Source organism: Paenibacillus sp. sgz302191 (genome assembly GCF_057749925.1).
Genome location: NZ_JBYLHY010000011.1, coordinates 173,014 through 265,646 on the forward strand (window position 1 = coordinate 173,014; position 92,633 = coordinate 265,646).

The 92,633-nt window shown below is 51.7% G+C and carries 60 protein-coding genes and 2 riboswitches (1 of these 62 running past the window's edge); of the genes, 50 read left to right on the forward strand and 10 right to left on the reverse strand.

Annotation, left to right across the window (positions count from 1 at the left end):
• The 12 genes from AC3G2T_RS17690 to AC3G2T_RS17745 form a co-directional block, all read left to right on the forward strand.
• On the forward strand, window positions 1-586 hold the 3' end of the coding sequence (locus tag AC3G2T_RS17690) for an oligogalacturonate lyase family protein (protein WP_488436372.1). 617 nt of this gene lie to the left of the window's left edge; 586 of the gene's 1,203 nt are visible here — the last part of the coding sequence; the start codon falls outside the window, past its left edge; its stop codon occupies window positions 584-586.
• Window positions 583-2,202, forward strand: coding sequence for a sulfatase family protein (locus tag AC3G2T_RS17695; RefSeq protein WP_488436373.1), 1,620 nt, complete (start codon window positions 583-585; stop codon window positions 2,200-2,202). The genes AC3G2T_RS17690 and AC3G2T_RS17695 overlap by 4 nt, the downstream gene beginning before the upstream one ends.
• 41 nt (window positions 2,203-2,243) lie before the next feature.
• Window positions 2,244-2,939, forward strand: coding sequence for a YesU family protein (locus AC3G2T_RS17700; protein ID WP_488436374.1), 696 nt, complete (start codon window positions 2,244-2,246; stop codon window positions 2,937-2,939).
• A gap of 276 nt (window positions 2,940-3,215) precedes the next feature.
• A riboswitch (cyclic di-GMP riboswitch) is annotated at window positions 3,216-3,326 on the forward strand.
• Window positions 3,327-3,680: 354 nt separating this feature from the next.
• Window positions 3,681-9,356 (forward strand): RHS repeat-associated core domain-containing protein, encoded by a 5,676-nt coding sequence (locus AC3G2T_RS17705; RefSeq protein ID WP_488436375.1) that lies wholly within the window; start codon window positions 3,681-3,683, stop codon window positions 9,354-9,356.
• A gap of 14 nt (window positions 9,357-9,370) precedes the next feature.
• Window positions 9,371-9,739 (forward strand): hypothetical protein, encoded by a 369-nt coding sequence (locus tag AC3G2T_RS17710; RefSeq protein ID WP_474681191.1) that lies wholly within the window; start codon window positions 9,371-9,373, stop codon window positions 9,737-9,739.
• A gap of 743 nt (window positions 9,740-10,482) precedes the next feature.
• A complete protein-coding gene (locus AC3G2T_RS17715; protein ID WP_488436376.1) occupies window positions 10,483-11,307 on the forward strand; it encodes a deaminase domain-containing protein in 825 nt (274 codons plus the stop codon).
• A gap of 14 nt (window positions 11,308-11,321) precedes the next feature.
• Window positions 11,322-11,681: an Imm3 family immunity protein gene (locus tag AC3G2T_RS17720; RefSeq protein ID WP_488436377.1), complete on the forward strand. Its 360-nt coding sequence runs from the start codon at window positions 11,322-11,324 to the stop codon at window positions 11,679-11,681.
• A 722-nt stretch (window positions 11,682-12,403) separates the two neighbouring features.
• Window positions 12,404-12,513: riboswitch (cyclic di-GMP riboswitch) on the forward strand.
• Window positions 12,514-12,570: 57 nt separating this feature from the next.
• Window positions 12,571-13,872 carry an S-layer homology domain-containing protein gene (locus AC3G2T_RS17725; RefSeq protein ID WP_488436378.1) on the forward strand — a complete coding sequence of 434 codons (1,302 nt, stop codon included), beginning with the start codon at window positions 12,571-12,573 and terminating at the stop codon, window positions 13,870-13,872.
• 957 nt (window positions 13,873-14,829) lie between these two features.
• Window positions 14,830-17,448: a DUF5704 domain-containing protein gene (locus AC3G2T_RS17730; RefSeq protein ID WP_488436379.1), complete on the forward strand. Its 2,619-nt coding sequence runs from the start codon at window positions 14,830-14,832 to the stop codon at window positions 17,446-17,448.
• A gap of 35 nt (window positions 17,449-17,483) precedes the next feature.
• Window positions 17,484-19,010 (forward strand): hypothetical protein, encoded by a 1,527-nt coding sequence (locus AC3G2T_RS17735; protein ID WP_488436380.1) that lies wholly within the window; start codon window positions 17,484-17,486, stop codon window positions 19,008-19,010.
• A gap of 16 nt (window positions 19,011-19,026) precedes the next feature.
• Window positions 19,027-19,377 (forward strand): hypothetical protein, encoded by a 351-nt coding sequence (locus AC3G2T_RS17740; protein ID WP_474681182.1) that lies wholly within the window; start codon window positions 19,027-19,029, stop codon window positions 19,375-19,377.
• Window positions 19,378-19,859: 482 nt separating this feature from the next.
• The gene (locus AC3G2T_RS17745; RefSeq protein WP_474681180.1) at window positions 19,860-20,375 is read left to right on the forward strand and encodes a hypothetical protein; all 516 of its coding nucleotides are present in this window, start codon (window positions 19,860-19,862) and stop codon (window positions 20,373-20,375) included.
• A gap of 355 nt (window positions 20,376-20,730) precedes the next feature.
• On the opposite strand, the gene AC3G2T_RS17750 is transcribed toward AC3G2T_RS17745, so the two are convergent.
• Together AC3G2T_RS17750 and AC3G2T_RS17755 are read right to left on the reverse strand one after the other, a co-directional pair.
• Window positions 20,731-21,213 (reverse strand): hypothetical protein, encoded by a 483-nt coding sequence (locus tag AC3G2T_RS17750; protein ID WP_488436381.1) that lies wholly within the window; start codon window positions 21,211-21,213, stop codon window positions 20,731-20,733.
• Between the two features lie 107 nt (window positions 21,214-21,320).
• On the reverse strand, window positions 21,321-22,883 hold the full coding sequence (locus AC3G2T_RS17755; protein WP_474681177.1) for a cysteine peptidase family C39 domain-containing protein: 1,563 nt from the start codon (window positions 22,881-22,883) through the stop codon (window positions 21,321-21,323).
• 310 nt (window positions 22,884-23,193) lie between these two features.
• Between AC3G2T_RS17755 and AC3G2T_RS17760 the strand changes: the two genes are divergently transcribed.
• The 13 genes from AC3G2T_RS17760 (at window position 23,194) to AC3G2T_RS17820 (ending at window position 51,256) form a co-directional block, all read left to right on the forward strand.
• Window positions 23,194-27,702 (forward strand): amino acid adenylation domain-containing protein, encoded by a 4,509-nt coding sequence (locus AC3G2T_RS17760; protein WP_488436382.1) that lies wholly within the window; start codon window positions 23,194-23,196, stop codon window positions 27,700-27,702.
• Between the two features lie 83 nt (window positions 27,703-27,785).
• Entirely contained in the window at window positions 27,786-29,252 is a 1,467-nt protein-coding gene (locus AC3G2T_RS17765; protein WP_488436383.1) for a SagB family peptide dehydrogenase, read from the forward strand.
• Between the two features lie 42 nt (window positions 29,253-29,294).
• Entirely contained in the window at window positions 29,295-30,548 is a 1,254-nt protein-coding gene (locus tag AC3G2T_RS17770) for a macrolide family glycosyltransferase (RefSeq protein ID WP_488436384.1), read from the forward strand.
• Window positions 30,545-33,661 (forward strand): cyclic peptide export ABC transporter, encoded by a 3,117-nt coding sequence (locus AC3G2T_RS17775; RefSeq protein ID WP_488436385.1) that lies wholly within the window; start codon window positions 30,545-30,547, stop codon window positions 33,659-33,661. The genes AC3G2T_RS17770 and AC3G2T_RS17775 overlap by 4 nt, the downstream gene beginning before the upstream one ends.
• Before the next feature lie 17 nt (window positions 33,662-33,678).
• Window positions 33,679-37,443 carry a non-ribosomal peptide synthetase gene (locus AC3G2T_RS17780; RefSeq protein ID WP_488436386.1) on the forward strand — a complete coding sequence of 1,255 codons (3,765 nt, stop codon included), beginning with the start codon at window positions 33,679-33,681 and terminating at the stop codon, window positions 37,441-37,443.
• Window positions 37,440-38,486: a MupA/Atu3671 family FMN-dependent luciferase-like monooxygenase gene (locus AC3G2T_RS17785; RefSeq protein ID WP_488436387.1), complete on the forward strand. Its 1,047-nt coding sequence runs from the start codon at window positions 37,440-37,442 to the stop codon at window positions 38,484-38,486. Before AC3G2T_RS17780 ends, AC3G2T_RS17785 begins: the two co-directional genes overlap by 4 nt.
• A gap of 114 nt (window positions 38,487-38,600) precedes the next feature.
• Window positions 38,601-39,866 (forward strand): ACP S-malonyltransferase, encoded by a 1,266-nt coding sequence (gene fabD, locus AC3G2T_RS17790; RefSeq protein WP_488436388.1) that lies wholly within the window; start codon window positions 38,601-38,603, stop codon window positions 39,864-39,866.
• 26 nt (window positions 39,867-39,892) lie between these two features.
• Entirely contained in the window at window positions 39,893-46,957 is a 7,065-nt protein-coding gene (locus tag AC3G2T_RS17795; protein WP_488436389.1) for an SDR family NAD(P)-dependent oxidoreductase, read from the forward strand.
• 13 nt (window positions 46,958-46,970) lie between these two features.
• On the forward strand, window positions 46,971-47,231 hold the full coding sequence (locus tag AC3G2T_RS17800) for an acyl carrier protein (RefSeq protein ID WP_474681168.1): 261 nt from the start codon (window positions 46,971-46,973) through the stop codon (window positions 47,229-47,231).
• Between the two features lie 53 nt (window positions 47,232-47,284).
• Window positions 47,285-48,427 (forward strand): radical SAM protein, encoded by a 1,143-nt coding sequence (locus AC3G2T_RS17805; RefSeq protein ID WP_488436390.1) that lies wholly within the window; start codon window positions 47,285-47,287, stop codon window positions 48,425-48,427.
• Between the two features lie 56 nt (window positions 48,428-48,483).
• Window positions 48,484-49,728 carry an LL-diaminopimelate aminotransferase gene (locus tag AC3G2T_RS17810; RefSeq protein ID WP_488436391.1) on the forward strand — a complete coding sequence of 415 codons (1,245 nt, stop codon included), beginning with the start codon at window positions 48,484-48,486 and terminating at the stop codon, window positions 49,726-49,728.
• A 208-nt stretch (window positions 49,729-49,936) separates the two neighbouring features.
• A complete protein-coding gene (locus AC3G2T_RS17815; RefSeq protein ID WP_488436392.1) occupies window positions 49,937-50,788 on the forward strand; it encodes a sugar phosphate isomerase/epimerase family protein in 852 nt (283 codons plus the stop codon).
• Window positions 50,789-50,866: 78 nt separating this feature from the next.
• Window positions 50,867-51,256 (forward strand): hypothetical protein, encoded by a 390-nt coding sequence (locus tag AC3G2T_RS17820; RefSeq protein WP_488436393.1) that lies wholly within the window; start codon window positions 50,867-50,869, stop codon window positions 51,254-51,256.
• A gap of 159 nt (window positions 51,257-51,415) precedes the next feature.
• Here the strand turns inward: AC3G2T_RS17820 and AC3G2T_RS17825 are convergent, their stop codons facing one another.
• The 4 genes from AC3G2T_RS17825 to AC3G2T_RS17840 all read right to left on the reverse strand — a co-directional run bounded on the left by AC3G2T_RS17825 (window position 51,416) and on the right by AC3G2T_RS17840 (window position 54,040).
• Window positions 51,416-52,009, reverse strand: coding sequence for an NAD(P)H-dependent oxidoreductase (locus AC3G2T_RS17825; RefSeq protein WP_488436394.1), 594 nt, complete (start codon window positions 52,007-52,009; stop codon window positions 51,416-51,418).
• Window positions 52,006-52,425 carry an SRPBCC family protein gene (locus AC3G2T_RS17830; protein ID WP_488436395.1) on the reverse strand — a complete coding sequence of 140 codons (420 nt, stop codon included), beginning with the start codon at window positions 52,423-52,425 and terminating at the stop codon, window positions 52,006-52,008. Before AC3G2T_RS17830 ends, AC3G2T_RS17825 begins: the two co-directional genes overlap by 4 nt.
• A gap of 67 nt (window positions 52,426-52,492) precedes the next feature.
• Window positions 52,493-53,146 (reverse strand): TetR/AcrR family transcriptional regulator, encoded by a 654-nt coding sequence (locus AC3G2T_RS17835; RefSeq protein ID WP_488436396.1) that lies wholly within the window; start codon window positions 53,144-53,146, stop codon window positions 52,493-52,495.
• Between the two features lie 144 nt (window positions 53,147-53,290).
• Entirely contained in the window at window positions 53,291-54,040 is a 750-nt protein-coding gene (locus tag AC3G2T_RS17840; RefSeq protein ID WP_474681160.1) for a DeoR/GlpR family DNA-binding transcription regulator, read from the reverse strand.
• Between the two features lie 353 nt (window positions 54,041-54,393).
• On the opposite strand from AC3G2T_RS17840, the gene AC3G2T_RS17845 reads away from it, so the two are divergent.
• The 6 genes from AC3G2T_RS17845 to AC3G2T_RS17870 all read left to right on the forward strand — a co-directional run bounded on the left by AC3G2T_RS17845 (window position 54,394) and on the right by AC3G2T_RS17870 (window position 60,235).
• The gene (locus AC3G2T_RS17845; protein WP_488436397.1) at window positions 54,394-55,257 is read left to right on the forward strand and encodes a ketose-bisphosphate aldolase; all 864 of its coding nucleotides are present in this window, start codon (window positions 54,394-54,396) and stop codon (window positions 55,255-55,257) included.
• Window positions 55,258-55,275: 18 nt separating this feature from the next.
• Window positions 55,276-55,812 carry a D-lyxose/D-mannose family sugar isomerase gene (locus AC3G2T_RS17850; protein ID WP_488436398.1) on the forward strand — a complete coding sequence of 179 codons (537 nt, stop codon included), beginning with the start codon at window positions 55,276-55,278 and terminating at the stop codon, window positions 55,810-55,812.
• Between the two features lie 94 nt (window positions 55,813-55,906).
• On the forward strand, window positions 55,907-57,256 hold the full coding sequence (locus tag AC3G2T_RS17855) for an ABC transporter substrate-binding protein (protein WP_488436399.1): 1,350 nt from the start codon (window positions 55,907-55,909) through the stop codon (window positions 57,254-57,256).
• A gap of 54 nt (window positions 57,257-57,310) precedes the next feature.
• Window positions 57,311-58,219 carry a carbohydrate ABC transporter permease gene (locus tag AC3G2T_RS17860; RefSeq protein WP_474681156.1) on the forward strand — a complete coding sequence of 303 codons (909 nt, stop codon included), beginning with the start codon at window positions 57,311-57,313 and terminating at the stop codon, window positions 58,217-58,219.
• 1 nt (window position 58,220) lies between these two features.
• Window positions 58,221-59,045, forward strand: a complete 825-nt coding sequence (locus tag AC3G2T_RS17865; protein ID WP_474681155.1) for a carbohydrate ABC transporter permease — start codon at window positions 58,221-58,223, stop codon at window positions 59,043-59,045.
• Window positions 59,042-60,235 carry an ADP-dependent glucokinase/phosphofructokinase gene (locus AC3G2T_RS17870; protein WP_488436400.1) on the forward strand — a complete coding sequence of 398 codons (1,194 nt, stop codon included), beginning with the start codon at window positions 59,042-59,044 and terminating at the stop codon, window positions 60,233-60,235. Before AC3G2T_RS17865 ends, AC3G2T_RS17870 begins: the two co-directional genes overlap by 4 nt.
• Window positions 60,236-60,299: 64 nt before the next feature.
• Here the strand turns inward: AC3G2T_RS17870 and AC3G2T_RS17875 are convergent, their stop codons facing one another.
• Window positions 60,300-61,199, reverse strand: a complete 900-nt coding sequence (locus AC3G2T_RS17875; protein ID WP_488436401.1) for a helix-turn-helix transcriptional regulator — start codon at window positions 61,197-61,199, stop codon at window positions 60,300-60,302.
• Window positions 61,200-61,363: 164 nt separating this feature from the next.
• On the opposite strand from AC3G2T_RS17875, the gene AC3G2T_RS17880 reads away from it, so the two are divergent.
• From AC3G2T_RS17880 to AC3G2T_RS17960, 17 genes are all read left to right on the forward strand, one after another.
• A complete protein-coding gene (locus AC3G2T_RS17880) occupies window positions 61,364-63,313 on the forward strand; it encodes a glycoside hydrolase family 127 protein (protein WP_488436402.1) in 1,950 nt (649 codons plus the stop codon).
• Window positions 63,314-63,406: 93 nt separating this feature from the next.
• Window positions 63,407-65,260 (forward strand): sensor histidine kinase, encoded by a 1,854-nt coding sequence (locus AC3G2T_RS17885; protein ID WP_474681151.1) that lies wholly within the window; start codon window positions 63,407-63,409, stop codon window positions 65,258-65,260.
• Window positions 65,257-66,846 (forward strand): response regulator, encoded by a 1,590-nt coding sequence (locus AC3G2T_RS17890; protein WP_474681150.1) that lies wholly within the window; start codon window positions 65,257-65,259, stop codon window positions 66,844-66,846. The genes AC3G2T_RS17885 and AC3G2T_RS17890 overlap by 4 nt, the downstream gene beginning before the upstream one ends.
• A 135-nt stretch (window positions 66,847-66,981) precedes the next feature.
• Entirely contained in the window at window positions 66,982-68,361 is a 1,380-nt protein-coding gene (locus AC3G2T_RS17895; RefSeq protein WP_474681149.1) for an ABC transporter substrate-binding protein, read from the forward strand.
• A gap of 52 nt (window positions 68,362-68,413) precedes the next feature.
• Complete coding sequence (locus AC3G2T_RS17900; protein WP_488436414.1) at window positions 68,414-69,289, forward strand: carbohydrate ABC transporter permease; 876 nt, start codon at window positions 68,414-68,416, stop codon at window positions 69,287-69,289.
• Window positions 69,286-70,164: a carbohydrate ABC transporter permease gene (locus tag AC3G2T_RS17905; RefSeq protein ID WP_488436403.1), complete on the forward strand. Its 879-nt coding sequence runs from the start codon at window positions 69,286-69,288 to the stop codon at window positions 70,162-70,164. The genes AC3G2T_RS17900 and AC3G2T_RS17905 overlap by 4 nt, the downstream gene beginning before the upstream one ends.
• 47 nt (window positions 70,165-70,211) lie before the next feature.
• Window positions 70,212-71,282: a M24 family metallopeptidase gene (locus AC3G2T_RS17910; RefSeq protein WP_488436404.1), complete on the forward strand. Its 1,071-nt coding sequence runs from the start codon at window positions 70,212-70,214 to the stop codon at window positions 71,280-71,282.
• A 44-nt stretch (window positions 71,283-71,326) separates the two neighbouring features.
• A complete protein-coding gene (locus AC3G2T_RS17915; RefSeq protein ID WP_474681146.1) occupies window positions 71,327-72,520 on the forward strand; it encodes an NAD(P)/FAD-dependent oxidoreductase in 1,194 nt (397 codons plus the stop codon).
• Window positions 72,517-73,518, forward strand: coding sequence for a proline racemase family protein (locus AC3G2T_RS17920; RefSeq protein ID WP_474681145.1), 1,002 nt, complete (start codon window positions 72,517-72,519; stop codon window positions 73,516-73,518). The genes AC3G2T_RS17915 and AC3G2T_RS17920 overlap by 4 nt, the downstream gene beginning before the upstream one ends.
• Window positions 73,519-73,548: 30 nt before the next feature.
• On the forward strand, window positions 73,549-74,598 hold the full coding sequence (locus tag AC3G2T_RS17925) for a proline racemase family protein (RefSeq protein WP_474681144.1): 1,050 nt from the start codon (window positions 73,549-73,551) through the stop codon (window positions 74,596-74,598).
• Between the two features lie 50 nt (window positions 74,599-74,648).
• Window positions 74,649-75,524, forward strand: a complete 876-nt coding sequence (locus AC3G2T_RS17930) for a dihydrodipicolinate synthase family protein (RefSeq protein WP_474681143.1) — start codon at window positions 74,649-74,651, stop codon at window positions 75,522-75,524.
• 25 nt (window positions 75,525-75,549) lie between these two features.
• Complete coding sequence (locus AC3G2T_RS17935; protein WP_488436405.1) at window positions 75,550-76,986, forward strand: aldehyde dehydrogenase family protein; 1,437 nt, start codon at window positions 75,550-75,552, stop codon at window positions 76,984-76,986.
• A 27-nt stretch (window positions 76,987-77,013) separates the two neighbouring features.
• On the forward strand, window positions 77,014-77,283 hold the full coding sequence (locus AC3G2T_RS17940) for a (2Fe-2S)-binding protein (protein ID WP_474681141.1): 270 nt from the start codon (window positions 77,014-77,016) through the stop codon (window positions 77,281-77,283).
• Window position 77,284: 1 nt separating this feature from the next.
• A complete protein-coding gene (locus AC3G2T_RS17945) occupies window positions 77,285-77,620 on the forward strand; it encodes a (2Fe-2S)-binding protein (RefSeq protein ID WP_474681140.1) in 336 nt (111 codons plus the stop codon).
• A complete protein-coding gene (locus AC3G2T_RS17950; protein ID WP_474681139.1) occupies window positions 77,617-78,861 on the forward strand; it encodes an NAD(P)/FAD-dependent oxidoreductase in 1,245 nt (414 codons plus the stop codon). The genes AC3G2T_RS17945 and AC3G2T_RS17950 overlap by 4 nt, the downstream gene beginning before the upstream one ends.
• Before the next feature lie 30 nt (window positions 78,862-78,891).
• The gene (locus AC3G2T_RS17955) at window positions 78,892-80,868 is read left to right on the forward strand and encodes a glycoside hydrolase family 127 protein (protein WP_488436415.1); all 1,977 of its coding nucleotides are present in this window, start codon (window positions 78,892-78,894) and stop codon (window positions 80,866-80,868) included.
• A 38-nt stretch (window positions 80,869-80,906) separates the two neighbouring features.
• Window positions 80,907-81,998 carry a M24 family metallopeptidase gene (locus AC3G2T_RS17960; RefSeq protein ID WP_488436406.1) on the forward strand — a complete coding sequence of 364 codons (1,092 nt, stop codon included), beginning with the start codon at window positions 80,907-80,909 and terminating at the stop codon, window positions 81,996-81,998.
• Between the two features lie 1,573 nt (window positions 81,999-83,571).
• On the opposite strand, the gene AC3G2T_RS17965 is transcribed toward AC3G2T_RS17960, so the two are convergent.
• Window positions 83,572-86,190 (reverse strand): LamG-like jellyroll fold domain-containing protein, encoded by a 2,619-nt coding sequence (locus AC3G2T_RS17965; RefSeq protein WP_488436407.1) that lies wholly within the window; start codon window positions 86,188-86,190, stop codon window positions 83,572-83,574.
• 25 nt (window positions 86,191-86,215) lie between these two features.
• Window positions 86,216-86,560 (reverse strand): hypothetical protein, encoded by a 345-nt coding sequence (locus AC3G2T_RS17970; protein ID WP_488436408.1) that lies wholly within the window; start codon window positions 86,558-86,560, stop codon window positions 86,216-86,218.
• Window positions 86,561-86,836: 276 nt separating this feature from the next.
• Between AC3G2T_RS17970 and AC3G2T_RS17975 the strand changes: the two genes are divergently transcribed.
• Window positions 86,837-88,177 carry an LLM class flavin-dependent oxidoreductase gene (locus AC3G2T_RS17975; protein ID WP_488436409.1) on the forward strand — a complete coding sequence of 447 codons (1,341 nt, stop codon included), beginning with the start codon at window positions 86,837-86,839 and terminating at the stop codon, window positions 88,175-88,177.
• Window positions 88,178-88,275: 98 nt separating this feature from the next.
• Here AC3G2T_RS17975 and AC3G2T_RS17980 read toward each other — a convergent pair whose 3' ends face one another.
• Window positions 88,276-89,196 carry a PadR family transcriptional regulator gene (locus AC3G2T_RS17980; RefSeq protein WP_488436410.1) on the reverse strand — a complete coding sequence of 307 codons (921 nt, stop codon included), beginning with the start codon at window positions 89,194-89,196 and terminating at the stop codon, window positions 88,276-88,278.
• A gap of 480 nt (window positions 89,197-89,676) precedes the next feature.
• Between AC3G2T_RS17980 and AC3G2T_RS17985 the strand changes: the two genes are divergently transcribed.
• Entirely contained in the window at window positions 89,677-91,455 is a 1,779-nt protein-coding gene (locus AC3G2T_RS17985) for a methyl-accepting chemotaxis protein (RefSeq protein ID WP_488436411.1), read from the forward strand.
• Window positions 91,456-92,633: the final 1,178 nt, after the last annotated feature.

Consider the following 92,633-nt stretch of genomic DNA (forward strand, 5'->3'; position numbering starts at 1 on the left):
GTCGCCGACGCAAGCGAATTTGCTGACTTTTTGCCACGAAGGGCCCTGGGAGCAGATCGATCATCGGATTTGGGTACTGGATATCGCGACCGGGCGGTATTGGAAGGTGAAGGAAACGCTGCCGAATGAATATGTCGGGCATGAATATTGGCTGGCGGACGGTGTTCATATCGGTTACCACGGTTTTACCAATTCGCTTGACGATCATACCGGGAAAATTATCGGGGCCGTCAAGTACGACAACAGCGGCGCCGAGCAGTACAAGTTTCCTTTTCAAAATATGCATGTGCACTCCAACGATTTGTCCCTTGTCATCGGCGACGGCCAGCAGACGAACGCTTATCACGGCGACCAGTTCCAGGATACGCTGCAGGTGTGGCGAAACGACGGTTCCGGGTTCAAAGGCCCGCGCATTCTGTGCAAGCACAGGGGAAGCTTCCACACACAAAATCTTCACGTTCATCCGAGGCTAAGCCCGGACGGCAGGCAGGTGCTGTTTACAAGCGATATGTCGGGGTACGGCAATTTGTACATAGCCGATATTCCGGAGTTCGAATCCCTCCCCGAAATGCCGGTAAAGCCATGATGAGCGCGAAAACGAAAAGCGTGAAACAGAAAAGCGACAAACCGAACTTGCTGCTCATCTTCACCGACCAGCAGCGCTGGGATACGTTAGGGGCATACGGCAATACCGCGATACGAACGCCGAATTTGGACCGGCTGGCGAGCGAGGGGGCCGTATTCGAGCATGCGGTCACCCCTTGCCCCCTTTGCGCCCCGGCGCGGGCAAGCGTAATGACCGGATTCGCTGCGGGAAAGACGAACGTCTTCGATAACGAATCTGCTCCGGCTGTTGCCGACGATGAGTCGATCGCGGCTTATTTGGCCAAAGCCGGCTATTTCAGCCAGGCGATCGGGAAGATGCATTTTACGCCGGAAGGGCAGACGTACGGCATGGAACATCTCATTTTGTCGGAGGAGATGAGGGGGGTGCGCACCGTGGAGCGCGTGGAAGACGTTCGTTTCGACGACTACGACCGGTACTTGATCGAGCACGGCGCCTGGGGCTGGGAGAAGCCGCCGGAAATCGGCTATAACGAATTGAAGCCGCTTGTGAACGGGCTGCCCAAGGAGCTCCATATCACGCAGTGGTGCGGGGATCGGACGGTACATTGGCTGAAAAACGAAAGACCTGCGGACAAGCCGTTTTTTTTATGGACATCGTTCGTCAAGCCTCACGCTCCTTTCGATTGCCCGCAGCATTTGACCGGTCTGTACGACCCGGAGAATTTGCCGAAACCTTGGGTGTCGGACAATGACGGTACCTCCAAAAATCCGTACATCGAATCGCACCGCCAAGCGATGGAAGCCGATCTGTATTCGGAGCGGGCGCTGCTTAGAAACAGGGCGTATTATTACGCGAATATTACGTTCATCGACGAGCAGATCGGCAGAATCATGAGAACGCTGGATGAAGAGGGGCTGGCTGACAATACGCTCGTTCTGTTTACTTCGGACCATGGGGAACTGCTTGGCGACCATCGATTATGGTTCAAAAACTTCGGGTATGAGGGCAGCCTCCACATCCCGATGATCGCCCGGTGGCCCGGCGTGATCGCACCCGGCACCCGCTGCGCCGAGCTGACGACTCTGCTGGACATTTTTCCTACTTTCGTGAACCGGGCAAGCGGGCACCGCGAAGACGACGGCCGCCCCGGAGTGGATCTGTTGAAGCTGCTGGCGGAACCGGCTTCCGTTCGCCGGGATTTCGTCTGCTCCGAGTTTTACGTGCCGCCCAACTATATGCTTCATATCCGCAGTAAGGAATGGAAATATTTGTATTATCAAAACGGCGGTTACGAAGAGCTGTATCATCTCGCGAATGATCCGCACGAGCTTGTCGATTTGGCGGAGGATCCGCTTTTTGAGCATGTGAAAAGAGAGCATCGGGCAGCGACGGTTCAGTGGATCCGCAGCTACGGCAATCCTGAAATCGCGCTCGATGAAACAGGCCGGGAGTTGAAGGCGATTCCTTATCAAGCGCAGGCCCCTTCATCGAATCCGCGGCCGTTCTCGCGTATGCCGTGGGATTCCAGAATCCCGCCCTCGCTGCTGCCGGAAGGGCAGAGGTCCTGGTTCTGGAAGGCACTGGGCGGCGATTGGAGCGGCGTTATAAGGTCTTTAGGCCCGAAGGATTCGTGAGAGGCCGGTGTTTTGAATTTCGAGTGCAGGAGGTAGATGCTTTGTTCGAACAATATGAAATCGTGGAGACGCTGTATGAGAACCCGCTTGCTTCACCGGCGGATATCGCGGATTTTCGCCTGGAAGGAAGCGCGAATATCTCTTTTCCCCAGGGCAGAATGCGGATGGAGAACGCCCTGGATGCCGGGGAAGGGCAGAGAGCCAATTTTGTGCTTTGGTGCCCGGAGACGTTTCCGGACGGCTTGTCGATCAGTTGGGATTTTTGGCCGGTTAAAGAACCGGGGCTTTGCATTCTTTTTTTCAGCGCGGCGGGCCGCAGCGGCAAAGATATGTTCGACCCCGGGCTCGAGCGGCGGGTAGGCGTCTATGACCAGTACCACCACGGGGACATCAATGCTTATCACATCTCCTATTACCGCAGATTATGGGAGGAGGAGCGCTCTTTTCATACCTGTAACTTAAGAAAAAGTTACGGTTTTCATCTGGCCGCGCAGGGGGCCGATCCGCTGCCGCCCGTGCTCGACGCGAGAGGGCCGTATCGCATGCGCGTGCTCGTTCATGGCGGGGAGGTGCTGTTCGCCATCAACGATCTATTGGTACTTGAATGGAAGGATGACGGTACGACTTACGGCCCTATCCTCGGCCAAGGGCGGATCGGGTTTCGCCAAATGGCCCCGCTCATCGCCGAATACCGCAACCTGCAGGTACATCGGGTGAGAGAAAAAGGTTCCAATTAGCGCGTTCGAACGGGTCGCAGGCTGCCGACGGATCGTATCGGGAGCCTGCCTTTTTGTTGCCAAGCGACCTTGTGCCCCGCTTCAGTTCAGCAACCCTTGAGGAAAGGAACGGGGTGGGGAGAAATCGTTTCAGTGGCGATTTTTCGCGAAATTTCGCATACTTTGGATAAAAATTGAAATTTATATTGATAGTCAACAAGAGTATGGGTTATTATGGATAGAGTTATGGATCGAATGTACTATTTTTTATAGATTCGTCTACCTATGAACCAAGTGAAAATGAAAAGGCAAACTTGCTCGAAAGACAAGGACGCAAAGCCACGGACCTACTTTTCCGGGATGCATGTCGCAAGACATCTCTGGAGAAACGGCCGCCGGGTTACCACAAGCGGTTGGTTTTTTGTTGTTGAAAGCAGCTCAGAAAGCGAGATGACATGCGAGATGCCGACCTTCTTTTACCAGAGATCACCAAGAATTATTTCCGAAAGGAGGCTTTGAAACGAAATTTTTAAGTTGATAATCGATATAGTTACGGTTCTGATCAGTTCCAATCGGACTTCAAAATCGGCATAAAGATAAGAGAGGAAGGGGGCTAATCCGTAGGTATTAGGTTAAAATTCAACAATGTAAGGCGCTATTATTTTGAATGCTGACTGTTTGCAATTTTTTGGTGATAATATCACTTGATTAGCTTAACCGTTTATTGAATTCTTATTTTATATTACTTGAGGTGAGTTATTTTTGAAAAAGATTACTTCATTATTACTAATATTAACAATATTATTCTCCATATTGTTCAAAGATGTTGATAATACCATTTATGCGGCGGATACTTCCAACACAATAAAAGTAACTTCAATAACTGCAAATTATGGTGATATGTATTTCAACCCTACATTTACCGTTACCGGAACTAATTTGCCTTCCTTGGAATACAAGACAAGCATGAGTTACGGTGGATATGGATATAGAAATTTCATGTTGGTAGAGAGTAATGATGCACGTAATCCGAGTGGAATACAGATTGGTTACAAGGATAATAATGTAGGAATAAACGTTATCTCTAGTTCCAGCACACAAATGGTATTTCAAATCAGTGCAACAACCCCATCACACTATACCAGTAATATAGATTTGTATTTAGCACCATCGGGAAGTACTGTTCAACAACATCCAAGTTTTTATGTAGGAAGCTTTAATTTGAGTACATTAGCTCCCAATACAATAAAAGTAACCTCAATAACTGCAAACTATGGTGACATGTATTTTAACCCCACGTTTACCATTACCGGAACTAACTTGCCTCCCTTGGAGTATATGACATATATGAGATTCGGTGGTGAAGGGTATAGAAATTTCATGTTGGTAGAGAGTAATGATCCACGTGATCCGAGTGGAAAACAGATTGGTTACAAAGATAGTAACGTAGGAATAACTGTAATCTCTAGTTCCAGCACACAATTAGTATTTCAAATCAGTTCAACTGACCCATCACATTATACCAGCAGTATAGATTTGTATTTAGCACCATCGGGAAGTACTGTTCAAAAACATCCGAGCTTTTATGTAGGAAGCTTTAATTTGAGCACATTATCTCCCAACACAATAAAAGTAACCTCAATAACTGCAAACTATGGTGACATGTATTTTAACCCCACGTTTACTATTACCGGAACTAACTTGCCCCCCTTGGAGTATATGACATATATGAGATTCGGTGGTGAAGGGTATAGAAATTTCATGTTGGTAGAGAGTAATGATCCACGTGATCCGAGTGGAAAACAGATTGGTTACAAAGATAGTAACGTAGGAATAACTGTAATCTCTAGTTCCAGCACACAATTGGTATTTCAAATCAGTTCAACTGATCCGTCACATTATACCAGCAGTATAGATTTGTATTTAGCACCGTCGGGAAGTACTGTTCAAAAACATCCGAGCTTTTATGTAGGAAGTTTTAATTTGGGTACATTAGCTCCCAACACAATAAAAGTGACTTCAATAACTGCAAATTATGGTGACATGTATTTTAATCCCACGTTTACAGTTACTGGAAATAATTTGCCTCCCTTAGAATATTGGGTAAGCATGAGATACGGTGGGTATGGATATAGAAATTTCATGTTGGTAGAGAGTAATGATCCACGTAATCCGAGTGGAAAACAGATTGGCTACAAGGATAATAATGTGGGAATCACTGTTATCTCTAGTTCCAGCACACAATTGGTATTTCAAATCAGTTCAACTGACCCGTCACATTATACCAGCAGTATAGACTTGTATTTGGCACCATCGGGAAGCACTGTTCAACAACACCCAAATTGTTATGTAGGAAGTTTTAATTTGGGTACTGGCAATTTCTCTAGAGTTCCAGAAATAAATCTCTCTGGAGGTAATGCAATTTCCAAGATACAAACTTTAGATTCCAGAATAATGGACGAACAAACATTTGAAGCTGACCCAGTAAACACGGCAACTGGAGCGCACGAGATTACAAGATCGTTGCTTACGGTAAATGGAGAACTTCCACTCAGCTTCAATACTCACTACAATTCCCTTTTACTTAATGTTGGCCCATTAGGAAAAGGTTGGAGCCATGACTTTGAAACATATTTGGAAAAGCAATCAAGCGGAAATATCATTGTTCATTGGAATGCAAACCGTCAGAATACTTTTGCGAGAAATAGTAGCGGACAATACACCAGCTCAGACTTGAGCGTCAATTATGATAATCTAGTTCAAAATAGCGATGGAAGCTATACTTTAACCCTCAGGGATCAAACCACATATCTGTTTAACCCTACCGGTCAAGTCACAAAATTATTGAATGGTCATGGACAAACTTATCAATTTAGTTATGATAATGCAGGCCGATTAATTACTGTGAATGAACCTGTTTCAGGACAAGCCCTTCAATTTTTTTATAATACAAATGGGTTAATGAATCGAATTAAAGATGTAGTGAATCGTGAAATATCTATTACCTACGATGCTAATCAAAACTTAACGTCCATCGTAGATGCAAATGGAAATCCTACAAATTATACGTATGATAGTAATGGGCGAGTATTGACTGCAACGGATTCAGATGGGATTGTTTCCTTCATAAATACTTATGATGATAGAGGCAGAGTAATCTCACAAAAAGATGCTTTGGCGAATCATCCAGCTACTCTATTCAACTATGATGAAACAAGTTTGCCTGGAAATATAATTACTACGATAACGGATCGTAATGGTCAGAAACATGCAGTAACCCATAATGGTTTTTATGAGCTAATACAGTTAACAGATGAAATGGGAAATATCAAAACATACTCATATGATCAAAATGGGAATCGTACGGGCGAAAGAGATTTTAATGGGGATTTTTCGAGGTATGTGTATGATTCCAAAGGTAATTTGATAAATTCGGTTGATGCAAATGGCAATCTAACTATCATGACGTATGACTCCAAAAACAATTTACTTTCTGTACAAAATGCTCAAGGGAACACAACCACATACACCTACGATAGTAACAATAACATTTTAAATGTGAAGGACTCGTTGGGCAATAGTACCACAAATGAGTATAATAGCGACGGTTTGTTGAAATCAGTAACAACACCTTTGAAAGCCAAGACATTGTACGAGTATGCACAAGGCAATCTTGTAAAAAAAACCGATCCTACTGGTGTAGTAACCAATTATCAATATGACAACATCGGCAGAATTGTTAAGAAAAAGAAAGGGGACATTTCTGATTCGTATACATATGATGCGGCTGGTCATATATTAACTCAGACAGACAGTTTAGGTAATACTTTTAAATATACCTACAATAGTCACGGTGATAAAGTTACTAAAACTGATCCCAAAGGGAGTTTAACCAAATACAACTACGATGCAAACGGTAATCTCCTGTCAGAGACTAATGCGTTAAATCAAAGTATTACCTATAAATATGACGGAGAAGATCGACTAGCTTCAGTGATAGATGCCAATGGTAATACAACTTATTTCCACCGAGATTCTAAAGGACGTTTAACCAGTGTAACTGATCCGAAGGGAAATTCTTTTGGTACGCAATATGATACAGTGGGTAATGTAATCGGAAAAACGGATGGAAATGGGGATACAATTGAAACTTATTCTTTTGATGCAGTAAATAATCCGATTTCTATTACTGATGCATTGGGCAACGTTACAACCCAAAAATATGATAGTTTGAATAGAGTGACTCAAGTTATTGATGCATTTGGTCGTTCGACAACGATGAAATATGATGTTGTTAATCGACTAATTTCAACTCGCGATACACTTGGTGGGAATAACCAGCAAAGTTATGATACCGATGGAAACCGTACAACTATTGGAGATGCAAACAATAATAATACCAGTTTTACTTATGATTCTGCAGGAAGAATAGTTTCAATCACGACATCATCTGGCTCGACGATAAAGTATAAATATGACACTCAAGGACAACTTGTAAGTATAGTTAATGGTCGCGGCCAAGAAACCACATATCAATATGATGCTGCTGGAAGACAGATCAGTTTTACAAATCCGGAAGGTACTGTTACACAAACATATGATGCAAATGGTAACCCACTAATTACTACAGATGGTAATGGAACTATTAGCAGACAGTATGACTCATTGAATCATTTGACAAGCTACAAAGATGTATTTGGCAATACAATTCAATATAGTTATGATGCTAATGGAAATTTAAAAACGTTAACTTATCCTGATGGTAAAGTGGTCACCTATGAGTACGATTCGACAAATCGACTTGTCCAGGTAACAGATTGGAGAAGCCGTCATACCCAATACGTTTACGATGTAAATGGCCGACTAAGTAAGACAATTCGTCCCGATGGTTCTACAGAAATGAACTTATACGATAAAGCAGGACAACTGATTGAGACGAATGACACTGATCGATTTGGTAGTGCTATCAATCATTACAGCTATACCTATGATAACAACCATTTAGTTTTATCAGAAAGAAACAGCGTCACGAATGAGGTTTATAACTATGCATACGATGTATTGGGTAGGTTAACTAATGTAGGTATTGCTGATGCAGTATATGGCCAATCCTATTCATACGATCCGGCCGGGAATTTAACTGTTTTCCAGAATGTATACCAGCCTGGAAGCGCGCAGACCGTTATTCAAAATGTAAATATGTCTTATACCGCTGATAATAGATTAGCTCAGTTTAACGGGAATCCTGTAAATTATGATGCAGATGGAAACATGACCAACGGGCCTTTAAACGGTCAAATGCTGACATTCCAATATGATTCGCAGAATCGACTTATCCGTGCGGGGAACGCAAGCTATGGGTATGATGCGGAAAACCACCGTGTATCCAAGATTGAAAATGGGGTAACTACTCGTTGTGTCATTAATCCTAATACTTCCTTAAGCCAAGTGTTGATGGAAACGGATGCGGCAGGTGTACCTAAAGCGTATTATGTCTATGGTCTTGGCTTAATAAGTAAGGAAGATGTGGAAGGGAATCTATCGATACACCATTATGATCGAAGAGGGAGTACGACCGTTCTTACTGACGAGAGTGGGCACATTACAGATCGTATTGGATATGATTTTTATGGGAATTTGACTTATCACATTGGGACATCCATGACTCCTTTTATGTATAATGGACGAGACGGTGTGATGACTGACAGTAATGGGTTGTATTATATGCGAGCTAGGTACTACAATCCTGAAATTAAACGGTTCTTGAATCGTGATGTTCTGATTGGTAGTATTGAAAATGGGCAGACGCTAAACCGCTATGCTTATGTGAATGGAAATCCTGTTTCTTATGTAGATCCTTTTGGATTGAGCAGGGATGGGGATGATTGGAGCAGTTGGGTGCATACAGCCCTTGATATAGCTGGGAATATACCGGGAGTAGATATATTCTCGGAAGGCGCAAATTTCCTTCTTTATAGTTATGAGGGGGATACAGTTAATGCCGGTTTATCTTTATTGGCAGCTATTCCCTTGGGTGGCGAAGCTGTTGCAGATGCCCGTCTTGCCTATCGGGCTCAGCAGTCTATTGCCAGAAAAATTGAGGGGATGGGTAAAGATGTTAAGGCAACTGAAATGCCCGTTATAACTAGAGGAAGTAAAGAGTGGGGCAATGCAGTTAAAAAATTAAATGAGGGTGGATCTTCAAACTTTAGGGTTGAATCTGCGTCTGAAGCAAAAGTATTATTGCAAGAAGGCAGAGGTAACATGAATAGATATAAACAATATTCTACTAAAAAATATGATAAGGGTTATGAAAGACATCCAAACGAAAAGCACACCCAAAATGCCCCCCATAATGACCTCCCACACATAAAGTGGAAGGATTGGCATTCTAGTAACTCTGGTAAAGGTCATATTTTTTATAGCGAACCTAATTAGGAGGGATAATAAAAATGGAAGTTTTCCCTGGAAGTCGAGTGAATCAAAATGAAGCAAAACAAATAATGAAAGAGTTATTGCAACAAATCAACCCCGAAAATATAGAACCAGGGGAAAATATTAAAAACTGGGTGCGGGTAGATAATCAAGTTTATGATACTGATGCACTTTCTACTGGAGAAGAGTACTATCTATTTTACAAGCACCCAATTCATGACTATCAGGATAAGTTGTTTTTAACGAGTAAGACAAACGTAATTGCATTTCTTAAAGATAGAATCAATCCTGATAGGGAGGAAGGGCTGGACGTGATAACTGCATCTAAGGATTATTCAAAAATTATTGTTTGCAACCATGATGGCCAGATTTTCTTGGTGAAATAAATACCGAAACGGATAGTGTATTATAACTTACCTTGACTGGCTTCGTGCCTTTCAAGGTTTCTTTTTTGGGCTGGGGTTATCCAGTCGGTATGGCCCCGTATAAACTCAGCTCAAACAATGTAATTAAAATACACGGGTTTATATCGTGATTGCAAGGTCGCATAATACAGCCAACAAAGCAAACTCTTAGAAAGTTTGACAAACATGATTGATAAACTTTCAAAGGTTTATTCCAACTTGAATCATAGGTTAGGAATAAGCATATTATTTAAAAGAAGGATATATCAGGGAAATATTTGATTAAAGGGAGTGTTATTGAAATGACAAGAGAAGAATTGCAAGAGTTGTTATTGGAAGATGAAACTATGCCATATGAATGATATGTTTTTTGGAAAAAATTGAAAAAAATCGAAAAACTGCGTAGCTAAAAGAAGAGATAAATGGATTGTTTATTATAGCGAGAGAGGAAGAGAATGAATATTAAGGAATTTGAAAATAAGGATGATGCGTTAAGGAACTGTATAACAGAATGTTAGCAAATAAAGCACTATACGAAAACTTAAGACAAGAAGGAAAAATGCGATAGACATACGGATAGCTTCCAGGAAATCGGGAAGGACATTATAAAAGGATTCGAAGAACGCGCCGCCCATTCTCTGGATTCCCCTGCTGATTTTTTGAATTATGTAACCATGGGCATTCCAAAAGGCATCAACGATGGTCTACAAAGCAGGGCAAACAAAATGATGGACTCTCCCTACGATTTTGCCAATTGGCTGAGCATGGGGGGCGTTGAAACGGTCAAGGAGGCGCTGGATCCGAAAGAAGCGCTCTCCAAAGAGCACTGGATGGCGAGCTTCGGGCTGGCTTCCATGATCGCAGGAGGGACATCAGCGCTTATTTCGAAGGGGAAGCCCGCTTTAGGGAATACGGCCAGGGGAGTCGGTGAAGTGGATCAGGGAACTCCTCCGCAAACGATCAAACCACCTGAGAAGCCCAATGAGAGACCGAACGAGAAGCTGCCGGAGGGTGAGAGGACGGGTAAATCTTCTTTGAAAAGTGAAGTTATTACTGCTGAGAAGGTAACAATCGATTCGCAAAGTATCGGTGGAGAACTAGCTAGGAGAAGTAAAGAGCTCAGAAAAGAACTGCCGAAGGAAATTAGGAAACAAGGTAATTTTGGTTTGGCAAAAGTAGAGATAAAAGGATTAAGATCTGAGTATAAATCTTCTAGTCGTGTAAACGCTGTAAGTGATGCAGGTGATGCACAAGGTTTCTCGACTCTTAAAGATGAGAAGGACTGGAATTTTACACCACGAGATGTTAACGATTTAGATGTCATTGATGGAGAAGGTGCTTATACAAGAAAATGGGATACAGAATTTAAAATTTTGGAGGATATTACTGACGAGCTGAAAAAGCTTGAACCAAGGGAGAGAAAAGGGAGAATTGACCTTTATACTGATAGAGAGCCGTGTGCTAGCTGTAGTCCAATTATTTTAAAATTCAAAGAGATGTTCCCAGATATAGAGATTTATGTGTATTATATAAGAGAATTAAAGAGATAGGTGGAAGGTAGAATATGGTAGAAGAATTAACATATGATGAATTGATGGAGTATGTCCCGAAAGATTACACGAGTTTTATTTCTGATGGATTATCCCCAGGTCAAGCAATTTCAAGATTGGTCGTAGAGTATGAAAACCAAACAGACGACTATGAGGAAACAAATTGGTTGTTCACTGTAATATTGGCAGAAATTTGCGTGCGTAATAATTGCATTAGAGAACATATTGTTAAAAATGCATTAGAAATTATTAAGGATAAGAGATTGATAAGCATCTGGAAAAAAGAAAACATTGATTCTTCTGAACTTAATATCAGGGAACAGTACTTGGAAAATGTTAGGTTGGTCATAGAGGATGAAAATCTAGATTTGTAATGATCTATCAGTAATTTTGTGTAAATTACCAAGCAACGAACAGTGCCACAATGCGAGCTAGCCACCTGTATTGTGGTCTTCTTTTTTTCATGAGTTGATTCATAGAAAGCAACAAAAATAACCATTTTTAGAACCGAGAATTAAAATATGTAGCGGACCAAGTAAAGGTATAACTTGAATATTGAGGAGGAGGTACGAGTGCATAACAAACCCAAGTATGCTGAAACTATAATAGTTCTAGTAAAATACAAAACATCGTATGGTTTGTTGCAGACAAGGAGATATGGTTTTTAGACTTGCGAAAACTAATTGCTTCTTATCTTGAGAAAGGATTTGAAATTTATAATCCTGATGACTTTTCAGACAGATTTAATATTGCAGTCGTAAACGAGGATACCGCGGAGAACTTTCTTAATAAAATTAGTGATTTTGAGGTTGAACAGAAGAATTGAGGAAGTTTATAGAGGTATTTGGGCGTTATATCAAGGCCAAGAGTACGAAGTTATTGAACATAATCCAGTATGTGAGCAGTGCCACAATCGAGCAGCCGATGTTGATAGTCTTTTCTTCCTTTTGCTTGCTCAAGGTGGTAATTGAATAGGTAACCTTTGGTGTGAACTATAAATAATATTGTGGAATTATGTTGGATTATGGGTTAATATGGAATTTGGATTAAATCTAATGTACTATTTTTATAGTTTTAAATACCTAATAACCAAGTGAAATTGAAAAGGCAAACCTGTTCGAAAGACAGGGACGCAAAGCTGCGGGCCTACTTCTATGGGGAGTGTCGTAAGACATTGCTCAAAGAAACGGTAGCCGGGCCACCAAAAGCAGTTGGTTTTTTTTGTTTTGAAGAAAGTAATTTTTTTACTATGGAGGTATAAAAATGAGAGTTCACTTGATTACATCGCTAGCGGTTATTGCACTACTTGGGACTTCAATTCCTGATGTCCAAGCTGATTCAACCGCCGTTTCACCAACGACGAAAACAACGAATGCCGCCGGCACAGCTTTCACAGGCAGCTTTAGCGATACGAAAGGGCATTGGGCGGAGACGACCATCGCCGGCGCGGTGCAAAAAGGATATGTCGACGGATACCAGGATCACACTTTCAAACCGAATGCAAAAGTGACGCGCGCTGAATTTATCAAAATGGTAAATACCGCGCTTCAGATTCCAACCTCAGGTGTAACCACCGGTAATAGTTGGTATTTGCCCTACGTTAACGCTGCGACGAACGCGGGGATATATCGACCGAGCGATTTTATGAGTGGGGACTGGAACACGCCGATGACGCGTCAAGAAATGGCGCGCACAGCCGTTCGGGCTACGACCGCCGACAAGAACATTGATGATACGAAGTGGATGTATCTGGCGGCCAAAGCCGGTCTGATTACTGGCATGGATGATAGCGGCACGCTCGGGGAAGATCAACCGACAACGCGGGCTGAGGCGATAACGACAATTGAGCGTATTCTTACTGTTAAAGGAGGCCATTCGCTGGCTGTCGACGAAAAAGCGGTTGCCAGTGCGGAGCAAGCGATGAACGCTCCCAAAGATCCCTGGGGGCGCGCGATTCGCACGACAAATCTGCCGTCGAATAGCGGTGATTTTCCTTACATCCTACAGGGTATTCCTAATGAAATGTACGAGTATAAACATCCGTTCCAGACAGATTCAATTCGTTTTACAGCGAAAGAAATCATCCATGATTCCAGATACTACTCGAAAGATGCGGTTGACGTTTGGGTTAAACTCGTATCACAGTTTGGTAATCAAATACTGAATGTGGATTACAATACGATAGATCAAAACTGGGTGGATGCTTTCTTACAAACCGTTAATAAACCACAGAACGTAAATCGTGATGCACAAAGGTATGTTGATTGGGTGAAGCAGAATCATATCCGAATTGAAGGCACAGTAACGCCAGAACCATCTATAGTTTTCTTCGGTGATGTTTCACACTATGTACGCTGCCAATTCAGGTTTAAAGTAACCAGTTTTGATGAGAACAAAAATCTGTTTGTCGATATATGGGGACCGAAAAACATTGAAAAAGACGTTTGGTATGTCGGCTATGCAGATGTGGCGATTTCGGCAGAAAATTTTGGCGTTAAAATAATCGAAGAGAAAATAAAATCAGACGCTGCGCTTTTTAAATACAAAACCTATCGAATTGAGTAAATCTCTTCATGGTTATTCGTGAATAGATTGATATGGAAGGAGGTAGGGATACTTATGAGGAAGAGACTCCCCCAATGTATATCTTTTGTACTTTTGATTGTATTCATATTTGCGTTAATCCTACCACTTCCAGCACTCGCATATCCAGTGCAAATTACTATGGATGAACGTTTACATGGCATTCAAATCGACATTACTTCAACTGCCGCTACTACCGGCATTCGGTATCGAACTGTCGGGTGGATGATACATAGTGCTCCGGCATGTAGAGATGGAGATTGCAAGCCAATGAACCTAGATAAAACTGTTGTCTATAACAATGCAGCGAATGTAACTCAATATCCGGACCCGCCAATCCCTGGCGATCCAGTAACAACTACTTTCAAATTTGACGGGGCTACGGTTGATCGGGATTTTTTTGACAGCTTTGACTCTGTCCTGCAGCCGGGGCAACCCATCTATTTCAGCGCAATCATGGAATCGTTCAATGCGTCCGACGGGAGCACAAGGCGCGGACCTTTTTATACACTTCAAGAAATAAAACATGCAGAACCATGGGCCCACCCGGATGATCTTGATGATTATTATGATATACCGGCATCGTATACGCCTTATGAACCCTTAACCGTAGAAAGATATCTGGTTTCAGCAGACGGAACTACGAGAACACTCATTGATACAGTGAAAACAGAAAATGTATACCGTTATTTGGAAAGCGTAACTTATAACCTTCCTCCTGCTTATGATCACAATGGACAAACGGTCCCGATTTCAAAGTCATATATTTACCCCACGATGGATCCTAGCAACATCAAGTTTCCACAAGTGATCGGGGATGCTCACTTAACAAACCGAAATATAACGATGAATATCGGGGGTACGACCATTGTTGCCGAATATCGGCCAGCGGCAGCCGGTTTATCGGTAAACGTTCCTGCAGGCTGCTTGAGTCCCGGTATGAACACAACCAAACAATTGACGGCCACTTTAACGAAGCCGGATGGGACGACTCAAAATGTTTCAAGCAGCCCGAACACGACATGGTCGATCTCCAATCAGGCAGTGGCTTCCGTGAACTCAAGCGGATTGGTAACGGCAAGTTCGGCAGGCAGCGCTACGATCACAGCGCGCTATGTCGACACAGCGGCAGGCATCGATCAAACGGGTACCGCATCGGTGACGGTATCCAGCAGCTGCGGGTCTCAGCCCGGGTGCACCCCTCAGATCAAGCCCCCGGTCAAAGGCACCGTCAACCAGGATGCCGTCATGGACCCTGCGGCCAGCGGTGTGCTTCTCGCGGATATGCGGGATGCGGAAAGATTCGATGTGTTAAAAGGCATCCCGACTTCGGAAAGCCTCTATGCGAACGTATTGGGGCTGGAGTATTTATTTCAAAATCAATTTGCGAGTATGACCGGCGAGGTGTCGTATGCGGTTGAAGTTACCAAAAAATACGTTTGGACGGAAGGCGGCGGGGAAGGGGCGCCACCGGTCCCTATGGAGGAAACCGTAACCGAGACCATGACTGTCAAACGGCCATATAGCTACTGGCAAATCGACAATTTGGAGGTCTACGGATTAGAAAAATCCACGATCACGAATTATGCGCTCGGCGGCTATCCCGATGAAACGGTTCAGTTGGATCCCCATGGCTATACGGCGCCAACGCTGCAATCCGGCAATAGCGACGATGTAAACGCTCACGTTCACCCTGCTACTTGCAGCGGTGTCAATCTGGGAACAGGCGGAGGGCCTCCGCCGGGAGGCACGCCGCCGGAGTTTCAATCGGCGGCGGAGAACGCCGTGGGCCGCAACCAGGTGAACAACGACCTGGTCGTTTTTAACGGCGTAACCGTTATGGAAAATTCCCGGCACCCCGATCAGGGACAGACGCCGGGAACGATCCCGCAGCCAACGATGATCGGCCGCGATGTGCTGTACGGCAATGGCTACGTCGTCAGCAATTCGCTCGTCAACCGGGCGGACCAGCCGACGACCGGCACGATCTATTACCCGCTGATCCCGGGGAATGTCAAAGGCGGATCGGATAAAGACTATCCGATCGACGGCATCAATCCGGTGACGGTGCATACACCGGTGGTCATGTACCCGTCTGTGACCGACGATCAGGCGCACAACGAAAAAGTCGTGCCCACCGCAGGCCGGGCGGCGGTCATTTTGGACCGGCCGTTCACGGTGTTCGTGCCGACGACCGGCCAGCATGACGCGTACCCCGGCTTTGGCGGGTACGGGGTCACAAACGGGTACGGCGATTACGCCAAGTACACCGCCAACAAGCAAGTCCGCTTCGAGTTCGACGTCTGGAATGCGGACAAGTCGGCGTACATCGTGGCGGGGACATGGGTCGACATTCCGGTGAATCAACCGGACATGACGTTCATCATGCCGACGTGGATCGACGAAGGGTTTTATACGGTTCATTTTCGGTCGATTGCGATCAATGCGCCTACGGACTTTACGACACAAACGAGCGCCAATTTCGATTGGCCGAATCATGTGGCCACGAACACAATTCCGGTGGAAGTGATCGGCAGGTTGTACGATTTTCATATCACGGATATCGGCGACTATGATTGGCAGTACGTGTTCCGCACGAGCGACGGCATCTCGCCGACAGGCGTTTCGTACTGGACCGGCACGAACGATATCGACGGAAACCCGCGGGGCAACAGCTATCCGTACGTGCTGCCGATTCACCCGGGAAGCCACCCGTTTCCGGGCTATGACCATACCGTGTCGATCAAGACCGGGTATCATTTTAAATTCGACTTGAAGACGAAGGGGAATATGTTCGGGCGACGGGATGGAATTCGGATCACGCCGACCTTTTATTTTGTGAACAAGGATGGAACGGGGCGTATCCCGGTGGATCTGTACTACCATGCGTATTCGGAGAACCCGGTGAGGTATTTTGTGAAAATCGGCTCCGCGGACGACAAGCAGCAGCGGCATGTGCTGCTGAACGACACGATGCGCAATGTGCCGGGCGAGGAACTCACCGATACGGCCGCGTATGTGGCGGACAACTATGGGGTCAGCGACTTTTTGTACCGGGCTAAGCGCAAGTCTTGGGTTGGAAATGCGTACGCATGGTTCACGTCGCCATGGCTGACCCGGACGATGATCGGACCGAAAGCCGGCGTGCCCGGTTCGGTAGATCCGCAGCGGGCGCTGGCTTCGATCCAGCATTGGTATGGCGAGTACAGCTTGCCGGCGGCGCCTTATGTGGTAGCGGCGGGTACGAACATCGCGGAGTACGGGAGAACGCATGGCGGGCTGGACGATCATTCGCCGATCTTTTTGAAGGATGGGTACATCATCGTGAATTTCAACCTGGAGAGCATCAAGAACGCCGATTATGCGAATCCCTTTTTGCGCTATTACCGGCTGCCCGGGGAGAACGTGCCGCTGGACAACCAATGGCAGATGGAAGGATTCAGCAATACGACGACGGATAAATACGGCAACACGTTCACGCTGATGGACGGCGATGTGGCGTTCTATCATGGGGATTTATCCAGTTATGACGATTTTGGCGCAAGGGTAACGCATTAAAAGAGCTGCGGTCCACTAACGAAAGGGGAACTTAGGTGCAAATACGTGTAGACACATCGACTCTGCGAGCCACGGCGAGCGAGCTTTATGCGACGATCGGGACGCTGGAGCGCATCCAAAGCCAGCTTCACAGCGCGATGAACGGGCTCACGATGTCCAGCCGTCAGCGGTCCGATGTGGACAGCGGCTACCAATCGATTGACCGGATGCTGCAGGACCTGCGCTACGAACTGCAGCAAATCCAGGACTTCGCCACGAAAAAAGCGAATCAGTTTGATGAGGCGGATGGGAAAGGCGCGGGTATTTTCAGCGGAAGTTGGAAATCATGGGTGAAGGATGTCCTGACCGGGCGGAGTTTCCTACCTCAAGTCAAAAACGCAGCGGCAGTAAAAACCATGAGTACAACGTGTACGGGACGAAGCGGAGCGAGGTTACTCGATTTTCTCGAAAGTGGGCTGGATGCGGTAGAGACAGGAATCACTTGGCTGGACAACAAAGTCAAGCAAGGGGAAGAGTGGGTCTATTCAGCACTGGATGCAAGCACCTATAATGGACAAGGAAGAGATATCATCCAGAAGCTGCTCGAAGGAAGCAAACTGGATAACCGCTACATAACAAGCGTACTGGACGCCGTAGACCAACGCATTCAACTGGAAGAGCATTTTAAAACCGGAGTGGCCAAAGGAGTTATAGGGACACTATCTGGTGTGGTATCATTAGCTCTGAAGGGCAATGCGTTTAGCTCGGCAGTGCGAAGTACACAATACGCCTTGAAGACGATCCGCAGCGAAAAACCGCTGTATACATTGCAAGAAGATGCAAAGAATGGGATCGCGAACGTGAAGCAGCTGCCGGGACAAGTAACGAAAGCAGTCGTGAACACGATAAAGGAATTTGAAAAAGCGAGTCCGAACCGGAAAGCGGAAATGCTGGGCTACGGCATCGAGAAAATGGCAGAAGTCTTTGTACCGTTAGGGGCCGTTGTACGAAGTGTGAAGGGTGCGGAGGAATTGAGTGTCCTCACATCGAATGCAAGCAAGGCAACTGCCACAGTGGAGGCGGAGAGCCCGCTTGTTCCGCTGGTGAAGCAAGCTGAGGGGACGGGGAAAGATAGATTACCTGATAGCATGTTAGGGAAGAATGATTCTGATCCGTTTAGGGATATTTATGGTCCTGGACGTCTCTCCCACCCTGAGGAATGGGATGATATTATTAAGCAAGCACAGGAAGCAGGAGTAGAAGTAAGAATCCTAGATCGTGATATTATGGCATATGCACCAAAAGGAAATATTCCAGGGCAATTAAATATATATGAAGATGCTTCAATAAGTGCTCTAAGACATGAGTATCAACATTTTCTAGACGATATGGCAAAAGGCTACCCCAAATTGGATGTTACTTATGAGTTCAAAAATAGAATTATTATGGAACTCAGAGCATACATGGTTGAAATAAAAGAGGCTGACCGAATAGGTAACAAGGCTCTTGCTGAGCAACTGTGGAACAACTATAGAACTGAAAGGCAATATCTAATAGACAACTTTGGTCCTGTAAATGAATAAAGAGAGGCGATGAAGAGTGAAACCTTTAAGTTTATCGAAGGAAATAAGAGAAGGCAAATTAAACGATCTTGAAATTATCAAGTGTTTAGATATTCATCATAATCAGGTTTTAGTAAGTGCTATAAGTCAGATTGTCAGCAGAAAATTGTGTAACGAAGAGATTATTTCTAAACTTTCTTACATCAGCAAATTTCGAGACCCGAATGTAAATAAACTCTTTGGAATCGACACCATAGGGCATTACAGCATAGCGGCACTTTTGGCTATTGATACTCCTGAATCGAAATGCAAATATGAGGAATTAATGGCTGATCTTGATGATTGGGATAAAGAAATTGTGGAAAGAATTGCAGAAAGCATGAATTAATTAATAACAGTGGTGGGCGGGCTACCCAGTGCCGAATGAACCCAACATTCAACCAATAACAAACTTAACCTATGTAATGCCCGCATGAAGATTTCGTCATTTCGTTAGTACGCATATAAATGCTTGAATTTTATCACCTATATAACGGTTTTCCGTTACGTTGAACAGGTCGATTATGGTCAGATACGACCATGATTGACCTGTTGATCTCTCCCTGAATGGCCGATGCTACGAAACGCTGCTTCCCTTCTTCCGTTCTTCGGCCATCTGTTTGGTGCCATCGTATTCCGGAGCATTTGCAGGGGATGGGAGTTTGGAAAATTAGTCGTCAGATTAGTGTATGCGCAGGCCGCAGATCCCCTATGGATACGGGCGTACAATCATTTGCCTCATAGTTAGCTTGACAAATGGGCGACTTTCCAGTGAAATAAGGATAAGCTCTGCAGGTCCTTACAAAGAGCAGCATACTGGGAGGTACGTTCATGTCGCGCAAGTGGGAAAGAATGGTAAGTAAAAATGCGAAGAAGGCCAATGTGCTGAGGTCGAAGCAAGGGATATCCCCTATTTCCGATCCTGACAAGCCTCAAGTATTTAAAGGCCGCAGCCTTTTGCTTCCTTTATTGTTCGTAATTATTTTCGTGTTTCTGCTGGCTACGTACACGAAGGCCGACCAGAACGGCATGTATATAGTTACGATATGCGGATACTTATTCGTAGCTTTGTTGATGTATTTCGTTCGCCGCCCCTATTTGAAAATAGGCAAGACCAATCTGGCGAAGAGAGGATATTCGAGAGAACTCATCCTCGAAGCATCGAATATTAAACAAATTGTTTACAAGCCGGGGTCTGTGTCCATTGAACTGGAGAATAAAACGCGGTGGGTTTACTCGAAGCGTATGAACCTTTTCGATGTCGCTGTCATTGCAAAGAAGCTGCAGCGCTTTGCCGAGGTCAATCGGGTTGCTTTCGAGGATCGGACTCAGCAAGAACAGAAATAAAAACAAGAAAAAGGACAGTCGAGCCGCTGATGAAGCGGTCAGGCTGTCCTTTTTCTTGAACGTTGAGAGGAGTACGACTCGCAATTTCAAAGTAATGGATCTTAAGCCGCGGCAGGCAATAGAGCGGCAGTCCCCTCTTTTTTTATTTTGTCCTGACAAAAAAGCACATTTTGTGAGATTTTTGTGAGAATCGGATGTTATAATGTAGTCAAAAAGGACTATAAAATAATAGGCCGATCGGATTAATTCAATGGCCGAATTGGAGAGGTGCTTAAAATGGACGATAAATTTTTTAGCCAGCTGCAGACGATGAGTCATGACGATGAGATGAGGTATAGGGTGCTGATCCGCGGCGTTAAGCAGATTCTGGATGAGAAGCAGAAGAAGGGTTTGCTGAAAAAGATGTTTCCGAAGAAAAAACATATAGAAGCCAAAGCTTGGAAATGAGCGGTTCGGGCGGCATGGGAGCGTGCAGCGCGATAAAATAAAACGGAGCGGGTTCTAAACCCTGGCTCCGTTTCCATTTTGCCCGAGCGGGACTACTCGCGTTTGATGAACAGTTGAAAACGCTGTTTTTCAAATAGTCCAGAGAATAGAAAACCGGCCTGTCGGTGTCGTCAAAGTGGAGCTGCTTCAGTAAAACGATCTCTTCGCCGAGCACGTCAATGGCATTCCGATCCATTTCTTTGGACCTATTCAGCGCGCAGATTTCGGTTATGGCGTAGGCGATGCTGATGCCCATTTTGCTTTTTAAAAAATCGAAAATCGCCCCGGAAAACTGCCCGTCAAAGTGGCCGGCGAAGCTTTGCTGGCCACCGGGTTTCAGGCAGGAACTCATTCACAATGCCCTGCTGTCATTGTTATAAACAGCTTGGAAGAAGCCGCCCGAACGCGCCGTAAAAGCGGAGTTCGGGGGCTTCTTTTTGCTAGGGCTGAACAGCTGCTTTATTTCCACATGGAAATACCGAAAATGTGAAGATTGGGCATGATCGGGAGAATTAGGCCCGTGGCGGTTTTGGTACTGTTCAGCCTGGTTTTGGCCGCATACAGATACACCTTGCTGGGCAGCAAGCCCGACTTGTTGTTCATGGTACTCGCCTCCAGGGCGATGACTTCCCCGTTTACGTGAATCGGGTTCCACCAATCGGAAAATCCGAGCGGCACTTGGTCGGTTGTGCCGTCCTCGTATATGACGGTGAGCGTATCCAGACAGCTGCCGAATTGGCTGCTTCCGAGCACCATGATTCCGCGATACCGGTCTGCTTGAAGCGGAACCGACTGGCCCATGCAAGACAAATTATCGAAGGAGTCATCGAGCAGGGCGCGGAAAGCAAAGGACATGTCCGCAACGTGCAGCTCATGGCTTACGGGAATGCCGGCTCTCGCGTAGCTAAACCCGTTGGTATCGTAATCGGCGGTTCCGCTTTCATTGTCGAACCCGCGGGTGTCGAACAACTGCTGCAGCTGCACATGCTCGATCTTCTGAACGGTGTCATCCGCAGACAGCGGGGCGGGAAAGGCGGAAACGAAAGCCTGATTTTGAATTTTGGAAGGCTCCAATTCAGCAATCAGCCGTTCGACGAGTCCTACTTCGGTTTCGGCGTTCGTCCGTATTCGGCCAATCACATTGTCTTTCATTTTGTCATCCAAAAGATGTAAAGGCATATAGTTCAGCTTGGCGATCAGGCCGCGAATCGTGCTCCACTTGTTGGCAAGCAGTTTCATTTCCCGGGAAAAGTCGCTTAGCTGCGGCAGTCCATACAGGGTTGAAATGTAATCAAGCGTTTTGACATAGTTGAACCGGCCGGTGACCAGCGTGTTCAATTTCGAATTAAGCGGGCCCGCCATAAAGTCGTTATTTTGCGACTCTTTCGCAAAATCGATGGAGCGGAACGTTTCCGCCCACGCCTCAAAGCTGGCCGGCGCGATGTCCAAATACTCCAGCAGTTTGGTCCGCAGGCTTGCCAGCACCTGGTTTTTACCCGGCATACCGGAGCCGGAAGGCTCCATCGTCATGCAGGAAATAAACCCGTCCATGTAATGATCGCGCGGCAGCCGCATATTCTTTTTAACGAAAAAAGGGTCGACGCATAACAGATCGCCGGTTTCGGCGTCAATGCCGGCTACGAGCATCACATGCGTAAAGTAATGGATTTTTTGGTAATTATTATCCCAGGGACTGTAGAAAGTATCGATAATAAGACCGATCGGATTATTTTGGGATAGCTGTTCTTTGAAGAGGGCTAAGCCGTCGGTCGGGGAAATATTGTGGTATACCTCGATGTTATATCCGTGAAAATGTTGGAGCAAATCCAAAGCATTGCTGAAATTCGTCTGCATCCGGGTTCCGATGGTCTGGTCCGGTCGATCCGGGTCGAAATAAAATTTCAACGCGTCCGCGTACATCAGCTGATATCCGCGCCGATACCAGCCGTTCATGGTTACGATGACATCATCAAAACAATCCCCTCCATCGCTTTTTAGCGGTTCGAGTTCAAGCAATTTCATGCACGCATCTCCAACCTTTCCCGTATTTTGGTTTCGAGGGACTTCCATATACTTACATTCATATTAGACTAAATTTTATTTGTTGTATAGTTATCTTGACAAGCTTGAAATCCGCAAGTTAAGATAAAGAAAAAATAACCCTTTAATTGGAAATTAACGCGCGTTAATTTTTACCTCTGCAGTACGATCTGCAAGTTACCGCAACAATTGCCTCCATGTGCATGCAAACGACTCCTTTTACAGCTTTTTCATCCAAGAGCAGCAGCCCCGATGTTCGCCATATCAAGTCGAGGAATAGGAGGACTGTTTGATGTTCGACGTATTTCGACCCGATCATCCGAAATGTTATTCTTTGACTCACCCTCAGAAGCGAATATGGTATACCGAAAAGATATACCCGGACACGTCGCTGTACAACATCGCCGGTTCGGTAAGAATCAATGGGCCCGTCGATTTCAGCCTCCTGGAAAAGGCGATACGCCTGCAAATCGCGAGGCATGAAGCGCTTCGCATCAGAGTCGTGGAAATCGACGGAGAACCGCGTCAATATGTGGACGAAAGCGATGCCGAAGCACCGGATTTCATCGATTTTTCCGTCTATGACGATCCTGAGCGGGAATTCCGGCAGTGGCTGGAAAGGGAAGCGCAAACGCCGTTCGTTTTGGAGCGGGAAAGGCTTTGCCGGTTTCCGATGTTCAAAATTTCCGACCAGGACAACGGATTTCTTGTAAAATTCCACCATATCGTTTCCGACGGATGGTCTAGCAATTTGGTCATCGATCAGATTTACGATTGTTATATGACGCTTCTGAACGGACAACCGGCCGAGCTTGAACCGGCGCCCGCCTATCTGGAATATGCCCGGCAGGAGGAACGGTATATCCAATCCGAAAGATTTCAGAAAAACAGGCGGTTTTGGCTGGACAAGTTCAGCGTTCTTCCCGACATTTTGACGAATCATGGTTACGGTTCCACGGCGGGAAAAAGGAAAACATACGAATTGGATCCCGTTCGTTCTTTGCAAATCAAAGAGCTTGCGGCCAGCGCGAAATGCTCGGTCAACACAATATTCATTTTCCTGTACATGCTGTATATGAACAAGACTGCGGGGCAAACCGATCTTGTCATCGGAGTGCCCGTATTCAACCGTTCGGGGCAAAAGGAGAAGCGAACCGCAGGGATGTTTACAAGCACGATGCCTTTCCGGTATACGTTTGACGATTCGAGCCCGGTTCTGGAGGCGCTTGTCCGTATCCACCAGCAATTGACGGAATGCTACTATAACCAAAAATATCCGTACGACCTTCTCGTTCAGGATCTCGAATTAAATAAAAGAGGGGGCGACGGCTTATTCGGCACTTGTGTGAACTATTACAACACCAAAGTCGCAACCTCGTGGGACGGCTCTCCAGCGAAAGTGGAAGAGCTGTATAACGGAAACCAGCTGTATGCGCTGCAGTTGGTCGTCAAGGATTGGGCCGAATCGGGAGCTTTGCTGCTCGAGATCGATTACAAGCTTCAAGCGTATACGGAACGGCAGATTGAGGATTTGTACGATCGGCTGAACATACTCGTCGAGCAAATCATTTGCAATCCCGGCGAGCGGATCGCCAGGCTCTCCTTGTTGTCCGAGGCTGAGAAAAGCAAGCAGATTGCGGAGTTCAACGATACCGGGGCCGAGTATCCGCGCGGCAAGACGATTCACCGGCTTTTCGAAGAGCAGGCGGCGCGAACGCCGGAGCGGATCGCCATCCGCCACGAGCGGGAAGAGCTCACCTACCGGGAGCTGAACGTAAAGGCGAATCAATTGGCGAGGCGCCTGTCCGCCCGGGGCGTGGGCCGGGAAACGGTTGTCGGGTTATTGACCCGCCATTCCATCGAGACGGTGATCGGCATCTTGGGGATTTTGAAGGCGGGCGGAGCTTACTTGCCGATTGATGCCGCTTACCCGGACGGCAGAATTGCCTATATGCTCGAAAACTCGGGCTGCAGCCTGCTGCTCGCGAACATGGATATAAGGGAACGCGCCCTGATGAAGGGAGAGGTCATAGACCTGAACGACCCCGGCCTGTATCGGGGCGATTCATCCGATCCGGAAGCGGAGAGCGGTCCCGGCGATTTGGTCTACGTCATCTATACGTCGGGTTCGACCGGAACGCCCAAAGGGGTCATGATCGAGCACCGGGGCTTGGTCAATTACATTTGGTGGGCCAAGAACATGTATGTAAAGCAGGAGATCGAAATATTCCCTTTGTATTCGTCCCTTGCCTTCGATCTTACGGTAACTTCGATTTTCACGCCTTTGATTTCCGGAGGCTGCATCATGGTTTACGGCGACGACGGAGACGAATACGTGCTTTTTCGGATTATGAAGGAAAACAAAGCTACGGTCGTCAAGCTGACGCCGGCGCATTTATCTTTGCTAAGGGAGCTGAACCACCAGGATTCATCCGTCAAACGTTTTATTATCGGGGGGGAAGATTTAAGAACAAGCTTGGCCAGGCAAATTGAGGAAAGCTTCGGAGGACGAATTGAGCTTTACAACGAATACGGCCCCACGGAGACGGTTGTCGGATGCATGATTCATGCTTTCGACGCAGAACACGACCAGAACGTCTCGGTTCCGATCGGAGTTCCGGCCGACAATGTGCAAATTTATATTCTTGATCCCAATTTGAATCCCGTGCCTGTGCACGTGATCGGAGAACTGTACATTTCAGGGGACGGAATGGCAAGGGGGTACATGAACCGGGAAGATTTGACGAGGGACAAATTTATTCCGAACCCTTTCGCAAAAGGCAGGAAGATGTACCGGACAGGGGATCTTGCCCGGTTTTTGGAGGGCGGGAAGATCGAGTATGCGGGCCGGGTCGACCATCAGGTGAAAATTCGCGGCTACCGCATCGAATTGGGCGAGATTGAGCGGCATTTGTGCGAGCACGACGCGATCCGGGAAGCCGTTGTCATCGACCGGCGGCATGAAGACGGAAGCCCGTATCTTTGCGCGTATGTGGTCGGCCAAAGCGGCGCTTCGTCAGCAGAATGGCGAACGTATTTGGCGGACAGGCTGCCGGCGTATATGGTGCCTGCCCATTTCATCGTGATGAATGAAATTCCGCTAAACAAGAACGGGAAGGTCAACCGGGACATGCTGCCCGAGCCGGAGAAACGGCAGCAGACCGGGCTTGCGGCCGATATTTTCCGGGATGAGGCGGAAGCGGGACTGGTCGGCATTTTGCGCGATGTGCTGCAAGCCGGCGATATCGGTTTTGCCGACAATTTTTATCATCTTGGCGGCGATTCGATCAAAGCGATCCAGGTCGCTTCGAGGATGAAAAGCGGCGGGTACGGCATCAAAGTCGCGGACATCTTGTCCAACCCTGTGATCGGGGACATGGTAAGGCGCGTAAGCAAATCCGCTGCGGCCGATATGGCCGATCAGCGGCGGTGCGAAGGCGGCATTCGGTCGACGCCTATCGGCTCGTGGTTTTTCGCCCAACAATTTGCCGACCGGCATTATTATAACCAATCGTTATTGCTGAATTTGAAGCAGCCTATCGATGCAAGCGATCTTGAGCGGTTGATGGATGACCTGATCGAGCATCATGATGCTCTGAGAATACATGTAAGCGCCGATACCGAGGCGTTGTTTTACAACAGCCGGGCGGAGAAGTGCCGGGTCGAAGTGTTTCATTTGGCCGATTACAGCTATGAAGAGCAAAAATTGCAAATGCGCCTGCTGGGACAGTCGTTGAAAGCATCGATGGACATGCATCGGGGAGCACTGCTGAAAGCCTGTCTGTTCGATCTTGGGACGAACGGCACAAGGCTGCTGCTGACGGCTCACCATCTGATCGTCGATGCGGTGTCGTGGACCATTTTGCTGGAAGATCTGGTCAGCCTTCACCGGCAATTCGTCATGAAACAAACGGAACCGCTGCCCTTGAAGACAGCCTCCGTACAAAGTTGGGCCGAATACTTATGGAACCATGCGGAAATCATCGAGAACGAGCGAGCGTATTGGGAGTCCGTCCTCGAGGTCGATGCGGCGGTTCGCGTTGATTTTGCGCTCGGGGAAGATACGGTGGCAAGTTCAGAGACGGTTATCGAGCATTTGGCGGAGGAGGAGACCGGCCGATTGCTCGGCCAGGCCAATGCCGCCTACGGCACCGACGCGAAGGACCTGCTTATCAGCGCTCTCGGCGCCGCTATTTTCGACGTTTTCCAAATGGACGAAGTCGTGATCGAGCTGGAAGGCCACGGCCGGGAACCGTTCGCGGCACCGCTGGATTTGTCAAGAACGGTCGGATGGTTTACAAGCCTGTATCCGGTTAAACTCTTCCAGGTATCTGCTGAGCTTATGCCCGATCGGATCAAGCGCACCAAGGAACATCTGAGGAAAATTCCCCGGAAAGGCGTCGGATTCGGCGTGCTCGCCTGCTTGACAGAAAGCATTAAGGACAACGGCGGGCAAAAGCGGATCAGGTTTAATTACTTAGGCGATTTTGACGCGACTTTCGACAACGATTTATTTTCAATTGCGGATGAACCTTCCGGCGCTGAATGCAGCATGGATAACCGCCTCACTTCGCTTCTGGATATGAACGTCATGGTGGTGAAGCGGAAGCTGCATGTGTCGGTAACTTACAGCCGCAATCTGTTTAAAGCGGAGACAATTAACGGGTTTGTGCAAACATACGCGAGTCATGTAAAAGCGCTCATCCGCCATTGCTGCGAAAAAAACGAGGTGGAGTTTACGCCGTCCGATTTTGAAACGATCGCTTTATCCCAGGAGTCGCTTGAAGGATTGTATTTCTGAGATTATCTTGCCCGTTGGGAAAGTTGCTGGAAACGAAGACAAATTTACGGTAAAGCGTGGGGATAAACAGGATGATAAATCCAATGAGTAATCCGGTGAATCATTTGTCCATCTTTCAAATTTGCAGAGGCAGGGAATATGCCGGGAGCCGATTTGAAACGAGCAGCCGACCCGAACGATTCAAAAAGGTTAGCGGTCCATATGTCAGATTAAAGACATCGATTTATACGGAAGAGTCTTTTAGGTCGGCGCCGTTGTCCGGCACGAGGATGCTGGAGCGCATCTTGCTCCCTTCGTTCGGAACGACCGCCGTCAAGTTTTACGGCCATCAGCCGGAGCTTTTATGGTCGTATCCGTCTGCCGGAGGGTGCTACCCGGTTGAAGTGTATGTAGTCATCCGCAGCATGGACGGGTTTGAACCCGGCATTTATTATTACAGCGCGCTGCAGACGCTGCTCTACAAAATGCCCGGAGCGGATGCTGCGGACCTGCTTTGCTCCACATTGTTGGAGCAGGACCATAATGCGGACTTTTATTTTGTCCTTTCCATTGTTCCATGGCGAACTTGCTGGAAATATTCGCATAAAGGCTACCATTTCAGCCTGATCGATTCCGGGCATGCGGTCGCTAATTTTCAGCTGATTCTGCATGCATTGGGTCTGGATCATTCCGTATATACGATAACAAAGTCCAAAGATATCAAGTCTCTGCTTCAATTGGACGACCATGAAGAACCGGTTGCCGTTATTGCGGTTCGCCACCCGTTAAGCGAAGAAAGCGGCAGTGTTTCGGCTTTGGCGATTCTGAACGAGCATGCTGCATTTGCCGATCACACCATCCCTTCTTCGGAAGATAAAGAAGAGAATTTGTTCGACTGGAAGCCCATCGCCGATTTTCAAGCCAAGGTAAGCCGTTCCGTACGCGAACCTTCGGAAGGATGGCTGGCCCGCCATGCGCTGCCGGCCGAATGGGACGATTATAATCAAGTTCTGCGGCTTTTGATCGAGCGGAGATCCAGTCCGGCCTACGCGCTTGCGGACATTTCGCGGGACCATTTTTGGCGGATGCTTGATTTTATTCATCAGTTGAACATTTATTCATCCTTTTATATGGTTGTCCATGCCGTTGAGGACATGCTGCCAGGTATTTACCATTTTGACGGTCAACTGAGAATGATCGAAGCGGGGGATTTCAGGCAGGTGTTTGCCAATCTTTGCTTGGGGCAAGCGTTGGTGCATAATTGCTCGATTCTGTTTTTTTTCGTCATGGATGTTTCCCAGGCGGATGAGAGCGACTTGGCGTTATTTCAGCAAAGAGCCATTGCCGACGGCATTTTGGGGCAGCTGATGTATTTGAAATCCCAGGAGCTTCATTTGGCCTACTCCGCGATCGGGGGCTATTACGACGAAGAGGTGAGAGAGCTTTTGCAATTGCCGCATCAATCGCAAATCATGTATGCCGGCGCATGGGGCAAGGGCGACCCGAACTCGGCCTCGATCCGGAAACTTGACCGGTACGTTCTTAATAAACCCGGAAACGGGCTGCAGTAGCCGACCAATCCAAATACGCCGAAAGAAGTCTGGAGGATGATTATGTCGAGGGTCGTTTTCTTCAGTGTGGATATGCACGGTCATGTCAATCCAACGCTCGGATTCATCAGCAAGCTGGTTGAGCGGGGGGAAGAGGTCATTTATTACACGGATGAAAAGTTTCGCGATACGATCGAGCATACCGGAGCCGTTTTCAAAAGCTACAAGGGCGGCATTGGTTTCGGAACCTATGACGGCGGAGGCATCGAGGCTTTTCTGGTGACGGCCGATTTCATTTTGAGCAGAAGCCGGGCGGTGATCGATGCTTTCGGGGAAGAGGTTCGGCAATTAAAGCCCGATTATATTATTCATGACGCTTTTTGCTACTGGGGGAGAGAAATTGCGCAGATGCTCGGCGTTCCCGGCATTTCGCTGTTCGCCAATTTTGCTTTTATCGACGAGATGGCCGCTATCGATCCCGCCTTTTTCATGGAAAACGTACTAAGAGCCGGAGACGATCCTCTCTACAAAAAGCATAAAGGAGAAGTCGACGTATACCGGAAAATAACGGAAAAGCTGTCGAAAATCGTAGCTTTGAAGTACGGTTTGAAACATATCAATGTCGTTAACGATATTTTTTGCAGCAAGGAGCAGCTAAACATCTTGTTTACGTCGAAACAGTTTCAAATTTATCCCGAAGCGTTCGACGACAGCTACTTGTTTGCCGGGTATTCCATATATCCGAGAAAGGAAACAGCCGATTTCCCTTACGAGGCGCTTGACGGTAGAACGCTGGTTTATATCGCTTTCGGCACTATTTTCAATGCGGTGGCGGATTTTTACGAAACCTGCATCAAGGCTTTTGGGGGAACGGATTATCAGGTCGTGATGTCGGTCGGGCATGAGGTCGGATTGGAGCGGTTGGGGCCGATTCCGGACAATTTTCTCGTATACCCTTACGTTCCTCAGTTGGAAATTTTAAAGCGCGCGGACGTTTTCGTCACGCATGGCGGCGCCAACAGCATCCATGAAAGCTTATGCTTTGAAGTTCCCACAGTCGTCATTCCGCAAAGCTTCGACCAATTTATGGGCGCTATCGCGGTGGAAAGGGCGGGAACAGGCATTTTCATGAAGGACAAGGAGATCGGAGCCGCCGGGCTGGCGGAAGCGGTCGACCGCGTTTTGACAAACCCGGCTTATCGCGACAACTGTCTGAACATAAAGCGGTCACTTGCGTCTACAGGCGGATTGGAACAGTTGGCGGATGATATATTCGCTTTCGTCAAACGCGAAAAGGAAAAGGTTGCGAATCGATGAAAAGAGCGCTGATGCCTCTGCTGACGCTGACGTTCCTCATCTTGCAGTGGTTTGCCTCTGCCGCTTCCGCTTCAGCCTCACCGCTGCTCACAGCGGATCGAACAAGCGAAATCGAAGCTTATATTCAAAGCAATATGAAGCGGTCGCAAATACCCGGTCTTTCCGTAGTGATCGTGAACGGCTCCGAAACGGTTTATAACAAAGGCTTCGGTTATGCCGACAAAGCCACCGGGAAATCCGTCACGCCGGATACCTTGTTCGAGCTTGGCTCCACAAGCAAAGCGTTTACGGCGCTCGCAGTTTTTCAGCTTGAAGCTCAAGGGCTATTGCATCTCGAAGACCCTGTAAGCCGGTATTTGCCGTGGTTTCACATGAAAGAAAAAGGGACTCCGGCGGACATTTCCTTAAGCCAGCTCCTGCACCACACGAGCGGCATTCCGTTCAAAACGATCGGAGACATTCCGAAGTCGGACGCCGAAGACGGGCTGGAACAAACAGTGAAAACGCTGGTCGGGCAGGAACTGGATTTCCCTCCCGGCGACAAATACGTCTATGCCACCATCAACTATGACGTGCTGGGGCTAATCGTTCAGGAAGTGTCGGGCCAGTCCTACGAATCTTATATGGCCGAACATATTTTAAAGCCGCTTGGCATGAATCATACGGTGATGTTCAAAGCGGGTGCCAATTCCGGCGATTTGGCGCAGGGATACAAATTCGCGCTGTTTCGGGCGGCGGCCTATGACGCTCCCGCATACAGGGGCAACGTTCCGGCGGGGTACGTCATCACCAATGGGCTGGACATGGCAAAATGGCTGAAAATTCAGCTGGAAACGGCGGTTCCGGGCGGCTTCGACCGCAGGCTGATCGAGAAGTCCCATCTGCCGGACAAGACGGTCACGCCCAGCGACGACGGCTCTTCCTACGCTTCGGGCTGGTCGGTTTACCAGAGCGGATCGGGCGAGCTGTCGCACGGCGGAAACAATCCGAATTTCTCGTCGTATATCGTTTTCAGGCCGCAGGACGGCGTCGGCGTGGCCGTCATGGCCAATCTGAACTCCTCCTACACGCAGACGATCGGGCAGGGCGTGATGAACATCATCCAAAACAAAAAGCTGCCGAAGCCGGCGAACGATATGTACAAAAGTATGGATAGCATAGCGTCGGCTGTGCTCTTCATCTCTTTTCCGATCATCGCTTTGACCCTATGGTTGATGTCCGTTTTCGCCCGGCAGGCGCTCGGAAAACAACGGAGGTTTACCGGAAACGCGGCCGGTGTTACGCTCGTCTTCCTGACGTTTCTTGTTTTTATGGCCACTTTCGCTTATTGCCTGTACCGCATCCCTGATGTGATTTACTACGGGCTCAACTGGAATTTCATTCAAGTGTGGGCGCCTTCTACGCTTGGCGCCGCCGTTGTTGCAGTGTTTGCGGCTGTCTTGCTGTTCAGCCTGTATTTTATGCTCACGCAGTTTTTCCCGAAGCCCGGCGAAAAGCCGATTTTCGTGATGATCGTGCTCAGCATGGCGAGCGGTTTTGGCAATGCGATGATTATATTTGTGGTCAATGAGGCGCTGAACCGCGACAATGAGAAGTTTCAGAGCGGCCTGCTGCTGTATTTGCTCGTCGGCATCGCCGTCTATGTGTGCGGGCAAAGGCTGGTCAGAAGCCGTTTGATCCATATGGCCAACAACATGGTGTACCAGAAGCGAACGGATTTGATTCGAAAAATTTTGAATACGTCCTATCAAAAAGTCGAAAAGCTGGAATACGGAAAAATCCAGGCGGCGCTCAACAACGACACGGAGACGATAAGCGATTTTTCCAACATCGTTATTACCGGCGCAACAAGTCTCGTTACGCTGACTTGCTGTTTTGTCTACATGGGTACGATCAGCGTGTACGGATTGCTCGTTTCGGTGCTCGTCATCGTACTCGCCGCCGGGCTCCATTTTTGGATGGGCAAACAGGCGGGCAAGCTGTGGGAACAGACGCGGGACATTCAAAATGTCTTTTTTACCTTTATTAACGATTTAATCGCCGGGTTCAAGGAATTGAGCATCCATAACGGCAAACGGGAGGACTTCAAACGCGATATGATCGCCAGCTCTTCTACGTACAGGCAAAAGCGCATTCAGGGCGATATGAAGTTTGCCAATGTGAACGTGATCGGAGAGCTGCTGTTTTCTTTTGTCGTCGGTGTGATCGCTTTCCTGTTCCCTGTGCTGTTTCCCGATTTAAAAGATACGTCGATTCGGACTTATGTTTTCGTGCTGCTGTATATGACCGGGCCTATTCACGGCATTTTGGGCACGATTCCGAATTTGTTCCGGGTGAAAATCAGCTGGGGCAGAATTAACGAGCTTTCCCGGCAGCTCGATGCCGCAGGCGGGGAGCAGACCGCCCGTTTGGCGGAGCCGCAGCCGGCACCTTTCGCGGAGCTGGAGCTGGTAAACGTCGTCTACCAGTATACGAACGAGGAAGGCGAGACCTTCAAGGTCGGGCCCATCGATTTGGCGTTCCGTTCAGGCGAAATTACGTTCATAACCGGCGGGAACGGCAGCGGAAAGTCGACGCTGGCCAAGCTTATTTCCGGCTTGTATGCGCCTGACAGCGGCGAAGTCCGGGTGAACGGGACAGGCATCGATACGCAGCGGCTGGGACAGCATTATGCTGCGGTTTTTAGCGATTTTCATCTGTTCGCGAAGCTGTATGGCATCGATTGGGAAGCAAAAACGGGCGACGTCGAAACGTATTTGAACGTGTTGGGTTTGCACGACAAGGTCCGCATCCAGGACGGCGAATGGAGCACGCTCCGGCTTTCCGCCGGGCAAAGGAAACGGTTAGCGCTGCTGGTCAGCTATTTGGAGGATCGCCCGATCTATTTGTTCGACGAATGGGCGGCCGATCAGGACCCTGAGTTCAGGCAGTTTTTTTATGACACGCTGCTGCCGGAACTGACGGGCAGAGGAAAATGCGTCATTGCGATTACGCATGACGACCGGTTTTTCGGCATGGCCGATCAGATCGTCAAGATGGAGACGGGGAAAGTCATGAAGCGCGAAAGACGCAGTTTTGCGGCGGCCGCCATGGATACGGCCATGAATTCGTGAAGAGGGTGGGAGCATTGATGGCAACGGACGCGAATAAATTGGACAAAAGAAATATAGAAGACGTGCTGGCCTTGACGTCTACCCAGGAAGGAATGCTCTATCACTATTTGAGCAGCGAAGAGAACGGTTTCTATTTCCAGCAGCTGACTTTGCGGCTTTCCGGCGAAATGTGCCTGCAGTCACTGACAAAAGCATGGAACTACGTCATAGAGACGAATGAAATGCTGCGGACGGTATTCAGATGGAAAAAGCTTGAGCATCCCGTGCAAATTGTGCTGGCCGCAATCGAAGTTCCGATGATGACGTACGATGTGTCCTCCTACCCTGCCGAAGACCGGGAAAGGCTGGCCCGGGAAATCGGGGAGCGGGACAGGCGGACGCAGATCGATCTGGAAACGCGGCCTTTTCGAATTACATGGTGCAAGCTTGACGATGTACGCTCCGAAATGATCGTCACCTGGCATCATTTGGTGTATGACGGCTGGAGCAACGGCATTATTTTGCAGGAATTTATGGCCGCCTACGACGCGTTCCATTCGGGCCAAGAGCCTGTAAAACCTCGGAAAACGAAATTCAAGGAGTTTATCAAATGGCATCAGGGCCAGGACAAGCGCGAGCAGCAAGTGTTTTGGAGCGAGTGCCTGAAGGATGCTGCGGACCGCACTTCCTTGCCGCACGTTCTGGAGGACCGTTCGGAAACGGAGCCCGGCCAGGCCGCGAGCCATACGGCGGCGTTCACGGCTTCGGAAGTAAGCGCCATGACCGAATTTGCGGCGAGCCGCCAAATTACGCCGGCGGCACTGCTGTACAGCGCTTGGGCCGTCCTGCTGCACAAATACAATCGGTCCGGCGATATCGTTTTCGGAACGACCGTGTCGGGCCGGGTGCCGGATGTCGATCGGGTGGACGAGATGGTGGGGCTTTTTATCAATACGATCCCTTTGAGGGTTCATTTCCCCGATGGCGGACGTGCGGAGGAACTGATCCGATCTGTCGACGGCATGCTGAAAAAGAGAGAACGGTTCGAAAACACCCCTTTGCCGGATATCGGGCGGTACAGCGGGATGACGGGGAAGGACGATTATTTCGATTCGATCGTCGTGATCGAAAACTATCCGCTGGACAGCAGCGCGAAGCAAGGCTGTTACCTTAAGGTTGACGGCTACAGCATGCATGAAACGACGCATTACGCTTTGACGCTTGGCATCCAAACTTTCGGCGAGTGGGAGATCGAGTTCGCCTATCATACGAGCGGCTTTTCCAAGGATGCGATGGAACGAATCGCCGGGCATTTCAAGGAAGTGCTGCGGCAAATGATCCGCCGCCCGGACGTGCAGGTCAGCGACATCGGGATCGTCACGGAGCGGGAGCGGCATCAAATGCTCAGCGATTTTAACCGCCCAATCCGGAAGCATGGCCCTGAGCTTATTCATCAAATGTTTGAACAGCAAGCCCGCCAAACGCCGGACCATATTGCGGTTATTTGCGAGGGGAACCAATACAGCTACAGGGAAATTAACGAAATGGCCAACAGAGTGGCCAGGCGGCTTAGGGAAGCGGGCATGGCGCCCGACGGTCTCGTCGCCCTGCTGATGGAACGGTCGGCTGATTTCATCGTCGCCATGCTCGGCGTGCTGAAGGCGGGAGGCGCGTATATTCCGATCGATCATACGTTTGCGGCCGAAAGAATTGCTTATATTTTGCGCGACAGCGCTGCGGGTATTGTTTTGACGCGCAAGGGGGCGGCGGATGGGCTCGCTTTTGCAGGAACGGTCATCCATGCGGACGACGATCTTTTGCACACCGGCGATAGCGCCGATTTGGAGAATGTCAACGTTTCGGAGCATCTCGCTTACGTCATTTACACGTCCGGCTCGACCGGCAATCCGAAGGGCGTCATGGCGGAGCATCGGAATTTGCTGAGCTACGTGCAAGCGTTTCAGGACGAATTTGGCCTGACGGCTGGCGATGTCGTCCTCCAGCAAGCTTCATGCTCCTTCGATCATTTCGTAGAGGAAGCGTATCCCGCATTGCTAAGCGGGGGAACGATCGTCATCGCCAACCGGATGGACGTTATCGATATCGATCGGCTGACAGCGCTTATCGAGGAGCACGCCATTAGCGTCGTGACGGTTCAGCCGCTGCTTTTGAACGAATTGAACAAGCGGGAGCGGCTGGCGAGCGTTCATACTTTCATCAGCGGAGGGGACGTATTTAAATTTGAGCATTTTTCCAATCTCGTGAAGTATGCGAATGTATACAATTCTTACGGGCCAACGGAATCTACGGTTTGCGCAACCTATTACAAATGCGGTACCCAAATGGTGAAAAACATTCCCATCGGCTCGCCGATTACGGGTTATAACGTATACGTTTTGGATGAAGGAAACCGGTTAATGCCCATCGGCATACCGGGGGAAATTTGCATTGCCGGCAGCGGCGTAAGCAGAGGGTATTTGAACAACCCGGAATTGACGGAGCGGGCCTTCGTCGCGAACCCTTTCGATCCCGGAACCCGCATGTACCGGACGGGCGATATCGGGGTTTGGCAGCCGGACGGCCGTATCCGGTTTGTCGGCAGAAACGACGAGCAGGTCAAAATACGGGGCTACCGGATCGATCCGCGGGAAATCGAGCATGCGCTGCTGGGGCATAAAGCCGTCGGCGAGGCGGTCGTTTTGCCGATTGACGACGCGAGCGGAACGAAGTGCATCGCCGCTTACATCAAGCCGGCGGACGAGATCGAAAGCTATGCGTTGAGGGAGTATTTGAGCGGGCGTCTTCCTCATTATATGCTCCCTTCCTATTACTATAAGATCGATGAAGTTCCGCGGACGGGCAATGACAAAATCGACAAAAAAGCGCTCATGCGGTCCAAGGAAAGGTTGAACGCCGGCGTTTTGGAAGAGCAGTTCGCCAGCGAAACCGAACATAAAATTATGGCGGTATGGAAAGAAATTTTGCAGTCGGACAGCGTGGGCCTTCATGACAATTTCTTCGATATCGGGGGGAATTCGATTTTGCTGATGCACATGCACGCCAAGCTGGAAAAAGAGTACGCCTGGGGGACGAACATTGCGGATTTATTTTCACAGTCCACCATTTCCAAGCTGGCCGGTTGGGTGGATGCGAAGGACAGGGCTCCGCTGTCCGAACGGCCGGCCGTTGCGGGCTATCAGCCGCTGCCTGCCGCTTATTTCGCGCATCAGCCGCACGCAAGCGGGGTCGGGGTCGTCCGGTTTCATCTGCAAAACGGACTGCCGGAATCGCTCCGGCAATTGGCCGCCGAGAGCAATGTCGAATTGGTTGACGTGCTGGTGTCCATGTACGGCTATCTTTTTACCGAAATCAGCGGAAGCAAGACCGCAACGCTGCATTGTTTGTCGGAGGACGGCGGGGACGTGCTGCCGGTGCGGATTGATTTGGCGGAACTGCAAGGCTTTCAGGAGCTGTTCCGGTTCGTAAACGGCGCGAGGAGCGGTTCCGGGAGCCTGGAAGCGTACCGGTTTAACGGAAGGGACGGACTCGCTTTGGACGTGACGAGCAAACCGAAAGATGCGGTGCTGCCGTTCGTTTACAAAGACGCCGGGCCAGGGGAGGTTGACCGGTTGCTGGAAGTGTACGATATTGCGCTCGGCATCGAAGGGGACGGCGACGGGAAGCGGATCTCTTTTGTGGGTAAGTTTAACGGCAAAAGGCTCGATAAAGAAAAGATGAACACTCTTTTCCGTTCCTATGGCCGATTGCTCACACAATTGTCTCAGAGCAGGGTCTATTCATGACGGCGTTCAGCATCTTCTTTTTTTCGTCGGACAGCGAGGAAAATGCCGGGCACAAATACGGCTCTCTTTTGGAAATCGCCCAATTTGCCGATGAGCGCGGGTTTGCAGCCATCTGGACTCCGGAGCGGCATTTCCATCGTTTCGGCGGCCTGTTTCCGAATCCGTCCGTCCTCAGCGCCGCCATCGCCGTCAGAACCGAGCGGATCCGAATCCGGGCCGGGAGCATCTCGCTTCCTTTTCACCACCCGATTCGCGTTGCCGAAGATTGGTCTGTCGTTGACAATTTGTCGAACGGCAGGGTCGACATTTCCGTGACTTACGGGTGGCATCCCAAAGAATACGTGCTGGCGCCCGATCATTTCGAAATCCGCAAAGAGATTATGTTCGAGCGGATCGATATTTTGCAGCGGCTTTGGCGGGGGGAGCCCGTGACGTTCCCTTCCGGCGACACCGAGCATGTCATTAATCAGATTTATCCCGAGCCCAAACAGCGCAAGCTCGACATCTGGATAACGACGGCAAGAACGAAAGAAACTTGGAGAAAAGCGGGCGAGATCGGGGCCAACATTTTAACCGCACTGTATGCCATCGACATCGCCACGCTTCAGGAGAATATCGCCATTTACCGCAGCGAGCGGAGGAAATTCGGACATGCCTCGGACGGGGTCGTCACGCTTATGCTGCACACATTTATGGGCGAGGATGTCCAGAGGGTCAGGGAGACGGTCCGCGAGCCGATGATTCAATATTTGATGCGGCATACCGAGATGTACGATGCGGATATGATCCGGAAAGAGCTGGGCATAAGCCCCGAGCAAATTACCGATGCGCACCGCCGGTTGCTGGCTTCCATGGCGTTCGAGCGATATTGGAAAGAATGCGCGCTCTTCGGCAGCCCGGAGTCATGCGCCCGGACGGTGGACGCCATGGCTTCCATCGGCGTTAACGAAATTGCCTGCCTCGTTGATTTTGGGCTGCGGCACGCCGATATTCTAGAAAGTTTGGAGCAGGTGGACCGGTTAAGACGGCGTTACGGTTCGTGAAGCAAGGACAGACTCCCAGGAGTCAGTCCGGTGAATCACGTAGAAGGTATGCACAAAAGTAACTCCGTCGGACTGACTCATGGATGACGGATTGGATGGAAAGGAGCGGTATTCATGCGAAAATTGGCTTTCCTGTTTCCAGGGCAAGGCTCGCAATATGCAGGTATGGGCAAAGAGCTTTACGACGAATACGCGTCGGCGAGGCAAGTTTTTCAAGAGGCTGACGATACGTTGAACGAAAGTTTGAGCAAGCTGTGCTTTGAGGGCAGCCTCGAGCAATTGTCGCGGACGGAGTATACGCAGCCTGCTTTGCTGACGGTCAGTGTGGCGGCGTACAAGGTATTTATGGAGGAAATTGGAATATCGCCTGTTTATGCCGCAGGGCATAGTCTGGGCGAATTTTCGGCGCTCGCGTGCGCCGGCGCTATCCGCTTCGCGGATGCCGTGACCCTTGTCCGGGCGAGAGGACGGTTTATGCAGGAAGCGGCGGCGGAAGGGATCGGGGCGATGTGCGCCGTGATGGGAATCGGCAAAGAGACGATTCATGCGGAGTGCGAGCGCGCATCCGGTCACGGCGGGGAGGTTGTCGTTTCGAATTACAACGCGCCGGACCAAATCGTTATTTCCGGGCATGCGGAGGCGGTGCGGACGGCCGCACAAAGATTGGAGGCGCAAGGCGGAAGGCTTTCTTACTTGAACGTCAGCGCGCCTTTTCACAGTCCGCTTATGGCGCCTGCGGCGGCAAAGCTGGAAAACGAGCTGAACCGCTGTGCCTTCGGCCCGTTCCGCTGGCCTGTTTTGTCCAATGTGACAGGGGAGCCTTATTCGGAGCCGGATGAGATCGTGCGGAATTTGGTCGCGCAAATGATATCGCCGGTCAGATGGGACGCGACGATGCGGTATCTCAGCCGCAATGGCGTCGAGAAGGCGATTGAGCTCGGACCGAAAAGAGTGCTGGCCAACCTGGCGAAGAAGAATGATCCGCAAATGATAGGCTACCCTTTCGAAAAATTGGAAAATCTGGAAGAAGTCCGCAAAGGGCTGGAGCCGGAATTGCGGGAGCAAGCGCAAAGAAACACCGTCAACAACGTAGTCACAAAATGCCTGACGGCAGCGGTGAGCACGCGCAATACGAATTGGGATGACGATGCATACCGCCGGGGGGTTGTTGAGCCTTACCGGAACATTCAATCGATGCAGGAGCAGCTGGACAAGAACGGGAGTAGCCCCGATTTTGGGCAAATGAATGAAGCGCTGCGAATGCTGAAGCTGATTATGGATACGAAAGGGGTTTCCGAAGCCGAACAAAGGGAACGGTTCCGCGAAATTGTGGAAGATACGGGTACGCGAGAGCAGTTTGCGCACTTCTACAGCGCTTAGCCTACACAATCAGGAGGTGAAGAAGAGTGGAATTCCACGCCATTAAATTGGACGGATTGGCTTTGGAAGAAGACGACGATGTGTACATGGACGAAGTGGCGGAAAGCGATATCGCGATCATTGGAATCGCCTTGAAGTTTCCTTTGGCGGAGACGTTGGAAGATTTCCACGACATTTTGCGGACGGGCGTCGATTGTGTGCGGGAGCTTCCGCCTTCCAGAAAAACGGCGGCAGACCGGTTTTATCGTTATACCGGAACCGATCCGGCCCGGGTTCGCTACGGCGAGGCGGCTTATTTGGAGGAGATCGACAAATTCGATTACCCGTTTTTTAAATTGTCGCCGAAGGAAGCGGGCTTGCTCGATCCGAATCAAAGATTGTTTCTGGAAACCGCCTGGAACTCCATCGAAGATGCCGGTTACGGCGGAAACAAGCTGCAGGGCAGCCGGACAGGCGTTTACCTCGGATACGGGTCCGATTCGGAGTACAAAAAAATGATCGAGCAAGCCGAGCCCGAATCCGCCTCCATGTCGATGGCCGGAAACATCCGCCCGATCATCGCGAGCCGGCTGTCCTACATTTTGGATCTCAAGGGGCCGAGCCTGATCGTGGATACGACCTGCTCCTCCTCGCTCGTCGCGGTTCATTTGGCCTGCCAGGCTATCCGCAACGGGGAGTGCGATGTGGCTGTTGCAGGCGGCATCCAGATTCACCTTCTGCCGGTCAGACCGTTTGAAGTCGGCATCGAATCTTCGACCTCCAGAACGCGGGCGTTCGACGATGCTTCCGACGGCACCGGTACAGGCGAGGGCGTCGTGGCGATCGTGCTGAAGCCTTTGTACAAAGCTCAGGAAGACCGCGATTCGATCTATGCGGTCATCAAATCCAGCGCCGTCAACCAGGACGGCAGCTCGGCCGGAATAACGGCGCCCAATTCGGATGCGCAGGCGGAAGTTATCGCGGAAGCGTGGAAAAGAGCCGGCATCGATCCCGAGTCGATAGCTTATATCGAAACGCACGGAACGGGGACGAAGCTCGGCGATCCGATCGAAGTCGAGGGCATACAAAAAGCGTTTCGCATGTTTACGGACAAAAAGCAGTTTTGCGCCATCGGTTCCGTCAAAAGCAATGTCGGCCATCTCGACAATTCGGCGGGAATCGCCGGACTCGTCAAAGCCGTGCTGTCTTTGCAGCATCGGGAGCTGTTCCCGACGCTGCATGTGAGCCGGCCGAACCGGAAAATCGATTTCGCGGAATCGCCGGTTTACTTGAACGGCCGGCTGGCCAAGTGGGACTCGCAAGCAAGCGTTAGGCGCTGCGGCGTAAGCTCGTTCGGCATTAGCGGGACGAACTGCCATATCGTGCTGGAAGAGGCTCCCGATGCGTTCAGCGGAAGCGAAGAGCCCGGGAACAGGCCGCGCCTGTTCGTGCTTTCGGCGAAATCGGAAACGGCTTTGCGGAATTTGGCGCGGAATTATGCCGAATTTTTGGCGGCTCACCCGTCTGCGGATATGGGCGATTTGTGCTGCACGCTCAGCACGGGCAGGGGGCATTATCCTTTCCGCCTCGCTCTTGTCTCCGGCAATGCCGCGGAACTGGCGAGGGCGCTGTCCTCCTTTGAGCGCGACGGGACGACGAGCGGGCGGAGCGCCTATTCGCAACAAGCAAGCCGGGCGGCTGCGGACATTTTGGACCGATATGCGGCGAAGGGCGAGCAGGAGGACGCCCTTTTGCATGAGCTTCGCCTCTTATACGAGAATGGGGCGGATATCGAATGGCACCGGCTCTACAGGCAGGAAAAACGGCGGCGGCTCCATCTTCCGGCGTATCCTTTCGACAAAAAGAGCTGCTGGCTGGATATTCCCGATCTCTCTCCGGAGACGGATGCCCTTGCAGTGGAGCCAGGCGCCGGAGCGGAAAGTCTTTTCCATCAAGCGGTTTGGGAAAAAAGCGAAATCGCCCCCGATTTGCAAGGCCGGAAAGCGGCCCGCCATCGTTATTTGCTGTTTAAAGACGGCGATAGGGGCATGGGGGAGCGGCTTGCCGCAAAGCTGAAAGCGGACGGCAGCCGGGTTATCGAGGCGGGGTTCGGCGGCAAGTTTGAAGCCGTGGGTGAGGACGCCTACTCGATTGCGGGCTCGGCGGATGACTACAGGCGGCTGCTGCGGGAAATCGGCGAAGAGAGCGTGACCCGAATCGTTCACCTATCTTCTTTCACCGATCAAGCGGAGTGTCATACTTTGGACGATCTTGAGGGCAGCTTGAAGCGCGGCGTATACAGTATCGTTCACCTTCTGCAAGCGATGAGCGAGAGCGGCAATACCAACGCGATGGAACTATTTCTCGTTTCCGATCACGTTCATGAGGTGAAGGGCAGCCAAGCCCGCGTCAATCCCGAGCATTCGATTTTATTTGGACTGGGCAAAGCGCTCGGCTGGGAGCTTAAACATATTCGCGTGCGGTGCATCGACATCGAAGCCGCGTCAGACCTTGACTGCGTGCTGGCGGAGCTGGGTGCGGAAACGAACGAATACAAGGTCGCTTACCGCAGCGGCGAGCGGTACGTCGAACGAATCGGTCCGATCGGCGGGCAGAGCGGAATCGGGAACGGGAACGGGAACGAAAGCCCGATCGAGCTGAAATCCGATGGCGTCTATATCGTAACGGGCGGCTTGGGAGGCATCGGACTGCATGTCGCCAAATGGCTTGCTTCCAGGCATCGCATCCATCTGGCGCTGATCAACCGTTCCGTTTTCCCGGAGCCGTCTCAGTGGGATCGCATGTTGAGCGGCGGCGCGGATCCCAAAGTGTGCAGCCGGATTGCCGCGATCCGGGAAATGGAGCAAAACGGCTCCTCCGTGCAGTGTATCAGCGCGGATATCGCCGACGAAAAGCAAGTAAAAGAAACGATCGGCATGCTGAAGATGCGCTACGGCAAAATAAACGGCATCGTGCATGCGGCCGGGATTGGCGAGGGCGACTATGTAAGCCGTATGTCGGAAGAGCGATTCGGTGCCATATTGGCCGCCAAGGTGCAGGGAACCTGGCTTTTGGATCGCTGGACGCGCCGGGAGCCGCTTGACTTTTTTGCGCTGTTCTCCTCCGCAATTACGCTCATCGGGGGCGTCGGATCAGGCCCGTACACGGCGGCAAACAGCTATCTCGACGCGTTTGCAGCATACCGGAGCCGCCAAGGCCGGCGGACGTTCGTCATCAATTGGCCCGCCTGGGACAATACCGGTCTTTCCGAAGGCACGTCCGTCGACGAGCAGAAAGAGCTGTTTCACGTTTTGCCTGTCGCGCAGGGCGTTCACGCTTTCGATTTTGCCTTGAACCGCGATTTCCGGCAGCTGTTTGTCGGCAAATGGAACCTTGACTGCCGTCTGTTTGAGCTGGGCGACAGGCTGCCTTTCCGGCTGACCGGGACGCTGCAGCGTCAAATCGGCCTCCGGAAAGCGGAGCAAGCGCCGGCGCAGGCACCCGCGGCTGCGAAGCGCATGCAGCTGAAAGGCAAAGCGGATAGCGAGTACACGGAGATCGAGCAAAAAGTGGCGCAGGCGTGGGTCCAAGTGCTCGGATATGAGGAACTGGACGTTCACGACAACTTTTTTGAAATCGGCGGCGACTCGATTTTGCTGACCAAAGTGCATGCGATCATCGAAGCGCAGTTTCCCGGAAAAACGGCGATTGCCGATTTTTTCACCCATACGACGATCGCTCAAATATCGGCGTTTCTGCAAGGGCCGGAGGAAACGGAAGCAGAAGCGGCGGTTTCATCCGCCGGAGCAAGCGGCGCCGGGCGGGATGTGAACGATATCGCCGTCATCGGGCTTTCGCTCAACATGCCGGATGCCGATCATCTCGCGCAATTTTGGGAAAATATCAGCAATAAGCGGGAGTCGATCAGGAAATATCCGCCGAGCAGACAGAAGGACTGCCAAGGTTTCATTTTGAACTACACCAGCTTGCGCAAACAGGATATCGAGTACAGTTACGGAGGCTTTTTGGACGAAGTCGACGGGTTCGATTACGGCTTTTTCAATTTGTCGCCCAAAGAAGCCATGCTGATGGACCCTAACCAACGGCTGTTTCTGGAAGCTTGCTGGCAATCGATCGAAGATGCGGGTTATGGCGGCGGCAAGCTTGCGGGCAGCCGGACAGGCGTTTATTTGGGCTTTGCGGATTGGCCGGTGTACGGGCAGTACATTACCAAAAAGCATCCATCTCTCGTTCAAATGGCCGGTGCCGGCAATACCCCTTCCCTGATCGCCAGCCGGATTTCTTACCTGCTCGATCTGAAAGGCCCTGCCTTCCTGGTCGATACGGCCTGCTCCTCGTCGCTTGTCGCCGTGCATTTGGCGTGCATGGCTTTGAAAAACGACGAATGCGATATGGCTATTGCCGGCGGCGTCAAAGTATGCCTCATGCCTGTCGACGGCGTTTCCGACATCGGCATCGAATCGTCCAGCAGGCAAACGTGCGCTTTCGACGATCAATCGGACGGCACGGTGTGGGGGGAAGGGACGGTTGCTCTGCTGCTGAAGCCACTAAACCGGGCCGTCGCGGACCGGGACCGCATTTACGCGGTCATTAAAGGCAGCGCGATCAATCAGGACGGCGCATCCATCGGAATTACCGCTCCGAACGCTCCGGCTCAAGAGCAAGTGCTGGTCAAAGCCTGGGAGCAGGCGGGTATCGATCCTGAAACGATAGCCTACATCGAGGCGCACGGGACGGGCACAAAGCTCGGCGACCCGATTGAAATCGAGGGCATCCAGAGGGCGTTCAGGCGGTTTACGGACAAAAAGCAATTTTGCGCGGTCAGCTCGGTCAAAAGCAATGTCGGCCATTTGGACAGCGCCTCCGGCGTGGCTGGTCTTGTTAAAGCGATTGCGGCGCTCGTCTACAAGGAACTGCCGCCTGCGCTGCATTTTTCGAGGCCGAACCGCAAAATTCCTTTTGAGCTCTCGCCCGTCTATGTCAATGACAGAGCGGCGGCATGGGAAGCGGAAGTGGGAATCCCGAGAAGATGCGGGGTCAGCTCGTTCGGTTTCAGCGGCACGAATTGCCACGTCATCCTGGAAGAAGCTCCGGCGGCAGGCTCCCGTACCGGGGGCGGACGGCAAGCCGCACCGGGCGGCCGCCATCTGCTGGCGCTGTCGGGCAAAAGCCGGCCGGCCCTGGAAGCGCTGCTCCGCAGCTACCGGGAATTCGCCGGGTCAGAGTCGGCCGAAGCCGATTTAAGCGATATTTGCTATACGGCAAATACGGGAAGGGGGCATTACGCCCACAGGCTGGCGATTGTCGCCGAGGATCAAGCCGGCTTGCTCGCGAAGCTTCAGCAGCTGTGCGCTGAGGGGCTGGACGGGCCTCTGCCCGAAGGGACGTTTTACGGCGAACACCGCATCATCACCGTTCACAAGGAAAAGCTGCAGCGCGGAGAACTCGCAGCGGGCGAGCGGAGGCGGCTGAGCGCGGAAGCGTCCGCCCTGCTGGATGCGATGCGGCGGAGCGGGCGGCATCAGGCGGATATGAACGAGCTGGGCCGCTTGTACGTATCAGGCGCGGATATTCATTGGGAAAGCTTGTACGGCGATGAAGCGCGGACCAAAGTTCAAGTTCCGCTGTACCCGTTCCAGCGGACGAGGTGCTGGATCGAACCGGAACCGGATGAGCCCGGTATCGAGCAAGAGAACCGGGAACCGCGTTCGGAGGAATCCGCCGTTCCCGTCCGTCTGCAAGGAAGGGAGGATCGCCGCTACACGTCGTTGGAAATAGCGCTGGGCCAAGCATGGGGGAACTTGCTGGGCATTCAGGACATCGACATTTACGACGATTTCTTTGAATTGGGCGGCAACTCCTTGTCGGCGATCCGGCTGGAAGCCGAATGGAGCGATAGCCGGATTTCCGTTTCCGCGGACGATTTGTACCGATTCAGGTGCATCAAGGAATTGGCTGAACATTTGGGGGGCGGGAGCCGGGAGCCGGCGGCGGAAACGAATCCGGCCAAGCCGAACGATAGAGCAGAGCGTCAGTCGAACGACAAAGCCGATCGTCCGCCGAGCGAGCAAGCGGATGACAGCGATGCCGTCATTCTCCCGCGGTTCGAGCCGTTCAACGAAATTTTTTACCAAAATTGCTTTTTCAACTCAATGTTTCCGATTGCGGGCCATTTCGGGCAAAGTATTTTGCCGTTTTTGGTCAACGATCTGATCGTTTACGAATATGCGGGAGAGCAGTTCAGCGCCGGTTACGCGCCGTCGCTTCCGTTGGAGCAGCTGTTCGGACAAGCAGGCCTGCGCGTGGAGACGCGTTATGACAATGCAAACATTGTCGAGGAGATCACGGCAAGCTTGTCCGAGGGAAATCCGGCCGTCGTCTGGGTCGATTCCTTCTATGAATCGATTCGCCGCGACGCTTATCTCAAACAGCATATCGACCATACGCTGCTGGTGTACGGCTATAACCGCAAAGAGCGGATGTTTCACATCATCGAGCACGACAGACGGGAAAACTTGTCCTACAAAAAACGCGTCATTCCCTTTGAGGATGTAAGACGGGCCTGCGCGGGTTTTACCGAGCATTTTGTGAACGAGGGCCTGCATCTGGCCACCCATTTTGTATTCCGCCATGCCCCGGTGCCATCGGACAAAGCATCCGCTGTTCAAACGTTTGCCAAAAATATGGCGGCGGGCAAGGATAAAATCGCCGCCAGCATGAACGTTCTTAACCGGTTCATCGGCACTTATCGCAGCCTGACTGCGTCCGGGGAGGTGTTAAAGGAACATTCCGCTCATTTGGTCGCGTTCATGAATGAGGCGATTACGGTGAAACAGGTGGAAAAGTACCGGTTGACCCAGCTTTTCGGACAAGAAGAAGTGCTGCTCGAAGCGCTGGACGACGTGATCGGCAAATGGGAATACGTCAGAAAAGGAATGGCCAGATTCATGTATCAGCCGGATTTCAATCCGCAGGTTTTTGCAGCGGGCTATGAAAAGCTGGTTCTGCTCGCCGCGGCTGAAAACAAATTCAACGCCCTTCTTTCGTCGCAATTGGAAGCTTGCCTGGAGAAAAGTTCATCACCTAACTAAAGGAGGAATTAAGGTGGAAGACGATATCAAAGATAGAGTCATGCTCATGCTGAAAGATATTTTGGAGGATAGCGAAGGCCGGTTGGAACAAATGGGGCCAGAGGACGATTTGTCCGAATTCGGCGTCAATTCGATGACCTTCATCCGGCTCGTGTTGGCGCTGGAGATGGAGTTCGGGGTTTCGTGGGACGATGACGATTTGCAGTTCCAAAACTTTTTGACCGTGAACAATATAATCAAGTACGTATCGAGCTCTATGCCTTCCAGCGCCTGACCGAACCGATCTCAGCCGGATGTTTACTAATCGATAGAAAGAAGGGACATTTGATGTGGACGAATGCCGGGGCTTTGAGCGGTGACAAGCTCGTCAAGCATGTGGAAAACTTGGTTCCTCATTTGAAGCAATTGACTATTTTTCCTTCGGAAATATGCAATTACCGGTGTTCCTTTTGCCATATATGGGGAGAGACCGGGTGGGCGCTCAAAGAACCGCAAAGAATCATCAAAGAACAGCTCGATATCGATGTGCTCAAACGGTTTATCGATGAAACGGCGGCCGTGAACAGCAAAATCGGCGTCATTTTGACGGGCGGCGAAATTATGCTTTACAAGCATTTCGAAGAGCTGGTGCGCCATCTGCGCAGCAAAAAGATGAACGTGTACGTGAACACCAACGGTTCCCTGATCAAGAAAAGCATTCCCTTCCTGATCGAGAACGTCGTCGTCGTCAATATTTCGATCGACGGCCCTGAGCCGTATCACGACGCTATCCGGGGCAAAAACAGCTTTCAAACGATTTGCGACAATATCGAGGCGCTGCTGCTGGAAAAGAAACGCAGGAGAAAAATGTTTCCGTTCATCAGCATCAACATGGTGCTGTCCCCGTCCAATTACAAAAGCGCCAAACATTTTATACCTTCCCTCCGGGAACGGTTCAAGGACGCTGCGATCATTCTGCACGACACCAAAAGCCCGTGGTCCAAAAGCCGGGACATCTCGGTCAACTTCGCCCCCCTGCTCTACACGACGCATGAACGGGGGCAGGCATACGCCGCTCAAATGAAAGAGCATCTGGACTGCGACGTGTCCCCCGCCTGGCAAGGATTCGTCGATGAGTCGATCGATATCGATACCGAATATTTGAAAAGCGATCTTCAAGAAATATGGCGCGCCGAAGGCGTCGACTATTCGGACTACGTCGATATTCACGATTATTACACGGATATCGACAACGTCTTCGGCCGGTCCAAGTGCGTAGCTCCCTGGCATGAGCTGATCATCCGCAGAACGGGCGACGTCTATCCTTGCGTCGATCTTCCCGACTATAAATTCGGCAATATTTATGAGCATTCGTTCCAGCATATATGGGAGGGCGAGAGGGCGGACACGTTCCGCAATTATTTGAAAACCGACAATTTGATGATGTGCAACCGGTGCACGCGGCTGTTCGCCGACCCGGAAACGTTTTAACGAGGCGCATTCCGAACCGTCATTCGAAAATGTCATTATCATGGAGGGATGATTGCATGCTGACTGTCGAAAGCTACATTCAAAACATGTTCGCCGAACGAATCGGCGGAGAGCGGTTTGGCAAAGACACCACCGTTTACAAATTCGAGAAAATCAAAAGGGCCCGCGCGCGTGCCCGGGAAGAAAAGCCGGGCATCGCGATTATCGATATGGGGCTCGGCGAACCGGACTGGATGGCCGATGAGCAGGTTGTGGCGGTACTTGCGGCCGAAGCTGCGAAGAAAGAAAACCGCTTTTACTCGGACAACGGTTCAGAGGAGTTGAAAGAGGCGGCGGCCCGATATATGGAGCGCATTTACGGGATAACGGGGTTGAACCCGCAGACCGAGATCAATCACTGCATCGGATCGAAGAGCGCCCTGGCGCAACTGCCAGCCGCTTTTATCAACCCCGGCGATGTTACGCTGATGACGGCACCGGGATATCCGATCATCGGTACGCATACGAATTGGTTCGGCGGCGAGACGGTCAAGCTCCCTCTGGTCAAGGAACGCGGGTATTTCCCGGATTTGAACGCGCTTCCCGAAGAAACGGTCCGCCGGGCGAAGCTGCTGTATTTGAATTACCCGAACAATCCGACCGGCGCGACGGCAACGAGAGCGTTTTACGAAGAAGTGGTGGCGTTTTGCCGCAAGCACGAAATTATCGTCATTTCCGACGAAGCTTACGCCGCTCTAACATTTGACGGCAATCCGCCGCTGTCCTTTTTGAATGTTCCGGGTGCGAAGGAAATCGGCGTTGCGGTGCATTCTTTGTCCAAGGCGTACAATATGACGGGCTGGCGGATCGGCTTCGTTGCGGGCAGCGAGCTGATTGTAAAAGCTTTTGCCCATGTCAAGGAAAACCATGACTCGGGCCAATTTTTGGCTATCCAGAAGGCGGCCGTTTACTGTTTGAACCACCCTGAAATTACGGCTCTCACCGTTGAAAAGTATTCCCGCAGGCATGACAAGCTCGTTGAAGTGCTGCGGTCGGCAGGTTTTGACGTGCAAAAGCCGAAAGCCTCCTTCTTCCTGTACGTACCGATTCCGCGGGGGATCGAGAACGGAAGGCAGTTCGCCTCGGCGGAGGAGTTTTCCGAATACTTGATCATGGAAAAGCTCATCTCGACAGTACCTTGGGACGACGCGGGAGCCCATGTGCGGTTTTCCGTTACGTTCGAGGCCGAGGATGAGCAGGCTGAAGACGCGTTGATGCAGGAACTGAGCGAGAGATTGCACGATATCCGCTTTGTGTGGTAGGAAATTACTCACTATAGGTTTGCCGTATGCGCGGTTCCCGGTATGGATTGTACCGGGTTTTTCTTTGTTATAGCCATGCCGGCCGGAAAAAAGTCGTTATAACGTTAATTGAAGTCGGTTTTCGGGTAGAGGGGAACGAACGGCTTGTTCTACAATTGTAATTGTACGCTAGCAACGAAATGATTATAGGGTAGCGGAGGTAGTTGACATGAGTTTATCGATGGGTTTGCAGCTGTTTTCAGTAAAAAATGCGCTAAAACAAGACTTTGTCGGCACTTTGGAAAAGGTCGCGGCAATCGGTTACAAAAATTTGGAGATGGTCATTCGCAAGACGGATGAGGGATTAAGCTTGGGAGGCGACGTTACACCCGCTCAGGTAAGGGAACATCTTGACCGCCTCGGCATGCAAGCCGTCGGCTGCCATACCCGGGTGAATGAGGAGACCGAGTGGGAAGGCATTATTGAGGCCAACCACATCATCGGCAGCAAGGCGATCGGGTGCTCGATCGCGTTTTTTTCCAACCGGGACGACGTGCTGAGATTCAGCGAATCGTTTAACCGGTACGGAGAATTGTGCAAAAAGAACGACCTGGGCTTGTACTATCACAATCATTTTCATGAGTTTCAGGTGTTTGATGGACAGACGGTCATGGACATCATGCTGGAGCATATGGAGAAAGATTTGGTTAAATTCGAGTTCGATACGTATTGGGCGGCCAGAGGCGGCGCAGACCCGGTTCACTGGCTGAACAAGCTGGGGGACCGCTGCGAAATGCTGCATCAAAAAGATTTGCCGGCCGCGGCCAAGCCTGTGAACTGGTTCGACGTCTTCGGAGCGGACAGTCCTATTACGATCGATGAGCTGTATAAGACGCAGGATCCCGGTCATTTTTCGGAAGTGGGCGAAGGCGTTCTGGACATCCGCTCATTTATCCGAGCCGCGCGCAGCATCGGGGCCGCCAAATATATGTTCGTCGAGCAGGACGTGACTGCCAAAGACGAGCTGGAAGGCATTGCGATCAGCTATCGCAACTTGGAGCGATTATTGAAAGAAGCCTAATAAAAGGGGTGCCGGGTGCACCTCTTTTTTCTTGTCTGCGGCAGCCGTAGGGGGGCACGGTCGGGGACGGTCAAGGCAATGAAGATTGCCTCGAACCGACTCGCAGCTCTGACGCTCTTCGATGCGCTGGGGCTGCGAACTATTTTGCAAATCTTAGGCTGCCCAGAAACCCCCGCGTTAGAGGAGATAGCCTCAATTTGCCTGGCTGCACGAAGAAAACCTGCAAAAATACATGAATTTGCGTCCTTAATCGCTCGCCGCGAACAATTCCTGCAATTGTGCAGGCTTTTCGCCGCGAACATGGGCTCAGGTTCATTTTCATCGAAAATTCCTGCACAATCGCAGGCTTTTCTCGGAAATGAACCATTTTTATGGAAAAAGCCTGCACTTTTGCAGGCTTTCTACCACGCGCGACGACTGGCCGGCGGATTTGCCGGTTTCTTTGGCGGCGAAGTGCCGCGCATATGACGTTAAAAACGGTGAAACGGGTAGTTTGCGAGCAAGTTTGGCCTTAGCCTCGGCCTCATGCTCTACGATAACGGTAAAACCAATCAGGTGTATTACGAATCCCCCCGACTGAGCTGTTCCGGGACCAAGACAATTTAGTAGGTCTTTTTACATTTTTCCTTATACTTGCGTTGAGTTGACCTTGCTCATTTCAGCGAGCATACGTTTGCGAACGATGAGGGGATTGAGATCGGGAGATAAGATGTACTTCGCGTAGTCTGAGGCACTATTTTCAATTTGGTCATCTGCCGCTTTGACCGCGCCATAAAATTTGTAATGCGGCAGGAAAGTCATGCCGATTTGATTGGCAAACGCTTGAATGGGGCGGATCAGTTCGCTGATTGTATAGCCGATTAAGCCGCCCGACTGATAGGAGGATTCATCGCCTCCGATCGACATGGCCAGGACGAGTTCTTTCCCCGCAACGGCTTTGCCGCCAGCTCCGAACAGCCAGGATGTCGTAAACACGTCATCGAGCCATTGCTTGAGCAAAGCCGGTGTGCTATACCACTGGATTGGAAATTGCAGCACGATGCGGTCATGCTGTGCAGCGAGGTCTTGTTCATGTTCCGCGTTGATTACAAAATCGGAGTATGCCTGATATAGTTCATGAACCGTTATTTGATCGGGGTATCCACGCAATTCCGCCAACCAGCGTTTATTTACGCGAGACTGTTCGATCCTCGGATGAGCTGCAATGACTAGAATTTTCATCGATAGCCTCCCTTCGTTTCGGCCTCGATGGTTTCTTTCATAACCTCTGCTCCGCGATTTACACGTGCTTGAATTTCGGCAGCAAGATGTTCCGGGAGGAAATCGGTTATCCATACGAGCTTGGTGCCGTTGTCGCCATGTGGGAAGACTTGGAAGGATGCATGATGATGCAATAGCGGCATACGTCCTTCTTTTACCGCGTACGCCATTCTCCGTTCCTTTTCATCAACGGAAACGATGAGCTCGCGAACCATGCCGCCTTTTGGCAGAATGAGCGTTCTTTCGTTACCGTTCATAAGGGTGTTCTCGGTATAGCCGGGGACCAGACGATGATGGACAGCACCTACGTCGCTGACCGCATCCCATACTTGCTCAGGCGAGGCATCAATCAAAATCTCTTTGTAAATCGTTGGCAAATGATCACGCTCCTTGAGTTCATTATATTTTTGGTTGAGAACTCAGTCAACCATAAACCGAAAAAAATTAATCCGGCTTGAAAAACGAAACTGCCGATGCGGCTATTTGTTGGACTTTTTCGCTCATTTCGTTGTTTATTTCCGTTTCCGTCAAATTTTGGGCGGCCAGATCTTGAAGAAACTGATCCATGTAACTCATTCCCTGAGAGACCGCTCCCCAAAATTGCATGGCCATAAGGTTTGCGTCTCCCTGACGGATGACTCCTTGATGAATTCCTTTGTCAATCGCTTGCGCCATCGGCTTGATAAAGCTCTTCATCCATTCAAAGGGCGACAATTCCCCGGGCTGATACAGATGATGCAGATCCAGACTGATTCGCATATAAAAACGTTGGGTCACGGGATCTTTGATGATACGTTCGCAGACGAGCAGGGCATAGCTTTTGAATTGCTCGAGCACTGGCGTATCCTGTTCAAAATGCTCAGTTGTGTAGTTAAGGGAGCGGTCCATCATGCTTTCGTAAAGTTCCCGAAACAGGCTTTTTTTATTTTTGAAGTAGTAATACACCAGTCCATGTGCAAGGCCCGCCTGATTTGCAATGTCACTCAATGTCGCGGCCGAAAAGCCCTTTGACACATAGACGTGAACGGCTGCCTGCAAAATCTCTTGCTTACGCTGCGCTCGAATAGACTCGTTCTGTTCCTTTGTACGGGGAGACATGTCTTCACACCTTGCTTACATTTTTTATTACCAGTATACGTGAAAGCGATCAAGATGGAAATCCGCACCCTGCCTTTCGCCCAAACGTCAATAAAGGGTTGTCCCATAAGTCATCAAAACGACGAAGGGACAGCCCTTTGTTTTTTAAACTTTGACCAATTCAATCCCGCATTTCTCAATCGTTTGCACCCATTCGTCCGTTACGTTGTTATCCGTAACAATCATATTCGCGCTTTCCAGCGGGGCGAACAAATGCAAGGAGCGTTGATTGAATTTGGAGGAATCGGCGAGGATGTAAGTCATTTCGCTTGCCTGCGTCATGCAATGTTTGATTTCCGCCTCCGCGTAGTCATGGGTCGTGAACCCCTTAATGGTAATGCCGCCGGTCGATATAAAAGCTTTGTTGACGTTAATGTTTGTAAAAAACTCTCTGGAGGTGCTGCCGATGAACGATTTGGAAGGTTTCCTCATCTCGCCGCCGCACATCATCAATGTAATATGTTCCATATTCCTCAGTTGATACGCGGCATTCAGGGAGTTCGTGACTACCGTAATGTCCCGAAGCTGGGATTCAGCCATAGCAACGGCAATTTGATACGTTGTCGTACTCGAATCCAAAATGATCGTGTCATAGGGTTGAATTAATGTCAAACAATAGTCGGCAATTCGCCGTTTCTCCGATTCATGCTGACTTTCTCTCAAGTCCAGGGGCGCTTCGTCGATATAGCGCACGCCTCCGTGAAATCTGCGAAATTCTCCGGTTTTCTCAAGCTTCAACAGATCTCTGCGAACGGTCATATCGGAAACATCGAAATGTTCCATGAGATCCTGCACGGAGACGCTCTTCTTTAACTTAATCAACTCGGAGGCTTGTTTTAATCGTCTTTCTGACATTGGAGTTCCTCCAGCTTGCAAAATGTTTATATAAACATACTAAGTTAAAAAGCCTCTTTTTGTCAAATAATTCGCTGGGTATATAAACAAAATCAAAACAATATGGATGAGAAATAAATCATTGCAGTAAATCAGGGCACAAAAACGCGTATTTGGTTAGATTTTTCCAACGTGAATATAAACAATTTGAGTGATTTTGATCTATTTTTAAGTAAAAATGTTGGAATTATAGCAATGAAACTTGCTGTAAGCGCATAGAAAAGTTTTAATTGTTTGTTTTATGTTGACTATCAAACAAAATGTTGTTAATATGATCATGGAAATACAACCCAATTAAAGGAGACGGATGATCTATGTTAATGACGATGAGCGAGTTGTTGTCGGTTGCCTACAAAAATAAATTTGCTGTGGGTGCTTTTAACGTCGGCAACGGGGAATTTTTACGGGCAATTCTGGAAACGGCGGAAGCGCACGAATCTCCGGTTATTTTGGCAATCCATCCTTCCGAGCTTGAATTTTTGACGGACAGCTTTGTGGCGTTTTGCCGGGAAGCGGCGAACAAGGTTAAAGTGCCGGTCGTTATTCATCTGGACCACGGCGCCGCGAACGGGCAGATCATCCGGGCGATTCGCTGCGGCTTTACGTCAGTCATGATAGATGCGTCTACATACAGCTTTGAAGAAAATGTAAGAAGAACCCGCGAGGCTGTGGCCATCGCCAAGTCGGTGGGGGTTTCCGTCGAAGCCGAGCTCGGTACGGTAGGCCAAGCGGAAGGAAGCATGGAAGGGGGAGAGGAGGAGATCATGTATACAGACCCTCAAGAAGCGGCGGAATTCGTATCTCTGACCGGAATCGATACGCTGGCTGTAGCTATCGGCACCGCTCACGGCATGTATCCGAAATCCAGAAAGCCAAAGCTGCAGCTGGAACGTTTAAAGCAAATTGCATCTGTAGTGCCCATTCCTTTAGTGCTGCACGGCGGTTCCGATAACGCTCCCGAAGAAGTAGCCGAATCGATCCGGCTCGGTATTAGCAAAGTGAACATTTCGACGGAAATGAAAAAAGCATTTTTCACGCAAATGCGCGCGGAATTCGCAGCCCGCGAAAAAGAATGCGAGCCGACGGTTTTATTTCCGGCCCCTATCGAAGCCGCCAAAGCTTTGATATTGAAAAAAATGGAGCTATTCGGTTCAACCGGGAAAAGCGCCCTATACTAATTTCGGGGAGTTGGGTATATGCTGACTCATTTGGAAAGGGAAGAAGCCGGGAAAAAAACGATGGACTATTTCAAAAGCGCGGGAATTGTCCTTACTCCCGGCGAACAATCGCAAATTGAGATTACGGATTTTGGTCTGGGAAATTTGCAGCGAACCGGATTGCAATTATTTACTTATGTCAACATGCCTCGTTATTGTGCAAAAGAGCTTGTACTGTTCCCGGGGCAAACTTGTGCGGAACATGCCCATCCTCCGATCGATGCCGGGAATCCGGGCAAACAGGAAACTTTTCGCTGCCGTTCGGGTCTTGTGTATCTTTATGTGGAAGGGGAGGCGGCGCCTCATATCAAGAGCTGCGTGCCACGTGGCGATGAAGCGTTTTATACGGCTATGCACGAAATTATGTTGCGCCCGGGGGAGCAGTATACGATTCGGCCTAATGTCAAGCATTGGTTTCAAGCCGGAGCCGACGGAGCCATTATAAGCGAGTTTTCCTCCATAAGCTTGGATGAGTATGACGTGTTTACCGATCCGCGGGTCGTAAGAACGGTTTAAACATACAGCCGTATGTTTACGCCGATTTGAACACGCTTACATATCGTGCGGCGATGTGGATCGACTTTCAAAAATGAATGGGGAGGCGTTGATTTTGCAAAAAAAATGTTGGTTTGCTTTAACCGTTCCCGCATGTATGGTTGTGGCCGCAATCAGTGGATGCGGAGGGCAAGCGCAAGTAACCGGCGGGGATCGTGCAGCCCAGTCGCCAAGTGCGGCAGCATCGGCATCCGCTCAAAGTTCAGATGCAAAGCCGGCTCCGAAAGTAACCATCAATTTTGCCGGGATGAAAACTTTTGGCGAAGATTCCTGGACGGAATTGGTCAAACAATTCGAAAAGGAAAATCCCGATATTGCCGTCAAAGTGAATCAACTCCCCGCTCCTTCGGAAAGCACGGCTATACATCAATATTTGGTCACCGCCTTATCCTCCGGACAAAACGATGTTGACGTATTTACCGGCGATGTCATTTGGGTGCCCGAATTTGCCGCCGCCGGATGGACGGAACCGATGGATGCGTACATTACGGATAAAGATAAATATTATCCCGGAGTCATCGGCGCGCTAACGTATAAGAAGCAATTGATGGCCGTGCCCTGGTATGTCGACGGAGGTATGCTGTTTTACCGCAAAGATTTGCTGGACAAATACAATCAGCCCGTGCCCAAAACGTGGGACGAATTGGCGAAAACCGCCAAGCTTATACAGGAAAAAGAGAACAACTCCAAATTGCAAGGCTTCATGTGGCAAGCGAAGCAGGCTGAGGTTCTCGTTTGCGATTTTGTGGAATTTTTGACAAGCGCCAATGGAGCGGTTTTGGATGAGAGCGAAAAACCGGTCATCCACAGCCCGGAAGCCGCCAAGGCGCTGCAATTTATGAAAGACTCGATCGCGAGCGGCTTAAGTCCGAACTCTGTGCTGTCGTCCGACGAAGAGCCGAGCAGAACCGTATTCACGGACGGAAATGCGATTTTCCTGCGCAATTGGTCGTATACCTGGAACGTATCGCAAGACGAGAAAAGCTCGAAGGTAGCGGGAAAGGTCGGCGTCGCTCCGCTGCCGTCTTTTGACGGAGGCAAAAGCGCTTCCGCCATGGGCGGATATCAATTTATGGTTGCGAAAAATTCCAAAAATAAAGAAGCGGCCGTTAAATTCGCTAAATTTTTGTCCAGCGAAAAATCGCAGCTGTACTTTGCCAAAAAAATGGCGTTCAGTCCGACGCGTCCGGCGGTTTTGGCCGATGAAGAGCTCAAGAAAAGCGTGCCGCTTCTTTCCAATCTCGACAATGTGTTCAGGGGCACTATCGCCCGCCCGGTTAGCCCTAAATATCCGCAAATCTCGCTGAAGCTGCAGGCCGGCATTTCCGCGGTGCTGGCAGATAAAATGCCGATCGATAAAGCGCTGGCCGACCTAGACAAGCAAATGAACGACCTGTTGAAATAACTGCGCCCAAGTCCATGAGCTGCGTTGTCCGCGCAGCTCAAAAGGTGGTCATAGATGATGCCAAGAATGAAAAGACAGCATAAATCGATGCTGGCCGGATATTTGTTCATAGCTCCCGCACTGCTGATTCTAATGGTGATCGGATTTTATCCTTTGATGCGGACGTTCATCTTGAGCTTTTACGACACGACATTTATTAATCCGGTATCCGCGTTCGTCGGAATAAGGAATTATGTCGACTTAGCGGGCGATGTATGGTTTAAGGTTGCATATAAGAATACGTGGCTGTTTACGATGATTTCAGTTATTTTGGAAGCCGTATTGGGACTCGGCATCGCTCTGCTGCTCGACAAAAAGCTGCCAGGCCGAAAATGGGTCAGAGTGAGCGTCCTTATTCCATGGGCGATTCCAACGGTCATTTCCGCCAGGATGTGGCAGTGGCTGTACAACGGCGATTTTGGCTTGATCAACTATCTGCTTGCCAAAGCGGGAATCATCGGGTCTTACCAAAATTGGCTGGGCGACAGTTCGTCCGCTTTGTGGGCGGTCATCATTGCGGATGTGTGGAAAACGACGCCTTTCATGGCCCTCATCCTGCTTGCAGGCCTGCAAACGATTTCGGAAGAAATATACGAAGCTGCGGATATTGACGGCGTGCGCCGCTGGCAGCGGTTCCGGCTCATTACATTCCCGCTGCTCTTGCCAACCTTATTGACTGCTTTTTTATTGCGGGCATTGGACGCTTATCGGGTGTTTGATTTGATCTACGTCTTGACTGGCGGGGGACCGGCCAACTCGACGGAAGTGTTGTCGAGCTACGCGTATAAAACGACGTTTTCCGCGACACAGGTCGGGTATGGCGCTTCCATGGCGGCGGTGATGGCCGTATCCGTGCTTATCTTTGCTGTGATCATCCAATATTTGCTGCGCCGCACCTATGTTTGGATAGAAGGTGAAAACTGATATGCAGCGCAAACAAATAGTTAAAGCGTTTCTTTTGCTGCTGTACGCCGCAGTTATAATTTTTAATGTCGGACCGTTTCTGTGGCAAATCATTACGTCATTTAAGCTTGATCGCGATTTAAATTCTTTGCCTCCTATTTTACCGCCCAAATTTACGCTATCCCATTATAAAAATGTGCTGGAATCGAATTTTATCCGATTCATTGCCAACAGCTCTATCGTAGCGGTCAGCGTTACTTTCATCTGTCTTCTTTTAGGAAGCTTGGCTTCCTATTCGATCGCAAGATTGCCGATTAAGGGCAAAGGGCTTGCCCTCGGATTATTTTTGGCAACCTCGATGTTTCCGCAAATTGCCGTGGTCATTCCGCTGTACTCGTTTGTGAAACAAATCGGTTTTTACAACAGCTATACCGGACTCATTATTTCTTACATGCTGTTTTGCCTGCCTTTATCCGTTTGGCTTTTGTACGGATTTTTTCGGGATTTGCCTCGCGATCTTGAGGAAGCTGCGGCGGTGGACGGCTGCGGGATTGTCCGAACGTACTGGCAAATTGCGCTGCCTTTAATCATGCCGGGTATTGTTTCTGCGGGACTGCTCGTTTTCATCGCCTCATGGAACGAATTTTTGTTGGCGCTTACGCTGACGAATAACATTCAATCGCAGACAATTCCGGTAGGCATCGCTTTATTTCCCCAAATGTTTTATGTCCCGTGGGGCGATATGTCCGTCGCTTCCATCGTCGTTACTTTGCCGCTAATTCTCATCGTTATACTTTTTGAAAATAAATTAACTAAAGGTTTGATAGGTGGTGCGGTAAAAGGATGATACGAATCGCCTGCGGTTTTACGGCCAACGCCGATGCGACGGGAACATTAAATGAAGCCCTGCTAGACCGGATTCAACAACGATGTACATTACCAAATATGTCTGCCGCCCCTCCGGTATCTTATATCTCCTCTTGGGATGAGTTGTACAAAGCGATTGTTTGGAACGTTCAAAGGGGAAGCGGCGCGGAATATATCGTTACAAATGAAAGCGTTTTAGCGGAGATGGACAGCCTGACGGATTGGAGTTGGGCCGTAGGCGGAACAGGCCTGCAGGCGGCAAGCGCTGTTTGCGCAGCGGGGTATGGCGCCGTCGTTAATTTTCCCGTTTGGTCGAAAGATTTCGATTTTCTCGTTTCCCAAAGCGGTCTTGAAATGGAATTGAAGGAACACGGACGCCCTGCTGTTCATTATATTTTGGAGTACAATCGGGAGGACGTCTCCAACCGGATCATTCTGCGGGGCTTGAAAGAGTTTGGCAAACGTTTGATTGCCCCCGGTTTTGCGGAGCGTTTGCGAAATAAGCCGGACAAATGCCGTTGGCTGCTTATATCGGGGTACAACGCTGCCGATGCCGCTGAGGATATGGTTGAATTGTTGGCGGAAACCAAACAATTTTTGCAGACGCTGGGCGAATGCCGCCTGCCTGTTCATCTGGAATTGGCGGCGATATTTTCGAGGGACGATCAGTATCGCATCATTCATGAGCTTGGGCCGCTGGTGCAAAGCATCGGATTAAACGAAGATGAACTGGGCGAGCTGTTTCCAACGGAGCGGCCGCTGCTGGAGCTGAACGATGACCGGCTGATCGGCATGCTGCTGGAAGCGCACAACCTGTTTAAAGCGCCGAACTTAATTGTCCATACGCATCAGTTCGCTGCGTGCGTAACGAGCGGGAGCCGTTCCGGGTGGAAAGAGGCGCTGAGCAACGGCGTTCGATTTGCGGCATCCAAAGCTGCCGAAGGGCGTTTTTGCACGCTTTCCGAAATCGAAACGTGGGAATCGGCGCTGCAGCCGCATCCGCGGGGAGCAAGACTGGCGCAAGCGGCGGAAAAAACAGACAGCGTGATTATCGTTCCCGCATTGAAAGCCCGGGCGGTATGCACGGTAGGACTAGGCGATACCTTTACAGGCGGTTTGCTATTGACTGCGCCAATTTCGGCGGCCCCGGGGGAGAATGAGGGGGCTTGATCCCGATCCGATCAGGCCGCTTCTTCCTCCCCGGTGCATCGGGAACACGATGACATGGCCTTGCCTACTCCTTATTCATATGCGTCATATAGTACGCCTTGCGGAAATCCGTGGGCGTTATTTTTTCGTATTTTTTGAACAGTTTCATGAAATATTTTTCATCGCGGATGCCTATCGAATAAGAAATTTCCTTGATGCTCTGCGTTGTCCGAAAAAGCAAATCCTTGGCCTTCGAAATGCGCAGAACTTGGATGTATTCCAGCAAATTCATGCCTGTCTTTCTTTTAAAGCAGCGGGACAAATAGTCCTTGTTGTAGCTGAATTTATCGGCAATTTCAGTGACGGAAATCGGTTCCGAGGCATGAATGCGGACCCATTCGGCGATCCGTGCCATCGTATTGTCCTCATCGCGGCGGGGGCGGGCGCTCGCAGGATGAAAGCCGGCAATCGCCTGTTCCGACAATTCGATCAGGAGCGAGGTCAGGAAGTAATGGACGCCGAACCGGGTGGAATAATTCGAGTTATTGAGATGCTGCAATTGCTGAAAGATGATGTTGATGCGCTCGATGGTCGGGGACTTGAAATACAGCGGGATGTACACGGACGTGTTGAAGCGGTGCGCTTCCGGGTCTGTTTGCAGCAGACGGATTTCATCGGCGACGGTTTGAACGTCGGCGATATGGTGCTCGCCGGGGCATATAAAGTGGAACCAGTAGAAGGAAAGCCCTTTGCGGCTGGGCGCGCAGCCCTGATGGATGCGGTTCGGCAGCAGCAGCAGCATGTCCCCGGGTTTTACCGCGTATTGAACATTTTCCTGCTCGATATAAAGCGTTTCTTTGACGCCGATAATCATCTCGAAGCTGTCGATCGTTCGCCGCGAATGTATCCAGGGCGCGCCGGATTCGAATTGTCCTCCAGATATGAATTCAATTGGGGCGGTTATGTTCGCTTTCAGAAGCTTCATTGGAGCGGCCACATCCTTTCCGGCTGATTACCTCCCTATGTTATCCAAAAAGGTAAGTTTTGTACACCTATTGTTGGTTTGAGACTGCCGACAGAATGAGGGCCGCGGTGCTATCATTAAGCCATTGGTACAAAATGTAGCCGGACGGCTAAGGGAGGAAACCTATGAAGCCAATGCGCGCCATTCCTTTGAAGCAGGTCAAGATTGACGATTTTTTCTGGTCGAAGCGTCAGCAATTGATTCGGGAGACCGCCATTCCTTACCAGTGGGATGCGTTGAACGATACGATTCCGGACACCGAACCGAGCCATACGGTGGACAATTTCCGGATTGCCGCCGGAGAGTTGAAGGCGGATTTTTACGGGCAGGTGTTCCAGGACAGCGACCTGGCCAAATGGCTGGAGGCCGCCGCCTACGCCGTCTCCCTGAAGCGGGATGACAAGCTGGAGCGCATAGCCGACGAAGTGATCGAGCTGCTGGAACGTGCTCAACAGGAGGACGGTTATTTAAACACCTACTTCACGGTGGCAAAGCCCGGGCGGAAATGGACCAATTTGCGCGACGATCACGAGCTGTATTGCGCGGGCCATCTGATCGAGGCGGCAGTCGCTTACTACGAGGCAACGGGGAAAAAGAAAGCGCTTGACATCATGACCCGTTATGCCGACCATATCGCCGCCGTCTTCGGCCCGGAACCCGGACAAATTCGCGGATATGACGGACACCCGGAAATCGAGCTCGCGCTGGTGAGGCTGTATCGTGCGACCGGCAACGGCAAATATTTGGAGTTAAGCAAATATTTCATCGAGGAACGCGGCCGGGAGCCTTATTTTTTTGATGATGAGGAGAAGAAGCGTACCGAGCACCGGGTAGCGAAGCGCAGGGCGGACTATTTTCAGGCGCATCTGCCTGTGCGCGAGCAGACAACCGCCGAAGGCCATGCGGTCCGGGCGCTGTATTTGTACAGCGGTGCAGCCGATATTGCGGCCGAATATAACGATACAGGCTTGCTCGAAGCTGCCAAGACATTGTGGCGCAACGTGACGCAGAAGCGGATGTACATTACGGGGGGCGTCGGTTCCAATGAATATTGGGAATCGTTCACCGTGGATTACGATCTGCCCAACGACCGGGCTTACACGGAAACTTGCGCAGCGATCAGCCTGATGTTCTGGGCGAACCGCCTGCTGCAAATCGAAGCGGACCGGGAATACGCCGATGTCATGGAGCGCGTGCTGTACAACGGCATTCTCAGCGGCATCTCGCTCGATGGCAAACGGTATTTTTACGTCAACCCGCTTGAAGTTTGGCCGGCCGCCTGCGACCTGCGCGAAGATTTGCGGTCGGTACAGCGGGAGCGGATGCCGTGGTTCGGCTGCGCTTGCTGTCCGCCGAACATCGCCAGGCTGATCGTTTCGCTCGGACAGTACATCTACTCCTACGATGAAGGGCAGCAGGAATTGTTCGTGCATTTGTACATAGGCGGCAGCGTGCGGCAAACGATTCACGGAAACGGCGTGGAAATTCGCCAGCAAACGAATTATCCGTGGGATGAGCGCGTAACGCTGACCGTTGCGGGGGAGGCGGAGCAGATGGGCGAGTTCACAATAGCGCTCCGTTTGCCCGCTTGGTGCAAAGATGTTCGCATTGCCGTCAACGGAGCCCCGCTCGATCTTGCCGATTGCACGCACAAAGGCTATGCGAAAATAAAGCGGGAATGGCGGAGCGGCGACAGCATCGAAATGACGCTTCCGATGCCGGTTGAAAAAGTGCGCGCTCATCCGAAAGTGCGGGAAAATGCCGGAAAGCTTGCTTTGCAGCGCGGTCCGATCGTATTTTGCCTGGAGGAGGCGGACAACGGCGGCAACTTGCGGGACCTCTGGGTAACGGCGGGCTCGCGTTTCTCGGCAGCATTCCAGCCGGACTTGCTGGATGGGGTGACCGTTCTCGACGGCGAAGCGTGGCGGTCGGCCGGCGGCTCCGATTCGGACAGCTTATATGCGACCGCCGAATACGAAAGAACGCCGGTTCCGATCCGCGCGATCCCTTATTACGCATGGGCGAACCGGGAACCGGGCGAGCTCGCCGTGTGGCTCCATGAGTACCGCAAATAAGCGAATAGACGATTTTTCCCTGGCGGGTTCATGAAGCCGGGGAATTTTTGTATCGTTAGGCAGCGATGATTGACAGATCGGGAGGTGCTTGGTTTGTTCCGCAATTTGAAAGAATCGCTCAGTGTGCGCACGATCCGCGGCAAGTTTTTTTTATTTGCGACGTATTTGATCCTGATTCCGATGGTTCTGCTCAGCATTACGTTTTACCAGATCGCCGCCAAAAAACTCGGCTCCAATGCGATGGACCACGCGACCGCTTCGCTGCGGATGGAGGAGCTTTATATGGACCGGGTCATCAAGGAATTGAGCGACCTGACCAACGTTATACTGGGCGACGCGGAAATACAGCGGATTTTGTCCAACAAGTCCGTGGACGATTTTGAGTACATTCTCAATGTCGACAAAGTGACGAAGCTGATGAACGTTTACACGCAAACGAAGCCGTTCATTACGTCTTATTTGATTTATGCCAAACATGGCAGCGAAAAAAAGCAGTTTTACCGGGGGAGCATCGCCGATTCCGTCTTTTTCGGCTCGCGGCACCTGCTGGACCCGGACATGGCGAACCGCTATTACAAGCAGCTGCTGGAGCGCAATTCGCTGCTCTGGATCAATGAGGACCCTTTTGCCGGCAATAATGCGAGCGCGAATTCGAACCGGATGATCGTCGGCAAGCTGCTGAAAAAAACGGAAGGGGATTACGAGAATCTCGGTTTCGTGATGCTGGAGATCGATAAAGCGGTATTTTTTCAGGGGCTGCAATTTTTAAACCAGTCGGAGAAATCGCAAATTTTCGTACTGAACGAACAGGGCGAGCTGCTGTATCATATGCCGCAATTAGCCGGGGAGCAGGAGAGCGGGGCCGCTCAAGTGCTGCGCAAGTTCCATCTGACCGAATCGGTCACGAGGCAGAAGCTGGGCTGGAACGGGAAGACGTATATCGGCGCCGCCATGACGAACGAAAGAACCGGCTGGAAAATTGTTAACATGATCGAATACAACAAGTTGTTTGAGGATGCGAACGAAATCGGCACGATTACGATCAAAACGTTTTTGTTTGTTTTGCTGATCGGCTGGCTGATTGCGCTGCGGCTCAGCAATTCCGTCAGCCGTCCGCTCCACAGGCTGCGCTCGATGATGGCCGTCAACCACTTGACGTCCGCTGACAGCTACAAGTTCAATACGGCCGATGAAGTCGGCCAGATCGGCGCCAAATTCGTGCGGATGACCGAGGAAAACCAGCGGCTGAACCAGCAGGTGTACGACGCTCTGCTCAAGAGCAAGGAAGCGGAAATCCAGGTGCTGCAAGCCCAGATCAATCCGCATTTTTTGTACAATACGCTGGAGGCGCTCAACGGTTTTGCCGTTGCCAACAATCAGCCGGTCATGAGCGATGTCATCGGGGCGTTCGGCAAATTTTTTCGCATCACGCTGAGCAAAGGGAACGATTTGATCACCGCAGCCGATGAGCTTGAGCATGTTTCCGCCTACGTGAAAGTGCAGCAGTTCCGCTTCAAAGACAAGTTCGAATGGATTTCCGAAGTGGACGAGGGCATGATGGCGTATTTTGTGCCGAAATTGATTTTGCAGCCCCTTGTGGAAAATGCGATTTATCACGGCATGAAGGACAAGACGGGCATAGGCATGATTATGCTGACCGGCGAATGGGCGGATGGCGTGCTGAAATTTCATATTACCGACGACGGGCAAGGGATTACGGAGGAAAGGCTGAAGGAAATCAGGGATTCGCTGAGAGACGCCCAACCGGGCAAAATTTACGGCTTGAAAAATGTGCACGACCGGCTGCGGCTCCGTTTCGGCGAGCAGTTCGGGGTGCAAATTTCCGGCGAGGCAGGGGCCTATACGACCGTATCGGTAACGATGCCTGCGATTGCGCAGCATAGCTTGCAGCAAGCAAAGTATGTGACTGGAGGCGATGGAAATTGATCAAGGTCATGATCGTGGATGATGAGTTCTATATACGCGAAGGACTCAAAAAGGCGGATTTGTGGGACGAGTTGGCGCTCGAGTGCGCGTGCGAAGCGGAAGACGGCGAACAGGCGTGGGACGTCTACCGCATCGTAAAGCCGGATATTGTGCTGCTGGACATCAACATCCCCAAAATGAACGGTATGGAGCTGGCCCAGCGCATTCGCGCAGACAACGAGGACATCCCGATTATTTTTCTCACCGGATACGACGAATTCGAGCTGATGAAAGAAGCGATCTCCCTGCAAGCGTCCGATTATTTGCTCAAACCGGTGATCCGCGACGAACTGCATGACGCGCTGCGCAAAGCGAAGCACCGGGCGCTAAAGCGGGCGGGCCAGCATCAGAACCTGGACCGTTTGCGGCAGCAGGTCGATTCCTACAGCAAGGCGGCCTACGAGCAGTGGATGATCGAGCTGCTGCAGCAGCGGCGCCCATTGGGCGAATGCTTGGCTTTGCTCGCTCCTTTGGGCATACATTTCGATGATGACAGCTGTTACGCCGTAATTTGCAGTGAGTTGGATGATTGCCAGCCGCAAACGGACGGTCATCAGGGCCAGGATTCCCAGCCCAGCCGGTATGCGTTCCGCAAGCTCGTTGAGCAAGCGCTGGAGTCGTTTGAGCGTGTACATATTTTGAATGACAACTCTTGCAGAGTCATTGTCTGGGTCGTTTGTCCGGAAGCCGGCAGCGACAGCTTGAGCGGAATTGCCAGACGATTGCGCAGCGTCTTCGGCGAATGTTTGAAAGCGGAGGTCAGCATCGGGATCAGCAGCCAGGTCAAGGGGGTGGGGCAAGTTCATACCGCCTATATCGAAGCGCTGCGCGCGGTCGAGTACAAGGCGATCGTCGGGTGCGGGCAAACGATTCCGTATTCGTCCATTCGCCTAACGGTGTCGCCGCCTAACCGGCTGCTCAACAAAGAGCTGTATTTGCTGAGCGAGATGCGGGCGGGCAATGATGGGAACGTTTTGAACGTTTTTCGGGAATGGTCCGAGGAATTGCGGGGAATGTCCTGGAGCGAGGTGAAGCTGGTCGCTTCGCATCTTATTTTGTTCGTCATGCGGCTGTTCAAGGAAGCCGGGCTGCGAAGCGAGGCCGTTTCTTACGCCAGCCCTTTGATGGATTTGGACAACTGCCGGACGCTCGGCGAATTGCTTGACTTTATGACCGCTTATATGGCCGAGGTCAGCCGGATGATCCGCCAGTCCCGGGAAGTGCCGGCGCACAAGATGATCGAACAGGCGAAGGCGTGGATTCGCTGCCATTTGTCCGAAGACCTCAGCTTGGTCAATCTGGCCCAACACCTGAATATTAGTCCGAAATATCTCAGCATGCGGTTCAAACAGGCGACGGGCGAAACATTCGGCGAATTCTCGACGCGGATCCGGTTCGAACGAGCCAAGGAGCTGCTGATGGACCCTTCGCTGAAAATTTTGGATACGGCCGTACAGGTAGGCTTTACGGATACGAACTATTTCAGCATGGCGTTCAAGAAGCATATCGGCGTGACGCCGACGGAATACCGGAAGCGGTTTTTATAAAGTTTGTATGAAGTTTTATGAAATCATCTTACCAAAACAAAGAGCATGAGGACATATTCGATTGTCCGCGCGGACGCTCCTTCCCATAATAAAGAGGTAAGCCAAAATCAGTCTTATGAAGAGGGGAGCCATCTTATGAAAAGTAAAAAATGGTTCATCACGGCTGTGCTACTGGCGTTGTCCGCTGCCCTGACGGCGTGCACCAGTGCCCCGGATTCCAAGGGCGCCTCGGGACCTGCGGGGACGGCTGCGGTGAACCCCAAAGAGGTTGTGAAGCTGAAGTTTATGTTCTGGGGCAGCAACGAAGAGAAGAAAGCCGTCGAAGTGATGGTCAAAGCGTTCAATGATAGCCATCCGAACATCCAGGTGGCGGCGGAGCACGTGCCCGGCGATTACACCACGAAAATCAACACGCTGATGGCTTCCAACGAGCTGCCCGATATCGCCTATTTGCCGGACTCCTTCGCTTCCAAATGGGGAGAAGAAGGCAAACTGCTCGATTTCACTCCGTATTTAAAAGATTCGACAGAGCTGCAAAACCGGCTGCCGGCATCGTTTTACTACAGCGCACCGGGCAAGGTCGTAGGCAATGCGACGGCCGCCGAGGTGATGGTGCTTTATTACAACAAGGATTTGTTCAAGGAAGCGGGACTTGAGCTGCCTCCGGCCGAAGCCGGCAAGGCGTGGACATGGAACGAATTTGTCGAGGTTGCCAAAAAATTAACGAAGGACAAGAACGGCAAGACCGCGGCCGATCCCGCTTTTGATCCGAAAAATATCGTGCAGTATGGCTTTTCCTTCGGCGCCGACCGGGCGAGCTGGGGCCCGCTCATGGCGAGCAACGGCGCGGGCATCACGGACCAGACAGGCATGAAATATACGATGAACAGTCCCGAATCCGTAGAGGTGTTCCAGGCGCTGCAAGATTTGCTGTTCAAGTATCACGTCTCGCCGGATTTGGTCCAGCAGCAAAATATGCCGGATAACTACGTGCGGCTGCAGACGCGCAAAGTGGCGATGGTACTGGACGGCACCTGGGCCCAGCTCGATATTTCCAGAGCGAAAATCAACTACGGCATAGGCGTGCTGCCGAAATTCAAAGAGCCCAGAACGACTTACATCGCAGGCGCGAGCGTCGTTTTCGCGAATACGAAGCACCCGAAGGAAGCGATGGAGTTTTACAAATTCCACAACAACCCGGAGCAGGTCGACCTCTACAAAATCGGCTTGTGGATGCCCGTGGAAACGAAATATTATACCGACCAGGCGGCGATTGATTTGTGGACGAAAAACGATGTTCATCCCCCTGAATGGAAAACGGCGGCCATAGATTACGCTTTGAAATATTCGGTGAAATCGCCCACTTCCGATTTGAAAAATTGGTCGGAGATGAGCACCAAAATTACGCCTGCCCTCGATATGATCTGGACGAACAAAAAGCCGGCCAAAGAGGTGCTGGACGGGCTGGAAAAAGACGTGCAGCCGCTCCTGAAAGGGAAGTATGCGGATAAATAACGGGACATAAGGAGGTGGAAACGTGCGGGGCAAAGTATCGGGCATTTCGCGAATGGAAAGAAACTGGGGCCTATTATTTGCGCTTCCGCCGATATTGGGACTCATCTGCTTTACGCTGTATCCTGTGGCTGCTTCGTTTTTTTACAGCTTGACGGATTGGAGCATCGGAAGCGATTGGCATTTTGTCGGCCTGAACAATTATAAGACGATTTTTACGGCCGATCCGCTGTTCAGTCAATCTTTGTTCGTAACGAGCTACTACGCTCTGGGCAGCGTGCCTGTCATGCTGCTCGCCGCCTTTGCCGTAGCTTTTCTATTGAACCAGAAAGTCAGGGGATTGGCGATTTTCCGCACGATATTTTATTTGCCGACGATCGTTCCCGCCATTGCCAATACGATGCTCTGGATCTGGATTTTCAACCCGGACTTCGGCCTTGTGAACGCCATGCTCAAATTAGTCGGGCTGCCCACATCGCAATGGATTTACAGCGAAACGACGGCCATTCCGTCGCTGATCCTGATGAGCTCGTGGGGCGTAGGCAACTCGGTGCTTATATTTCTGGCCGGCTTGCAGGCCGTGCCCGCTCATTTGTATGAGGCCGTCGAGGTCGATGGCGGCAGCCGATGGCACAAATTCCGGCACATTACGATCCCCTGCATGACGCCGACGATTTTTTTCAACCTGGTCATGTCGCTGATCGGTACGTTCCAGGCTTTCAACCAAGCTTACATCATGACGCAGGGAGGCCCGAACAACGCAACTTTGTTCTACGTGTTCTACTTGTTCCGCAAAGCGTTCACGGAATCCCGGATCGGCTACGCATCGGCGCTGGCGTGGATTTTGTTCATCATCATCATGGTATTGACGCTGATCGTGTTTAAAACTTCGAACAAATGGGTTCATTACGAGGAAGGGGGGAGACCGTGAGCCATACGACCGCAGGTGCAGCCGCAGGAACGGCTATCCGTTACGGGAAACGGTTTTCCCTGATCAGGCTTTGGATCTATGTCATTCTGATCGTCGGCAGCGCCGGCATGATGTTCCCGTTTTTTTGGCTGCTGCGCAGCTCCTTGATGGATAACAGCCAAATTTTCGTTTTTCCGCCGCAGTGGATTCCCGATCCGTTCAAATGGAGCAATTATTCGGAATCGCTGACCGCCGTCCCTTTTTTTCAATATTTGAAAAACACGTTGACGATCGAGCTTTTTACGATCTCCGGCGTGATGATTACGAGCATTATGGCGGCTTACAGCTTCGCCCGCTTGAGATGGCCGGGGAGAGATTTTATTTTCGCCGTACTTCTGTCGACGATGATGCTGCCGTATGCCGTCACATTAATTCCGACGTTCATGGTGTGGAAAAGCGTCGGGGGGCTCAACACATTCCTGCCTTTAACCGTTCCGGCCTGGTTCGGCGGCGGCGCCTTCAACATATTTTTGCTGCGCCAGTTTTTTATGAGCATTCCTAAAGAGCTGGACGAAGCCGCATATATGGACGGGGCCAAACCGTTCACGGTGCTGTGCAAAATTATTGTGCCGCTGGCCAAACCGGCGATGATCGTCGTGGGCATCTTCACGTTCATCGACGTTTGGAACGATTTTCTCGGGCCGATCATTTATTTGAGCGGCAATGAAAAGTTTACGCTGGCCCTCGGCCTGGCTACGTTCAAAGGGCTGTATAACGCGCAATGGGGTTATCTCATGGCTGCTTCCGCAGCGATCGTAGCTCCGGTACTGGTGCTGTTTTTCGTGGCGCAGCGTTATTTTATCGAAGGCATTACGTTAACCGGAATTAAAGGCTAGCCGCCGGAAGACGCTTTGCTACTACAAGGGAAAGAGAGTTGATTGCGATGGAAGCCTACAGGCTGCAGCGGGTTCGGGAGCAATTGCAGGCGCAGAACCTTGACGCGCTTCTCGTGACGCATGCGATGAACCGCAAATATTTAACCGGTTTTACGGGTTCGGCCGGTTTTGTTGTCATCACGCAGGACAGGGCGGTGTTGTTTACCGATTTTCGCTATACCCGCCAAGCGAACGAGCAGGCTGGGCTGTACGAGGTGATCCAGCATGGAGTGAAAGCGATCGATTCGATCCATGAACTGCTGGTGTCGGAGCAAGTGGGCAGACTCGGATTCGAGCAAAACGACGTTTCGTTCGGCGCGTACACCGCCTACAGGGAGAAGTTCGCAGACATCGAAATGGTGCCTGTCAAAGAGATCGTGGAACAGATCCGCGCCTATAAAGACGAGGGCGAACTGGAAGCGATCCGTAAGGCGGTGAGCATTACCGACCAGGCTTTTGCGGATATTTTGAACATTATGAAGCCCGGCATGACCGAGCTTGACGTTTCCGCCGAGCTGGAATATTCGATCCGCAAGAGCGGCGCGCCGTCCACCGCCTACAACACGATCGTAGCCTCCGGCGAACGCTCCGCCCTGCCGCACGGCCTCGCAAGCGCCAAGAAGCTGGGTACGGGCGAATTCGTCACCATGGATTTCGGGGCGCTATACGGCGGGTATTGTTCCGATTTGACGCGAACCGTCTTCATCGGCAAGCCTGACAAGAAGCACATGGACATTTATGACATCGTGCTTGAGGCGAACAGGACGGTGCTGGCCGGGATCAAGCCGGGCATGTCCGGGAAGGAAGCGGATTCGCTCGGCAGGGATGTCATCGCCAAATACGGCTACGCGGACCATTTCGGACACGGGCTCGGACACGGATTCGGCCTGGAAATCCACGAGCCGCTGCGGCTTTCGCAGACAAGCGAAGATATTTTGCAGCCGGGGATGGTGCTTACGGTCGAGCCCGGCATCTATATTCCGGGTTTCGGCGGGGTGCGCATCGAAGACGACATTTTGATTACGGAGACGGGCATTGAAGTGCTGACGAAGTCCGACAAAGCGCTCATTGTTCTGTAACCGCCGCATGGCGGGCCGCTAAGCAAAGAGGTGACGGAAAGACGATGAACCATCATACGGCAGACGTTGTAATCATTGGCGGCGGGATTATCGGGATGGCAATAGCCTACTATGCGGCACAGCGCGGCATGGACGTAATCGTTGTGGAGCGCGGTGAAATATCCGGGGGCACATCGTCGCGCTGCGACGGCAACATTTTGGCGATTGACAAAGACCCCGGATTCGACAGCCGGATGTCGCTCAAATCCCAGGAGCTGGTCGCCGGGCTGGCGCGCGAGCTGGACGAGGAGTTCGAATACCGGGCTCCCGGCAGCATTCTCGTCTGCGAAACCGACGAAGAGATGGCCGCCGCAGAGCGGTGGGTCGCCCGGCAGCAAGCTGCGGGGCTGCCGTTCCGCATGCTGGACCGGCACGATTTGCGCGACGAGTGGCCGCATTTGGCCGACGATTTGCCGGGCGGTTTGGAGTGCGCGACCGACTCTACGGTCAATCCCGTGCTGCTGACCTACTCGCTCGCAACGACGGCGCAGCGGCTCGGTGCGCGGATGCTCGCGCATACGCCGGTGACGGCGATTCTGCTCGATGCCGGCCGCAAAGTCCGCGGCGTGGAAACCGCGAACGGCGTTATTCTGGCGCCGACGGTGATCAATGCGGCCGGCATATGGGCGAAGCAGATCGGCGCCATGGTCGGCCTCGACATTCCGATCGAGCCGCGGAAAGGGCACATTTTGGTATCCATGCGCTCGCCGAGCATCGGCCGCCGCAAGGTGATGGAGTTCGGCTATTTGATCAGCAAGTTCGGGGGAACGCGCAAAGTCGACCCGGACGTCGAAAAATACGGCGTCGCCCTCGTGTTCGAGCCGACGGCGTCGCAAAATTTTCTGATCGGCAGCAGCCGCCAGTTCGTCGGCATGCATACGGGCATCGACCCGTATGTGATCCGGCTGATCGCCGAGCGGGCGATCCGCTTTTTTCCGGCCATCCGGGATATCCCGATGCTGCGCGCCTATGCGGGGCTGCGGCCGTGGACGCCGGATCATCTCCCGATCGTATCCCGGGTCGACGACATCCCGGGATTGTACATTGCCGCCGGGCATGAGGGCGACGGCATCAGCCTCGCCGCCGTAACCGGCAAGCTGATCAGCGAAATGCTGTGCGGAGAGCCGACCTGCATTCCGGCCGAGCCGCTGCATTACAGCCGTTTTCAAAATAAAAGCGAACATCAGGTGATTTTATGAAGCTGTCCAAACTCGTAACGACGATCGATACGCATACAGGGGGCAATCCGACCCGGACGGTGACGAGCGGCGGGCCCAAGCTGTACGGAAATACGATGAAAGACAAAATGGTATACATGTCCGAGGCACACGACGATTTCAGGCGCGCGCTCATGTTCGAGCCCCGCGGGCATGAAGTGATGTCCGGCTGCATATTGACCGAGCCCTGCGATCCTTCGGCGGATATCGGCGTCGTCTTCATCGAAACCGGCGGCTACTTGCCGATGTGCGGCCACGATACGATCGGCGTCTGCACCGCCTTGATCGAAGGCGGCATATTCCCGCTGGATAAACGGGTGATTCGGCTCGATACGCCGGCCGGTCTCGTCGTGGCCGATCTGGATATCGAGAACGGCAAAGTGAAGCAGGTCGCGTTCACGAACGTTCCTTCTTTTTTATACATGAAAGAGGTGCCCGTTCCCGTGAAGGGGTTCGGCGACATTGCCGTCGACATTGCTTATGGCGGCAATTTTTACGGAATCGTCGATGCGAGGCCGCTAGGTTTGCCGCTTGAGCCGAATAACGCTTCCGCCATTATTCGATTGGGCATTCAAATCCGGGATGCCGTGAACGCCGTGCGGGAAATCGTGCACCCGGAAATACCGGAGATACGCGGTTTGACTCATATCGAGTTCTATAGCGACCCGGCTTCGCCATCGGCCCGCTGCCGCAATGCCGTTGTCATTCCGCCCGGCGGCATCGACAGATCCCCGTGCGGCACCGGCACTTCGGCGAAAGCGGCGGTCTTATATGCCAGAGGCGAGCTCGGATTGAACGAGACATTCTTGCACGAAAGCATTGTTGGGTCGATGTTCGCCGCAACATGCCTGCAAGAAACGAGCGTAGGCGGTTTCCCGGCGATCGTTCCGCACATTTCCGGTTCGGCCTGGGTTACCGGGCTGCACCAGTTTGTTTTTCATGACAAAGACCCGCTGAAAAACGGATTTTTCCTGCTGTAACTGCCGGAACCGACTTTGGGAGGCTGGACGATGGAATTCAATAAGCTGTTTACAACGATCGATACGCATGCCGGCGGGGAGCCTCTGCGTATCGTAACCGGGGGCATCCCTTACCTGCAAGGGAGCAATCAATGGGAGCGGGCCGACTGCTTCCGGCGGAATTTCGATTCGATCCGTTCGTTTTTAATGGCGGAGCCGCGGGGGCACCACGGCATGACCGGGTGCGTCATTACGCCCCCGGCTTCCGCAGACGGCCATTTCGGCGCGCTGTTCATGCATAACGCAGGCTTCAGCGCGATGAGCGGGCACGGCATTATCGCCGCCGTCACGGCGCTGCTGGAGACAGGCCGGCTTCATCCGGGCGAAGCGGAGGCGGCGGATAAGGCGGATAAGGCGGATAAGGTGGATACGGGCATCCGCATCGACACCCCGGCTGGCCGGATAACGGCTTACGCGGTGTGCGAAGGCAGCGAAGTCGCATCGGTATCCTTCGATAACGTGCCTTCATTCGTCTATGCGGCAGACGTTCCCGTTGCCCTGAACGGTATGGATTTCAGCGTGGATATTGCGTTCGGCGGCGCTTTTTACGCGATTGTTGAAGCCGGCGCGCTGGGCGGGCTCCGGCTGCAGGAGAGCGAGCTGCCCGAATTGCAGCGGTGGGGACGGCAGCTGAAGCGGGAGATCGAAGCCCGCATGCACATCGCGCATCCGCTTGAGCGGCATTTGACTGGGCTTGAGGGCGTCGTGTTCGCGGATTCGAACAACGTGCGCCGGCCCGGTTCGAATTACCGCAGCGTGACCGTGTTCGCAGGCGATCAGTTCGACCGCTCGCCCGGCGGGACGGGAGTTTGCGCCCATATGGCGGCGTCGGTTCATCGCGGCAAGCTGAAGCTTGGCGAAGCATGCGTGTACGAAGGAATCGCAGGCTCGCAGATCACCGGCGAGGCCGTCATGGAAACGAGCATAGGAACGCGCCCCGCGATTATTCCGCGAATCACCGGCAATGCGTTTATTACAGGCTTGCTGCAATTTGTCGCAGACCCGGCCGATCCGCTGGCCGAAGGTTTTTTATTGCGCTAACCTTTGCGCTTTAAAAATAAACAAATGATCCATGGAGAGGAGCAACTGCAATGACCCGTTTTGAAGGCGTCTATGTCGCCATTGTCACACCGTTTACGAAGGAATATGAGGTGGATTTCGGAAGGCTGCATGAACTGTGCAATTGGCTGATCGATCAAGGAGTTCATGGCCTGGTACCGACAGGCTCGCTGGGCGAATATGCGACGCTTTCGGGCGACGAGCGCGCCCGCGTTGTCGAAACCGTCGTCAAGGCCGCAGCAGGCCGGGTTCCGGTGGTACCCGGTTCCGCTGCTCCATCGACGGCACAAGCCGTCAGTTGGGTGCGCCACGCGAAAGAAGCGGGGGCCGCGGGCGTGATGGCTTTGCCGCCGATCAATTACAAGCCTTTGAAGCACGAAGTGTTCGCCCATTATGAAGCGCTGTCGAGCGTAGGGCTGCCAATAATCGCCTACAACAACCCTCACGATTACAAAGTCGATATGACGCCGGATTTTCTCGCCGAGCTGTCCACAATCGAAAACGTCGTTGCCGTCAAAGAGTTTTCGGGCGACATTCGCCGCGTTCACGATATTTTGGCCAAAACGGACCTGGAAGTGATGATCGGCGTCGACGATCTGGCGATGGAAGGCCCGCTTTTCGGCGCTACGGGCTGGATATCCGGCGTTCCCAACGCGCTGCCCAAAGAAGGAGTCGAGCTGTTTCAATTGGCGCGAGCGGGGAAAGCGAAGGAAGCCCAGGAGCTGTACCGCTATTTGCTCCCTTTGTTCCACTTTGACGCAAGCCCGCAGCTCGTTCAATCGATCAAATACATGATGGAGCTGTCCGGATTCCCCGTAGGTCCGACCCGCCCGCCGAGACTGCCGCTGCCGGAAGCCGACTATGCGCAAATCAAGCAGGCATACGAGTATGCTGTCAACCGGAAGTAACATATGAACGAGGAGGGAATTACAGGTGCACAGTAAAAACTGGATCGGAGGGGAATGGATCACGCCCGGTGCGGGCGAGCTGACCGTCCAAAACCCTTCCAACCTGCGGGAAAGTGTCGGCGTACTTCATCTTTCGGATGCGCCGCAGGTCATGCAGGCTGAACAGGCGGCCCGCATTGCGCTTAGCTCGTGGTCTCGACTAACCGGAGCGGCGCGCGGGGAATATTTGTACAAAATGGCGTCGGCCTTGGCGGAAAGCGCCTCTGAGGTCGCCGCGCTGGCCAGCGCGGAAATGGGCAAGCCGATCACGGAGATGCGCGGAGAAGTGATGCGCGGAGTCAACCTGCTGCGCTACTACGCAGCCGAAGGCGTCCGCTCGAACGGCGACGTCATCCCTTCGAACGAAGCGAACGTGCTGCAATATACGAAGCGCGTGCCTCTCGGGGTCGTCGGCATCGTGACGCCGTGGAATTTTCCCGTTGCCATTCCGATTTGGAAAATTGCTCCCGCGCTCATTTGCGGAAATACGGTCGTGTGGAAACCTGCCGAGTCGGCTTCCTTGACGGCTGCGCGGCTTGCGGAAGTTTTTGCGGCCGCACAGCTTCCTGCGGGGGTGCTGAACCTGGTCATCGGCAAAGGCAGCCAAATCGGCGACGCGCTGCTTGAGCAGACGGCGCTGGATGCCGTGAGCTTCACGGGCTCCACCGCGACCGGAATGCGGGTGGCGGCCATATGCGCGCGCAGAAACATCAAGTACCAGACCGAAATGGGCGGGAAAAACGCCGCTATCGTCCTGCGCGATGCCGATTTGGAAAAGACGATTCCGATGATTCTCAGCGGCGCCTTCCGCTCCGCAGGGCAAAAATGTACGGCAACGAGCCGGATAATCGTCGAAAAGTCCGTTTACGAGCCGTTCGTAAGCGGGCTGAAACAAGCGCTTGCCGCGATTAAGCTTGCGCCAGCGCACGACCCATCGGCTTATCTCGGCCCGGTCGCATCCGCGAGCCAATACAAGACGGTCATGTCGTATGTGGCGATGGCTCATGAGCAAGCGGAAATCGTTGCGGAAGGGCTGGGCTCGGCGGAAGCGTTCGGCGGACATTACATTCGTCCGTTGGTCACCGCCGGCGTCGATGCGGACCATCCGCTCATTCAGGAGGAAATTTTCGGGCCTGTGGCCGCGCTTCTGCCTGCCCGCGATTTTGACGAGTCGATCGCTTTATGCAACCGGACCGTATTCGGTTTAAGCGCTTCCTTGTTTACGCAGAACTTATCCGCAGCCCACCGCTTTTTGGAAGAAGCGCAGGCCGGGATGGTGCGGGTGAACCAGGAAACCGCCGGAGTCGAGTACCAGGCGCCGTTCGGCGGCATGAAGCTGTCGAGCTCCCACACCCGCGAGCAGGGCCAGACGGCTCTTGATTTTTACAGCGAAATCAAAACGTGCGCAATCCAATTCTTTTAAATCCAAACAGGGACGGGGGGCAGGAGGATGAAGCCGTCAACGCTGATCATCTGCCGTTGTGAAGAAGTGACAATGGAGCAATTGGAGGAAGCCTATGCAGCAGGATGCCGCACTTCGCGCCAGTTGAAAATGAAAACACGGGCGTCGATGGGCGCTTGCCAGGGGCGGATTTGCAGACAACTGGTCGAAGCGTGGGTTCAAGAAAAAGCGCCCGGAACACCGAGAGACGCGGAGCTGCTGTCGTACCGGCCGCCCATCCGTCCCATTACTTTCGGCCAGTTGGCAAAGGGTGAATAATATGGACACGCTTCGCATAACGGACCATCCGATACTGGGCCGAAAAGAACAGCGCAGCCCCGTCGGCTTTACTTTTGACGGCAGGCCGATGACGGGCTTCGGCGGCGAAACCGTTGCCGCAGCTTTGCTGGCCGTCGGCGTCCGCACGCTCAGGAAGCATGAAGAGTCCGGGAACCCGCGCGGACTGTACTGCGCCATCGGGCACTGCATGGAATGCCGAGTGCAGCTTCAGGGCACGGGCATGGTTCGGGCGTGCCTGACGCCTCTTGAAGACGGGATGGTCCTGTTCTCGGGGCCGCAGCTGCCGAACGAAATCACGGGGAGGAAACTGCCATGAAACCAAAGCGGCGGCAGTGCGACCTTATTATTGTCGGAGCCGGTCCGGCAGGTCTGTCGGCGGCGGAGGTTGCAGCCGACAACGGCCTCAGCGTGACGGTCGTCGACGAATTTCCGGCGCCCGGCGGGCGCATGCCGGGCCAGTTCCATAACGAGCCCGGCAAAGGCTGGTGGATCGGCAAGCAGATCGCAGCGGAGCTGGTCGAGCAACTCGGCGAGCTCGGCGTGCAAATCCGCTGCGGCGTTTCCGTTTACGGCCTGCACAGAACGGATGGCGGCGATTGGGAAGTTGCGACGACCGAAGGCATCCTGTCATCGCCGTATGTTTTGCTGGCGACGGGCGCTGCGGAAATTCCGCTGCCGACGAAGGGCTGGACGCTCCCCGGCGTCATGTCCGTCGGCGCCGCCCAAGTGATGACGAACGTCCATTACGTGAAGCCGGGCAAGCGCGGGCTTATGATCGGCGTCAACGTGCTCGCCATGGCGATTGCCGGCGAGCTTGCCGCCGGCGGCGTCGATCTGGCCGGAATCGTACTGCCTTCCGGCCAGGCGGTCGCGGGGCAAGCCGCCGATCCGAAGAAGTGCCTGGAAGTGCTTATGGATGTATCGCACCTCGCTCCGTCGCCGTGGCTGCGCATGGGCGGGCGAATCGCCAAAGCGATGAACGTGTCCGGGAACGTCGTGAAATTGTTTCCCCGAAGCGGTGTGAAGATCGGCGGTATTCCGCTGATGCTGCGCACGGCCGCCCTGTCGATCAACGGAAATACGCAGGTGGAATCGGTCACGCTTGCCGATGTGAACGCGCAGGGAATCGCCATACCGGGCACCGAAAGGGAGTTGGCCGTCGACTTCGTCGCGCTTTCCGGCGGGCTCTATCCGTTAGCCGAGCTGGCCTCGGTCGCGGGCTGCCCGTTCATTTACATGCCGGAATTAGGCGGGCATATCCCGCTGCACGGCGAACGGATGCAAACCCCTGTGAAAGGGCTTTATGTGGCCGGAAATATTACCGGCGTGGAAAGCGCGCTCGTCGCCATGGCGCAGGGCAAGCTGGCCGCCGTATCGATATGCCATGACGCGGGTGTTTTTGGGGAGCAGGGGCTGGGCGAACAAATCATACTATCTGCGACCATGCATGTGGAGCAAGTCCGCGCTTCGGCCTTGATTCAATTCCATCCGGGAATTGCCGCTGCGCGGAGCAGGCTGTACCGGATGTGGCAGGATACGTTGAAAGTTGGTGGGTAAAATATGGAACCATATCAGGGGGGAACTGAAATGTGCGAAGGGCAGCAATCGGCAAACTTTTCATGGAAAGAAGTGACCGTGAACGACCCTTTTTGGACGAAATACAGGCAGTTGATCCGGGAGGAGGTGATTCCTTACCAGTGGGCGGCGCTGAACGACCGGATCGATGATGCGTCGCCAAGCCATTGCCTGGAAAACTTCCGCATTGCCGCAGGGGAAGCGGAAGGCGAATTTTACGGCTATGTGTTTCAGGACAGCGACGTAGCGAAGTGGCTGGAAGCCGTCGCCTACAGCCTGGCGACCGATCCCGATCCGGAGCTGGAGCGGCTTGCCGACGAGACGATCGATCTGCTCGGCAGAGCGCAGCAGGCGGACGGCTATTTGAATACGTATTTTACGATCAAACAGCCGGAGCGCCGTTGGCTCAATGAACGCGACAACCATGAGACGTACTGTGCCGGGCATATGATCGAAGCGGCGGTTGCTTACTATGAAACGACGGGCAAGCGCAAGTTTTTGGACATCGTCTGCAAGCTGGCCGATCATATCGACTCGGTTTTCGGTGATGAGGAGCATAAAAAACATGGCTATCCGGGCCACCAGGAAATCGAGCTTGCCCTGATGAGGCTGTACCGAGTAACAGGCAACGAGCGGTATTTGCAGCTGAGCCGGTATTTTATCGACGAGCGCGGGCAAACACCGCATTATTTCAAGCAGGAAGCGGAGAAGCGGGCGGAGCTGTTCGGCGCGGAATCGCTGTTAAGGGAAGGCTATTACCGTTTATACAAGCATAATTATGAGTATAACCAATCGCATCTGCCCGTGCGCGACCAGCACAAGGCGGTCGGCCACGCGGTCAGAGCGATGTACATGTACGCCGGGATGGCCGATGTCGCGCTGGCAGCGCAGGACCCGGCATTGACCGAGGCGTGCGTGAGGCTGTGGGACAACGTAACGCAGCAGCAGATGTATGTAACCGGCGGCATAGGCTCGCATCACGAAGGCGAAGCGTTCTCCTTCGATTACGATCTGCCGAACGATACGGCCTACACCGAAACGTGCGCATCGATCGGCCTCGTATTTTGGGCCCGGCGGATGCTGCTGCTTGATCCGGACGGCAAATACGCGGACGTGATGGAAAGGGCGCTGTACAACGGCACGATCAGCGGCATGTCGCTCGACGGAAAAAGCTTTTTCTATGTCAATCCGCTGGAAGTTTGGCCCGATGCCTGCAGCAGATCCGACAAAATGCACGCCCGGCCCATCCGTCAAAAATGGTTCGGCTGCGCCTGCTGCCCGCCCAATATCGCCAGGCTTGTCGCATCCATCGGACAATACATCTACTCGCAGAGCGGGGATAAGGTATACGTTCATCTGTTTGCGGGCAGCGAAACGCAATTTGCGGTTGCCGGCCGGCGGGTGAAGCTGACGCAGACGGCCGATTATCCGTGGGATGAGCGGATTGCGATTACCGTTTCCCCGGAGGCTGAAGCCGAATTCACGTTAGCGGTCCGCATCCCGGGATGGTGCGAAGGCGCATCGGTCAAGGTGAACGGGCAAGACGTGCAAGTTGAAAAACTCGTGAGCAAAGGCTATGCTGAGCTCAAGCGGATTTGGCGTGAAGGAGACCGGGTCGACATTTGCTTGCCGATGCCGGTGGAACGCATTCACGCCCATCCGAACGTGAGAGTGAACGCAGGCAAAGTTGCGCTGCAGCGCGGGCCTGTCGTATACTGCCTTGAAGAGGCGGACAACGGCGCCGTTTTGCAGGACATTCGACTGCCGCACGATGCCCGGCTTGACGTCCGTTTTGAGCGCGATCTTCTCGGCGGGGTCGCCGTCATTACCGGCGAAGGCGTGCGCGGCACCGATGCGGGATGGCAGGATGCGCTTTACAAAAAAGCGCGATACGATTCGGAGAAACGGGTTGCCCTCCGGGCTGTGCCGTATTTTGCCTGGGCGAACCGCGGACAGGGCGAGATGCTGGTCTGGATCCGCGAGTCATAACCGGCAGCCGTTTCCATGGAAATGAGGGATACGAAATAATGACAGCAAATCCGTTTGCAGCGCGCATTCGAAGAGCGAACGAACTGATGGAGCAGCACGGCTATAATTCGCTGCTTGTGGCGACGACCGCCAATTTTTATTATTTTACCGGGATATGGATCGATCCGCTCGAAAGATTGCTGGCGATTGTGTTCCGCAAAGGGAAAGACCCGGTCATCCTCGCGCCGGAAATGCACAGAGAGGACTTCGCTAACAGCTCCCTGGAATGTCATTTTGTGCGGGACGGGGAAGACGCGATCGCCAAAACGGCCGCTTTTATCGACGACTCGGGTGTTGTCGGCATTGACGATCTGTGGCGGAGCGCCAATTTGTTGAGCTTGATGAAGGCACAACCAAACGCCCGTTATGCGGCAGGCGGGGCGATTTTACATACGCTTCGGCTGAGAAAAGACGCTCACGAGCAGGAGCTGATTCGCAAGTCGGGAGCCACCGCGAGCAGGGTGATGGAAAAGCTGTTCGCAAAAGTCGTTCCGGGTATGAGCGAAAATGACCTTGTTGAGGAACTGCAATCGCTGTGGAAACAGGAAGGCGTGCGCACGATGTCGTTCGAGCCGATTATCGCAACCGGCCCGAACGCGGCCAATCCGCATCATCATCCCGGGGATACCCGCATTCAGGAGGGCGAGCTGGTCGTGATCGACATGGGCGGGCTGATCGACCGTTACTGCTCCGATATGACCCGTACGGTCGGCGTGCGGCACGTGTCCTCCAGGCAGCGGGAGGTATACGACATCGTCAAAGCCGCCCATATGGCGGGCATCGGCGCCGTGCGGCCGGGCATCCCGGTAGCGGAGATCGACAAAGCTACGCGCGCGGTGATCGAGGACAGCGGATACGGGCGCTTTTTCACCCACCGCACCGGGCACGGGCTGGGCATCGACATCCATGAGGAGCCGTCGCTTCACGGCGGCAACGAGCTGATCGTCGAGCCCGGCATGGTGTTCAGCGTGGAGCCCGGCATTTATTTGCCCAACGAGTTCGGCGTCAGGATCGAAGATATTGTCATCGTGACGGAGGATGGCTGCGAGTCCGTAAACCTCGGCGCGACGAAGGAGCTCGTCATCGTTTGAGCCGGCATGCAAGGGTGGCGGTGGCCGCTGGCGAGAGGCCGGTATGCGGCCGCTGGTGGGAAAGCCATCTTGAGGTCGCTGGCGAGAAAGCCCGCCTGCGGCCGTCGGCGAGAGAGCTGGCTTGAGGCCGTCGGCGAGAGAGCTGGCTTGAGGTTGCCGGCGAGAAAGCCGGCATGCGGCCGCCGGTGGGAGAGCCGGCATGCGGCCGCCGGTGGGAGAGCCGGCTTGGGGCGTCGGCGAGAAAGCCAGCTTGAGGTCGCTGGCGAGAAAGCCCGCCTGCGGCCGTCGGCGAGAGAGCTGGCCTGAGGCCGTCGGCGTGAAAGCTGGCCTGAGGCCGCCGGTGGGAACCCGGCATGGGGCGTCGGCGAGAAAGCCAGCTTGAGGTCGCTGGCGAGAAAGCCGGCATGCGGCCACCAACGGGCAGCCTGCAAAAATGCAGGCTGCCCAGAGGCCCACACGCCAGAGCCGATAGCATAATCTGCCTGTTTGCGCGAACAAAACCTGCAAAAGTACAGTTTTTGCTCGTTCAATATGCTGGAAACGAAAAATTCCTGCAAATGTGCAGGCTTTTCACCGCGTACAAGGGCTCAGATTCATTTTCAGCGAAAATTCCTGCACTTTCGCAGGCTTTTCGCCAAAATGCAACATTTCCACGGAAAAAGCCTGCACTTTTGCAGGTTTTTTCCCTGTCGAGCCGCCTCACCTCATGCCCTCGCTCTAATAGGCGGTATGGCAGAGAGAGGGGTAGTGTACGATCGCAACCTGCGTGGGGGAGGCGCGTGTTTGGAAAGAGCGGTTGCGCCCCCAATCAGGCTCCCCTTCCGGTCAACCCGTCACTTTCTTAACATTCTAATTTTTACAGGTGTTCAATGCGCTAATGGGGGGGCGCTGCTCTAACGCACGGTTTTTCTCAACAGTCTCATTTCCGCAGGTATTCTCCTTGTCAAGCTACCTCATGACCCCCACTGTATAGCACGAACGACTTACCGGGAAAGGCACACGTTGGTGCTGTTTCAAAAATTAGCTACTCTTTTCGCACCGCACAGCTCCCGGCGCGCGGTATTGCGCTGCATGACGGCGGTCGGTTGACCACATGTCTGGTTCCCCCTAACCCATCACTTCCTCAACAATTTGATTGCTGCATGTTTCCTGCGCGCTAACAAGGGTGTGCTGCTCCGAAACACGGGTTTACTCAACAGTCTCATTTTGCAGGATTTCTGCGTGCTTGGCCAGTGGTACGTAAGTGAGCGTGTCGGTCTGCAAAGCATCGCCGCAGCCGTGAAAAGGAATAGCGGTTTGCTTGGAATGGTTCGGAGCGATCCCACTGGCGGTCGGATGACCGCGAAGGTCTCAAGAAACGACGCACCCCACCGCTCGAGCCGCCCCGAGGGGCGGCGTTCCTCAGGCGCCCGCGGCCACCCCACCGCTCGCGCTGCCCCGAGCCGCATCTCCCTCGCGCGGCACAGGGTTCAGCGCCCCCGGCCGGCCGGGCTGCCGCCGCCCGCAAAAAAACGCCTCAATTCCACTTGTACAGTGGATTTGGAGGCGTCTTTTTTGCGGCTTTCAGCGGTGCTTAAATGCCGTTAACTTTCCACGATTCGATTCCTGTCGAGGCGGTCGATTTTGCCGTTATGTTCAGACGGATCTTGTTTGTCGTAAACGGAGTGAACGTTGTGGTGTTGTATTGATTGCTGGCGACGCCGAGACCCGACGTATTCGCTGCGTTGACCCATGACGTTCCATTCCAATATTGGATGGAATAGGATGCGGGCACATCGATGCCCTGGCCGTCTGCGAACCAGTAGACGTCGGTGCTGGATATCGTATGATTTTCGTTGAAATCATATTCGACCCACTGGGTTGTCCCCGGGTTATCCCAGTTTCCATAGACGGGGTGCCCCCGATCGCTGGAGCTGGTCGGCGTATAGCCGTCATTTAAACCGGTCAAGCTTTCCCATGAGGAGACGAAGGATGTGGTCGCCGTTGCCATGGAGGCGATATTCGCGGGCGTTGTCGTACCGCCGCCTCCTCCGGCAAGGGTACTGACTTCCGATGCGCTCAGCGCCCGGTTGTAAATTTTGAAATCGTCGATCAACCCGTTCAAATAAGGATCGGAGGCGTATTGCGATTTTCCGATATAATTTTGCGTTGTGCTGCCCAGATTTGAAGGTTTGAGCGTCATGTTGGAGTTTCTGGCTACTTCTGTGCCGTCTACGTAAAGGATGCCGGTATTTCCGGACAGTGTTACGGCAACATGCTTCCACACCCCTGTCGGAAACGCGGCCGTCGAATTGATTTGCTGCTCCGATCCGTTGCCGTTATTGGTAATGGCAAACCGCAGACCTGCGCTTCCGGGCTGAGGCGTCAAAAACATATGGGAGCTCGTTCCCGTGCCGAAATCAAAAATGCGGATCCAGTTGCTTAACGAATTGGCTTTTACCCACGTCGAAACTGTAAAATCTCCGAGCGAGCTGACGATGCCCGCCGGCAGGCTCGCGTATGCCGAAGTGCCGTTCAGGCTTAAGGCATTGCCGTTTTTGCCCGCCGCCCATGCTGCATTGCCGTTTAATGTCGCATTGTTGCCGCTGCCTGAAGCGTCTGCCGCCGTAGTTCCGCTCGTTTCATTAAATAAATAGTTGGCAACCGTATCCGGCGTCGGCGTTGTTCCCCCCAGACTGATCGTAAATACTTTCGTGACCGGGGCGCTCGTTTCGTCGTAATCCCTTAATTGCACTGTAAATGTGTAGCTGTTTTGCGCCTGCGTGTTGGAAACTGTTCCGCTGATCGTTCCCGTGAACATGTCCAGACTTAATCCCGCCGGGAGCGAGCCGTTTACGATTCTCCAGTCATAGAACGGGACGCCGCCTTTGGCCGTCAGCTTTTGCGTATAGGATTGGCCTTTCGTCGCATTCGGCAGCGAGGTGGAGACGATTTGCGGCGGGACGAACGGTGCCAGGTTTTTGTTCAGTTTCCAGCCTGCATTTTCGGCGATCAAAAGCGAAAGCTTGGTGATCATCCAGCGCCGCGAAGGGAACAATCCGCCCCAACCGCCTGTTTGCCCGCTTTGCCGGTCATAGTATTTGGCATCGCCGGGGATATGGTAGCTGGAATCCAGCGGAACGGGGATGCCTTGATAGCCGACCACATCCGGGGTGTTTCCGCCGGAAGCTTTATAGGCAGCCATGCCAGGCCACGTATCGCTGTAAGCAAAACCGTGCCCGAACTCATGCATGATCAGCCCGTACACGTCCGTCAGGTTGCCGGAGTTGTCGCTCAAATACCACTGCTCGTCATCCATGGACGTAAACGGCGTTTTGCCGGAATAAAACTGCAGAGCCGCCCCCAGGGAACGGTACAGCTTATTCGGAACAGTGACGCCGTTTCGTTTGTGGTATTGGCCGTTGGCCGAGTTCCAGCCTGTCGAGTAAGGCTCATTGAGCCCCCGCAAAAAGATCCATTCGCCATTGTACGGCGCATTGTTCGTCACGGTCGTATTTCCCGCAAAATTGTCGTTCGGGACAAAGTTCGTTTCCGCGCCGGCCGGGACGGTGTCGAAAGGCGCTTCGTCGAAAAAGTAAAACCAGTCCTTGATCGCCTGTTCGGAGGCGTTTTTGATCGCCGGATCGTTGAAAACGTGGTTGACCGTGTCAAACCGGTAATCGAAGGTGAGAGGAAGCGACGGCTGGGCGTTGTCGTCCTGATTCAACACGCGGATCGGCATCGTTTGCGTATGCGAGTTCCCGTTGCTTTCGACAACGTTCATGGAGAATGTGTAATTTTCAATTTGACCTTGAGTGGCCGTCCGGTGCGGATGAATTTCCAGTAAAAAATTTTTTTGCTCCGACGCGCTGGAGAACGTCAGCGTTTTTGTGGCCCCGGTCGCGGACAACTGGCTTGGCAAATCCATCATGAAGCGCGAGGTGCCGCTCGCCTTGAGGTTGATGGTAACGGGATATGAAGCGCTTGCAGGCGGCTTCACGGTTAATTTGATGTAGGGGTTAGCGATATACCCCTGCCAATCGACAAGGTCGACGCCATAACTGTTGACATTTCTGTTGAATATATCGTACACCTGTGCGTCTGTGGCTGCCGCAGAAGCTTGGGGAGTGGGGACGATACAGCTTTCCGAAACAAAAAGCGTTGTCGTAGCGAGCGTTACAATAAAGGCCTTTTTCGCAAATTTCATGTTCATCAGCAAACCTCCGTTCTTTTTTTGATCAAATGTTATACTGCCTCTTCATGCGATTTCGAAATTCAGCCTCCTTTCCCGGTTTGATGTGCAGGGCGAGCCGCAAAACTTGGAAATATGGGCTCGATTCATATGTTACAGCTTCCGTTTGGAAAATGACAGGTTCATTTCCAACCGCTTTTTTAGAAATATCAACCAGTTTTTGTGTTATTTTGGGTTTAACTTTTGAACGCGTAATCCGGATCGCCGACACGCTCGAATAATTCGGATTGACAAGGGAATGAAAGCGAATATTTATTAGCTCAACCGCAATAGCAGCAAGCAGCTTGAGGTTTACCAGGCATCCCTGGCCGATGGAGGTACTGTCGATCAATGGGGAGACACCGGCTATAACGGCCAGCAATAGACGTTGGTCAAGGAAGGAATCAAGTAGCTTTCGAGCGGCTGCCTGCATCCGTTTTCATAGAAATTGTTTATTTGACTTGGGCGTATAGGCAATGTAAAATACTTTTAAATCCTATAAGAATAGATGGAAAAGGTTAGGCTGACCGGACGATCGGAGGCCAAGGTTATCTTTGTGCGCAGCACGGGGCGAACCTTGGCCTCCGTTTGTTTTTCGGAAATCAATGTGTTTAAAGGAGCGAGGACGATGGCTGGACAACGGAAATTGAGGCTCGGCGCCAACATTAGCGGGGTTGGCAACAGTATGTTCGTTTGGAGGCATCCGGACGTATCCGTCGATGCGAGCGTGAATGTGGAGTTTTACAAGCAGCAGGCGCAAATTGCGGAGCGGGGCAAATTCGATTTGCTTTTTATCGCGGACGGCCTGTACATTAACGAAAAATCGAACCCTCACTTTTTAAACCGGTTCGAGCCGCTCACGATTTTGTCGGCCCTGAGCGCCGTTACGACGAACATCGGCCTTGTCGCGACGCTGTCCACCTCGTACAGCGAACCGTTCACGGTCGCAAGGCAATTTGCGTCCCTCGACCAAATCAGCGGCGGCAGAGCCGGCTGGAACGTAGTCACATCGCCGCTCGAAGGCTCGGCGAAAAACTTCGGCAAAGACGAGCATCCTTCCCATGCGCAGCGCTACCAAATCGCCGAGGAGTTTCTTGAGGTCGTCAAAGGGCTGTGGGATTCCTGGGAAGACGACGCTTTCGTGAGAGACAAAGCGAGCGGCGTGTTTTTCGACCCGGCCAAAATGCACCGCCTGAACCATAAAGGGCCGTATTTCTCCGTGCAGGGCCCGCTGAATATCGCCCGTTCCAAACAAGGCCATGCCGTCGTGTTCCAGGCGGGTTCGTCGGAAGCCGGCAAAGATTTGGCGGCCAAATCCGCCGATGCCGTGTATACGGGGCATGAAACGATCGAGGAAGCGAAGCGATTTTACCGCGACGTAAAATCGAGAGCCGCATCCTACGGGCGGTCTTCCGGGGATATTCTTATTTTTCCGGGGATCGGGCCGATCGTCGGGCGTACGGAGGAAGAAGCCGAGCGCAAATATAAGGGAATTTCCGAACTGGTCACGATTGAAAGCGCCTTGGACTATTTGGGCCGTTATTTCGAGCACTTCGATTTTTCCCAATTCCCGCTGGACGAACCGTTCCCGGATTTGGGCGATCTGGGTAATAACAGCTTCCGCAGCACGACGGAAAAAATTAAAAAAGAAGCGAAAGAGCACAATTTGACGCTGCGCGAAGTCGCTCTGCGCGCCTCGACGCCGAGAAGCACGTTTATCGGAAAGCCGGAGAAAATAGCGGATCTGATTCAGCAGTGGTTCGAAGAAGAGGCGGCGGACGGATTCAATATCCGCAGCGTCGTTCCGAACGGGCTGGAAGATTTTGTCGACCTCGTCGTGCCGATTTTGCAGCAACGCGGCATTTTTCGGACGGAATATGAAGATGACACGCTGCGCGGAAATTTGGGGCTATCCGTACCTGCGAACAGGTATGCATCTGCGGCGCCTTCGAAAGAAGCGATTGTTTAAATGCGGCGAGCGCCGCGGACAGAAGATTGCGTCAGGCAATAACTCTACTGATGGGTACAGGCTGGGTACAGACTCAGACCGATGTACCCGTCTTTTTCTTATTCATTCAAAAGCCAATTCTCTGCATCATCCTTGGTTTCAAATACTCTGAAATGGTTGCTTTTATTGGATTCGAACGCCATCTCCTTGAACTTTCCTTGAAGAACCATCTCTTTCGGAATGACAGCCGCCGTTTTAACGCGGTAGTTGATCCATTTTTGAATCATTTGTCCTGCCACGCCGGTTCTCAGTTTGAAAAAGTGTTCCGAAAGAGCTTGACTATGCAGCAAAAGAAGTTCCGAATCATTTTCTTTGCACAAAGCAACGATGTCCACAGCGTCCTGTTCAGTGCTAAGAGGGGGCCCGGCAGATATAACTTCTACATATTTTTTATTTCCGTTCTCCATGATTTTATAGTTCATCGTCGTTCTCTCCTCCATTTGTTTTCTTTCATAAAGTTCCTTGCGAATCTCTTGCACCCACTTGAGTTCGTTGCGATAGAAGGACAGCAGGTTTTCGGATATTTTATCCCACAAAAAAGTTTCGCGCTCATTTCTATGAGGGGAAGGAATTCCGCGTTTGATTTTTTCCTGCTGGAACATAAGCTGCATGTTGATCCTGCTTTCGTACTGTACCAACAGTTCGTTTAATTCCTCGTCGCTTAGTTGTTCCGCCCACGCCAATTGAATGAGGAAAGTGTTCTTCAATTCGGGAATTTCCGTTTCTGAAACAACCCATTCTTTCAATCTGGCAAGTCCTTCCTCCGTAATACTGTAAATTTTCTTTGATGGAGAGCTTTCCTGGTGTTGAATTACGTTGGTTACCAAACCTTCGTCCAATAGCTGTACAAGGGATTTGTAGATTTGATTGTTGTTACCGGACCAATACATGGTTGAAGATTCTTCAATAATTTTTTTTAATTCATAGCCTGTAGCAGACCTCCAACTGAGAAGCCCGAGTATAGCATATTGGATAGACATAGTAACACCCCAAAATTGTTATCGATATCATGTGTTAACAGTAACATATGATATCGATAATGTAAACAGGGAAGGGAAGTATCCAACCCGTAAAAGCGGATGAGGCGTCTTTTTTGCAGGAACGTACATAGGTACCGTCCAATATGATAATGGACAAAGACTCCGCTGCGTTTTCCGCTCATTGGCGGCTGCATTGCGATGGGAACGGGAACGGAGTTGTCGAAGTTCGCCCATAGCTGGCCGGAACGATGATTTTAACGATATAGGAGGAGGTCTTGATACGACGATCCTGTCCGATACGTTTTACATTTCGAAAGGAGGCAAGCCGAAAGACCTATAGAAAATGATTGGAACATATAACATTTTGCCGCATAGTTGTCGAAATAGTTAACGAGGACCAAATATCCAATGAAAGTAAATTGGGCATTTTCATCAAACTAGAGAAACCCCGCAACATATCGGGGCAGTCGGAGGCTGGAAATGAAATCGAGGTTAAAACTGAATTTTAAACTTAACATCCATTTAACACTGTTCAAAAAGCTGCTTTTCAGTTTTGTGATCGTTTTGCTGCTTTTATGCGCTATTAGTATAACGGCAATCACAAAGATGAGCTCCATGGGCGAGAAGTCGTGGCAGACGACGCAAACCGGGCTGCCGAACGTCATGATGCTGGGCAATTTGAACCATGACCTTAAAGAGATGGACGATCTGATGCTGCGCATTCAACTGGATATGAAAGATAAGAACAGCATGGACGATATTATGAGCGCAACGGGAAGAGGCGCGGATTCAACGTCCCAGCCGGAGCAAGCGCAAGCCCTTTTTGCATCCATTCAGGAAAAAGTGCAGAAAGTGGAAAATCTATCTTCTTCAGAAAATGATGAAAAGCTTATCAAAATGTTACAGGAACAATGGGGCTCTTATGCGAAAATGTTCCCGGACATTTTGGCTGCGGTTCAGCAGCACGGTCAGGACGGCATGTTTAAAATTCAGCAGGCCGACCAATACTTGGGCGGATGCAGTGTCGTCGTGGAGGTGCTCACCAGAAATATTCAGCAGCAGGCCGACGAATGGGCGAACGAGCTGGACGATTCGTATCGCTCGGGGATGGTATCGGTCATCGCGTTAAGCATTATCGCCATTTTGGCGGGACTCAGCATTTCGTTTATCATTGCCCGGAACGTTTCCAAGCCTCTCCGGCAAATGAGCGAAGCCGCCAAGGTGATTTCGGCAGGCGATCTGTCGGCGAAAAACAAAATATTGTCCCGTAAGGACGAGATCGGGGAACTGAGCGAAGCGTTCGCCCAAATGAGCGATAATATGCGGGAAATGATTGAAAAAATCAATGAGCACGCTCAGCTTGTTACCGTATCTGCCGGCCAGTTGAAAACAAGCTCCGGGGAAATGCAGCAAGCGTCCGAGCACATTGCTGTCACGGTCAAAGAAGTTGCGACCGGAGCCGACCAGCAAACCGTAACGATGGAAGAAACGTCACGCTCTATGGAAGAAGTAGGAGCAGGCATCAGCCGTATGGCGGAAAGCGCGTCTTCGATCGCCGAATCCGTGGAATCGACGAAGCAGCACGCAGAAACCGGAGAGACGTTCGTTCAAAATACAGTACAGCAAATGAATTCGATCCATGTTTCGGTGCACCAGACGGATGAAGTGATCGGGCTGCTTGAAGCCAAATCGCAGCAAATTGGCAATATTGTTCAGGCGATTCAGGAAATCGCCCAGCAAACGAATCTGCTGTCGCTCAACGCAGCGATTGAAGCTGCCCGCGCCGGCGAGCAGGGACGGGGATTTGCCGTCGTTGCAGCGGAAGTGCGCAAGCTGGCTGAACAGTCCAGCAACTCTTCGGATGAAATCAGCAAGCTGCTGAACGAGATCCAATCGAGCATCCGCGATTCGGGAGAAGCGATGGGCAAGGTGAAATCGGAAGTGGGCACAGGCATTGAGCTCGTCAAGGAGACGGAGCAAAACTTCCATAACATTTTGAAGTCAACGTCGCATATCGTTTCGCAAATTCAGGAGATGGCGGCAACTTCCGAGCAAATCTCGGCCAGCACCCAGCAAATTACCGCCGCCGTTCAGCAGGTTGCCTTCATTGCCAAAGAAACGGCCTCCTCGTCAAAGCAAGTATCCTCCTCGACGGAAGGACAGCTGCAAACGACCGGAGAAGTTCAGTCATCGGCAGAGTCGCTCTCGGACATGGCCGGAGAAATGCAGCGCTTGTTATCGCAGTTCAAAACCGCATAAGCAGTCATTACGCATAGAAGGGCTGTTCCGAGAGTATTTGGATCGTACGGGAACAGCCTGGAAATCGAGCAAAAGGACCTCAAGTTCCACTGCCAAGTGGAGAATGAGGTCCTTTCTTTAGGTGAAATTTCGGTACAGAAAATCATCAATTGACTTTGGGGCGGCCACTTTTGTCGCAGGAGTATCAGCCTGATTAAAGTGTGCGGGTCCGGATCTACCGCCGATCCCTTGCTAATATTACCCAGGAAATTATATCGAGAATAATAGGTGCGAAGCAGCGGAAATGGGACGAAAATAACGCTGGAACGAGAATAACGCTTTTTGTAGCACTGGCAAAGCTTTTGAGAAGGCATTGAGCGGCATTATTGGCGTAGACGCCGACCTGCTGCCCGCCATTTTGCCGAGTCAGATGAGCGGTGGGGTAGAAAGCAGAATCGAGTGACATTGGTCGTTGCCGGATTATGCCAATGTCGTGCGTAAAAGTGGCTTGGCAATCCCAAAAGCCTGCAAAAGTGCAGGCTTTGTCGGTGGATTCGGCTCGTTTTGGAGAAAAGCCTGCAATTGTGCAGGAATTTTCGGTCAAAACGAGCCGAGCCTTGCATATGCGCGGAAATTCCTGCAGATTTGCAGGAATTTACTGTTGCAGGCCCTCCGACGTGCAAAAAACTGTACTTTTGCAGGTTTTTGCACGCGTCGAAGGCGCACGCACAGTGCCGAGTCAGATGAGCGTTGGGGGAGAAAGCAGAATCGAGAGACATGGGTCGTTGCCGGATTAAGCCTCCGTTGTGCGTAAAAGTGGCTTGGCAATCCCAAAAGCCTGCAAAAGTGCAGGCTTTGTCGGTGGATTCGGCTCGTTTTGGAGAAAAGCCTGCAATTGTGCAGGAATTTTCGGTCAAAACGAGCCGAGCCTTGCATATGCGCGGAAATTCCTGCAGATTTGCAGGAATTTACTGTTGCAGGGGTAGCGTCAAGAAGTTTGTGTAAGACAGTAGGGTAGTTCGTCGAAATAATGAATGAACTGTTGTTTTTCGAATATTCAGAACAGTTGGCTGGCGGCGGGTGTAGCCCAAGCGAAGGCGCGGGAGTCGGAACTTTTTACCATGCAGCCAGAGCTTAAGAGGGATATCGCTGCTCAAACATCTTTTGTAGTTCTTCTTTCACTTGGGGATTTCCGAATC

Bases quoted from the DNA above. Each gene is read 5' to 3' on its own strand.
- AC3G2T_RS17880 (WP_488436402.1), top strand. From the start codon at position 61,364: ATGAAGCCAATGCGCGCCATTCCTTTGAAGCAGGTCAAGATTGACGAT.
- AC3G2T_RS17695 (WP_488436373.1), top strand. From the start codon at position 583: ATGATGAGCGCGAAAACGAAAAGCGTGAAACAGAAAAGCGACAAACCG.
- AC3G2T_RS17975 (WP_488436409.1), top strand. From the start codon at position 86,837: ATGGCTGGACAACGGAAATTGAGGCTCGGCGCCAACATTAGCGGGGTT.
- AC3G2T_RS17950 (WP_474681139.1), top strand. From the start codon at position 77,617: ATGAAACCAAAGCGGCGGCAGTGCGACCTTATTATTGTCGGAGCCGGT.
- AC3G2T_RS17925 (WP_474681144.1), top strand. From the start codon at position 73,549: ATGGAATTCAATAAGCTGTTTACAACGATCGATACGCATGCCGGCGGG.
- AC3G2T_RS17825 (WP_488436394.1), bottom strand. From the start codon at position 52,009: ATGAAAATTCTAGTCATTGCAGCTCATCCGAGGATCGAACAGTCTCGC.
- AC3G2T_RS17940 (WP_474681141.1), top strand. From the start codon at position 77,014: ATGAAGCCGTCAACGCTGATCATCTGCCGTTGTGAAGAAGTGACAATG.
- AC3G2T_RS17900 (WP_488436414.1), top strand. From the start codon at position 68,414: ATGGAAAGAAACTGGGGCCTATTATTTGCGCTTCCGCCGATATTGGGA.
- AC3G2T_RS17860 (WP_474681156.1), top strand. From the start codon at position 57,311: ATGATGCCAAGAATGAAAAGACAGCATAAATCGATGCTGGCCGGATAT.
- AC3G2T_RS17820 (WP_488436393.1), top strand. From the start codon at position 50,867: ATGAAGATTGCCTCGAACCGACTCGCAGCTCTGACGCTCTTCGATGCG.
- AC3G2T_RS17715 (WP_488436376.1), top strand. From the start codon at position 10,483: ATGATGGACTCTCCCTACGATTTTGCCAATTGGCTGAGCATGGGGGGC.
- AC3G2T_RS17730 (WP_488436379.1), top strand. From the start codon at position 14,830: ATGAACACAACCAAACAATTGACGGCCACTTTAACGAAGCCGGATGGG.
- AC3G2T_RS17920 (WP_474681145.1), top strand. From the start codon at position 72,517: ATGAAGCTGTCCAAACTCGTAACGACGATCGATACGCATACAGGGGGC.
- AC3G2T_RS17770 (WP_488436384.1), top strand. From the start codon at position 29,295: ATGTCGAGGGTCGTTTTCTTCAGTGTGGATATGCACGGTCATGTCAAT.
- AC3G2T_RS17955 (WP_488436415.1), top strand. From the start codon at position 78,892: ATGTGCGAAGGGCAGCAATCGGCAAACTTTTCATGGAAAGAAGTGACC.
- AC3G2T_RS17895 (WP_474681149.1), top strand. From the start codon at position 66,982: ATGAAAAGTAAAAAATGGTTCATCACGGCTGTGCTACTGGCGTTGTCC.
- AC3G2T_RS17915 (WP_474681146.1), top strand. From the start codon at position 71,327: ATGAACCATCATACGGCAGACGTTGTAATCATTGGCGGCGGGATTATC.
- AC3G2T_RS17725 (WP_488436378.1), top strand. From the start codon at position 12,571: ATGAGAGTTCACTTGATTACATCGCTAGCGGTTATTGCACTACTTGGG.
- AC3G2T_RS17850 (WP_488436398.1), top strand. From the start codon at position 55,276: ATGCTGACTCATTTGGAAAGGGAAGAAGCCGGGAAAAAAACGATGGAC.
- AC3G2T_RS17910 (WP_488436404.1), top strand. From the start codon at position 70,212: ATGGAAGCCTACAGGCTGCAGCGGGTTCGGGAGCAATTGCAGGCGCAG.
- AC3G2T_RS17750 (WP_488436381.1), bottom strand. From the start codon at position 21,213: ATGAGTTCCTGCCTGAAACCCGGTGGCCAGCAAAGCTTCGCCGGCCAC.
- AC3G2T_RS17710 (WP_474681191.1), top strand. From the start codon at position 9,371: ATGGAAGTTTTCCCTGGAAGTCGAGTGAATCAAAATGAAGCAAAACAA.
- AC3G2T_RS17965 (WP_488436407.1), bottom strand. From the start codon at position 86,190: ATGAACATGAAATTTGCGAAAAAGGCCTTTATTGTAACGCTCGCTACG.
- AC3G2T_RS17810 (WP_488436391.1), top strand. From the start codon at position 48,484: ATGCTGACTGTCGAAAGCTACATTCAAAACATGTTCGCCGAACGAATC.
- AC3G2T_RS17840 (WP_474681160.1), bottom strand. From the start codon at position 54,040: ATGTCAGAAAGACGATTAAAACAAGCCTCCGAGTTGATTAAGTTAAAG.
- AC3G2T_RS17775 (WP_488436385.1), top strand. From the start codon at position 30,545: ATGAAAAGAGCGCTGATGCCTCTGCTGACGCTGACGTTCCTCATCTTG.
- AC3G2T_RS17745 (WP_474681180.1), top strand. From the start codon at position 19,860: ATGTCGCGCAAGTGGGAAAGAATGGTAAGTAAAAATGCGAAGAAGGCC.
- AC3G2T_RS17815 (WP_488436392.1), top strand. From the start codon at position 49,937: ATGAGTTTATCGATGGGTTTGCAGCTGTTTTCAGTAAAAAATGCGCTA.
- AC3G2T_RS17835 (WP_488436396.1), bottom strand. From the start codon at position 53,146: ATGTCTCCCCGTACAAAGGAACAGAACGAGTCTATTCGAGCGCAGCGT.
- AC3G2T_RS17755 (WP_474681177.1), bottom strand. From the start codon at position 22,883: ATGAAATTGCTTGAACTCGAACCGCTAAAAAGCGATGGAGGGGATTGT.
- AC3G2T_RS17985 (WP_488436411.1), top strand. From the start codon at position 89,677: ATGAAATCGAGGTTAAAACTGAATTTTAAACTTAACATCCATTTAACA.
- AC3G2T_RS17865 (WP_474681155.1), top strand. From the start codon at position 58,221: ATGCAGCGCAAACAAATAGTTAAAGCGTTTCTTTTGCTGCTGTACGCC.
- AC3G2T_RS17760 (WP_488436382.1), top strand. From the start codon at position 23,194: ATGTTCGACGTATTTCGACCCGATCATCCGAAATGTTATTCTTTGACT.
- AC3G2T_RS17765 (WP_488436383.1), top strand. From the start codon at position 27,786: ATGAGTAATCCGGTGAATCATTTGTCCATCTTTCAAATTTGCAGAGGC.
- AC3G2T_RS17720 (WP_488436377.1), top strand. From the start codon at position 11,322: ATGGTAGAAGAATTAACATATGATGAATTGATGGAGTATGTCCCGAAA.
- fabD (WP_488436388.1), top strand. From the start codon at position 38,601: ATGCGAAAATTGGCTTTCCTGTTTCCAGGGCAAGGCTCGCAATATGCA.
- AC3G2T_RS17980 (WP_488436410.1), bottom strand. From the start codon at position 89,196: ATGTCTATCCAATATGCTATACTCGGGCTTCTCAGTTGGAGGTCTGCT.
- AC3G2T_RS17930 (WP_474681143.1), top strand. From the start codon at position 74,649: ATGACCCGTTTTGAAGGCGTCTATGTCGCCATTGTCACACCGTTTACG.
- AC3G2T_RS17960 (WP_488436406.1), top strand. From the start codon at position 80,907: ATGACAGCAAATCCGTTTGCAGCGCGCATTCGAAGAGCGAACGAACTG.
- AC3G2T_RS17945 (WP_474681140.1), top strand. From the start codon at position 77,285: ATGGACACGCTTCGCATAACGGACCATCCGATACTGGGCCGAAAAGAA.
- AC3G2T_RS17780 (WP_488436386.1), top strand. From the start codon at position 33,679: ATGGCAACGGACGCGAATAAATTGGACAAAAGAAATATAGAAGACGTG.
- AC3G2T_RS17875 (WP_488436401.1), bottom strand. From the start codon at position 61,199: ATGAAGCTTCTGAAAGCGAACATAACCGCCCCAATTGAATTCATATCT.
- AC3G2T_RS17845 (WP_488436397.1), top strand. From the start codon at position 54,394: ATGTTAATGACGATGAGCGAGTTGTTGTCGGTTGCCTACAAAAATAAA.
- AC3G2T_RS17870 (WP_488436400.1), top strand. From the start codon at position 59,042: ATGATACGAATCGCCTGCGGTTTTACGGCCAACGCCGATGCGACGGGA.
- AC3G2T_RS17805 (WP_488436390.1), top strand. From the start codon at position 47,285: ATGTGGACGAATGCCGGGGCTTTGAGCGGTGACAAGCTCGTCAAGCAT.
- AC3G2T_RS17785 (WP_488436387.1), top strand. From the start codon at position 37,440: ATGACGGCGTTCAGCATCTTCTTTTTTTCGTCGGACAGCGAGGAAAAT.